The 115343-nt window shown below is 54.1% G+C and carries 114 protein-coding genes and 1 riboswitch (2 of these 115 cut by a window edge); of the genes, 55 read left to right on the top strand and 59 right to left on the bottom strand.

Going from position 1 to position 115343, the window contains the following annotated elements:
* Nucleotides 1-1662, top strand: the 3' portion of a protein-coding gene (gene malQ, locus FA92_RS20925) for a 4-alpha-glucanotransferase (RefSeq protein WP_033785020.1). It extends 405 nt beyond the left edge of the window; 1662 of the gene's 2067 nt are visible here — the last part of the coding sequence; the start codon falls outside the window, past its left edge; the stop codon is at nt 1660-1662.
* A 162-nt stretch (nt 1663-1824) separates the two neighbouring features.
* Here malQ and FA92_RS20920 read toward each other — a convergent pair whose 3' ends face one another.
* From FA92_RS20920 to malK, 5 genes are all read right to left on the bottom strand, one after another.
* The gene (locus FA92_RS20920; protein ID WP_033785019.1) at nt 1825-2208 is read right to left on the bottom strand and encodes a type II toxin-antitoxin system death-on-curing family toxin; all 384 of its coding nucleotides are present in this window, start codon (nt 2206-2208) and stop codon (nt 1825-1827) included.
* Nucleotides 2205-2426, bottom strand: a complete 222-nt coding sequence (locus FA92_RS20915) for a type II toxin-antitoxin system prevent-host-death family antitoxin (protein WP_013196184.1) — start codon at nt 2424-2426, stop codon at nt 2205-2207. Before FA92_RS20915 ends, FA92_RS20920 begins: the two co-directional genes overlap by 4 nt.
* A 194-nt stretch (nt 2427-2620) precedes the next feature.
* The gene (gene malM / locus FA92_RS20910; RefSeq protein WP_033785018.1) at nt 2621-3556 is read right to left on the bottom strand and encodes a maltose operon protein MalM; all 936 of its coding nucleotides are present in this window, start codon (nt 3554-3556) and stop codon (nt 2621-2623) included.
* A gap of 98 nt (nt 3557-3654) precedes the next feature.
* A complete protein-coding gene (locus FA92_RS20905; protein WP_013196182.1) occupies nt 3655-4956 on the bottom strand; it encodes a maltoporin in 1302 nt (433 codons plus the stop codon).
* Nucleotides 4957-4999: 43 nt separating this feature from the next.
* Entirely contained in the window at nt 5000-6109 is a 1110-nt protein-coding gene (gene malK, locus FA92_RS20900) for a maltose/maltodextrin ABC transporter ATP-binding protein MalK (protein WP_013196181.1), read from the bottom strand.
* Between the two features lie 362 nt (nt 6110-6471).
* Between malK and malE the strand changes: the two genes are divergently transcribed.
* From malE to malG, 3 genes are read left to right on the top strand one after another with little or no spacing between them, the layout of a single operon-like run.
* Nucleotides 6472-7662, top strand: a complete 1191-nt coding sequence (gene malE / locus FA92_RS20895; RefSeq protein WP_033785017.1) for a maltose/maltodextrin ABC transporter substrate-binding protein MalE — start codon at nt 6472-6474, stop codon at nt 7660-7662.
* A gap of 58 nt (nt 7663-7720) precedes the next feature.
* Nucleotides 7721-9247 carry a maltose ABC transporter permease MalF gene (malF, locus tag FA92_RS20890; RefSeq protein WP_033785016.1) on the top strand — a complete coding sequence of 509 codons (1527 nt, stop codon included), beginning with the start codon at nt 7721-7723 and terminating at the stop codon, nt 9245-9247.
* Between the two features lie 32 nt (nt 9248-9279).
* Nucleotides 9280-10170 carry a maltose ABC transporter permease MalG gene (gene malG / locus FA92_RS20885; protein WP_033785015.1) on the top strand — a complete coding sequence of 297 codons (891 nt, stop codon included), beginning with the start codon at nt 9280-9282 and terminating at the stop codon, nt 10168-10170.
* 82 nt (nt 10171-10252) lie between these two features.
* Here the strand turns inward: malG and FA92_RS20880 are convergent, their stop codons facing one another.
* The 11 genes from FA92_RS20880 to FA92_RS20830 form a co-directional block, all read right to left on the bottom strand.
* Nucleotides 10253-10861 (bottom strand): TetR/AcrR family transcriptional regulator, encoded by a 609-nt coding sequence (locus tag FA92_RS20880; protein ID WP_033785014.1) that lies wholly within the window; start codon nt 10859-10861, stop codon nt 10253-10255.
* On the bottom strand, nt 10836-11453 hold the full coding sequence (locus FA92_RS20875) for an NAD(P)H-dependent oxidoreductase (protein WP_033785013.1): 618 nt from the start codon (nt 11451-11453) through the stop codon (nt 10836-10838). Before FA92_RS20875 ends, FA92_RS20880 begins: the two co-directional genes overlap by 26 nt.
* Before the next feature lie 97 nt (nt 11454-11550).
* On the bottom strand, nt 11551-12621 hold the full coding sequence (locus tag FA92_RS20870; RefSeq protein ID WP_033785012.1) for an iron-containing alcohol dehydrogenase family protein: 1071 nt from the start codon (nt 12619-12621) through the stop codon (nt 11551-11553).
* Nucleotides 12622-12630: 9 nt separating this feature from the next.
* Complete coding sequence (locus FA92_RS20865; protein ID WP_033785011.1) at nt 12631-13299, bottom strand: methionine ABC transporter permease; 669 nt, start codon at nt 13297-13299, stop codon at nt 12631-12633.
* Complete coding sequence (locus tag FA92_RS20860) at nt 13287-14075, bottom strand: ATP-binding cassette domain-containing protein (protein WP_013196173.1); 789 nt, start codon at nt 14073-14075, stop codon at nt 13287-13289. The genes FA92_RS20865 and FA92_RS20860 overlap by 13 nt, the downstream gene beginning before the upstream one ends.
* Nucleotides 14068-14871, bottom strand: a complete 804-nt coding sequence (locus FA92_RS20855) for a MetQ/NlpA family ABC transporter substrate-binding protein (RefSeq protein WP_033785173.1) — start codon at nt 14869-14871, stop codon at nt 14068-14070. Before FA92_RS20855 ends, FA92_RS20860 begins: the two co-directional genes overlap by 8 nt.
* Before the next feature lie 35 nt (nt 14872-14906).
* Nucleotides 14907-15926, bottom strand: a complete 1020-nt coding sequence (locus FA92_RS20850; RefSeq protein WP_013196171.1) for an isopenicillin N synthase family oxygenase — start codon at nt 15924-15926, stop codon at nt 14907-14909.
* 130 nt (nt 15927-16056) lie between these two features.
* Nucleotides 16057-18372: a molybdopterin-dependent oxidoreductase gene (locus tag FA92_RS20845; protein ID WP_033785010.1), complete on the bottom strand. Its 2316-nt coding sequence runs from the start codon at nt 18370-18372 to the stop codon at nt 16057-16059.
* Nucleotides 18373-18375: 3 nt separating this feature from the next.
* Nucleotides 18376-19044: a methionine ABC transporter permease gene (locus tag FA92_RS20840; RefSeq protein WP_013196169.1), complete on the bottom strand. Its 669-nt coding sequence runs from the start codon at nt 19042-19044 to the stop codon at nt 18376-18378.
* Nucleotides 19037-20062 carry an ATP-binding cassette domain-containing protein gene (locus FA92_RS20835; protein ID WP_033785009.1) on the bottom strand — a complete coding sequence of 342 codons (1026 nt, stop codon included), beginning with the start codon at nt 20060-20062 and terminating at the stop codon, nt 19037-19039. The genes FA92_RS20840 and FA92_RS20835 overlap by 8 nt, the downstream gene beginning before the upstream one ends.
* Entirely contained in the window at nt 20059-20874 is an 816-nt protein-coding gene (locus FA92_RS20830; protein WP_033785008.1) for a MetQ/NlpA family ABC transporter substrate-binding protein, read from the bottom strand. The genes FA92_RS20835 and FA92_RS20830 overlap by 4 nt, the downstream gene beginning before the upstream one ends.
* A gap of 215 nt (nt 20875-21089) precedes the next feature.
* Here FA92_RS20830 and FA92_RS20825 point away from each other — a divergent pair, with 215 nt between their 5' ends.
* Both FA92_RS20825 and proP read left to right on the top strand, forming a co-directional pair.
* Complete coding sequence (locus FA92_RS20825; protein ID WP_033785007.1) at nt 21090-22283, top strand: aminotransferase class I/II-fold pyridoxal phosphate-dependent enzyme; 1194 nt, start codon at nt 21090-21092, stop codon at nt 22281-22283.
* A 295-nt stretch (nt 22284-22578) separates the two neighbouring features.
* Nucleotides 22579-24045 (top strand): glycine betaine/L-proline transporter ProP, encoded by a 1467-nt coding sequence (proP, locus tag FA92_RS20820; RefSeq protein ID WP_033785006.1) that lies wholly within the window; start codon nt 22579-22581, stop codon nt 24043-24045.
* 53 nt (nt 24046-24098) lie between these two features.
* Here the strand turns inward: proP and FA92_RS20815 are convergent, their stop codons facing one another.
* Complete coding sequence (locus tag FA92_RS20815) at nt 24099-24686, bottom strand: ABATE domain-containing protein (RefSeq protein WP_033785005.1); 588 nt, start codon at nt 24684-24686, stop codon at nt 24099-24101.
* Nucleotides 24687-24863: 177 nt separating this feature from the next.
* Between FA92_RS20815 and FA92_RS20810 the strand changes: the two genes are divergently transcribed.
* Entirely contained in the window at nt 24864-25730 is an 867-nt protein-coding gene (locus tag FA92_RS20810; RefSeq protein WP_033785004.1) for an alpha/beta hydrolase, read from the top strand.
* Between the two features lie 52 nt (nt 25731-25782).
* Here the strand turns inward: FA92_RS20810 and FA92_RS20805 are convergent, their stop codons facing one another.
* Nucleotides 25783-26331: a YbhB/YbcL family Raf kinase inhibitor-like protein gene (locus tag FA92_RS20805; protein WP_033785003.1), complete on the bottom strand. Its 549-nt coding sequence runs from the start codon at nt 26329-26331 to the stop codon at nt 25783-25785.
* Nucleotides 26332-26575: 244 nt separating this feature from the next.
* On the opposite strand from FA92_RS20805, the gene FA92_RS20800 reads away from it, so the two are divergent.
* Nucleotides 26576-27454 carry a LysR family transcriptional regulator gene (locus FA92_RS20800; protein WP_033785002.1) on the top strand — a complete coding sequence of 293 codons (879 nt, stop codon included), beginning with the start codon at nt 26576-26578 and terminating at the stop codon, nt 27452-27454.
* 5 nt (nt 27455-27459) lie between these two features.
* Here FA92_RS20800 and FA92_RS20795 read toward each other — a convergent pair whose 3' ends face one another.
* Complete coding sequence (locus tag FA92_RS20795) at nt 27460-29097, bottom strand: dihydroxyacetone kinase subunit DhaK (RefSeq protein ID WP_033785001.1); 1638 nt, start codon at nt 29095-29097, stop codon at nt 27460-27462.
* Nucleotides 29098-29349: 252 nt separating this feature from the next.
* Between FA92_RS20795 and fucO the strand changes: the two genes are divergently transcribed.
* The 5 genes from fucO to glsB all read left to right on the top strand — a co-directional run bounded on the left by fucO (nt 29350) and on the right by glsB (nt 33654).
* Nucleotides 29350-30498 carry a lactaldehyde reductase gene (gene fucO, locus FA92_RS20790; RefSeq protein WP_033785000.1) on the top strand — a complete coding sequence of 383 codons (1149 nt, stop codon included), beginning with the start codon at nt 29350-29352 and terminating at the stop codon, nt 30496-30498.
* A 321-nt stretch (nt 30499-30819) separates the two neighbouring features.
* The gene (locus FA92_RS20785; protein ID WP_008924737.1) at nt 30820-30993 is read left to right on the top strand and encodes a GhoT/OrtT family toxin; all 174 of its coding nucleotides are present in this window, start codon (nt 30820-30822) and stop codon (nt 30991-30993) included.
* A 104-nt stretch (nt 30994-31097) separates the two neighbouring features.
* Nucleotides 31098-31268 carry a hypothetical protein gene (locus tag FA92_RS23515; protein WP_013196156.1) on the top strand — a complete coding sequence of 57 codons (171 nt, stop codon included), beginning with the start codon at nt 31098-31100 and terminating at the stop codon, nt 31266-31268.
* 174 nt (nt 31269-31442) lie between these two features.
* The gene (locus tag FA92_RS20780) at nt 31443-32642 is read left to right on the top strand and encodes an MFS transporter (protein WP_033785172.1); all 1200 of its coding nucleotides are present in this window, start codon (nt 31443-31445) and stop codon (nt 32640-32642) included.
* A gap of 91 nt (nt 32643-32733) precedes the next feature.
* Nucleotides 32734-33654, top strand: a complete 921-nt coding sequence (gene glsB / locus FA92_RS20775) for a glutaminase B (protein WP_033784998.1) — start codon at nt 32734-32736, stop codon at nt 33652-33654.
* A 137-nt stretch (nt 33655-33791) separates the two neighbouring features.
* Here the strand turns inward: glsB and FA92_RS20770 are convergent, their stop codons facing one another.
* Both FA92_RS20770 and FA92_RS20765 read right to left on the bottom strand, forming a co-directional pair.
* Complete coding sequence (locus FA92_RS20770; RefSeq protein WP_033785171.1) at nt 33792-34745, bottom strand: Rpn family recombination-promoting nuclease/putative transposase; 954 nt, start codon at nt 34743-34745, stop codon at nt 33792-33794.
* Between the two features lie 215 nt (nt 34746-34960).
* Entirely contained in the window at nt 34961-35899 is a 939-nt protein-coding gene (locus FA92_RS20765) for a D-2-hydroxyacid dehydrogenase (RefSeq protein WP_033784997.1), read from the bottom strand.
* Nucleotides 35900-36117: 218 nt separating this feature from the next.
* Here FA92_RS20765 and FA92_RS20760 point away from each other — a divergent pair, with 218 nt between their 5' ends.
* The 3 genes from FA92_RS20760 (at nt 36118) to FA92_RS20750 (ending at nt 39120) form a co-directional block, all read left to right on the top strand.
* Nucleotides 36118-36540, top strand: a complete 423-nt coding sequence (locus tag FA92_RS20760) for a DUF2946 domain-containing protein (RefSeq protein ID WP_033784996.1) — start codon at nt 36118-36120, stop codon at nt 36538-36540.
* 45 nt (nt 36541-36585) lie between these two features.
* A complete protein-coding gene (locus FA92_RS20755; RefSeq protein ID WP_033784995.1) occupies nt 36586-38316 on the top strand; it encodes a DUF2534 family protein in 1731 nt (576 codons plus the stop codon).
* A gap of 126 nt (nt 38317-38442) precedes the next feature.
* Nucleotides 38443-39120 carry a pirin family protein gene (locus tag FA92_RS20750; RefSeq protein WP_033784994.1) on the top strand — a complete coding sequence of 226 codons (678 nt, stop codon included), beginning with the start codon at nt 38443-38445 and terminating at the stop codon, nt 39118-39120.
* A gap of 42 nt (nt 39121-39162) precedes the next feature.
* Here the strand turns inward: FA92_RS20750 and FA92_RS20745 are convergent, their stop codons facing one another.
* Nucleotides 39163-39390, bottom strand: a complete 228-nt coding sequence (locus tag FA92_RS20745) for a hypothetical protein (RefSeq protein WP_033735577.1) — start codon at nt 39388-39390, stop codon at nt 39163-39165.
* Nucleotides 39391-39561: 171 nt separating this feature from the next.
* On the opposite strand from FA92_RS20745, the gene FA92_RS20740 reads away from it, so the two are divergent.
* The 6 genes from FA92_RS20740 (at nt 39562) to crtB (ending at nt 46073) form a co-directional block, all read left to right on the top strand.
* A complete protein-coding gene (locus tag FA92_RS20740) occupies nt 39562-40092 on the top strand; it encodes a YtfJ family protein (RefSeq protein WP_033784993.1) in 531 nt (176 codons plus the stop codon).
* A gap of 219 nt (nt 40093-40311) precedes the next feature.
* Nucleotides 40312-41220 (top strand): polyprenyl synthetase family protein, encoded by a 909-nt coding sequence (locus FA92_RS20735; RefSeq protein ID WP_033784992.1) that lies wholly within the window; start codon nt 40312-40314, stop codon nt 41218-41220.
* Nucleotides 41221-41229: 9 nt separating this feature from the next.
* Nucleotides 41230-42525 (top strand): glycosyltransferase, encoded by a 1296-nt coding sequence (locus FA92_RS20730; protein WP_033784991.1) that lies wholly within the window; start codon nt 41230-41232, stop codon nt 42523-42525.
* Nucleotides 42512-43672 carry a lycopene beta-cyclase CrtY gene (crtY, locus tag FA92_RS20725; protein ID WP_033784990.1) on the top strand — a complete coding sequence of 387 codons (1161 nt, stop codon included), beginning with the start codon at nt 42512-42514 and terminating at the stop codon, nt 43670-43672. Before FA92_RS20730 ends, crtY begins: the two co-directional genes overlap by 14 nt.
* Nucleotides 43669-45147: a phytoene desaturase gene (locus tag FA92_RS20720; protein ID WP_033784989.1), complete on the top strand. Its 1479-nt coding sequence runs from the start codon at nt 43669-43671 to the stop codon at nt 45145-45147. The genes crtY and FA92_RS20720 overlap by 4 nt, the downstream gene beginning before the upstream one ends.
* The gene (crtB, locus tag FA92_RS20715) at nt 45144-46073 is read left to right on the top strand and encodes a 15-cis-phytoene synthase CrtB (protein ID WP_013196144.1); all 930 of its coding nucleotides are present in this window, start codon (nt 45144-45146) and stop codon (nt 46071-46073) included. Before FA92_RS20720 ends, crtB begins: the two co-directional genes overlap by 4 nt.
* Here the strand turns inward: crtB and FA92_RS20710 are convergent.
* Together FA92_RS20710 and FA92_RS20705 are read right to left on the bottom strand one after the other, a co-directional pair.
* Nucleotides 46012-46539 carry a sterol desaturase family protein gene (locus FA92_RS20710; protein ID WP_033784988.1) on the bottom strand — a complete coding sequence of 176 codons (528 nt, stop codon included), beginning with the start codon at nt 46537-46539 and terminating at the stop codon, nt 46012-46014. The two genes, crtB and FA92_RS20710, sit on opposite strands and share 62 nt — an antisense overlap.
* 139 nt (nt 46540-46678) lie before the next feature.
* On the bottom strand, nt 46679-46948 hold the full coding sequence (locus tag FA92_RS20705; RefSeq protein ID WP_013196137.1) for a hypothetical protein: 270 nt from the start codon (nt 46946-46948) through the stop codon (nt 46679-46681).
* Between the two features lie 317 nt (nt 46949-47265).
* On the opposite strand from FA92_RS20705, the gene FA92_RS20700 reads away from it, so the two are divergent.
* Together FA92_RS20700 and FA92_RS20695 are read left to right on the top strand one after the other, a co-directional pair.
* Complete coding sequence (locus tag FA92_RS20700) at nt 47266-47808, top strand: thioredoxin domain-containing protein (protein WP_013196136.1); 543 nt, start codon at nt 47266-47268, stop codon at nt 47806-47808.
* A 223-nt stretch (nt 47809-48031) separates the two neighbouring features.
* Complete coding sequence (locus FA92_RS20695; RefSeq protein WP_013196135.1) at nt 48032-48445, top strand: ASCH domain-containing protein; 414 nt, start codon at nt 48032-48034, stop codon at nt 48443-48445.
* A gap of 9 nt (nt 48446-48454) precedes the next feature.
* Here the strand turns inward: FA92_RS20695 and FA92_RS20690 are convergent, their stop codons facing one another.
* The 8 genes from FA92_RS20690 to FA92_RS23720 all read right to left on the bottom strand — a co-directional run bounded on the left by FA92_RS20690 (nt 48455) and on the right by FA92_RS23720 (nt 54395).
* A complete protein-coding gene (locus FA92_RS20690) occupies nt 48455-49423 on the bottom strand; it encodes a HesA/MoeB/ThiF family protein (protein WP_033784987.1) in 969 nt (322 codons plus the stop codon).
* Nucleotides 49424-49432: 9 nt separating this feature from the next.
* The gene (locus tag FA92_RS20685) at nt 49433-50188 is read right to left on the bottom strand and encodes a thiazole synthase (protein ID WP_033784986.1); all 756 of its coding nucleotides are present in this window, start codon (nt 50186-50188) and stop codon (nt 49433-49435) included.
* Between the two features lie 2 nt (nt 50189-50190).
* Nucleotides 50191-50388 carry a sulfur carrier protein ThiS gene (gene thiS, locus FA92_RS20680; protein ID WP_033784985.1) on the bottom strand — a complete coding sequence of 66 codons (198 nt, stop codon included), beginning with the start codon at nt 50386-50388 and terminating at the stop codon, nt 50191-50193.
* A complete protein-coding gene (locus FA92_RS20675) occupies nt 50372-51316 on the bottom strand; it encodes an FAD-dependent oxidoreductase (RefSeq protein ID WP_033784984.1) in 945 nt (314 codons plus the stop codon). The genes thiS and FA92_RS20675 overlap by 17 nt, the downstream gene beginning before the upstream one ends.
* A gap of 131 nt (nt 51317-51447) precedes the next feature.
* A riboswitch (TPP riboswitch) is annotated at nt 51448-51567 on the bottom strand.
* A gap of 146 nt (nt 51568-51713) precedes the next feature.
* Nucleotides 51714-52028, bottom strand: coding sequence for a helix-turn-helix transcriptional regulator (locus FA92_RS20670; RefSeq protein ID WP_013196130.1), 315 nt, complete (start codon nt 52026-52028; stop codon nt 51714-51716).
* A 16-nt stretch (nt 52029-52044) separates the two neighbouring features.
* Nucleotides 52045-53163, bottom strand: coding sequence for an alkene reductase (locus tag FA92_RS20665; protein ID WP_033784983.1), 1119 nt, complete (start codon nt 53161-53163; stop codon nt 52045-52047).
* Nucleotides 53164-53369: 206 nt separating this feature from the next.
* A complete protein-coding gene (locus tag FA92_RS23725) occupies nt 53370-53549 on the bottom strand; it encodes a hypothetical protein (RefSeq protein ID WP_239780560.1) in 180 nt (59 codons plus the stop codon).
* Between the two features lie 138 nt (nt 53550-53687).
* The gene (locus FA92_RS23720) at nt 53688-54395 is read right to left on the bottom strand and encodes a hypothetical protein (RefSeq protein ID WP_239780559.1); all 708 of its coding nucleotides are present in this window, start codon (nt 54393-54395) and stop codon (nt 53688-53690) included.
* A 140-nt stretch (nt 54396-54535) separates the two neighbouring features.
* On the opposite strand from FA92_RS23720, the gene FA92_RS23715 reads away from it, so the two are divergent.
* On the top strand, nt 54536-55084 hold the full coding sequence (locus FA92_RS23715; RefSeq protein WP_234366579.1) for an AAA family ATPase: 549 nt from the start codon (nt 54536-54538) through the stop codon (nt 55082-55084).
* A 259-nt stretch (nt 55085-55343) separates the two neighbouring features.
* On the opposite strand, the gene FA92_RS20650 is transcribed toward FA92_RS23715, so the two are convergent.
* Entirely contained in the window at nt 55344-55973 is a 630-nt protein-coding gene (locus FA92_RS20650) for a LysE family translocator (RefSeq protein WP_033784982.1), read from the bottom strand.
* Between the two features lie 558 nt (nt 55974-56531).
* Here FA92_RS20650 and FA92_RS20645 point away from each other — a divergent pair.
* Together FA92_RS20645 and FA92_RS20640 are read left to right on the top strand one after the other, a co-directional pair.
* Complete coding sequence (locus tag FA92_RS20645) at nt 56532-57641, top strand: efflux RND transporter periplasmic adaptor subunit (protein WP_033784981.1); 1110 nt, start codon at nt 56532-56534, stop codon at nt 57639-57641.
* Entirely contained in the window at nt 57638-60724 is a 3087-nt protein-coding gene (locus FA92_RS20640) for an efflux RND transporter permease subunit (RefSeq protein ID WP_033784980.1), read from the top strand. Before FA92_RS20645 ends, FA92_RS20640 begins: the two co-directional genes overlap by 4 nt.
* Before the next feature lie 223 nt (nt 60725-60947).
* On the opposite strand, the gene FA92_RS20635 is transcribed toward FA92_RS20640, so the two are convergent.
* The 3 genes from FA92_RS20635 to FA92_RS20625 all read right to left on the bottom strand — a co-directional run bounded on the left by FA92_RS20635 (nt 60948) and on the right by FA92_RS20625 (nt 64155).
* Nucleotides 60948-61979: a methionine synthase gene (locus FA92_RS20635; RefSeq protein WP_033735535.1), complete on the bottom strand. Its 1032-nt coding sequence runs from the start codon at nt 61977-61979 to the stop codon at nt 60948-60950.
* Between the two features lie 27 nt (nt 61980-62006).
* Complete coding sequence (locus FA92_RS20630) at nt 62007-62987, bottom strand: DUF1852 domain-containing protein (RefSeq protein ID WP_033784978.1); 981 nt, start codon at nt 62985-62987, stop codon at nt 62007-62009.
* 457 nt (nt 62988-63444) lie between these two features.
* Nucleotides 63445-64155, bottom strand: coding sequence for an IclR family transcriptional regulator (locus tag FA92_RS20625; RefSeq protein ID WP_033784977.1), 711 nt, complete (start codon nt 64153-64155; stop codon nt 63445-63447).
* A 173-nt stretch (nt 64156-64328) separates the two neighbouring features.
* On the opposite strand from FA92_RS20625, the gene FA92_RS20620 reads away from it, so the two are divergent.
* Both FA92_RS20620 and FA92_RS20615 read left to right on the top strand, forming a co-directional pair.
* Nucleotides 64329-65021: a diguanylate cyclase gene (locus tag FA92_RS20620; RefSeq protein WP_013196118.1), complete on the top strand. Its 693-nt coding sequence runs from the start codon at nt 64329-64331 to the stop codon at nt 65019-65021.
* A complete protein-coding gene (locus FA92_RS20615) occupies nt 65021-65968 on the top strand; it encodes a hydroxyacid dehydrogenase (RefSeq protein WP_033784976.1) in 948 nt (315 codons plus the stop codon). The genes FA92_RS20620 and FA92_RS20615 overlap by 1 nt, the downstream gene beginning before the upstream one ends.
* A 210-nt stretch (nt 65969-66178) precedes the next feature.
* On the opposite strand, the gene FA92_RS20610 is transcribed toward FA92_RS20615, so the two are convergent.
* Nucleotides 66179-66424: a hypothetical protein gene (locus tag FA92_RS20610; RefSeq protein WP_051926574.1), complete on the bottom strand. Its 246-nt coding sequence runs from the start codon at nt 66422-66424 to the stop codon at nt 66179-66181.
* Nucleotides 66425-67451: 1027 nt separating this feature from the next.
* On the opposite strand from FA92_RS20610, the gene FA92_RS20605 reads away from it, so the two are divergent.
* Nucleotides 67452-68090 carry an acyl-homoserine-lactone synthase gene (locus tag FA92_RS20605; RefSeq protein ID WP_033785168.1) on the top strand — a complete coding sequence of 213 codons (639 nt, stop codon included), beginning with the start codon at nt 67452-67454 and terminating at the stop codon, nt 68088-68090.
* Nucleotides 68091-68103: 13 nt separating this feature from the next.
* Here the strand turns inward: FA92_RS20605 and FA92_RS20600 are convergent, their stop codons facing one another.
* Both FA92_RS20600 and FA92_RS20595 read right to left on the bottom strand, forming a co-directional pair.
* Entirely contained in the window at nt 68104-68796 is a 693-nt protein-coding gene (locus tag FA92_RS20600) for a LuxR family transcriptional regulator (protein WP_013196114.1), read from the bottom strand.
* A gap of 1223 nt (nt 68797-70019) precedes the next feature.
* A complete protein-coding gene (locus tag FA92_RS20595; protein WP_033784975.1) occupies nt 70020-71360 on the bottom strand; it encodes an MFS transporter in 1341 nt (446 codons plus the stop codon).
* Nucleotides 71361-71831: 471 nt separating this feature from the next.
* On the opposite strand from FA92_RS20595, the gene FA92_RS20590 reads away from it, so the two are divergent.
* Entirely contained in the window at nt 71832-72302 is a 471-nt protein-coding gene (locus tag FA92_RS20590; protein WP_033784974.1) for a DUF1203 domain-containing protein, read from the top strand.
* An 80-nt stretch (nt 72303-72382) separates the two neighbouring features.
* Here FA92_RS20590 and FA92_RS20585 read toward each other — a convergent pair whose 3' ends face one another.
* Complete coding sequence (locus tag FA92_RS20585; protein WP_033784973.1) at nt 72383-73966, bottom strand: methyl-accepting chemotaxis protein; 1584 nt, start codon at nt 73964-73966, stop codon at nt 72383-72385.
* 197 nt (nt 73967-74163) lie between these two features.
* Nucleotides 74164-74637, bottom strand: coding sequence for an Lrp/AsnC family transcriptional regulator (locus tag FA92_RS20580; RefSeq protein ID WP_013196109.1), 474 nt, complete (start codon nt 74635-74637; stop codon nt 74164-74166).
* A gap of 269 nt (nt 74638-74906) precedes the next feature.
* Here FA92_RS20580 and FA92_RS20575 point away from each other — a divergent pair, with 269 nt between their 5' ends.
* Nucleotides 74907-75533, top strand: coding sequence for a LysE family translocator (locus tag FA92_RS20575; protein WP_013196108.1), 627 nt, complete (start codon nt 74907-74909; stop codon nt 75531-75533).
* Between the two features lie 155 nt (nt 75534-75688).
* Nucleotides 75689-76489 (top strand): SDR family oxidoreductase, encoded by an 801-nt coding sequence (locus FA92_RS20570; RefSeq protein ID WP_013196107.1) that lies wholly within the window; start codon nt 75689-75691, stop codon nt 76487-76489.
* 178 nt (nt 76490-76667) lie between these two features.
* On the opposite strand, the gene FA92_RS20565 is transcribed toward FA92_RS20570, so the two are convergent.
* Nucleotides 76668-77216, bottom strand: a complete 549-nt coding sequence (locus FA92_RS20565; RefSeq protein WP_033784972.1) for a TetR/AcrR family transcriptional regulator — start codon at nt 77214-77216, stop codon at nt 76668-76670.
* A gap of 134 nt (nt 77217-77350) precedes the next feature.
* Between FA92_RS20565 and FA92_RS20560 the strand changes: the two genes are divergently transcribed.
* From FA92_RS20560 to FA92_RS20540, 5 genes are all read left to right on the top strand, one after another.
* On the top strand, nt 77351-78169 hold the full coding sequence (locus tag FA92_RS20560) for an oxidoreductase (protein WP_033784971.1): 819 nt from the start codon (nt 77351-77353) through the stop codon (nt 78167-78169).
* Between the two features lie 55 nt (nt 78170-78224).
* Nucleotides 78225-79247: an NADP-dependent oxidoreductase gene (locus FA92_RS20555; RefSeq protein WP_033784970.1), complete on the top strand. Its 1023-nt coding sequence runs from the start codon at nt 78225-78227 to the stop codon at nt 79245-79247.
* Between the two features lie 168 nt (nt 79248-79415).
* A complete protein-coding gene (locus FA92_RS20550) occupies nt 79416-79892 on the top strand; it encodes a glutathione peroxidase (protein ID WP_033784969.1) in 477 nt (158 codons plus the stop codon).
* A 273-nt stretch (nt 79893-80165) separates the two neighbouring features.
* Complete coding sequence (locus FA92_RS23380) at nt 80166-80375, top strand: hypothetical protein (protein ID WP_156105733.1); 210 nt, start codon at nt 80166-80168, stop codon at nt 80373-80375.
* A 211-nt stretch (nt 80376-80586) separates the two neighbouring features.
* Nucleotides 80587-80973: a hypothetical protein gene (locus FA92_RS20540; RefSeq protein ID WP_033784967.1), complete on the top strand. Its 387-nt coding sequence runs from the start codon at nt 80587-80589 to the stop codon at nt 80971-80973.
* 620 nt (nt 80974-81593) lie between these two features.
* Here FA92_RS20540 and FA92_RS20530 read toward each other — a convergent pair.
* Nucleotides 81594-82322 (bottom strand): SDR family oxidoreductase, encoded by a 729-nt coding sequence (locus FA92_RS20530; protein ID WP_013196099.1) that lies wholly within the window; start codon nt 82320-82322, stop codon nt 81594-81596.
* A gap of 98 nt (nt 82323-82420) precedes the next feature.
* Between FA92_RS20530 and FA92_RS20525 the strand changes: the two genes are divergently transcribed.
* Nucleotides 82421-82804 carry a helix-turn-helix domain-containing protein gene (locus FA92_RS20525; protein WP_033784966.1) on the top strand — a complete coding sequence of 128 codons (384 nt, stop codon included), beginning with the start codon at nt 82421-82423 and terminating at the stop codon, nt 82802-82804.
* Nucleotides 82805-82911: 107 nt separating this feature from the next.
* On the opposite strand, the gene FA92_RS20520 is transcribed toward FA92_RS20525, so the two are convergent.
* The gene (locus FA92_RS20520; protein WP_013196097.1) at nt 82912-84159 is read right to left on the bottom strand and encodes a sensor domain-containing diguanylate cyclase; all 1248 of its coding nucleotides are present in this window, start codon (nt 84157-84159) and stop codon (nt 82912-82914) included.
* A gap of 759 nt (nt 84160-84918) precedes the next feature.
* On the opposite strand from FA92_RS20520, the gene FA92_RS20515 reads away from it, so the two are divergent.
* The gene (locus tag FA92_RS20515; protein ID WP_013196094.1) at nt 84919-85692 is read left to right on the top strand and encodes a membrane protein; all 774 of its coding nucleotides are present in this window, start codon (nt 84919-84921) and stop codon (nt 85690-85692) included.
* A 113-nt stretch (nt 85693-85805) separates the two neighbouring features.
* Here the strand turns inward: FA92_RS20515 and FA92_RS20510 are convergent, their stop codons facing one another.
* Together FA92_RS20510 and FA92_RS20505 are read right to left on the bottom strand one after the other, a co-directional pair.
* Nucleotides 85806-86132: a hypothetical protein gene (locus tag FA92_RS20510; protein WP_013196093.1), complete on the bottom strand. Its 327-nt coding sequence runs from the start codon at nt 86130-86132 to the stop codon at nt 85806-85808.
* A gap of 183 nt (nt 86133-86315) precedes the next feature.
* Nucleotides 86316-87386, bottom strand: a complete 1071-nt coding sequence (locus tag FA92_RS20505) for a LacI family DNA-binding transcriptional regulator (protein WP_033784965.1) — start codon at nt 87384-87386, stop codon at nt 86316-86318.
* Nucleotides 87387-87651: 265 nt separating this feature from the next.
* Between FA92_RS20505 and FA92_RS20500 the strand changes: the two genes are divergently transcribed.
* Nucleotides 87652-88914, top strand: a complete 1263-nt coding sequence (locus FA92_RS20500) for a maltoporin (RefSeq protein ID WP_033784964.1) — start codon at nt 87652-87654, stop codon at nt 88912-88914.
* 107 nt (nt 88915-89021) lie between these two features.
* Here the strand turns inward: FA92_RS20500 and FA92_RS20495 are convergent, their stop codons facing one another.
* The 6 genes from FA92_RS20495 to FA92_RS20470 all read right to left on the bottom strand — a co-directional run bounded on the left by FA92_RS20495 (nt 89022) and on the right by FA92_RS20470 (nt 96433).
* The gene (locus FA92_RS20495; RefSeq protein ID WP_033784962.1) at nt 89022-89336 is read right to left on the bottom strand and encodes a glucose PTS transporter subunit EIIB; all 315 of its coding nucleotides are present in this window, start codon (nt 89334-89336) and stop codon (nt 89022-89024) included.
* 363 nt (nt 89337-89699) lie between these two features.
* Nucleotides 89700-91763, bottom strand: coding sequence for a beta-galactosidase (locus FA92_RS20490; protein ID WP_033784961.1), 2064 nt, complete (start codon nt 91761-91763; stop codon nt 89700-89702).
* 41 nt (nt 91764-91804) lie between these two features.
* Nucleotides 91805-92998, bottom strand: coding sequence for a glycosyl hydrolase 53 family protein (locus tag FA92_RS20485; protein WP_033784960.1), 1194 nt, complete (start codon nt 92996-92998; stop codon nt 91805-91807).
* A gap of 3 nt (nt 92999-93001) precedes the next feature.
* Nucleotides 93002-93853, bottom strand: coding sequence for a sugar ABC transporter permease (locus FA92_RS20480; protein ID WP_033784959.1), 852 nt, complete (start codon nt 93851-93853; stop codon nt 93002-93004).
* Nucleotides 93854-93863: 10 nt separating this feature from the next.
* Nucleotides 93864-95171 carry a sugar ABC transporter permease gene (locus FA92_RS20475; protein WP_033785167.1) on the bottom strand — a complete coding sequence of 436 codons (1308 nt, stop codon included), beginning with the start codon at nt 95169-95171 and terminating at the stop codon, nt 93864-93866.
* A gap of 41 nt (nt 95172-95212) precedes the next feature.
* Nucleotides 95213-96433 carry an extracellular solute-binding protein gene (locus FA92_RS20470; RefSeq protein ID WP_033784958.1) on the bottom strand — a complete coding sequence of 407 codons (1221 nt, stop codon included), beginning with the start codon at nt 96431-96433 and terminating at the stop codon, nt 95213-95215.
* 323 nt (nt 96434-96756) lie between these two features.
* Between FA92_RS20470 and FA92_RS20465 the strand changes: the two genes are divergently transcribed.
* A complete protein-coding gene (locus FA92_RS20465) occupies nt 96757-97875 on the top strand; it encodes an ABC transporter ATP-binding protein (protein WP_033784957.1) in 1119 nt (372 codons plus the stop codon).
* 243 nt (nt 97876-98118) lie between these two features.
* Here the strand turns inward: FA92_RS20465 and FA92_RS20460 are convergent, their stop codons facing one another.
* Entirely contained in the window at nt 98119-98676 is a 558-nt protein-coding gene (locus FA92_RS20460) for a hypothetical protein (RefSeq protein ID WP_033784956.1), read from the bottom strand.
* Between the two features lie 71 nt (nt 98677-98747).
* Entirely contained in the window at nt 98748-99089 is a 342-nt protein-coding gene (locus tag FA92_RS20455) for a hypothetical protein (RefSeq protein ID WP_033784955.1), read from the bottom strand.
* Nucleotides 99090-99493: 404 nt separating this feature from the next.
* Here FA92_RS20455 and FA92_RS20450 point away from each other — a divergent pair, with 404 nt between their 5' ends.
* The 5 genes from FA92_RS20450 to FA92_RS20435 all read left to right on the top strand — a co-directional run bounded on the left by FA92_RS20450 (nt 99494) and on the right by FA92_RS20435 (nt 104694).
* Entirely contained in the window at nt 99494-99931 is a 438-nt protein-coding gene (locus FA92_RS20450; RefSeq protein ID WP_051926572.1) for a DUF2628 domain-containing protein, read from the top strand.
* 361 nt (nt 99932-100292) lie between these two features.
* Entirely contained in the window at nt 100293-102149 is a 1857-nt protein-coding gene (locus FA92_RS20445) for a M48 family metallopeptidase (protein ID WP_343251858.1), read from the top strand.
* 96 nt (nt 102150-102245) lie between these two features.
* Complete coding sequence (locus FA92_RS20440; RefSeq protein ID WP_033784953.1) at nt 102246-103214, top strand: YiiG family protein; 969 nt, start codon at nt 102246-102248, stop codon at nt 103212-103214.
* Between the two features lie 225 nt (nt 103215-103439).
* Complete coding sequence (locus tag FA92_RS23710; protein WP_239780558.1) at nt 103440-103676, top strand: hypothetical protein; 237 nt, start codon at nt 103440-103442, stop codon at nt 103674-103676.
* A 58-nt stretch (nt 103677-103734) separates the two neighbouring features.
* On the top strand, nt 103735-104694 hold the full coding sequence (locus tag FA92_RS20435; protein ID WP_239780557.1) for a hypothetical protein: 960 nt from the start codon (nt 103735-103737) through the stop codon (nt 104692-104694).
* A 23-nt stretch (nt 104695-104717) separates the two neighbouring features.
* On the opposite strand, the gene FA92_RS20430 is transcribed toward FA92_RS20435, so the two are convergent.
* On the bottom strand, nt 104718-105602 hold the full coding sequence (locus FA92_RS20430) for a LysR family transcriptional regulator (RefSeq protein ID WP_197061523.1): 885 nt from the start codon (nt 105600-105602) through the stop codon (nt 104718-104720).
* 110 nt (nt 105603-105712) lie between these two features.
* Here FA92_RS20430 and gstA point away from each other — a divergent pair, with 110 nt between their 5' ends.
* Nucleotides 105713-106318 carry a glutathione transferase GstA gene (gstA, locus tag FA92_RS20425; protein ID WP_033784951.1) on the top strand — a complete coding sequence of 202 codons (606 nt, stop codon included), beginning with the start codon at nt 105713-105715 and terminating at the stop codon, nt 106316-106318.
* A 137-nt stretch (nt 106319-106455) separates the two neighbouring features.
* Here gstA and FA92_RS20420 read toward each other — a convergent pair whose 3' ends face one another.
* Nucleotides 106456-106767 carry a cupin gene (locus tag FA92_RS20420; RefSeq protein WP_033784950.1) on the bottom strand — a complete coding sequence of 104 codons (312 nt, stop codon included), beginning with the start codon at nt 106765-106767 and terminating at the stop codon, nt 106456-106458.
* A 356-nt stretch (nt 106768-107123) separates the two neighbouring features.
* Nucleotides 107124-107753 carry a LysE family translocator gene (locus FA92_RS20415; protein WP_033784949.1) on the bottom strand — a complete coding sequence of 210 codons (630 nt, stop codon included), beginning with the start codon at nt 107751-107753 and terminating at the stop codon, nt 107124-107126.
* A gap of 80 nt (nt 107754-107833) precedes the next feature.
* Between FA92_RS20415 and FA92_RS20410 the strand changes: the two genes are divergently transcribed.
* Nucleotides 107834-108364 carry an Lrp/AsnC family transcriptional regulator gene (locus FA92_RS20410; RefSeq protein ID WP_239780556.1) on the top strand — a complete coding sequence of 177 codons (531 nt, stop codon included), beginning with the start codon at nt 107834-107836 and terminating at the stop codon, nt 108362-108364.
* 137 nt (nt 108365-108501) lie between these two features.
* Here FA92_RS20410 and FA92_RS20405 read toward each other — a convergent pair whose 3' ends face one another.
* Nucleotides 108502-109518, bottom strand: a complete 1017-nt coding sequence (locus FA92_RS20405) for a helix-turn-helix domain-containing protein (protein ID WP_013196068.1) — start codon at nt 109516-109518, stop codon at nt 108502-108504.
* 120 nt (nt 109519-109638) lie between these two features.
* Between FA92_RS20405 and FA92_RS20400 the strand changes: the two genes are divergently transcribed.
* From FA92_RS20400 to FA92_RS20385, 4 genes are all read left to right on the top strand, one after another.
* On the top strand, nt 109639-110418 hold the full coding sequence (locus FA92_RS20400; protein WP_033784948.1) for an alpha/beta hydrolase: 780 nt from the start codon (nt 109639-109641) through the stop codon (nt 110416-110418).
* A gap of 24 nt (nt 110419-110442) precedes the next feature.
* Nucleotides 110443-111078 (top strand): NAD(P)H-dependent oxidoreductase, encoded by a 636-nt coding sequence (locus FA92_RS20395; RefSeq protein ID WP_013196066.1) that lies wholly within the window; start codon nt 110443-110445, stop codon nt 111076-111078.
* A gap of 3 nt (nt 111079-111081) precedes the next feature.
* Entirely contained in the window at nt 111082-111390 is a 309-nt protein-coding gene (locus FA92_RS20390; RefSeq protein WP_013196065.1) for a hypothetical protein, read from the top strand.
* 250 nt (nt 111391-111640) lie between these two features.
* On the top strand, nt 111641-111976 hold the full coding sequence (locus tag FA92_RS20385) for a nuclear transport factor 2 family protein (RefSeq protein WP_033784947.1): 336 nt from the start codon (nt 111641-111643) through the stop codon (nt 111974-111976).
* 191 nt (nt 111977-112167) lie between these two features.
* On the opposite strand, the gene FA92_RS20380 is transcribed toward FA92_RS20385, so the two are convergent.
* Nucleotides 112168-112641 carry a hypothetical protein gene (locus FA92_RS20380; RefSeq protein ID WP_013196064.1) on the bottom strand — a complete coding sequence of 158 codons (474 nt, stop codon included), beginning with the start codon at nt 112639-112641 and terminating at the stop codon, nt 112168-112170.
* Between the two features lie 1296 nt (nt 112642-113937).
* Between FA92_RS20380 and FA92_RS23705 the strand changes: the two genes are divergently transcribed.
* Nucleotides 113938-114096, top strand: a complete 159-nt coding sequence (locus FA92_RS23705) for a YnfU family zinc-binding protein (protein ID WP_218832240.1) — start codon at nt 113938-113940, stop codon at nt 114094-114096.
* A gap of 156 nt (nt 114097-114252) precedes the next feature.
* Nucleotides 114253-115343: the beginning of a glucoamylase family protein gene (locus FA92_RS20375; RefSeq protein ID WP_033784946.1), read on the top strand. The gene runs 7495 nt beyond the window's last position; only the first 1091 of its 8586 coding nucleotides appear in the window; it begins with the start codon at nt 114253-114255; its stop codon lies off the right edge, out of view.

Here is a 115343-nt window from a genome sequence, read left to right as displayed (position 1 = left end):
TTGTGGGGTGCCTGCGTGCAGCTCTATACCCTGCGCTCGGCCGAAAACTGGGGCATTGGCGACTTTGGCGATCTGCGCCGCATGCTGCCGCAGGTGTCCGCACGCGGCGGCGCGTTTATCGGCCTTAATCCTGTTCATGCGCTGTTTCCCTCCAGCCCGGAGAGCGCCAGTCCTTACAGCCCGTCTTCCCGGCGCTGGCTCAATGTGCTTTACATCGATGTGAACGAGGTGACTGACTTCCGGCAGAGCGCCGCCGCGCAGGCCTGGTGGCAGTTGCCGCAGACGCAGCAGACGCTGGCGCAGGCTCGCGCAGCCGAATGGGTCGATTATGCGACGGTGACGCGGCTGAAAATTCAGGCGCTGAGCCTGGCGTGGCCGCAGTTTACCCAGCGTGACGCCATCGATCCTGAGGTGCAGGCGTTTAATGCTTTTGTCAGTGAAGGCGGCGAGAGCCTGCTGCATCAGGCGCTGTTTGATGCGCTGCATGCGGATCAGATGGCGCAGGACAGCGGACGCTGGGGCTGGCCGGTCTGGCCGGAGGCGTTACAGCATCCCGGCAGCCCGGCGGTGCAGACGTTTTTAAATCAGCATCAGGATCAGGTGCGTTTCTGGCTCTGGCTGCAGTGGCTGGCCGCACAGCAGTTTGAAAGCTGCTGGAACTGTTGCCAGCAGCAGCAGATGCCGATTGGACTGTATCGCGATCTGGCGGTAGGCGTCGCCCAGGGTGGCGCAGAGACGTGGAGCGAGCGCGATCTCTACTGCATGGAAGCCAGCATCGGTGCACCGCCGGACATTCTTGGCCCGCGCGGTCAGGACTGGGGATTGCCGCCCATGGATCCGCAGGTGATGCGTCAGCGCGCGTGGGAGCCGTGGATCAGCCTGCTGCGCGCCAGCATGCGTCACTGCGGCGCGCTGCGTATCGATCATGTGATGGCGCTGATGCGGCTGTGGTGGATCCCGGCGGGAGAAAGTGCCGACCATGGCGCTTATGTGCACTATCCCATCGACGATCTGCTGGCGATTCTGGCACTGGAAAGCCAGCGTCATCGCTGCATGGTGATTGGCGAAGATCTCGGCACCGTGCCGGAAGCGATTGTCGATAAGCTGCGGGATGGCGGCGTTTACTCCTATAAAGTGCTCTGGTTCGAACAGACCTCCGACGCCGGTTTTCGTCCGCCTACCAGCTGGCCACGTCAGGCGATGGCTGTCGCCACCACGCACGATCTCCCGACGCTGCGCGGCTGGTGGCAAAGTGACGATCTGACGACCGGCGCGCAACTCGGTCTTTATCCGGACAAAGTGGTGCTGGCCGGGCTGTATCAGGATCGACGCCGGGCGAAACAGGCGCTGCTGAGCAGTCTGCATCGGGTCGGTGCGCTGCCGAAACGTGCCGGACGCGATGCACGCCGCACCGGGATGAGTAAAGCACTGAACCGGGCGATGCAGTGCTATCTGGCGGACAGCCACAGCGCCCTGCTGGGTCTGCAACCGGAGGACTGGCTGGATATGGCCGCGCCGGTCAACATTCCCGGCACCAGCGACGAATACCCGAACTGGCGACGCAAGCTGAGCGTGACTGTTGAGGCACTGTTCAGCGATGCGGAAACTGATATGTTGTTAAGGGATTTGACGGCTCGCCGTAAGCGGCTGCTGCGGGGTTAAGGCTGGAGTTAAGATTAAAAGAGCAAACCCCGAAATTTTCGGGGTTTGTTCATTTGATAGCAAATCCTGTCGTCATCATTTACGGACGAAAACCTGCTCCCGGATTATTACGTTTAGGCGGAGAAAATTTCAAACATGCAGGGCTGACAACAAAAATGACTCTTACGGAGACAAAAACGATAATCGCCGCAATACAGCAGCAATGACCTCAGTCGTAGCATCACCAGTAGCGGCAGATACCGTTAATTCTTCGAGTTCATTATCTTCATCACGTATAGCTATGCCGTTACGATTCAAAAAAACCATCGTGACGAAAAATGCAGTTCGCTTATTACCATCATTAAAAATGTGTCCCCGGGATATAGCGATGAGGTAGATGGCGGCTAATACAAAGATATCTTCCACACCTTCATAATAGAGCTGGTTCTGTACCCTATAAATGATAGCTTCTGCTCTCTGGGGTTCTGGCATACCCTTGATACCTGGCAGAACAGCCAGCAGACGATCATGAAAAGCTATCACCTCCTGAGCACTAACCCATTTCATCGGTCAGCCAGTGCCTTCACCGTACGTGAATGTCGCCCCATAATGTCGGCAAATTCGGCATCCAGTTTTGCTTCCTGCCAGGCATTAAAATCGTCGCGACTGATAAGTACAGCAGAAGAACCATCGCGCCGGGTTATTTCTACAGGCTCACCGGCCGTAGCTGTGTCCATGACTTCAGCAATGTTTTGTCGGGCCTCAGTGGTGGTGTAACTACGCATATAGCCTCCTGAAATCAGATAATGAAATGTACATCAGTAACGTACAACTCGCAACTTCAGAGCATTATGTTTGCTCACCCGTTTTTATACAGATTGCTCAGCCAGACAACACCAGGGCAAGGGTGCGTGTCGCAACAAAAAAAGGTGCGCCAGAGCGCACCAGATGGGACAACATCAATAGCGTCGGGGCAGCATCACCCCTTGCCTTTAACACTACTGATAAAGGTTTGCCGTGCAGAGGTAGAACCCAGCCGCTCGGCTTCATCCAGCAGTTTCAGCGCCTTGTCGATGTTGCCGCTGTTCACTGCCTGCGTGATCTTCTGATTAAAGTAATGCTCGGTGTCGCTCATGATGGGTTCAGCACGGGCTTTTGGCCCGGGCGCGGCGGCCGAAGCAGCCGCTGCGCTGTAGGCCGTTGCCGCCGGTGCACTGTTACCTACTGTGACCGGGCCTGGCCCGGATGAGCCAAACAGTGGCCCGACCAGAATCGAGGAGCCGGAACTGGTCTGCATTTTCAGCTTAATGGTGCCTTCGCGGCTGTGGCTGGCAAAGGGATCGGGGATATCCGGTACGGCATGACCGGTGCCCTGGGCATAGGCTTTGGCCGGATCGAGCAGTGTGGTGGTCTGTGTCAGATCGCTGTCGGTGGTGAACACCAGCAGGTAAATCTTCTGCTGGCCCAGCGCCGGCGTGAGTTTCATCACGCCTTCCAGCCGATCCGCCGTCATCACACCCGGCTTTTGGTAGGTAAAGTAGCGGCTGGGAAACCAGGCCGCCGGACGCAGATTTTCATCCAGCACCAGCACGTTTGGTGCAAAAACCTGACCGTTCTCCACAAGGCTGCTCAGCGTCAGCGTCAGTTCGCCAATCGTGGCGGGCAGACTGTAAGCCGCGACCGGCCCGGCAATGTGTGGCGCGTTCAGCGGCTGGCCGCTATTAGCCAGTTTAGTGGTCTGGGTCTGAGAGGCCGCCAGAGGCTGCCAGCTCAGGCGTTGTAACGTTTCAGGAGCCACGACGGGTGCAGCGGAGAGATCCTGCGGCACCAGATTAACATCGGCCAGGGCAGACAGAGCGTGCCCTGTCAGCAGCGCCGCACTCAGGCAGAGTGCAGCCAGTTTTTTCATTTTCATTATGCGTACCTTATTGCAGGTCGCGGGGTGAACCAGGCAATGGCACACCACGACCAAAGAGATCCCTCAGGCGCGAGGGCGCGCCTGTCAGAAAAGGTTTACCACCAGATTTCCATCTGCGCGCCGAAGGTGACTTCGTCGTTGTTGCCACGGCTGTTAGTCAGGATGCCGTTGCCGGTGGAGTCAGCAGAGGCGAAGGTAGTGAGATCGCCGGCGTTGTCTTTGCTATAGCCCCACTTCTCATCCCATTTGGCGTAGGTTGCGAACAGACGCAGCGCCGGTCGGGACCAGATGCTGTCACCCGCCTGCCACTGCTGCGCCAGCGTCACTTTGTACTGTCCATTGCGCTCGCCAGCCTGCTGCGATTTCACGTTGTCGTAGCCCAGCTCCAGCAACGTACTCATGATCGGCGTCCATTTGTACATCGGGCGCACACCGACGGTGTACCACTCGGTGCCGCGGTTATTGTCCAGATCGATGTTCTGATACATGGCGACGTACATCAGGTCCCAGCGTTCCGCCAGCGAGATTGCGCCGTGATCGAGAATACGATACATGTCACCGTTGTTATTAAGGCTGGTGCCCTGCGGCACGCCTTTGCCCTGCGAGGTCAGCGCGTCGGTTGCGTATTGCAGCACAAACTTGTTGTAGCCTTTCAGCATGCTCTGGGTATGTTCAGCCGTGAACATCCAGCCATCTTTCGACGCACCATCTTCAAGACGGTAGTCATCACGGGCATTGGCACGGCCGTAATCGACACCCAGTTCCAGCACGCCATCCGTGTTAGTTTCCAGACCGGCCAGACGCACATCAAACACGTCGTTGGCGGTGCTGGTGGCGAAGTCACGGATACGATCGCTGGAGAAGGTGTAAGAGCCGCCGGCTTCAGACGAACGGGTTGCCGCGAAAGAGAGCTTACCAAAGCCGAGATCAACATCTTCCAGACCCGCGCCCGGACCGGAGATATCCCAGTAGTAGAAGTCGATCATATGAACGTCGTGACGCTGGTAGAAGCGCTTACCGGCCCAGATGGTGGAACCTGGCAGTGCGTCGATCAGGTTTTTACCTTTGACGTTGGCTTCGCGGAAGGCGGGTGAGGTCGCTTCCCAGTCATTCTGCTGTGCTACGGAGTAAGCCACGTTGGTGTCGAAATAGAAACTTTTGTCGCCCTCTTTCCACACTTCCTGGCCTAATTTCAGTTCGGCGTAGGTTTCACATTCGTTACCCAGACGGTACTTACTTTGAGCGCCGGTCGCCTGGAAACATTGCTGCTCGCCACCGCTGCCGGTCCAGCCAATGCCGGAACGGGCGTAACCGGTAAAATCAACCGCCATCGTCGGGGCGGAGAGGGTTCCCACCGCGACGGCAACGGCAATGGGAAGTTTGCGCAGAGTTAACATTTTCTATCTCCTGAGGTCATTGCTTTTATTGTTTTTGGCAGGGCTATACACCCGGCTCCTGATACAGCCTGCGGCACGCGCTCCCGTCCTCGCGGAACAGGTGACAACGCTCGGGCGGCAGGCCAATACCGAGGATGGCGCCCTCTTTTACCAGCACGACGTCCTCCTGGCGGTAAACCAGGTTCTGACGGATAGCGGGAATCTCGATGTGAATCTGTGTTTCATGCCCCAGCTGTTCCACTACCTGCACTTCCCCTTCCAGGGTAACGTCGGCGATATCGCTGGAGAGCAGATGTTCCGGGCGAATACCCAGTGACATATTGCTGCCAACCTGGACCCCGGCACTGTCCACCGGCAGCCAGACCAGCTGCTGATTCGGCAGCCGCACCTGCACCTGATCGATGGCGGTGGCGGTCACTTTGACCGGCAGGAAATTCATTTTGGGTGAGCCGATAAACCCGGCGACAAAGCGGTTGGCGGGATAGTGATACAACTCAAGCGGCCTGCCGATCTGCGCAATGCGCCCGGCATCCAGCACCACAATCTTGTCAGCCAGCGTCATCGCTTCGATCTGATCGTGGGTGACGTAAATCATGGTGCGCTTCAGGCGCTTATGCAGACGGGAGATCTCAATGCGCATCTGAACGCGCAGCGCGGCGTCGAGATTCGACAGCGGTTCATCGAGCAGAAAGACGCGCGGCTCCGCCACCAGCGTGCGACCAATCGCCACGCGCTGACGCTGGCCGCCAGAGAGGGCTTTGGGACGGCGATCGAGCAGGTGCGCCAGTTGCAGAATCTCAGCGACCTGATTGACGCGCTGATGGATCTCCGCTTTTTTCACCCCGGCCAGCTTCAGGCCGAAAGACATATTCTCCGCCACCGACAGATGGGGATAGAGCGCATAAGACTGAAACACCATGCCGATGCCACGTTCAGCAGGCGGCACCTCATTCATGCGCCGGTCGCCGATTAACAGTTCGCCGCTGGTGATGGTTTCCAGTCCGGCAATCATGCGCAGCAGCGTCGATTTGCCACAGCCCGACGGGCCAACGAAAACAACAAATTCCCCTTCACGAATAGTGAGATCGATATCTTTCGACACCACCGTATCGCCCCAGGCTTTTGTGACATTGCGTAGCACAACGCTCGCCATGATCCCTTCCCTCTTAGCTGCACATTCGTGTCTGCCGGGCGGCAGACGGGTTCCGGGGCTCACTATGCGAGAGGAAACAGGGAGTCACATCCTCCGCCGCCACGCAATCTGCTGGGGGAGGAGGCGGGAGGAGGAGAAACGCGGGCTGACGCGGCAGGCCGCGCGGTGCCGCGCTTTTTTGTGATCGCTGACGCAGACCTGCAGGATTTTTTACCGCTTCAGCTCGCGCTTAAGGCGCTTTTTGCCAGTGCGATCACAGCGATTACGCCAGGGGCGTAGAGCGCGGGAGGATGAGATGCCGGTGTGGATACGCACAATGATGCCGACAGAGCATTCACCACTTCCGCTAACAGGATGGATTTATGACGATGAAAACCGGAGCACGAATTCTGGCCCTTTCTGCCCTCTCTGCCGTGCTCTTTTCAGCAGGCGCGATGGCAAAAATCGAGGAAGGTAAACTGGTCATCTGGATCAACGGTGACAAGGGGTATAACGGCCTTGCCGAAGTGGGTAAGAAGTTTGAGCAGGAGACCGGTATCAAAGTCACGGTCGAACATCCTGACAAAATGGAAGAGAAGTATCCGCAGGTCGCAGCGACCGGCGATGGCCCGGACATTATCTTCTGGGCGCATGACCGTTTTGGCGGCTACGCGCAGTCGGGCCTGCTGGCAGAAGTGACGCCAGATGCCAGCTTCCGCGAGAAGATCTTCCCGTTTACCTGGGATGCGGTGCGCTTTGACGGCAAGCTGATCGGCTATCCGATTTCCGTTGAGTCGCTGTCACTCATCTACAACAAAAAGCTGCTGCCGACTCCGCCAAAAACCTGGGAAGAGATGGCCGCGCTCGACAAGCAACTGCGCGCCAAAGGCAAAAGCGCCATCATGTTTAACCTGCAGGAGCCCTACTTCACCTGGCCGCTGCTGGCTGCGGGCGGGGCTTATGCCTTTAAGCTGACCGACGGACACTATGACGTGAAGGATGTCGGCGTCGATAACGCCGGGGCGAAAGCGGGCATGCAATTCCTGGTCGATCAGGTTAAAGCCAAAACGCTAAATGCGGACACCGATTACTCCATTGCCGAAGCCGCCTTCAACAAGGGCGAGACCGCCATGACCATTAATGGTCCGTGGGCATGGGGCAATCTGGATAAGAGCGGCATCGACTATGGCGTTACAGAACTGCCGACGCTGAACGGGAAACCGTCTAAAGCCTTTGTCGGCGTACTGAGCGCCGGGATCAACGCCGCCAGTCCGAACAAAGAACTGGCGAAAGAGTTCCTGGAGAACTATTTGCTGACCGATTCCGGGCTGGAAACGGTTAACAAAGACAAGCCGCTGGGTGCCGTGGCGCTGAAATCTTACCAGCAGACGCTGGAGAAAGATCCGCGTATCGCCGCCACCATGAGCAACGCGAAACAGGGCGACATCATGCCAAACATCCCGCAGATGGCGGCCTTCTGGTACGCGATGCGCACCGCGACCCTGAACGCGCTGGGCGGACGTCAGAGCGTTGACGCCGCACTGAAAGATGCCCAGGCCCGTCTGAAGAAGTAATTCTCCCGTTTACAGCCGGGGCAACCCGGCTTGAGTGATCGTTAAGGAAAACCGCATCATGTCAGGAAAACCGAAAACGCGCAGTCTGCTGCTGAAAAGCGTTCTCATCGGGCTCTGCTGTCTGCTGGTCGGCTATCTGCTGGTGCTGATGTACGCGCAGGGCGAATATATGTTTGCGCTGCTGACGCTGATCCTCAGCGCGACCGGACTGTGGATTTTTGCCAACCGTCGCGCCTATGCGTGGCGCTATGTCTATCCTGGCGTCGCAGGCATGGCGCTGTTTGTGCTGTTCCCCCTCGCCTGCACTATCGCCATCGCCTTTACCAACTACAGCAGCAGTAACCAGCTTACCTTTGAGCGGGCGCAGCAGGTGCTGCTGGGCCGCACCTTCCAGTCGGGTGAGGCGGTGAATTTTTCACTCTTCCCGGCGGGCGATCGCTGGCAGCTGGTGCTGAACGATGGCAAAGACAATTTTGTCTCTCCGCCATTTGCATTTGGCGCAGATCAGACGCTGAAAATGACGCCTGCCACGCCACCTGCAGGCGAACGGGCGACGTTCCGAGCGATCACCACCCACCGTCAGGCGCTGAGCCAGCTCCGCGCCGAGCTGCCGGATGGCCGTCAGCTGCGGATGAGTTCGCTGCGCCAGTTCTCCGGCACCCAGCCGCTTTATCGGGCTGGCGCGCAGGACGAGCTAATTAACCAGCAGAGCGGCACGCATTACCGCGCCAATCCGCAGACCGGTTTTTATCAGGCCATCAACGCAGACAATAACTGGGACAACGAAACGCTGAGTCCCGGTTTTACCGTAAATACCGGCTGGAAAAACTTCGTGCGGGTCTTTACCGACGAAGGGATTCAGAAGCCGTTCCTGGCGATATTTGGCTGGACGCTGCTCTTCTCGCTGATCACAGTGGTGCTGACCGTGGCTGTGGGCATGGTGCTGGCCTGTCTGGTGCAGTGGGAAGCGCTGCGCGGCAAAGCGGTCTATCGGGTGATGCTGATTCTGCCCTATGCCGTGCCGGCCTTTATCTCGATCCTGATTTTCAAGGGGCTGTTTAACCAGAGCTTTGGTGAGATCAACGTGATGCTGAGCGCGCTGTTTGGCGTGAAGCCCGCCTGGTTCAGCGATCCGACGCTGGCGCGCACCATGCTGATTATCGTCAACACATGGCTCGGCTATCCCTACATGATGATCCTCTGCATGGGACTGCTGAAAGCCATTCCCGACGACCTTTATGAAGCCTCGGCGATGGACGGTGCCGGACCGCTACAGAACTTCTTCCTGATTACGCTGCCGCTGCTGCTGAAGCCGCTGATGCCGCTGATGATTGCCAGCTTTGCCTTTAACTTTAATAACTTTGTGCTGGTGCAACTGCTGACCAACGGCGGGCCGGATCGCCTGGGCACTACCACGCCAGCCGGTTATACCGACCTGCTGGTGAACTATACCTGGCGTATCGCCTTTGAAGGCGGTGGCGGGCAGGACTTTGGTCTGGCGGCCGCCATTGCCACGCTGATCTTCCTGCTGGTGGGTGCGCTGGCGGTGATTAACCTGAAAGCCTCGCGGATGAAATTCGATTAATAGCCTGATGGACCAGGCGCTAAGGAGTTGTTATGGCTATGGTACAACCCAAATCGCAACGGCTGCGTCTGCTGACCACGCATCTGCTGCTGCTGTTATTTATTGCCGCGATTCTGTTTCCGCTGCTGATGGTGATCGCGATTTCCCTGCGAGCCGGTAACTTTGCCACCGGCAGCCTGATCCCGGAGCAGATTTCCTGGGAGCACTGGCGGCTGGCGCTGGGCTTTAGCGTTGAACATGCCGACGGACGCGTGACGCCGCCGCCCTTCCCGGTGCTGCTGTGGTTATGGAACTCGATCAAGATTGCGGCAATCAGCGCGATGGGCATCGTGGCGCTCTCCACCACCTGCGCCTATGCGTTTGCCCGTATGCGATTTACCGGTCGCGCCAGCCTGCTGAAAGGAATGCTGATTTTCCAGATGTTCCCGGCGGTGCTGTCGCTGGTGGCGCTCTATGCGCTGTTTGATCGTCTCGGCCAGTATCTGCCCTTTATCGGGCTGAATACTCACGGAGGGGTAATCTTCGCCTATCTGGGCGGCATTGCGCTGCATGTCTGGACGATTAAGGGCTATTTCGAAACCATCGATGGGGCACTGGAAGAGGCCGCCGCGCTGGATGGCGCAACGCCGTGGCAGGCGTTCCGGCTGGTGCTACTGCCGCTGTCGGTGCCGATTCTGGCGGTGGTATTTATTCTGGCGTTTATCGCCGCGGTAACTGAAGTGCCGGTCGCCTCGCTGCTGCTGCGCGACGTCAACAGCTATACCCTGGCGGTGGGGATGCAGCAGTACCTCAATCCGCAGAACTACCTGTGGGGAGATTTTGCCGCGGCGGCGGTGCTCTCCGCGATTCCGATCACCCTGGTTTTCCTGCTGGCACAGCGCTGGCTGGTCAGCGGACTAACCGCGGGCGGGGTGAAAGGCTAAACGATCATCATTGTATGTTGCCACTGCTTACACAACGCCTGTTGTGGTTGAATGATTCGGCGGCCTGCGGGCCGCCTTTTTTCTAATCCACTTCTGACGCCAGACTGTCTGCCACCAGCGCCATCACCATAGCCGCTATCGCCTGCTGACCTTCCGGCTTGCTGATATCGCCGCGTGCCACTGCGCCTGCGATGGCATCCGCGCCCCCCAGCAGCCCCCACATGCCGGCTTCCGCAATACCGCTACTGCCAGCAAAAGGCGCAAGCCAGCACTGACAGCGGGCAATAAAGTCGAGCTGATAATGGCGTTTGAGGGCGGCCATTTCCGGTGAGGTACTGAGCGCGGAGAGCAGTTCGGGGATTTCGCGCCCCTCCGTCATCACACAATCGACATAACAGGCCGCGAGCACGTCCGCTTTTTGTTGCAGCCTGACTGGCGCGGCATCCATCGCCGCATCCATCCGCTCGCTCTGGCGGCGATCAAAATCGTCATACAACGCCGCCAGCAGCCCATGACGGGTAGTGAAATGGTCATACACCACCGGTTTACTGACACCCGCGGCGTCGCCGACCCGCGCCAGCGTCAGCGCCTCGCTGCCTTCCGTCTGCATTATCTGCCACGCGACGTCTGACAACTGCCTGCGTCGGGCCTCACGTGACAGACGCTTACGGGGTGTTTTTTCTACGGTCATGTTTTTCCTGATGGGCGAACAGACGCTGGCCCAGAGCCTGCGCCAGCTGATAGTGCGACTCAGGATAACCTTCATCGCCGATCAGTAACAGCTCACTGGTCACCACCGGCGCACCGCAATAGTCAAAGATGCCGTTTTCAATCTGATTACGCATGCTGGTGAAATAGCCGCGCCGCAGAAAGGTTCGGGTGTCCGCCGCGCCAATCGCCAGCAGATGCACAGGCAGATGGCCAAGGCGTTTAATTACCCGACCATCCTGTTCGCTGAAGGCCCAGTCCTGGATAAACACCCGGTCGATCCAGCCTTTTAGCTGTGCCGGGAATGACCACCAGTAAATCGGATAGACCAGTACCAGCGCATCGGCGCGGTCCAGTCGCTGCTGTTCCGCCAGCACTTCGGGCGATGCCATAGCCTGACCGTTGAAACGTCGATGATCATCGAGCGTGAAGCGCGGATCAAACCCTTCTGCCGCCAGATCGGCCTTTTCAACCGTATGGTGCCCTGTCGAGATTATGCCCTGCGCCAGCTGGTCCGCCACGTGGTGGGAATGCGCATCCTGGTCAGGATGAGAAGTCACTATGAGTGCATGCATCGTTGTCACCTTACCTGATTAGCCAATAAGCTACTAAGGGTAAGTTACTATTGGTAGGTTAGCAAACGGCAACGTCTGTTCTTCTGACTAACCGCATTTACGGTTTAAACGCAGCCGTCGCCAGCAGAGCCTGCTCCAGTTGATGAGGGTCGAACGTAAAGGGAAGATGTGCCAGGCTGGCGGCCGGAAAGTGGATTTGCTGCGCGATTTGCCGCACGGTGTCGGCGTCGATAGCCGCGGGCAGCGTCAGGGGCGAGTGGAAACGGCGCAGCAGCGACAGCAGTTCCGGCTCGACCTGTTTGCCCTGCTGTTCAATCCAGGACTGGATCAGCAGGCTGAAACCGACCTTTTCGCCGTGCAGCCAGTGATGCAGTTCCGGCTGGTGCGTCAGACGATCATGGATGACATGGGCAAAGCCGGGCGTCGCCATTGCGTCCTGAATACTGTTCGCCAGCCCTGCCAGCACAATATTGGCTTCAATCACCTTCTCCAGCGCTGGGGTCACCTGTTGCGCAAGGTTATCGGCCACCGCCGTTTCACCCCACTGTTTCAGCACAGTCACCGCCTGCCAGGCGGCGGCGACTTTAAGATCCAGCGCCATCCGGTGCCGCGTCTGTCGCTGATAAGGTTCAAACTCAAACCATTTTGCCAGCGCGTCAACAATACCGGATCGCAGGTAGCGGACGTCGCTATGGGCAATCACTTCACTGTCCACCAGAATCCATTCCGGCATGGCATTAAGTGGCTGACTGCGAAGATGCCCGCCCTGCTCGTTATAGATAATTGCCAGCGGAGACCAGGCCGCGCAGGTGGCAGCCAGCGTGGCGAAGTTGACCAGCCGCACATCCGGCAGGGCATCGTTGACCGCTTTGGCACAGTCCAGCACCCGGCCACCGCCCACTGCCAGTATCAGGGTGGCTCCGTGCGTCTGCACCCGCTGTTGCAGAGCAGCTATCGCCGCATCGGTGCATTCACCGGTCAGCATGTCGAGCTGCCAGCGAATACCTGCCTGTTCCAGGCTGATGGTCAGTGCCGGATTCACCGCCTGCCAGGCGTTCGGCGACGTGAGGATGTGAATATGCGAGGCCAGCGGCCGGATAATCTCACCCACTTCAGACCGGAGTCCGGGCCGTTGCAGGTAGCCTTTCGGCGACATTACACGAAACATCGATGCCCCTTAACGCCGATAAGCCAGCGAACGCATCAGGCGGTCACCGAGTTTCTGAATCAGCATCACCAGCGCCAGCAGCACCACAATGGTGGCCGCCATGATCTGGTTATCGAAGCGCTGATAGCCGTAGCGAATCGCCAGATCGCCCAGTCCGCCACCGCCGACCACACCCGCCATCGCCGAGAAGCCAATCAGCATCACAATAGTCAGGGTAATGCCCGCCACCAGCGCAGGGAGTGCTTCCGGCAGCAATACGCGGCTGACGATATGCCACAGCGTGCCGCCCATTGAGACTACCGCCTCAATGCGGCCGCGATCGACCTCATCCAGCGCGTTCTCCACGATGCGGGCAAAGAAGGGAAAGGCGCCCAGCGTAATCGGGACAATCGCGGCGGTACTGCCGAGCGTGGTGCCGACCAGCAGGCGGGTAAAAGGAATCAGTGCGATCAGCAGCACCACAAACGGCAGCGCGCGCCCGGTATTGACCAGCGCATTGAGCAGCAGTGAAATCGCGCGGTTAGGCAGAATGCCCTGGGGACGGGTCAGGAACAGCAGCACGCCCACCGGTAAACCTATCGCAACCGTAAAGAGTGCCGCCAGCAGCACCATATATAACGTTTCGCCTGTGGCGTTCAACAGCAGTTCCTGAAACCGATCGCTACTCATGCTACGCATCGGGTTAATGCCTCTCGCTGATATTTTTCAATAAACGCCCGGTCCGCTTCGCCATCCTTCAGCAGCATTTTGCGCAGGCGTCCCTCTTCACGTCCCATGATCTGGCTCAGCGTGCCGCTCTCGACCAGCTGGCCATTCTCCAGCAGCGCCGCACCGTCACAGATACGTTTTACTACCGCCATCTCATGGGTAATCAACACAACTGTGATATTGAGCTGCTGCTGAATATCGGCCAGCAGATCGAGAATCGAGGTGGTGGTTTCGGGGTCCAGCGCGCTGGTGGCCTCATCGCACAGCAGATAACGCGGTCGGGCGGCCAGCGCGCGGGCGATGCCGACGCGCTGTTTCTGTCCACCTGAGAGCTGCGACGGCCAGGCGGCCGCAAAGGACTCCAGCCCCACCAGTTTCAGTAGCGAGGCGACCCGCTGGCGGCGCTCCGCCCTGGGCACACCGGCAATCTCCAGCGCCAGATCGACATTGTCCTGCACGTTACGGGAATGCAGCAGATTGAAGTGCTGGAAGATCATCCCCATCTGCTGGCGCTGCTGACGCAGCTGCGCCAGGCTCAATGTGGCGAGATCCTGACCATCTATCTCAATCCGCCCGCTGGATGGACTCTCCAGCCGGTTCAGGCAGCGCAGCAGCGTACTTTTGCCCGCCCCGCTCCGGCCCAGGATACCAAAGATGGTGCCCTCTTCAATGGTCAGAGAGATATCGTCTAACGCTGGCGCAGGTGCGCCAGCGTAGTGTTTGCTGAGATGACTGAGCTTAATCATGCTGCTGGTCCGCGACCGGAATCACAGAGCCCTGATAGGTTTTACGGATGAACTCTGCCACCTGCGGCGAGCGCAGATCTTTCGCCAGCTGAATCACTCGCGGATCTTTCGCCAGTTCAGGCGTGGTCACCAGCAGGTTGGCGTAAGGGTTATGCGCCGCGGACTCCAGCCCCAGCGCATCTTTCGCCGGATTCAGACCCGCTTCCAGGGCATAGTTGCCGTTGATAATGGCGGCATCAACGTCATCCAGTGACCGTGGCAGCTGCGGTGATTCGATCTCAACAATTTTAATTTTCTTCGGGTTTTCACTGATATCTTTCGGCGTCACCAGCGTCGAACCCGCCTCGCCCTGCGCGTTAAGTTTAATCACCCCTTTATCCTGCAACAGCCAGAGTGCGCGGCTCAGGTTGGTGGTGTTGTTCGGCACGGCAATGCTTGCGCCCTCTGGCAATGCCGCCAGCGATTTCACCTTACGCGAGTAGATCCCCAGCGGCTCAATATGCACACTGGCGACCACGGCAAAGGTTTTTCCCAGCGCTTTCTCCTGATCTTTTAAATAAGGCAGATGCTGGAAGTAGTTGGCATCGACATCCCCGGATGCCAGCAGTTCATTGGCATTCACGCCCCCGCTCAGCTCAACAATTTTGATATCCAGTTTCGGATCCAGAGTTTTGACATACTCAAGGATTTCCGCATGCGGCAGCGGATCGGCCGCCACGCGCAGCGGTGCCGCCTGTAAACTTTGAGCAATCAGCAGTGAAAGACCAGCCAGAACCAGAAAGCGCTTTTTAATCATCATCATTTATCTCTTATCGTTATCAGTCGTAGTTTTTAGTGGGTGTTGTGTTCGGGATAGAAACGCTGGGCAACTTCCGGATGCGAACGCAGCCGGCCTTTAAGGTAATTCCAGCCCACTTCTCGCAGGAGCGGATTAAGCGGATCGCTGCTCGGTCCCTGCGCCAGCTCAGCCAACTGCGGGGGAAGCTGATAGATTGGCACGACGGCGTCGAGCTGTGCGCCAAGGAAGAAGGCGATGGATAACCGCTCATTGTTCTGCTGCGGAGACACCACGCGGTGTACCGTCGCGCGCAGATAGCCGTTGGTCGCCAGCTCCAGCAGTTCGCCAATGTTGACCACAAACGCGCCCGGCAAAGGTGAGGCATCGATCCAGTTGTCCGGCGTCACTTCAACCTGCAAACCCGGCTGGTCGTCCTGTAATAGCATGGTCAGGAAACCTGAATCCTTGTGTGCACCTACACCCTGGCGTGATTCACCCTCGGTGCGGCCCGGATAGCGGATCAGTTTGATATGTTCGTTGGGATAGTCGCCGTAAAGGTTATCGAAGGCGTTACGTGGCAGGTTCAGCGCTTCGGCAAAGGCGCGCAGCAGCTCCAGCGCCACGGCAGTCATCTGCTGCTGCCAGCGGGTCACCACCGTCTGCAATTCAGGCAAGGCTTCAGGCCACTGGTTCGGCCCCTGCATGCGTTGCCAGGTCGGGGAATCGGCGGTGACGGGCAGTGCTTCGCGCTCTGCGCCAATATCGAACTGCTCACGATAGTCGGGCTGGCTGCGGGTGATTTCCACGCCCGCCAGGTTGTAACCACGAAAATGCGGTGAGTTGGCCATGGCGACCGCCGTTTTGTCCGCCTGCGGCAGAGCAAAAAACGTCCGTGCGACCCGCTGAACCTCATCCAGTAATTCACGGTCGATACCGTGATTAATTAAGTAGAAGAAACCGACATCACGCGCGGCCTGGCTTAATTTTTCCAGAACCTGTCGCTGCTGCTGTTGATTACCTGACAATAATGCGAAATCAATGACCGGCAATTCTGATGGGGTTAACGCACTCATGATTAACACTCTGTTGGCATAGAATCGTTTTACCTTGCCATTTCAGTTATGCGTTAACTACCAACTAATCCTGCTATGGATATGCGGCGGATGGGAATATCCCACCGCCCCTTAAGTCCCCGCCCGCAGATTACTCTGTGGTCGGGATCACAAATTCCGGTGGCGACCACGCTGTGATTTCAGGCAGGGTCTCGTGGTAAAGCGCAATCTCTACAAAACAGGTCTGCGCGCTGCACCCCTGGCCCAGTCGTGAACTGCCGCGATCCTGGGTCAGCACATTAGGATTGCCATGTTTATCCAGCGGCTTGCCCTCCTGCTGTTCGAGTGGGTCATACCAGGCCCCGGTCGACATCTGCACCACCCCCGGCAGGATATCCTGTGTCAGATGCACGCCCGCCAGCAGCGCGCCGCGTTCGTTGAACACTTTCACGATGCTGTTCTCCTCAATGCCACGCGCAGCCGCATCCTCAGGGTGCATCCAGAGCGGCTCGCGCCCGGCAATTTTGGTGGCCCGGCTGACCCGGCCATGATCGTACTGGCTGTGTAGCCGGGTTCGCGGCTGGCTGGAGAGCAGATGCAACGGCCACTGCTGCTTCTCCTGCTGCTGAGCCTGATATTCCGGCGGATACCAGAAGGCAAAGCCGGGCGCTTCTTCATAGCCAAAGTCAGCCACCCGCTGCGAAAAGAGTTCGATTTTTCCCGATGGCGTGCTGAGCGGGTCCGACTCCGGATTATCGCGGAACGCTTTGAGGAGGATCTGCGGTGTGTCAGGCGCGGGATATTCCACCACGCCCTGTGACCAGAAGGCCTCAAAGGGCGGCAGTTCGATGCCCTGCGCCGCTGCGCGTGGCCGGGAGTCTGCGTAGATGGCTTCAAGCCACTGGCGCTCATCGCGCCCCTGAGTAAAAACATCAGCAAAACCGAGCCGCTGCGCCAGCTCAGCAAAGATGGCGTAATCCGATTTTGCCGCCCCAAACGGCGGCAGATGCTGCGGCATGGCGATAATAAAGCCGTCGTTGCTGGCGCTGCCAATATCCTCACGCTCAAGCGAGGTGGTGGCGGGCAGCACGATATCGGCAAATCTGGCCTGCGCCGTCCAGAACTGCTCATGCACAATCACGGTATCTGGCTGTTGCCAGGCGCGTATCAGCTTGTTGATATCCTGATGATGATGGAAGACGTTGCCGCCCGCCCAGTAGACCAGTCGGATGTCGGGATAGGTCAGCTGCTGCCCGTCAAACGCATAGAGACCGCCGGGATTAAGCAGCATGTCAGCGATACGCGCCACCGGTATAGTCTGCTGTACGGCATTATGGCCGGCAGGCAGCCGGGGCCCGGAGAACTGTCGCCGGGCGGCACCCGCCAGATTGGTTGAGGCGTAACCAAACCCCAGCCCGCCGCCGGGCGTGCCAATCTGCCCCAGTAGCGCAGTGGTGGCGACGGTGGCCCAGAACGCCTGCTCGCCCTGCCGCGCACGCTGCACTGACCAGGCAATATTGACCATCGTTTTGTGAGCCGCCATCTGCCGTGCTAATCCGCGAATCTGATCGGCTGCCAGCCCGGTTAGTGACGCGGCCCATTCGGGCGTTTTGACGAGACCATCATGCTCACCCTGCAGATAGGCCGCGTAGATTTCAAAACCCACGGTATAGCGCGACACAAAGGCCGCGTCATACAGGGACTCCGCAATCAATACCTGCCCGATGGCCAGCAACAAAGCCGTATCAGAGCCGGGCTTTATCGCCAGCCACTCCGCATCGGCCACCCCGGCGAGATCGTTTCTGACCGGACTGATGTTGATAAAGCGGGTGCCATTCTGCCGCAGTGTGGTCAGCCAGTGAGCCATCGCATGATCGTTAGCCCCACCGCCATTGACCTGCGCATTGCGCAGCGGCAATCCGCCAATCGCCACGAACAGTTCACAATGCTCCGCCAGTACCGGCCAGTGAGTATGGTGACGTTGTAACTCATCCAGATTACCGATGATGTGCGGCAGCGTGCGTTCACCGGCCGCAATGCTGTAGGTATTGGTGCTGGCGGTGTAGCCGCCGTAATGGTTAAAGAAGCGGTGCAGCTGGCTCTGGGCATGATGAAATCGTCCGGCGCTGGACCAGCCATATGAACCGGCATAGATCGCTTCATTACCGTGCCCGGTTTTCACCCGCGCCAGCTCGTCCGCCACCAGCTGCAGCGCCACTTCCCAGCTGACCTCGACAAACGGCTCTTTGCCGCGCCTGCTGCGTGAAGCGCTTCTGTTCTGCAGATAGCCGAGCCTGACAGCCGGATTTCTGACCCGGGTTTCACTCTGCACCGCGCCCGGCAGCGACTGACCGATAGCGGACGGATTACGGTCCCACGCCACCGGCCTGACCGACGTCAGCGTATCGCCGTCGGTGGTGACGTGATAGGTGCCCCAGTGCATTACCGCTAAATCATTCTTCTTCATGGTTTACTCGCGTCGGATACGGCGTGAAATACGCGTCCCCAGGGTTTGCAGAAGCTGGACAATAATAATGAGAACCAGCGCAGTCGAAATCGTGGCAAAGGCGTCAAAGCGCTGATAACCGTAGGTAATGGCGAGGTCACCGATGCCGCCGCCACCCACCGTGCCCGCCATCGCCGTGGCACCCAGCAGTCCAATGGTGGCGGTGGTCAGCGCCAGCACCAGTGAAGAAGCGGCCTCCGGTAACATGAAATACCAGATAGTCTGCAGCGTGGTAGCCCCCATCGCGTTGGCTGACTCCAGAATGCCTTCGTCGACTTCCAGCAGCGCGCTTTCCACCAGCCGCGAGATATAAGGCGCAATAAAGATCACCAGCGGCACAATGGCACCCGCCGTGCCAATCGTCGTGTTCACCAGCAGGCGCGTCAGCGGCAGGATAGTGATCAGCAGGATAATGAACGGCAGCGAACGGATGATATTCACAACGGGGTTCAGCAGCTGATGCACCAGACGCTGCGGCTGTATTCCGCCCGGACGGCAGACCACCAGAATAATGCCCAGCGGCAGCCCCAGCAGCGAACCAAAGCCCAGCGACAGTCCCACCATAATCAGCGTGTCCTGCATCGCCGTCAGGAACTGATCGCCGGTTACAGCCGTTTCAAAGAGTTCAGACATCACTGATTTTTACTCCGGTCGCGGTGAGAAACTGAATCGCCGCCTCGCGCTGCGCGCGTTCGCCTTTGATCTGCACAATCATGAAACCCAGAATGGTGCGCTGCACCTCCGTCATGCTGGCGAACAGAATATTCACCTCCACCTCATAGTTGCGGATCAGCTGATTGATCACCGGCTGCTGTGCCGTGCTGCCGACAAACTCCAGCCGTAACGCGTCGGCTGCCGGATGCTCGCTGAGCAATTCAAGCGTCTGCTGTGGCAGGCGATCGTGAATGACCGACTGCACAAAGCTGGCGCTCACCGCCTGCTGCGGTTCGGCGAACAGCGTCAGGACATCGCCCTGTTCAACAATGCGCCCGTGCGCCATCACCGCCATCCGGTTGCAGATCTTCTGCACTACCGACATCTCGTGGGTGATCAGCACAATGGTGATGCCGTAACGCTGATTGATTTCCTGTAACAGCAGCAGAATCTGCACCGTGGTCTGGGGATCCAGCGCCGACGTCGCCTCATCGCACAGCAGAATGGCAGGGTTGGTCGCCAGCGCACGGGCAATCCCGACGCGCTGTTTCTGACCGCCGGAGAGTTCGTCCGGGTAGCTGTTGGCTTTGTCGCTGAGGTTCACAAACGCCAGCAGTTCCGCCACGCGGCTGGCGATAAAATCTTTACTTCTCCCCTGCAATATCAGCGGGATGGCCACGTTGTGAAATACGGTACGGGCATTGAGCAGATTAAAGTGCTGAAAGATCATCCCAATCTGCTTTTTGACGTCAATTAACCGCTTTTTGCTGATCCCCTGTAACGCTTCACCCTGCACCTCTACCGTGCCGGTCGTCGGCGTTTCCAGATGATTAATCAGGCGCAGCAGCGTGCTTTTCCCGGCACCGCTGGTGCCGATAACGCCAAAGATATCGCCCTGGTTGATGCGCAGATTAATATCCTGCAGCGCCTGCACTTCTGTCCCGTTACGTGCAAAGGTTTTACTGACCTGGTGAAACGCGATAGCCGCCTGACTCATTTGAAATAGTCTGGCAACAGATAGCCCGCATATTGCGCATTACTGGTGATATACGCTTTGAATTCCGGCGAGTGATAGCCGGCAATAATGTCACGGGCAAACTGAGCCTGCTTATTTTTACCCGCTACCGTTACTACGTTAATAAACTGGCTGGTTGGTGCCTCCAGTTTCAGCGCGGATTTGAGTTTCAGCCCACTGGAGACCGCGAAGTTACCCTGAATGACACCAAAATCCACATCAGGCAGTGCGCGCACCTGCTGGGCATTATCCATCTCTTTCAGCACGATTTTGTAGGGGTTCTCCGTAATGTTTTTCTGCGAGAAGGTTGCGGCATCACTCTCCGGGCTGATTTTAAGCCAGCCTATGCTCTGAAGTAACAGCGCAGCCCGATACTCATTTGAGGGTTGATTCGGCACAGAGACCGTGCTGCCTGGCGCAGGCTGCGTCAGCGTTTTTGCGCGTTCAGAATAGAGCCCCATTGGCGGGGTCGGCACCTGCACAATACCGACATTATCGATGCCAAGCCGATCGTTAACCGACTTCAGATAGACCGGATGCTGCATGATATTGGCGTCAATCGTGCCGCGATGAACAGCATCATTAACCTGAATGCCATCGCTGAAATCTTTATATTCCAGCGTATAACCCTGCTTAATTAACAGAGGCGCCACGCCTTTTTCAAACTGCTCTTTATACGGACCCGGATTAAAACCGATGTGTATTTTTTTGTGGTCTGCGGCTTGCGCAGCAGAGATAAAAATTGAAACAGCCGTCAGTGAAAAAATAATTCCCCGTGAAGTAATGCGCATAATGCTTCCTGATTCATTATTGTGAGAGCAATCGATTTAATCACAGCCCTTACAATCAGGAACAGGCAAAACCGGCCCCGACTTTGGCTTATTTATGCTAACGATAGTCACAGGCTGAATATCCAGATGGCGGCAATCTTCAGCGTTATTTCTGCTAACGAAATGAAACGCGGCTGTGTCATTCTTTTCCGCTTCACACTCTTTATTGCGGGACGGTTATGGCGGAGTTTGCAGCTTCAGATTTAGTCGCAGGGCTGGAAGAGAATCTTTTCAGTTTACTTGAGAAGCAGGCAGCAGAACTGGATGCATCGCAGTTACCGCTTATCGATCTCTCATCGGGCAGCCCACGTCAGCCTACGCCGCCTGCAGTCATCGCCTCCTTACAGGCTGCAGCAGCGCGGCCGGAAAATCATGAATATCTCTCCTTCTGGGGAAAGCCCGCCCTGCGTCAGGCTATCGCAGACTTTTACCAGCGTCACTATGGGGTCATGCTCAATCCCGATACCGAAGTCGCGCTGTTTCAGGGCGCGCACATTGGCGTCAACGGCTTTCCCCGCGCCCTGCTCAACCCGGGCCAGGTGTTAATCTCCACCGATCCCTGCTATCCAATCTATCGCTCAGCAGCACGCCAGGCCGGTGCCGATTTTTATGGCATTCCGCTGGAGGCGCGTAACGCTTTCCTGCCCGATTTTACTCAGGTGCCGGATGAGATTGCCGAGCGTGCCGGTCTGGTTATGCTCAACTATCCCCATAATCCCACCGGCGCACTGGCGACACCCGTGCTTTTCGCCGACGCGCTGGCTTTCGCCCGCCAGCACCATATTCCGCTGATCCATGACTTCGCCTACGCTACGCTGGGCAGTGAGCCGGACGAGCAGCCGCTGAGTCTGCTGGCCCAGCCCGATGCTAAAGATTGGGGCGTGGAAATTTACACCCTGTCGAAAAGCGCGTTGATGGCAGGCTGGCGTGTGGGCTTTGCGGTGGGAAATGCCTCGATGATTGCGGCTTTTAAAAAACTGCATACTCACAGCTACAGCACGGTGTCTGGCGCGGTGCAGGATGCCGCTATCACCGCCTTGTCGCTTTCTGCTGAGCAACTTAACCGCCTGGCTGATCCTTATCACCAGCGGCGTCGCGTGGTACTCGCCAGGCTGGCAGCGATGCACTGGCCGGTGCGCGCTCGTCAGGGCACCTTTTTCCTCTGGCTGCCTGCGCCACCCGGTTTTACCGGCGAGGAGTTCGCCAGCCTGTTACTGCGAGAGTGTCATCTGCTGGTGGCACCGGGTCACGGATTCGGCCCCGCCGGACGGGAATATATTCGCATCAGCCTGACCGCCAGCACGGAACAGCTGCTGCAGGCGCTGGACCGCATTGACGGCCTGACGCTGTTTAATGAGCGCAGGCGTGGCTGATGAAATCAGAGCCAGACAGCATCTGAGCCATAAAAGCGGAATATGACCAAATGTTTATGAGCGTAAGCAGGCATGAGTAAGTGCAGTGTGCTGGTTTTGTCAGCAAAGCCAGTTATTTCGGCTGAAAACTTGCAAAACCTTACATTCGTAGTCTAAGGTTTACCGGCTGCGGTTTCTGCCGCTTCACTTAAAAATTATTCGGCTTCTTATAGCTTTCATTTCCACGGTTTCTTCTGAACATTATTTGCGGCTGCGAAAGCTATAAGACTCCTTCATTGAAGCACCTGAGGAGAATATGGACACCAGAAACACATCGCCTGAACACCCTAAGAAACATTTCTGGAACAGGAAGCCCAAAGAGCTGACTGTTGACGACATTACCGTCATCGATAACGACATGCTGAAGCGCGCAGTTGGCGCAGCGGCGCTCGGTAACGCGATGGAATGGTTCGACTTTGGCGTATACAGCTATCTTGCCGTCATCATCGGCAAAGTCTTTTTCCCGGATGCCAACAACGCGGTGCAGCTGATTGCTACCTTTGGTACGTTTGCGGCGGCCTTCCTTGTGCGTCCAATTGGCGGCCTGGTGTTTGGCCCGCTGGGTGACCGCATCGGCCGCCAGAAAGTGCTGGCGATGACGATGATCATGATGTCGATCGGGACATTCTGCATCGGGCTGATCCCGGCCTATTCGTCGATAGGGATTATGGCCCCGATTCTGCTGCTGGTCGCGCGCCTGATTCAGGGCTTCTCGACCGGCGGTGAATATGGTGGTGCAGCGACCTTTATCGCGGAGTACTCCACCGACAAACGCCGTGGCTTTATGGGCAGCTTCCTGGAGTTCGGTACCATTGGCGGTTACCTGCTCGGGGCCAGCCTGGTCACGGTGATGACCACCGTGATGTCGAACGAGGCGATGATGTCCTGGGGCTGGCGCGTGCCGTTCTTTATTGCCGCGCCGCTGGGTCTGTTCGGCCTCTATGTCCGTCTGAAGCTCGAAGAAACCCCGGCATTCCAGCAGCACATGGAAAAGCAGGAAGCGCTGGAGCAGAGCAAACCGCGCCTGACGCTGATGCAGATGCTGAGCAAGTATCGTGCGCCTATGCTGAAATGTATCGGTCTGGTGCTGCTGTTCAACGTCTCCAACTACATGCTGACCTCGTATATGCCGAGTTACCTCACCGGCGTACTGGGACTGCCAGAGCTGAGTGGTCTGCTGCTGGTGATGGTGGCGATGTTCGTGATGATGCCGCTGACGCTGCTGTGGGGGCGCTGGACCGATCGCATTGGTCGTCGTCCGGTGATTGGCTTTGGTGCAGTAGGCCTGATCCTGCTCGCCATTCCCAGCTTTATGCTGATTGGTTCCGGCAACATGTGGGCGGTATTTGGCGGCCTGCTGATTCTGGGCGTGCTGCACACCTGCTTCAGCGGCACCATGCCTTCGACGCTGCCAGCCCTGTTTACGACGGATGTTCGTTACAGCGCACTGGCTATCGGCTTTAACCTGTCGGTGTCGCTGTTCGGCGGTACCACACCGCTGATTACCGCGTGGCTGGTGGATACCACCAAAAACAACATGATGCCCGCTTATTACATGATGGGCGCAGGCGTGATTGGCCTGCTGACCATTCTGACGGTACGTGAAACGGCGCGTCAGCCGCTGACCGGCTCCTCACCTGCGGTAGCAACCAAAGCGGAAGCCCATCGACTAATCGATAAGCTGCGTAAACGGCAAAAGCCCGCCACGACCGCGGCTAAATAACGTTTCTGACACCCTGCCCTGCAGGGTGTTTTTTTATCTGGCAGACGCACGCTCTACCCACCTGATTTTACTGCCCTGAAACGCGCAACTTTCGCCCGATTGCCACACAGTGCCATGCTGCACCAGCGGCGGCGATGCGCTTTGGTGCGATCGTAAAACCACAGGGTGCAGTCGGGATGTTCACAGGCACGGACTCTGCTGAAATCTTCCTGCGTGAGCAGCATTGCAGCCTGTTCTGCAACCTGTCCCAGCCGCTGCCTTACGTTCTGGCTGGCGTAAACGCGCCGGATAGTCAGCGAACCCGACTCCCCGCTCAGTTGCAGGTGACTCGTTGCCTGGCCCAGCCAGACATTCAGCGCCTCAGTACTCACATTCTCACCTGCTTTATGCTGCTGCACAGCGTCACGAACAATCTGACGTAACTGACGTGCGGCCTGCACCAGCGCGCCCGGCTCATACTGCGGCGCAGATCCGTCGGTTAGCAGTCCGGCCTGTTGCAGCCAGGCTTCAACATCCTGATCGCTTTGCAAGAAATCGTGTGGCCGCCCCTCTGCGACAGCCTCGGTGTTGATAAAATCCAGCGCCGGATGATCGGCCAGAAACCACGGCCCCTGGCCGGAGTGTGATTGCGTTTCCGCCATGATGTCGCCCTCATTATTGAAATCTTCTGACGCTACTGTAACCGATAAAAAAGCAGATGAGTAGTTACAGACGGCCTGATGTAACCACTAGATATCAATTTGACAGGTTACATAATCGCTGCATAATAAGTCCTTGTAACCCTATAAATGCTATTTAACCAGTTACAGGAAAATATCATGAATACACACTCTGTTTCTTATCGTTATCAGCAGGCCGACGGCGTTAATGTTTTCTATCGAGAAGCGGGCGATCCATCACTGCCGGTGTTGCTACTGCTGCACGGTTTTCCCACCTCTTCTCATCAGTTTCGCAATCTCATCCCGCTTCTGTCCGATAAATTCCATATCATCGCGCCCGATCTGCCTGGCTTTGGTTTTACTGACGTCCCCGCCGAACGTAACTATTCATGGACTTTTGACGCACTCGGCCAGACGCTGACCGTGTTTGTCGATGCACTCGGGTTGAAACGCTACGCAATGTATGTTTTCGACTATGGCGCTCCCGCAGGTCTGCGGCTGGCGCTGGCCTACCCGGATCGCGTCAGCGGACTGATATCGCAAAACGGTAATGCCTATCTGGAGGGACTGGGAGACGCCTGGGCACCGGTTCGTGCATACTGGGCGGAACCCAGCGAGGAAAACGGTGAGGTGATCCGCGACGCCATCCTGACAGCCGAAGGGGTTAAGTGGCAGTATCTGCATGGGGTCAGCGATCCGCAGCAGATCGCCCCGGAAAGTTATACTCTGGACACGCTGCTGATGGAGCGTCCCGGAAACAAAGATATTCAGCAGACACTGTTCCTTGATTACGCCAGCAATCTCAAACGCTACCCGGAATTTCAGGCATTCTTTCGCCAGCAGCAGCTCCCGACGCTGGTGATCTGGGGCAAACACGATCCTTTCTTTATTCCACCCGGCGCCTTGGCCTGGCAGCGCGATAATCCGCAGGCGGTGGTCGAGCTGCTGGATAGCGGTCACTTCGCGCTGGAGACCCATACCGATCACATCGCGATGCGCATCCGTGAGATGTTCAGCGGCGACTGACCTGCTGCGCGCAGAGGCAGGCTACAGGTCGCTGCCTCTGAAAACTCAATGCTTATTCATTGCTGAAGCGGCCGACCGTGCTGGCCGCGCCCAGGGCATGACCTTTCAGCTGTGCCACCAGCTCTGCCTGAGTTAACCCCGCCTTCAGCTGGCCCATCGGCAAATCGGTGGCGATCAGCACAAAGTTATAGTGATGCAGGCCGCTGCCTTTCGGTGGACAAGGTCCGTAATAGTGCTGTGTCCCGGGGGTATTTTTTCCGCCGGTATAGTCCTTGCCCTCTGTCAGCGCGCCCTGCGCAAACGACGAACGGCTGGCCGGAATGTTATAGGCCACCATATGTGTCACGCCCAGCCCTTTGGCCCCGACCGGATCGGTCATCAGCAGAGCCAGACTACGGGTGCCCGCCGGAATCGCAGACCAGTTAAGCTCGGGAGAGATATTCTCACCGGTGCAGGAAGGATTACTTTTATTGGCACCGGCAAACTTTTTGTCCAGTAGCGCATTATCGCTGAAGTCCTGTGATTGCAGCGTAAACACCGACGCTGCCAGCGTAGTTATTGGCAAAACGGCAAGCACCGTTGCGCAGAGTAATTTTTTCACCAGCCACTCCTTATCAGGTTAATTCCGGATGGATTGCATCACTGCCTGCTTACTATAACGGCTTTAACTCATTTAGCCCGGATGACCGCCCGTTTAAATATTGCGAAACGGCAAATCTATGATCGCTGTCGCGCTGGCTGAGGGTGCTGACGCGTTGCCCTGAGACGCATTACCCGATATAAGTTAACGCCTGCCGCTGAGTTTTCGCCTGAAACCCCGTCACTGTCACCGATAAGTGGACACTATGCAGATTGAAGATCTCCGGATTTACATCGCCGTGATACATGCTGGTAACTTCACTGCAGCCGCTGAGCAGCTGATGTTATCGAAACAGTATATCAGCCGCCGCATGGCCGCGCTGGAAGCGTCATTAGGCGTACGTCTGCTGATACGTAACACCCGCAAGCTGTCAGTGACGGATGCGGGTCTGCTGTTTGCGCAACATGCTCAGCGCATTCTGGATGAGATTCAGGAAGCCGAACTGGCAGTGTCGGAGCAGCAGCATACGCTGCGCGGCACTTTCCGCATCAATCTGCCGATGTCGTTTGGCATGAGCCACCTGTCACCGCTGATCACGGAATTTCTGAGTCATCATCCGGCACTGCAGTTTCAGATTGAGCTGGCGGATCGCTATGTTGATGTAATTGGCGAAGGCGTCGATATGGCAATCCGTATTGGCACCCTGGCCGATTCCACGCTGATTGCCCGCCCGCTGGGCGAACTGAAGCGGGTGATCTGCTGCAGTCCTGACTACCTGAAACGGGCTGGCACGCCTCAACATCCGGATGAGTTATTGCAACACGCCTGTCTGCGCTATGGACGGGAAGGACAGAATGGCTGGGAACTGCAGGTTAATGGCAAAGCGAAGTGGCTGGCGGTTCAGGGCCCTATGGTAAGTAACAATGGCGAAGTGCTGCGTGATGCCGCCCTGGCGGGACTCGGACTGGTCTTGCTACCCGCTTTTATCGTTGAGTCAGCCCTGCAAAGGGGTGAACTGGTGACGGTGCTGGACGGCTGCCAGCCGCCACCGCTCTCCCTGAATGCGGTTTATCCGCAGCACCGTCAGCGCAGCGAAGTAAACCGCCAGTTACTGGCCTTTTTACAGACGCGTTTAGCGCCGTAACTGATCTAAAGCGTTTTTAATGCCGCAAAAACGCGGGCGACTGCAACCGCACCGGGATCGGGCACGCCATTCAGGTTCGCGCTGTTGAGATAAGATGATCGGCCCGCCTTTGCTTTTCCCATGCTGGCGGTTGCATCACTGCCGTGCTGCGCCGCATCTGCTGCGGCTGCCAGCGATTTGCCCGCCACCAGCGCCTCAATCGCGGGCTGGAGCGCATCAATCAGTGTACGATCGCCCGGTTTAGCCCCGCCATACTGCTTCATTTTTTCCAGACCCTGTTGTAAAGCGATCGGTAAGTCGTCTCCTTCCGACAGGTGCTGTGCGGCGGCGGTGAAGAAGATAGCCATCAACACGCCGCTGGAACCACCCATAACCGTGGCCAGTCGCTCACCCGTTACCGCGAGCAGGTCAGGCAGAACATTCAGCGGCAGCTGATTATCGGCGCATTCACGCTGGATCTGACGCGCACCAGCAGCAAAGGTCGACCCGGTATCCCCGTCACCCACCTGCGCATCGAGTTTATTCAGCTCGCTTTCACTGGCGATCAGCGTTTCACAGATGCGGTTCACAAAGGCAGCGACCGCCGGGTTTTCGGAGGGTTGCACCGGATGCGCTGTCGCCTCCCGGGCTGCGTTAACCGGCTCCAGTGATGTGATCTCAACCGCCGGAACCCAGCCGGTTACTTCGACCGGGGCGCAGATAGCCGCTTCGAACAGCGGCGTCAGCGTCATGCGGGTGACGGAAAAGCCTTTCATGTCCAGCGCGGTCATCAGCGGTGCCGGACCTATCAGATAACGGCTTCCCCGGCTGAGCGGCGACTCAATCAGATCGCGTGTAACCAGACTCATCTCCAGCGCCGACATTCCGCCAAGATTATTCACCAGCAGCGCGCAGGACTGATCCTTACCAGACATCACCTTCTCCAGCAGATGCTGCACAATCTGCTGGCTGTTCTGAGTCGGCATGACGTCAACGCCCGGCTCGCCGTGAATCCCCAGCCCCATTTCCACGCTGCCGTCGGGCACCCGCTGACCGGTCTGTTCATCCGGCAGATGACAGCTGGAAAGCGCGACCCCCATGGTGGCGATAGCTCGACTGGCGGCCTCTGCGGCCTCGGTTACCGCCGCCAGATCATCACCCCGCTCGGCGACAAAGCCTGCCACTTTATGCACCAGCAACGTGCCTGCCACGCCGCGTGGCTGAGGATTATCCGGTAAAGCCACATCATCACCGACAATCACCATATTGACGCTGAACCCTGCATTGCGGGCCTTTTCAGCCGCCAGCCCAAAGTTGAGTCGGTCGCCGGTGTAGTTTTTCACAATCAGCAGACATCCCGCGTCCCCGGTAAGGTTGATGATGGCGTTATAAACCGCATCAACGCTGGGTGAGGCAAACACATCGCCACAGACGGCCGCCGTCAGCATCCCTTTGCCGATGAAGCCGACATGGGCAGGCTCATGGCCGGAACCGCCACCAGAGATCAGTGCGACCTGCTGTTTTTTCCAGTCTCTGCGCATCACGATGCGAATGTGGGGATCGACCTGCAGCCGCACCAGATTGCGCCACGGACTGGCGTAAATCATGCCATCTAACGCGCTGTCGACGAGATCATCCTTCTTATTCATTACGAATCGGGTCATGTCTTCATTCCTCATGGGCGGACGGGTTTGTGATAAAGAAGTGTTGCACACAACGGACGATGGGCATAATTCCCCGCCCCTCATCGCAACCCCATCAGACGAAAGTCGTGTCTGAATGAAATGCGCGCATCACTTTTTACTAATTCATTGATTTTTATCAAATGTCCTTACCTGAAACTGAGAGGTTATGCGCAGAACCTGCACAGCGGATCACGGATCGTAGAAAACCATTTGTTAACAGAGGATGTTTTGATGACCCAACGTATGATTCTGAATGAAACCGCCTGGTTTGGTGCTGGCGCATTACGTCATTTGCCTGAAGAGGTACAGCGTCGCGGGATGCGTAAAGCGCTTATTGTCACTGACAAAGCGCTGGTTGCGGCAGGTGCGCTGAAGCGGGTCACTGACCTGCTGGAACAACATCAGCTTGCCTGGGCGGTTTACGATGAGGTCGTGCCGAATCCGACTATCCGGGTGGTGCAGCAGGGCGTTGCCGTGTTCAGGGAATCAGGTGCTGACTACCTCATCGCCATCGGCGGTGGCTCACCGCAGGACACCAGCAAAGCGATCGGCATTATTATCAACAACCCTGAATTCGAAGATGTCCGCAGCCTGGAAGGCGTCAGCCCAACCCGTCATCCGTGCGTGTCCATCATCGCCATTCCAACCACGGCAGGCACCGCGGCAGAAGTCACCATTAACTATGTCATTACCGACGAAGAGAATCGTCGCAAGTTTGTCTGTATCGATCCGCATGACATTCCAAAAGTGGCGATTATTGATGCGGAGATGATGGCGAGCATGCCCGCCTCGCTGAAAGCTGCCACCGGTATTGATGCATTAACTCACGCGATTGAAGGGTACATTACGCGCGGTGCCTGGCCCCTGACTGACATGCTGCACCTCAAAGCCATTGAAATTATCAGCCAGTCACTGCGCGAATCGGTGGCGGGTAATATTGATGCTGTTGAACAGATGGCGCTGGGGCAGTATGTGGCCGGGATGGGCTTCTCCAATGTCGGACTTGGTCTGGTGCATGGTATGGCGCATCCGCTGGGTGCCTTTTATAACGTGCCGCACGGCGTGGCGAACGCTATCCTGCTGCCACAGGTGATGGCGTGGAATGCCCCGTCAACAGGCGAAAAATATCGCGATATCGCTCGCGTCATGGGTGTGAAACAGGTCGACACGCTGACGCTGGATCAGGCGCGGGAAGCGGCTGTCGCTGCGGTTCGTCAGCTCTGCCGCGATGTGGGCATTCCCCGTTCGTTGCGTGAGGTCGGCTTGCAAGAGGCAGATATTCCTGCACTGGCGCAGGCGGCACTGGATGACGTCTGCACCGGCGGCAACCCACGCACGCCGGATCTGGAAGCGGTGATGGCGCTCTATCGTCAGAGTTAAAACGCGCACGCTGTGTCGTTATGTACTTCAATATCAGGCCCGCCCACCATCGCGGGCTTTTTTACGTCATGGCCACGGTCTGTCAGCAATCATTCGCCAGGAGTTATTCAGACAGGATCGCGGCATCCGCAAAGGTCCGACCCGCATTTTCCGGCACGGTTTTCAGCCTGAAATCGCCCGTTATCTTCATGGAAGTCAGAGAGCAAATCAGCCGCATTGACCGATAATTTCTTTAGATGCTAAACCCTGATTCACTTGATCTGGATCACAAAACTCCGCATCATGCGCAGCGAAAACCATAATGACGCTGCGGAGATATCAATGACACTGTACCAGGGTATGCTAATTTTCTATGCCGTTGTTGCACTGGTCGCGACGCTGATCACCTTCTTTATCGCCAAAGATAAGCTGAGCATCAAACTGCTGAGCGCCTTTCTGGTGGGTGCCACCTGGCCGATGAGTTTTCCTGTGGCGCTAATGTTTGCGCTGTTTTAATTGACAATATCCCCTTAGCGACCACACTCAGGTAAGACGTCCCTGACCTGCCAACCGCCGATCACCGACGTGACCTTACTCATGAAGGTTAATAAGGAGCGGATATGCGCGTAGTCAGTGTGATGATTCTGGTTTCTCTTCTCAGTGCCTGTAGCGCCCCGTGGCACGCTGAAAAACCGGTTCCCGCGGCCGAAACCCGGCAGCAGACCTGCCAGCCCGGCTCTAATCCCAGCCAGAACGACTGCGGTCACTTCCCCGAGCCTGAGTTCCACTAATCAGCTATACAGCAATCGCTGTGGCGAGATCGCATTTACGCTATTTCATCACATAACAAGGCTTTACAGGCCGCTGACCGGTCAGTAAAGTAGCGCCCAGACATCAATTCTGATGCGTAAGCGTTAACGTCAACCAACGCCCCCGCAGCACTGCTGCATGTGATGATCCCTGCCATGATGCCTGTACAACAGCAAGCTAAACCCCTCGCTGCGTTTTCCAGCGCCAGCTTTTTTTTGTTCGTCCTGCTGCTCACCGCAGCGAATCTTCGGGCACCGATTACCGCCGTCGGCCCGGTGCTGCAGGATATTCGCCAGACTTTTGGCCTCAGCGCCAGCGAAGCAGGCCTGTTTAACTTTATTCCACTAATGCTGTTTGCCCTGCTCGCCCCCCCTGCCGCCTGGCTGGGAAATCGGGTCGGGCTGGAACGCAGTTTGTGGGGCGCACTGTGCCTGATTACTGCCGGTTCACTGTTGCGTTGGCTGCCCGCTGAAGCGGCGTTATGGAGCGGAACGCTGCTGCTGAGCGCAGGCATTGCCGCTGCCAACGTACTGCTGCCGCCGCTGATTAAGCGCGATTTCACCGCCCATACCGCCAGATACATTGGCCTGTACGCCGCCACCATGTCGATTACCGCCAGCCTGGCGTCCGGCATTGCGGTACCGCTGAGCCAGTACTCAACGGCGGGCTGGCGACTCTCACTGGTTGTCTGGGCGCTGCCGGGACTGGTTGCGCTGCTCGCCTGGCTGCCGCTTTTATGTCAGCGGCAGTCCACTTTAGCGCCAGCTGACGAATCGGGTGCACATCGTCATGTGTGGCGCTCAGCTGGTGGCTGGCAAATCGCCCTGTTCATGGCACTCCAATCGCTGGCGTTTTATACCCTGATCGACTGGTTTGCCGTATTTGCTCAGGATAATGGCTTCACTCAGGCGCAGGCTGGCTGGCTGCTGTTCTGGTATCAGGCAGTTGCAATCGTTGCTAACCTGGGCTGCATGGTTGCGCTGAAGCGGGTAAAAGATGCCCGGCTCACCGCATTCATTGCTTCCTCGGGTATTTTCCTTGGTATGTCAGGACTTCTGCTTAATCCGCAATGGGCGGTGATCTGGCTGACACTGGCCGGACTGGGCGCCGGGGCTTCGCTGGTGCTCTGCCTCTCGCTGTTTAATCTGCGCGCCACACATCACCGTCAGGCCTCACAACTTTCAGGCATGGCGCAATGTGTAGGTTATGCGCTGGCAGCCCTGGGCCCGCTGTTTTTTGGCGTGCTCCATGAACAGAGCGGTAACTGGACGCTGCCCTTCAGCGTGCTGGCACTGCTGAGCCTGTTACAGATGGTATTGGCTCCGCTGGCAGCACAGTCAAAACCCATCAGCTGAAAATGCGGCTCAGCGACTCATAACAGATGACTGGCCGGGCGCAAATGCATAGCGCATTGCCGGTCAGCGAAAACCGACGGGAGAAAAGTGCGTGTCTGAACTGAATAATGCTCTGCTGCAGGAGGTCCTGGATCAGGTGCGTCCGCTGGTCCATCGGGGAAAAGTCGCTGACTATATCCCCGCGCTGGCTGATGTCGCGGCCGACAATCTCGCCATAGCCGTTTGCCTGCGTGACGGCACCCTCTTTCAGGCGGGCGATGCGGAGACGCGCTTTTCGATTCAGTCCATATCCAAAGCGCTATCGCTGACCGTGGCGCTGACCCGCTATGACGACAGTGAAATCTGGCAGCGGGTGGGCAAAGAGCCATCAGGCCAGCCATTTAATTCCCTGGTGCAGCTGGAGCTGGAACAGGGCAAGCCGCGTAATCCGTTTATTAATGCCGGGGCGCTGGTAATTTGTGATCTTCTGGAAACCCGCCTGACCGCGCCGCGCCAGCGAATGCTGGAAATTGTGCGCCAGCTGAGCCAGCAGCCCGATATCAATTATGATCGCCACGTTGCCCGCTCTGAATTTGAACATTCTGCCCGCAATGCCGCGATCGCCTGGCTGATGAAGTCATTTGGTAATTTCGATAATGATGTCACCAGCGTCATGCAGACCTATTTCCACTATTGCTCGCTGTCGATGAACTGCGTTGAACTGGCGCGCACCTTCGTCTATCTGGCTAATCAGGGTAAAACACTGGATGGCAGCCAGATGATTACACCGCGTCAGGCACGGCAGATTAACGCACTGATGATCACCAGCGGGATGTATGACGGCGCAGGTGAGTTTGCGTGGCGGGTCGGGATGCCTGCGAAGTCAGGCGTGGGAGGCGGAATTATTGCCGTCATCCCTGGCGAGATGAGCATTGCCGTCTGGTCACCCGGGCTGGACAGTGCAGGTAATTCGCTGGCGGGCACCGCTGTGCTGGAATTGCTGACGGAAAAGCTGGGGCGCTCGATATTTTGATTATGAGCGCGTAAATAACAGGCTCAGCGTGATGAAAATCAATGGTGTTCCCATGATTCCGGCAAGCTGATTTTATATCTTCAGTGCAGTACGCTGGCGATTTGAGTCGTCAGCGTTAATCAGCGCTCAAAAAATTCTTAGTGCGAAAGCTGTGCCAGCTCTTCTTCTGTAAGACCGGTCATCTGCATGACGGTATTGCGATCCATACCGCTCGTCAGCATAGTGCGGGCAATTCTGAGTTGCATGCTTTGCCTTCCTTGCTGAAGCCCGATCTCTTTGCCTTCGATGCGGCCTTGTGCAATGCCCAGCTCAATGCCTTTCTCAAGCCCTATCTGCTCAAGCTGTTGTGCGATAGTCATAAGTACGTTCTCGTGTTGGGGCACACGCTGTGCCAGCTCCTGTACAAAGGTTTTGGCGTCTGATACTTCGCCCGCCTGCACAATGTAGTTTATCAGTGATATCACCTGCGATGAAGAGTGATCGCCTGCCATCAAAATGGATACCAACCTGTCCATCAGTTCTGCCAGATCCCGCTGCCGGATATGTTTCTGCAACAGGGTCAGTGCCGCCATGCTGCGGTGTTGCATGATCTCATCGTCAGGAATCGTCGTGACATCGACCAGCGAAAAACTGTGGCTGTAAAGCCTGTCCGCCAGCAACGGGTCGTCGAACTCATCCAGCCACCGGGTCGAATAAGGATAGGGAGTGCGTCTGCCCGCGTAAAACAGTATGGGTATCACCAGCGGCAGTCTCTTATGCCCAGCTTCAAGATGGCGCTGCATGGCAGCCACTGCATAGCGCATCAGCCGAAATGCCATATGTTTGTCAGGTGATGACTGATGCTCAATGAGTACATGGATATATCCATTGCCAGCGGTAGTTTTAAGACTGTAAAGCACGTCGCTGAAGTACTGCCGAAGGTCATCCTCGACAAACGACCCCGACTCCAGCTTCAATGTGCTGAGATCGCAGCATTCGCGCAGTTCTGGCGGCAGGTGCAGCGCCATAAAATCCCGGGCAATACCCGGCTGAGTCAGAAATTGCCGGAATGTTGCATCATGAGGCGTGGGCATGCTGTTGTTCTTTTTCACTGACCAGAATCCTTTCTGTTCCTGAAGCGCTGACAACGGCTGATAAAGCCAGTAAAAGGCGCTAAATCCCGTAGCGCACGAACGTTTAAAGTACGGATGGAAATAAAGAAATGAATACTCTGATGATTGAACCCCGTAAAACGCTTTTCCTGAATTCTACGAGGTTGCTCTGGATATCAACGGATAGCGGGCCTTAAAAAGCCATTCCACCCCGCTCAGCTCACCACATTAACCGGCTCGCCCTGAATAAAGGCCGCGATATTGGCCATCACGCCAGTTACCAGATTTTCTACGCCGCTGCGGCTCGCCCAGGCAATGTGCGGCGTCAGCAGCAGATTGGGCAAATCTGCCAGTAGCGGGTTATCGGCAGAAGGTGGTTCGCTGCTCAGGACATCCAGCGCTGCGCCGCCAATCAGCCCCTGCTTTAATGCCTCCGTAAGATCGGGCTCGTTAATCAGCCCACCGCGCGCAGTGTTAATCAGCAGCGCATGCTTTTTCATTTTCGCCAGCGCCTTACGGTCAATCAACTGACGAGTACTGTCACTTAACGGGCAGTGCAGCGAAATAATATCGCTGGTGGCAAGCATCTGCTCAAAGCTGACATAGCCCTCACGCACGCTGTCGCTGCCTTTACGCTCCGCGTACTGCACCTGCATTCCCAGCGCCTGGGCCAATCTGCCAACCGTCTGACCGATATCACCTTTACCCGCGATACCCAGCGTGGTGCCACCAATATCCCCTATCGGCTGACGATGCAGACAGAAGTGCTGTGCCTGCGGCCAGTCGATGCGGGTATTAACGGCATAAGCCATTATCTGACGACGCAGGGCGAAAATGGCGGCGATCACCGCCTCCGACACGCTCTGGGTGGAGTAACCAGGAACATTACTGACCACGATGCCGCGGTCACGGCACGCGTTGAGGTCAATACAGTCATAACCCGTCGCCGCAACACAGATAAAGCGCAGTTCGGGAAGCTGCGCCAGGGTATCGGCACGCAATTGCACCTTATTGGTAATCGCAACCGTCGCGCCCGAAAGCGCAGAGACAATGTCACTGACCGGTGTCTGTGCGCGAATCTCCCAGTCAGCCTGTTGTTGCCCGGTCGGCAGAGAGACAGGCAGCGTGTCACCATCCAGCATTACAATTTTCATCTTCAGTCCTTTATGGGTTTGGTTTAATGCAACCGACCCATCAATGTTATTTGTATGTATTTAACGGGTAACATCTAAGTTAAATGATGCTGGAATTAAAGTGAATATGTTCAAAGAGTGCGAAATTTTTCGGAACAGAAACCACTTTATTTAACTCTTTTATCCCCTTCGCGTTACACTGCCGCCCGTAATTTTCACCCCTTGCGTCCGTTAAAATCATGCAGAAATCTTCACTCAGACATCGACTCACTGCCGGTATTGCGATACTGGCTGTGCTGCTGTTGTTTGTTGCCCCGATGATTTCAAAGAATCTGGCTGAGCATCACGCCACGATGCAACGTGCATCTGCCATGAGCGCAGAGATGCCGATGATGCATCATCACAGCGAGATGATGTCGATGGCGGACCATGGGATGATGATGGTTCCTGGTTTTGCCTGTGGCTACTGCGATTTACTGGTGCATGTACCGCTGATGCTCTGGGTGTTTATCCCGTTCATCTGGTGGATGAGCCTGATCACCCGCGCCCCGCCGCCCTCTACGATTAATCCGCCTCCCTGGCGATGGATGTTGCGTCTCCACCGACCACGAGCGCCACCTGCTTTCGCGTCACACTCACTGCTTTCTGATTCGATTGTGTGACAACGTCACCCAGTCGCCTTTGTCTTTTGAAAAGTGTGGAATGCTATGTCCTCTTCTCAGGAAATTATCCCTGCACCGCGCGGCACGCTGTTTAATCTTTTTCGCCGCCTGCATTTTTACATCGGCCTGTTTATCGCGCCGTTTATTTTTGTCGCCGCGCTCACCGGCACACTCTATGTTCTGACGCCGCAGCTGGAACAGGCGATCTACCACGATGCCCTGACTACCGATGCACAGGGCCACGCGCAGCCGTTGTCAGCCCAGATTGCTGCCGCACGTGCGCGAGCGGGTGAATCAGCACGTATCTATGCCGTGCGTCCCGCGCCGGGTCCGCAGGATACAACCCGCGTGCAGTTTGCTGAGCCTCAGCTTGGCCCATCGGAATCGCGATCGCTGTTTATCGATCCTTACACGCTGCAGGTGAAAGGCGATATGACGGTGTATGGCACCAGCGGTGTGCTGCCGCTGCGCATGTGGCTGGATCAGCTACATCGCGGCCTGCTGCTGGGCGATTTTGGCCGTAACTACAGCGAACTGGCAGCCTCCTGGCTGTGGGTCGCCGCGCTGGGCGGGATCGTTTTATGGTCCGGCACCCGGCCACCGCGCACCCGCAGAAAAGTGCGCAGCGGTTTTGCGGCAACGCGTCACTGGCACGTTACGCTGGGCCTGCTGCTGGCTATCGGGCTGGTCTTCTTTTCGGTAACCGGACTGACCTGGTCACAGTGGGCAGGCAACAATATCGAAAAGATGCGCAGCGACTTTGGCTGGAAAACGCCGCAGGTTAACAACGCACTGAACGGTGACGCGCCCGCCGAAGCCGCCGATCCGCATGCTGACCATCGCAGTACGATGATCGGCATGACGATGTCCGGCATGACCATGCCAGCCAGAACCGCCGCGCCAGTGGTCCTGAATCAACCGAATGGCAGCTGGGATCAGGCGCTGGCAGCAGCACGCCAGGCCGGACTGCACGCCGCGAAACTGGAGTTACGTCAGCCTAAGAACGCAGAACAGGCCTGGACCGTATCGGAGATTGATCGCAGCTGGCCAAGCCAGGTTGATGCGGTTTCCATCAATCCGGCTGATTTTAGCGTGGTCGACCGCGTTGAGTTCGCCAGCTTCCCGCTGGTGGCGAAACTGACCCGCTGGGGCGTGGATGCGCATATGGGTGTACTGTTTGGTCTGCCTAACCAGCTGATTCTGGCCCTGTTCGGCTTTGGACTCTGTGCGATGATTGTGCTGGGCTACCGCATGTGGTGGATTCGCCGCCCGGCGGTTCCCCAACTCAGCCCCTCGCAGACGCTGTTGTCCGCCTGGCTTGCACTGCCGCGCTATGCACAGGGCACCAGCCTGATAGTGACGCTGGCGCTGGGTTATGCGCTGCCTGTTATGGGCATCAGCCTGGTGGTGCTGATCCTGCTGGATATTCAGCGCTGGCGCAGCGCGCAGCGTGCGTCGGTCATCCGGGAAGAAATTGCGCCAGATAAGCAGTCGCCGCTGGCTATCGTCCAGTCACGCTTCGCCGGAAAGCGCAAAGAGATGCGCTATTTTCTCCGCAGCGTCACGGTGCTGGCGCTGATTGTGATTTCAGTGATGGCGAATGCGATGATTGGCGGCGTGATTGACCAGTATCAGATCCCCTTTAGCCACTGGTCACTGACCATGTATATCACACAGGCGATGATGATCCTGCTCTACTCCACGGTCTTTACCGGGCTGTTGTCGATCCCACTCTGGTATTTCTTCCTGGGTGAGAGCGACGAACAGGGCAAATAAGCCGATGGCGCCCCGCGTGATTTTTTATTCAAAATAACTGACGAAGCCGGGCAAATCATCCGGCTTCTCATTCTGCGCCTGAGGTCTATGATCGTTGTTATGCCTTCCTTTATCTGAGAATAAATCATGAACATTGTGCGAGCTAATCCTGAACAACTGTTTGAGTACGGTCCTTTTACCGTTCGTCGTCAGCGACCTGGCGAGGCGCTTAGCCCGTTGCTCACGGTTGACCTGATGTCGCTGAAACTGGATGCCCGGCTCCCGATGCAGCAGCATCAGGATGAAGAAGTGTTCACCTACCTGTGGCGCGGTTCAATGCAGCATCAGGACAGCAACGGCGAGCGTACCCAGCTCTCTGCGAAAAAGGTGATGGTGGTGAATGCCGGTGAGGGTGTTCAGTACGAAGAGTCAGTACCGCTCTATGAAGCGGAGTTGTTGCAGGTCGTTATCCGGCCTTCGCAGCCGGGCGGTGAAGCGATGACTCAGGTGCTGGAGCGCGATCAGGGCATCATGACTAACGGCTGGACCGAACTGGCCGGGCCGGAAGAGTCTGACGCCCCGCTGGAACTGCGCCAGGAAGTCTATATCTACGATACGCTGCTGGAGCGTAACCAGACGGTGGACGTGCCCTCAATGCCGGGCTTTGTGGCTTACCTGACCGTGCTGGAAGGGATTATTCGCATTGGCGATCAGCGACTCAGTCGTGGCGATGCGGTGAGCGGACTGGATAGCAGCATGGAGATCACGGGCGACAGGGATGCCAATCTGGTTTGCTTCCTGGTCAGGCCAGACAACATTGCATAACATAGCGCGGGACGTTTCCCGCGCTTTTTTGTTCCACACAGATTAAAGCGTATGGCGTTGCTGCATCGCCTGCACCCGCTTATAGGCATGATCAAACTGACGTACATCGTCGCGCAGCCAGTGGCGCTGTGTCAGCGGTGCATCATCCAGCGCCTGCGGCAGCGGCACACCCGCCAGCGATCCACGGCAGCAAAAGGCACGCGCCAGCGTCGGTGTAGCGATGCCAATGTAGCGGGCAAACTCTGGCAAGGTCATCAGTGCTGTACTCATTTTCCACCTCCTGTTAACAAAATATTCCCTGCATTTTCAGCCCAAATCTTTAATGCTTTTATTGATCTGAAACATAGATGTGGTACTAATCTTCTGCCTGCTGATGAGATAGCTCGCCTCGCCTGCCGTAAAACGAAAAGAAGTGAGGAACCCGTGCGCCATTATGGATTGATGATTGCTCTGCTGTTTTCCGGTTTTGCCACGGCTCACACGCTGACCACAGGCCAGCCAGTCCCGCCCGTCTATGTTGCCGATAAAGGGGAAATGCTCCTCAATGAGGGCGATATAAATTATCAGCGCTGGAACAGTCAGACACTGACCGGAAAAGTGCGTCTGGTGATTCATGTAGCGGGCCGGCTTTCTGCAAAAGACCAGAGCGCACCCTTAATCAAGGCCATTCAGCAGGCAAGTCTGCCGCGTGACCGCTTCCAGACTACCACCATCGTAAATACCGACGCTGCCCTGCCCGGCAGTGCCATTTTTGTGGTGCGCAGCATCGCCTCCAGCAAAAAAGCGGCACCCTGGCAGCAATTTATTATCGACAGCAGTGGCGTCACTGCCCATAGCTGGCATCTTCAGCCGGAAAGCGCGTCCGTCGTAGTGATTGATCCGGAAGGGATTGTGCGCTTCGCTAAAGATGGCGCATTATCAGATGAGGATGTCGCCAGCGTGATGAAACAGCTGCGCGCATTGCTGGGCTGATTCAGGCAATATAGTGGTCAGGATGGCGCGTCAAAACGCGGAATGCTGCTGAATTCGCCGACATTTTTATCGCTGTAAGCTACGCTTAGTTGTAATGGATTTACCCGCCGTTCTTTGAAAACCTGCCAACTATGCTGTGGCAGTCGGGGACGATTATTGAAGATGGCATCGAATCATTTCGACCTGCTGTGACTTCCTCTGTAGATAAGGACAGCCATGATGACGGTCTGTGCAGAACAATACGTCAATTTCAGCCACAGTGATGCAGCCAGCCTGTTGAACGACATTGAGCAACGGCTTGATCAGCTTTTACCAGTTGAGAGTGAACGTGATTTAGTCGGCGCGGCAATGCGCGAGGGTGCGCTGGCACCGGGAAAGCGTATTCGCCCGCTGCTGCTGCTGCTGGCCGCGCGCGATCTCGGCTGTAGCGCCACCCCTGCCGGGCTGCTGGATCTCGCCTGCGCGGTTGAGATGGTGCACGCCGCCTCCCTGATTCTGGATGACATGCCCTGCATGGATGATGCGCAGCTGCGTCGCGGACGACCAACCATTCACTGCCAGTATGGTGAACATGTCGCGATTCTGGCCGCAGTGGCGCTGCTGAGTAAGGCGTTTGGCGTGGTGGCAATGGCTGAAGGCTTAACGGCGGCCGCCAGAGCCGATGCGGTCGCGGAGCTATCCCACGCGGTCGGCATGCAGGGTCTGGTTCAGGGTCAGTTCAAGGATCTTTCAGAAGGCGACAAGCCACGCAGTGCCGACGCGATTCTGATGACCAATCATTACAAAACCAGCACTCTGTTCTGCGCCTCTATGCAGATGGCCTCTATTGTGGCGGAAACGCCAAAAGAGGCACGCGAACAGCTGCACCGCTTCTCGCTGAATCTCGGTCAGGCCTTTCAGCTGCTGGACGATCTCACCGACGGCATGGCGGATACCGGCAAAGATGCCCATCAGGATGACGGGAAATCGACGCTGGTCAATCTGCTGGGGCCTCAGGCGGTAGAAACGCGACTGCGCGATCACCTGCGCTGTGCCAGCGAGCATCTGCTTTCGGCCTGCCAGGACGGTTATGCCACTCATCATTTTGTTCAGGCCTGGTTTGAGAAAAAACTCGCTGCCGTCAGTTAAGGATGCTGCATGAGCCACTTTGCGGTCATTGCACCGCCCTTCTATAGCCATGTGCAGGCGCTCACGCATCTGAGCCAGGCCTTAATCGCACGCGGACACCAGATTACCTTTCTCCAGCAGACGGATGTCAGCGCACTACTGACTGACAGCAGGATCGGCTTTTTCCCGCTGGGTCTCGCCTCGCATCCGGCAGGCAGTCTGGCGCATACCCTGCAGCTGGCGGCGCATCCTCTTGGCCCGTCGATGCTTAAGTTAATCAATGAGATGGCCCGCAGCACAGAGATGCTCTGCCGTGAACTGCCGGTGGCGATGAAGACGTTGGCGATTGATGGCGTGATCGTCGATCAGATGGAGCCAGCCGGTGCATTGGCAGCAGAGTCTCTGAACCTGCCCTACGTCTCTGTGGCCTGTGCGCTGCCACTTAACCGTGAACCCGATTTTCCGCTGGCCGTGATGCCGTTTGACTATGCAAACACCGATCAGGCACGCGAACGCTATCGCGCCAGTAAAAAGATCTATGACTGGCTGATGCGCCGTCACGATCGCGTTATCGCCCGCAATGCCCATGCGATGGGATTAACACCACGGGAAAAGCTGCATCACTGCTTTTCACCCCTGGCGCAAATCAGCCAGCTGATGCCGGAACTCGATTTCCCCCGCCAGGCGTTGCCCGACCATTTTCATTCGGTCGGTCCGCTGCGTGCAGCGGTAACAGCGCCTGCCGCGTCGCAGCCACGCTACTTCCCGCACGGCGACAGACCGCGCATTTTCGCATCACTCGGTACGCTGCAGGGACATCGCTACGGCCTGTTTAAAACCATCGTTCGCGCCTGCCAGGAGATCGACGCGCAGTTGCTGCTGGCGCACTGCGGTCGCCTGTCACCGTTTCAGGCGGAAAAACTGGCGCAGTCCAGCCATGTACAGGTGGTAGATTTTGCCGATCAGGCTGCCGCACTGGCGCAGGCCGATCTGGCGATTACCCACGGCGGCATGAATACCGTGCTGGATGCCGTTAACCATCTGACGCCACTGCTGGCGATTCCGCTGGCCTTTGATCAGCCAGGCGTCGCGGCCAGAGTGGTCTGGCACGGTATCGGACGTCGCGCTTCACGCTTCACCACCAGCCACGCGATGGCCCGTCAGCTTCAGACCCTGCTGGCTGATGAAAGCTTCGGCCAGCAGATGAAAACGCTGCGCACTGCGCTCTGTCAGGCGGGCGGTACTACCCTCGCAGCGGATATCGTCGAGCAGGCGATGCAGACCCGCAAACCGGTCATCACCAGGAGAGATTATGCCGCGGTATGATCTGATTCTGGTGGGCGCAGGGCTGGCTAATGGCTTAATCGCCCTGCGTTTACGCCAGCAGCGCCCTTCACTGCGCATTCTGCTGATTGATGCAGAAAGTGAGCCTGGCGCGCATCATACCTGGTCGTTTCATGCGGACGATCTCACTGACACGCAGCTTCACTGGATTGCTCCGCTGGTGGTTCACCACTGGCCCGGTTATGAGGTGCGCTTTCCGCAACGAAACCGTTCCCTTAACAGCGGCTATTTTTGTGTCACCGCAGAGCGCTTCGCGCAGGTCATCCGCGACCGGTTTGCACCGGATCTACTGCTGAACACCCGCGTGGCGAGCATTGCTTCACGCTCGGTCACGCTGGCGGATGACCGGGTGCTGGAAACTGACGCAGTGATCGATGGACGCGGCTATCAGCCCGATGGTGCGCTGCGCATGGGCTTCCAGGCGTTTGTGGGTCAGGAGTGGCAGCTCAGTTCACCTCATGGCCTGACCGCACCGATCATCATGGACGCGACCGTGGATCAGCAGTCAGGCTATCGCTTTGTCTACAGCCTGCCCTTTTCGGCGGATACGCTGCTGATTGAAGATACCCACTATATTGATAACGCCACGCTGGAAGGCGATCGTGCCCGTCAGAATATCCGTGACTATGCCGCTCAGCAGGGCTGGCAGTTAAAACAGCTATTGCGTGAAGAACAGGGTGCGTTGCCGATTACGCTGACCGGCGACGTGGACGCTTTCTGGCAGACACGCGATCAGCCCTGCAGCGGTCTGCGTGCCGGGTTATTCCATCCCACCACCGGCTACTCGCTGCCGCTGGCGGTCACTCTGGCTGACCGGCTTGCGCAGATGCAGTCGTTCACCTCAGAGACCCTGCACGCCACCATTGCGCAATTTGCCGGTCACACCTGGCAGCAGCAGCGCTTCTTCCGGATGCTGAACCGGATGCTGTTTCTGGCGGGTCCGGCTGACCAGCGCTGGCAGGTTATGCAACGTTTTTACGGCCTTCCCGAAGGTCTGATTGCCCGTTTTTATGCGGGAAAACTCACTGTGTCTGATCGGCTGCGCATCTTAAGCGGCAAGCCGCCGGTTCCCGTACTGGCTGCGCTACAGGCTATTATGACTCCTCACCGTCAACAGGCGATGCAATGAACAGAACGACAGTAATTGGTGCAGGCTTTGGTGGTCTGGCGCTGGCCATTCGCCTTCAGGCGTCAGGGATCCCTACGCGACTGCTGGAGCAGCGTGACAAGCCTGGCGGCCGCGCTTATGTCTACGAGGATCAGGGCTTTACCTTTGATGCTGGCCCCACGGTGATTACCGATCCCAGCGCTATTGAAGAGCTGTTCACCCTCGCAGGTAAGAAGCTTTCTGACTATGTCGAACTCCTGCCGGTGAAGCCGTTTTATCGCCTCTGCTGGGAGTCCGGCAAGGTATTCAGTTATGACAACGATCAGCCCGCGCTGGAGGCGCAGATCAGTGCATTTAATTCGCGCGACGTTGAAGGCTATCGTCGCTTTCTGGCTTATTCCCGAGCGGTGTTTGCGGAAGGTTATCTGAAGCTTGGGACCGTGCCGTTTCTGTCGTTCCGCGACATGCTACGTGCCGCGCCTCAGCTGGCTAAACTGCAGGCGTGGCGCAGCGTCTACAGCAAAGTGGCGAGCTATATTGAAGATGAGCATCTGCGTCAGGCATTCTCTTTCCATTCGCTGCTGGTAGGCGGAAACCCGTTTGCCACCTCGTCAATCTATACCCTGATTCATGCGCTGGAACGTGAATGGGGCGTCTGGTTCCCGCGTGGCGGCACGGGTGCCCTGGTGCAGGGCATGGTGAAGCTGTTTGAAGATCTGGGCGGCGAAGTGGAGCTGAATGCCAGCGTAGCCCGGCTGGAGACGCAGGAAAATAAAATTACCGCTGTGCACCTGAAAGATGGCCGCGTATTCCCGACCCGCGCGGTGGCCTCTAATGCGGACGTGGTTCATACCTACCGTGAACTGCTGAGTCAGCATCCCGCCGCGGTGGCCAGGGGAAAATCCCTGCAGAACAAGCGCATGAGCAACTCACTGTTTGTGCTCTACTTTGGCCTGAATCATCATCACGATCAGCTCGCGCATCACACGGTCTGCTTTGGCCCGCGCTACCGTGAATTGATTGATGAGATTTTTAACAAAGATGCCCTGGCAGAGGACTTCTCGCTTTACCTTCACGCGCCCTGTGTGACCGATCCGTCACTGGCACCCGAAGGCTGCGGCAGTTATTACGTGCTGGCACCGGTGCCGCACCTCGGCACCGCCGATATCGACTGGGCCGTGGAAGGACCGCGCCTGCGCGATCGCATCTTCGACTATCTGGAACAGCACTACATGCCGGGCCTGCGCAGTCAGCTGGTGACGCACCGCATGTTCACGCCGTTTGATTTCCGCGATGAACTGAATGCGTATCAGGGCTCGGCGTTTTCGGTCGAGCCGATTCTGACGCAAAGCGCCTGGTTCCGGCCCCACAACCGCGATAAAAATATTAATAATCTCTATCTGGTCGGCGCGGGCACCCATCCTGGCGCGGGCATTCCAGGGGTGATTGGTTCGGCCAAGGCCACCGCAGGATTGATGCTGGAGGATCTGGCTTGAATAGTCCGTCACTGCTCGATCATGCCGTAGAAACCATGGAAGTGGGCTCGAAAAGCTTTGCCACGGCATCAAAACTGTTTGATGCCAAAACCCGACGCAGTGTGCTGATGCTCTACTCTTGGTGTCGTCACTGTGATGATGTGATTGACGATCAGGTGCTGGGATTCAGCAACGATACGCCGTCACTGCAATCCGCCGAACAGCGCCTGGCGCAGTTGGAGATGAAAACCCGCCAGGCCTACGCCGGATCGCAGATGCATGAGCCTGCCTTTGCCGCCTTTCAGGAGGTCGCGATGGCGCACGATATTCTGCCGGCTTACGCTTTTGATCATCTGGCAGGCTTTGCGATGGATGTCCATGAGACCCGCTATCAGACGCTGGATGATACGCTGCGCTACTGCTATCACGTGGCGGGCGTGGTGGGCCTGATGATGGCGCAGATTATGGGCGTGCGCGACAACGCGACGCTGGATCGCGCCTGCGATCTCGGTCTGGCGTTTCAGCTGACCAATATTGCCCGCGATATCGTTGAAGATGCCGAAACGGGACGCTGCTATCTGCCCGCAGAGTGGCTGGCTGAAGAAGGGCTGACACGGGAGACGCTGGCGGACCCGCGCAATCGCAAGGCACTCAGCCGCGTTGCCCGCCGGCTGGTGGAGACGGCAGAGCCCTATTATCGATCGGCATCGGCTGGGTTACCCGGTTTACCGCTGCGTTCAGCGTGGGCCATTGCGACAGCAAAACAGGTCTATCGTAAGATTGGGATGAAAGTGGTTGAGGCGGGTGCACAGGCGTGGGATCAACGTCAGTCCACCAGCACGCCAGAGAAACTGGTCATGCTGGTGGCGGCATCCGGTCAGGCGGTTACTTCCCGGATGGCGCATCCTGCTCCGCGCCCGGCTTATCTCTGGCAGCGCCCCGTTTAACGCCGTGACGTTCCCTGAGCGTCGCCTGCAGTTTTGACAGCGGCGGCGCGTAGAGAAAACCAAACGAAACACAGTCCTCTTTGCCACGTACGGCATGATGCAGGCGGTGTGCCATATAAAGCCGGCGCAGATAGCCCCGGCGTGGCACATAGCGGAAAGGCCAGCGCTGATGGACCAGACCGTCATGGACGATAAAATAGAGCAGGCCATAGAGCGTCATCCCTGCGCCAATCCACTGCAACGGCCAGATACCCGTGCTGCCCAGATAAATAAGTACAATCGACAGGCCCGCGAACACCACCGCATAGAGGTCGTTGACCTCGAACCAGCCCTTGTGTGGTTCATGATGTGACAGATGCCAGCCCCATCCCCAGCCATGCATAATATATTTGTGCGCCAGCGCCGCCGTTATCTCCATGCCGATAACGGTGACCAGAACAATCAGGGCATTCCAAATCCACAACATAGCTTCTCCCGAACATGCATCCTGCAAAGTGGCGCAGAGGAATAATCTTAACAGAGATTAGGGAAAACCGCGTTCAGGAGAAGAATAAGGTGAAAAGCTGCCAGGAACTGAGTCAGAATCATTGTAGAGGAGGAACTTTTCAGAGCCGATCATGATCCATCGGCGTGCGAAAAGCGTGACGTGCGGCAACCATCAACTGACTGGCTGTCACGGTGGTGGGGAGTCGAAGCAGAATTTTACTCGCCTGCCAGTAACAGAGCACCATGACCTCATCCTCCTCTTTTTCAGCCAGCTCATGCAGCCGTGCGCGCAGTGATAACACGTCAATACTCTGCTGCTCATCCAGCATGTCAGAGATCGTCTTGTTGATGACGCGATGGAGAATTTTCCAGGTAAGATCGGTATACAAAATCAACCTCTTCTAACGCTTATCGGTCCCAGGCAGACGATCAGCAGGCAAAAAGCAGAAATGACTTCATCATTCGGACGAGCAAATTCTGCAGATAACTATAGCTGCTCGCAAGTGACGATGCAGGGCCAGCTGTTGAGAATGCCAAAGCCGATAATTCTAACGATTAATGGCCCTGGCTGTCGCCTGTTACGCGCAGGTCAGCCGCTGATTGCTGTTTTTTGTAACAATTGCGGCTGATTCTTAACTGGCTGATGTGATGCGAATTTGCCAGGGTAAGGACACTTCCCGTTCCGTTTATCTTTAAGGAGTTTACGATGAGTCAGCATGCTGATGTCCTGGTCTGGGGCCACGGTCCCGCAATCTTTGAAGTCTTTCTGGAACCCACCTGCCCTTTTTCGGTACGCGCGTTCAATAAATTTGACGCGTTACTGGCGCACGTGGGTGAAGAGAAGATGACCCTGAAGATTCGCCTGCAATCACAGCCGTGGCACCTCTATTCCGGCGTGATTGTGCGTTATATCCTTGCCGCCGCCAGCGACAGTAAAGAGGCGGCGAAGACGGTGATGCAGGCCGTCGCCGATCATCGCGAAGAGTTTGAGTTTACCGATCACTGTACCGGCCCGAATCGGGATGCAACGCCGAACCAGATTCTGGCGCGCCTGAAAGAGTACAGCGGCGTGGATGCCAGCGCCGCATTTGATCAGCCCGATCTGCAGAATGCAATTAAATGGCACTGCAAATATGCCCGTCAGAATGGTATTCACGTTTCACCCACCTTTATGGTGAACGGTCTGGTGCAACCCGACATCAGCAGCGGTGACGACATTGAACACTGGGCGAGCTTCCTGATGCGTTAGTTATTGTGCGCGGCTGTAGCTGGCCGCGTCAGACTGTATCTCTCCTCTGCAATCCCGCACGCACGCAAACCCAATCTCCTGAAAATTAAGCCTGTTTTCCCATGAGCAGGCCGGGTAAGCTGTAGCGCTATCAGCAGCATCTACACTGCTGCACCATCATCTTAACAGCGACGCTGACCTGTATTTATGCCGGTCAGGCGCTTATTTTATTGAGGATTTTCGGATGTCGATGACGCTGGAACAACTGCAGGACAAATATCCGGGTGCCTTCACAGATGCATTCGGTGATTCCCCGGAATTAGCCAGCGCGCTGGCAACGCTGATTATTGCCGGAAAGAAGGTAGCAAGCTGCGGTTCGTTGCAGAGCTGGCAGGAGCAGGAAGCACTGCCGCAGCCAGGTGGTTACAGCATTGTGCTGAACGGCGAAAAGCAGCCCGTCTGCGTGATCCGTACCACCGGACTGTTCCTGACGCGTTTTGACCGCGTCACGCCAGAGATGGCGATGCTGGAAGGTGAAGGCGATCTCAGCCTCGACCACTGGCGCCAGGAGCATCAGCGTTACTTTGAGCGTGAAGGCTATTTCCATAAGGAAATGGAGCTGATTTTCGAGACGTTCCAGTTGGTCGAGGTTGTGTAGACCGGCAGGCTACAGCGTGTTTGCCGCCATCAGCGCCAGCCGCGTGATCCCCCGTGCGGCAAGGTTCTCTGCTGCCTGAGCTGCACGCATGCCACTGGCACACACCAGCACCACGCGCCGATCGGACGGCGGCTGCCAGGCCGCTATCTGCTGCGGCAGAATGCGTAGCACCCGTTCGGCCACACTGACCGGCGCTTCTTCGGGACTGCGCAGTTCCACAATGCAATCGTCCTCACTGAGCATCGGCTTATCGATAAACGGGATATCCGGCGCGTCGGATTCAGGCGCGTCATCAAAGCGGAATTGCCTGACGTGCCAGTCCACAAAGTCGCAGTGGATCATGCAGCCGAGCGGCGATGGCGTCAGTTTCAGCAATACGCTCAGCACCATCTGCGCCTGCATCGCGCCCAGCGTTGCTACCGCAGGCCCCATTACGCCAGCCGTGTTGCAGTTACCCGAAGCCATCGGCAACTGAGGAAACAACGCACGATAACCGGGCGCACCGCCGCAGAATCCACCGACGTAACCTTTACGACCCAGTACCGAGGCGCAGATCAGCGGCAGACCACGCGGAGAGCAGGCGTCAGAGAGTTGATAGGTAATGGCGAAGTTATCCGCCGCATCCACCACCAGAACGATCCCCTCCAGCGCCTGCGGCAGTTGGCTGGCGCTCAACATCTGGGGATGCGCCTCAACGTGGCAGTCAGGATTTCGCTGCGCCAGCGCGCGCTGCGCGCAGATTGCTTTGGGCTGGCCCACATCCCCAATGCCAAACAATGTCTGCCGGTGAAGGTTGTGCAGCTCAACCCGATCGCCATCGTAAAGCCGAATAAACCCCACGCCCGCGCCGGCCAGCAATGGCAGCAGTGTGGCGCTGAGTCCGCCCGCGCCCACCACCAGCACGCTTGCCCCGCTCAGGCGCTGTTGCCCCGCTTCACCAATCTCCGGCAATATGGTCTGTCGCTGATACCGATCCATTGCTGCTCCTCAGAACTGTGCCAGACCAAAAATGGGTGTTGAAGCTGACGCCATGTCGCGCTGCTCCATCAATCCCGCCTGAAACGCCTCATACCCGCCGTGGATCGCGGCGGCAAAGGCACCCGCCATCCGCACCGGATCGCGCGCTTTTGCCACCGCCGTGTTAAGCAGCACGCCATCAAAACCCATCTCCATCGCCTGCGCCGCCTGGCCTGGCGCACCGATGCCCGCATCAATAATTAGCGGCACATCTTTAAACCACGCACGCATGGCGCGGAGTCCCTCGATGTTGCGCAGCCCCTGGCCGGAACCAATTGGCGCGCCCCACGGCATCAGCACTTCACAACCCGCTTCCAGCAGCTTCTCACCGACAATCAGATCTTCGGTGGTGTAGGGAAAGACCTGGAAGCCATCAGCGCAGAGGATCCGGGCCGCTTCAACCAGCGCAAAGGGATCGGGCTGCAGCGTGTCGGCATGACCAATCACTTCCAGCTTGATCCACGGCGTGTCGAACAGTTCACGCGCCATCTGTGCCGTCGTCACCGCCTCTTTTACCGTATGGCAGCCCGCGGTATTCGGCAGAATCCGTTTGTTGAGCTGCTGCAACAGCGTGCGAAAGGCACCGCCTTCGCTGCCTTCACGACGCAGACTGACGGTAATGATCTCCGCACCTGATGCATCGATAGCCTGATGCAGAATGTCGGCTGACGGATATCCGGCGGTGCCAAGCAGAAAACGGGATTGCGGAGTGAATTGATAGAACATGGTTAACCTCCCTGCATCGGTGACAGGATTTCCAGCTGGCTGCCCGCTTCAAGCTGCTGGCTGACATAACGGCTGCGCGGCACAAACTCACCGTTCAGTGCGGTGGCGACGGTGCGCGGGTCGATCTGCTGCTCCGCCATAAGTTCCGCCAGCGTTATTGCGCTGGTTTCAATCGTGCGTCCATTAAGTTGAACTCGCATGAGTCATCTCCTGAGTGAGTTGCAGCATGAGTTTTTCAGCCATAATCGGGGCCAGTAAAAAGCCGTGGCGGTACAGCCCGTTTAACGAGAAGCGCCCATTTTCATAGCGGACTTCCGGCAGGTTCTGGCGGTAGGCGGGACGCAGACCGGTGCCGCTCTCTACGATCCGTGCTTCAGCCAGCGCCGGATGCAGACTGTAAGCCGCGCTCAGCAGCTCCATCATCGCCCTGGCGCTGATCGGGCTGCTGTCGTGACTTTCGACCATGGTGGCTCCAAGCATGAAGTGGCCTCCGGCACGCGGCACCAGATAGCAGGGAAAGCGCGGATGCAGCAAACGGACCGGACGGGAGAGCTGAACGTCATGCGTATGCAGGATCAACATTTCGCCCCGCACGGCGCGCAGAGCGGGCTGCTGATCAAGAGCGTGGATGCCGCGGCAGTCGATGATTTTGCCGCCGGGTTTGCCGCTGTGAAAGGGTATGCCCGCCTCGTGCAGTGTGACGCGCAGTTGCTGCAGTGCGCAGCGCGGATCAAGATGCGCCTCTGCGGCAAAGAACAGGCCACGGGCAAAGCGATTTTCCAGCGCCGGTTCGATGTCACCAGGCGCGACCCACTGATGCTGCTGCGTCATGCTGGCGAAGCGCGTCAGTTCGCGGCTGTCTCGCGGCGGCGCAACCACCAGCGTGCCCTGCTGCTCCACGCCGTCGACGCGTTTCGCCCACCATCCGGCAGCGTGCTGGCCCCATTCGATGACCTGGTGTGGCGCGCTTTCTGCTTCGCACCAGGGCGCAAGCATGCCCCCCGCCCAGTGCGAGGCGGCACGACAGTCAGGCTGCGTAATGACTTCAACGGCTTCTCCCCGTTCCAGCAGTAGCGTGGCGACACACAGCCCGGCAACGCCGCTGCCGAGCACCGACCAGCGGCTCATGGTGTCCACCGGAGAGGAAGAGAATGACTAAGAATGAGATGTTTCACTTTGGCCTCGTTATCGGTTAACGAAGACCCGTGATACAGAGGGAATAGGCAATGGCGTCGCGAACGCGCGCCTGCGGCAAGTATCGGATGCGATACCCGTCTTCCTACGCCAGTATCAACTGGGTCAGGTTCTAAGGGTCGCTAAGCCGCGCACTGCGCTATTAGCCTCTCAGTCTCTCTGGCGAGACTCCCCTGACGGCTTTAGTTGTAAGTTAAGCGGGCAGCTTCGTCAAGCCGCGTGCGTGAAGACGAGTCAGAAATCCGGGGGATAGGTGCAGGCGTTTACTGTAAGTGCAAAGACTCAGCATTCGCAGATAAGATAACAGAGAAGTGCTGAAACGGCAGGCGCCCTAAAGCGCCTGCAGCGATTGTGTCACCACGTCGGTTATTTCACGAATACGTGGTTCAGCGCGGCGATAATAGGTCCACTTCCCGACTTTGCTGGCTTCGACCAGTCCCGCATTGTGCAGGGCTTTCAGGCATAACGAAGTAGCGGGCTGTGATAAGCCCGCCTTGTCCTGGATGAGGGTGGCACAGACGCCATACTGAGCGAAGGGATAGAGCTGAGAATAGCCCGCAAACGCTTCGTCAGGATTTTTAAGCCACTTTAGTACTGCCACCCGGGTCGGGTTGGACAGTAACTTCAGGGCATTTTCGGGGGACATGCCGCCTCACATAAGATCAGGATTGAAAAACAGGATAGTCAGTATAACCTTTCTCAGTGCCGCCATACAGGGAAGCGTGATCGACGGGATTCAGCGGATAACCTGCTTTAATGCGTGCCGGCAAATCGGGATTCGCAATAAACGAGCGGCCAAAACCCGCCAGATCGCCCCAGCCTTTATCAAGCATATGCTGTGCTTTTTCCGCCGTGTAGCGACCAGAATAGATGATCGGAGAACAGAATGTTTCCCGCAGCGCAACCCGGAAACTCTCTGGCATATCCGGGCTATTATCCCAGTCCGCTTCGGCAATAGAGAGATAGCCAACTTCCAGCTCATTCAGCAACTCCGCGGCGCGGATATAGGTCGCATGGGGATCGCTTTCAACCAGGCCAAGATAGACGCGCTCTTCGTCAGTACTCGAAAACAATGGCGCAAACCGCACGCCAACACGGTGGCTGCCAAATACCGCGCTGACCGCCTCAACAACTTCACGCAGGAAACGCAGACGATTCTCTGCTGAGCCGCCATATTCATCCGTGCGGAAGTTAGTGTGCTCCGAAATAAACTGGTTAATCAGATAACCGTTGGCAGAATGCAGTTCCACACCGTCAAAACCGGCCTCTTTGGCATTTTCCGCCGCGCGTCGGTAAAGCGCCACGATCTCTTTGACTTCCGCGTTGGTCAGTGCCCGTGGTTCGCTGGGTGCGGTCAGTATCCCCGCGCCTGGTCCGGTTTCAATGAATACCCGAACGTTATCGGCGGCGATGGCTGAAGGCGCAACGGGAGCCTGCTTGCCTGGCTGAAGTTCATTGTGAGAGACGCGACCAACGTGCCAGAGCTGGCAGAAAATCGTGGCGCCTTCCTGATGTACCGCCTCTGTGACCTTTTTCCAGCCCGCGATCTGGGCGTCGCTGTGGATCCCCGGTGTCCATGCGTAACCCTGCCCGCGAGGTTCAATCTGGGTGCCTTCGGTAATCATCAATCCCGCGCTGGCACGCTGACGGTAATACTCCACCATCAACTCGCCTGGAATATTACCCGGCTGCTCACTGCGGCAACGCGTCAGTGGCGGCAATACAATGCGGTTACGAAGCGTGAGATCGCCCAGGTTCAGGGGGGTAAACAGTGACGGCATGACAAAAATTCCTCTGATGTGTAAGAGGCGCCATTATATTTACACATTTAAATTTGTAAATGTGTAATCAGTGCTTTTTGTTTTAAGCCGGGTTTATCAGAGTATTTCATCTGACTAAACAGCCTCATCGTAGCCATCCTGCAGACGCGGCTCTCAGGATGGCTTTATTGCCACGAAAGAGCCCCCAGCCCCAGGATCATCACTGTTTAAGCGATGTATTTATCAGCGAACGCCTGCCATTGCTGGCGATAAACCTCCAGCTGTTTAAGTGCGTCATCGATTGAGGGTTGCGCTTTGTTGTCTGGATTCGGCGTGGAACGAATCACATCGGCAAACACGCTGAAAATGGCGTTCATGTCACTGCCCGATTTTGTCGCTTCAAACATTCTGGCCAGTTCATTCTGTGGCCGCGCGGAGCCGCTCTTTATCTGGGTGAGATAATCACGCGCATCCGCCACGATTTCACGGGTGCCATATTGATGCGCGATATCCAGCCTTTGCTGTGCCCCCAGCAGCGTGCGCTCTTAGCGGAATGCCACTTTACTGTCGATCATTTCATCAACAATGCCCGTCGCCTGCTTCCGCTTGTCATCCGGAACATATTTCTCAATAAGTTTGTGCAGTTTCACCTGCGTCAACGTTATTGCCATCGCTTCAGAGGTATCACTGTTATCGTACTGATTTTGTTCCACCTGACCTTCAGCGAGCACCTGATGAAGCGCACCCGCAAATTCATCCATACTGGCCTGGGTGTTATCTGTCGTCATATCCAGTAGCGGTCGGAATGTCCTTGCATCGCAGTTTGTATAGGGATCGTTGAAAAGCGCATAACCGAGATTAAACGTGGGTCCCTGATGAGCTGATCGGCTTGCCAGCAGATCGTTCAGGGTTTTATCCTGCTGTTCAGCGGAGACAGGTTCAGCAACGACCTGCATCAGGCGGTCTCTTGCCTCCTGAGAGATGATAACTACAGTGTCGGGAAGCCTTTTTCCGGTAATAGACTCGGTATTGTCGCCTGAAGATGATTTGATTGCGCCGGAAGCGACATAGCTATTTGCCACGCCGTCTGTAAGTCCATTGATTAGTACCATAATGCCCTCTACGGTTTGATTGATTGAGTAATTAATCGGCAGGATGTAACAAATATTTACCGTAAAAAATACAATCTGTGAGGAGGGTGGATTATTTGAAAACCAGATCATCAGATACGCTTTGACATGATTTTGATTCATAATGCCTTCAGCAGCCTTTATTTACGCCTCTCGCAGGTCAACACATTCCAGTTGAGATTTAAACCTTGCAAGTTGCATAGAAAAGCATCATGTCAGCAGGCCGTTATTCATTTAAGAAGGGAAAATTCAAAGGAGATATAGTGAATAGTGCACTCACTTTAGAGGCGCTGGGACCACGCATTTGTATTATGGGTCCTTCAAACAGTGGTAAATCTACCTTAGCTGAGGCTATTTCCCGCAAAACGAATTTACCTGTTGTTCATCTTGATCAACTTTACCATCTTCCGAATAGTCAATGGATTCCCAGAGCACCGGAAGCATTTCGCCATTTGCATGCAGATGCAGTGAGTCAAAAAAATTGGGTGATGGAGGGGAATTATACAAAATGCATTGAGGAACGCTTTGCTCATGCCACGGGATTGATTCTTCTGGATGTAAAAGTGACCGTAGCACTGCTGCGTTATATTCGCAGGTGTTATTCATCGACACCGCGAATAGGGGGGCTCGGGATGAGCAGAGAGTCCGTAACCCTGGAGATGCTGAAATATATTATCCGTACTGCCCCGCAGAATCGTAAGTATCATCAGACGCTTTACGACCAGGTCAGATTGCCAAAAGTTCTGCTTCATTCTCCACACGAGATTAAAGCCTGTTCAGAATACTGGGGCTTAAAGTTAAAAAATAAGTAACCCACACCGCTGTGATTAATCAACAATCTTTAAGCTCGTCAGCAGTGCATTCAGCGACGTTACTGGCCCCGCATGATTAGTCTCTGAGCGGGTATGGTCCCACGGCATGGCGTCATCGGTACAATAATCCCCTATGCAGTGCATCGCGACTGGAGTATTCAGTAAGCCGATCGGAAGCCAGATGTAAGACCGGTCGCGCAATCGGTTTGGAACGGCAGAACCACAGCTGACGCAAAAGTCAGTGCGATAACCTGTTGGATTAGTTGCGGCTGAAGACCAGTTTCAATCCTGCAAGCGCAAAGCAACAGGCTAACAGTGCATCCAGCCCGCGACGAATGCGGCGGTAAAAAGCGCTCATTACAGCCGTCGAGAACAGCAAAGCATAGCCACCGAACACAACCATACAGATCGCCGCACAGCCGCAGATGATCATCGGTAACGTCGAGGCGACCGCATCCGGTTTAAGGGCAAATGACATAATCGCCACCCAGGTCAGAATCGCTTTGGGGTTGCCGATATGCATCAGGATACCCTGACGGAACAGGCTGCCATAAGCGACCCGGGTATCGCTGGTTTTAAATTCACCGGCTTCCGTGCGGCGTAATGCAGATTTACCGGCTTTAAACGCCAGCCAGAGCAGATATATTCCGCCGCCAATTTTTAACGCAATCAGCAGTTGAGCAAAGGTTGTCAGCACGGTCAGCACACCGCAGGCTGCGAGCAGCGCCCAGATCATCGAACCACTCACGACACCCGCAGCCAGCGCCAGCGCGGCACCTCTGCCCTTTTTCATCGCTGTCCCCATTATCGCCATATTGCTCGGTCCAGGGCTGGCCGTCGCGACAAAATAGGTCGTAAAAATCAGAATTAACTCGTGTGAAAGCGCCATATTTTTCTCTGCGATGCGGGGTTATCAATATGTTATATCCGCTGGCAAAGAAATTTACTATTCATTCACATATTGCAGGTTTTACGGATAAGGCTTAATTAGTACCGGCAGGCAGCCGATATGGCGGCGATGGGCTGTCCTTACAGAGTGGCAGGTGTGCGTTAATGGCTATTCAGACGTCGCTTTCCGCTAATGCTGGAGCAACATCGATCAGCCTGACATTATCCACAATAAGTGACCCAGTCACATAATGGTCACCTCCTGTCAATCAGGGTCACTGACGTTAAGGGAGCAAACTATGCCGATGCCGATCTCCTGAGCATTCACAAATGCACTGTGCCTGCCGTCCAAAAAATGCAAGACGTCCAGGAACCGCTCTCTTTGCCCTCATCCCCTGATATCACCCCTCTTCAGCTGCCATGACCCTTTTAACAACCCCTTCACGGTGACATATCTTGATCTGTTCATGACGAAAATTCAGCTATTTGTGACCATTGACTTATTTGGTCACAGGAATGAGAATGCGCAAACTATCCTGTTACCGCTTTAAGGGAACTTATGCTCAGGCTTAAATCCGCCACCCTTGCTGTTTACGTGTTGCCGCTGGCCCTGGTGGCCTGCGGTGAACCCTCCACCCGCGACGATCCCCGAACGCAGGCTCCACTGGTGCGGACTGCAACCGTGGTAAGCGCGATAGATCGAACCCACGCCTTTACCGGCGTTGTGGTCGCCCGGATTCAAAGCGATCTCAGTTTCAGAGTACAAGGCAAAATCCTTGAACGTCTGGTGGATACCGGTCAGGCGGTCAAACGCGGTCAGTCGCTGATGCGTCTGGATCCGATTGACCTGACACTGCAGTCTCAGGCTCAGCAACAGGTTGTGGAGGCAGCACGGGCACGGGCTAAGCAAGCCACGCAGGATGAAGCGCGCTATCGCGGCCTTGTCGCGACGGGTGCCGTGTCGGCATCAGCCTACGACCAGATAAAGGCCGCCGCCGATACGGCAAGAGCCGATCTCAGAGCCGCACAGGCCCAGGCCAGCGTCGCGCAGAATGCAACCGGTTATGCGGTGCTGCTGGCCGACGCCGATGGCGTTGTCGTGGATACGCTGGCAGAACCGGGTCAGGTGGTCAGTGCCGGACAGGCCGTTATCCGCCTCGCCAGAGCCGGTCAGCGCGAGGCCATTGTGCAATTACCGGAGACGCTCAGGCCTGCGCCGGACAGCGATGCTCAGGCCACGCTTTATGGCTCTGGCGATAAACAGGTGCCCGCCAGGTTACGCCTGCTATCCGATGCCGCTGATCCGGTGACGCGAACCTTTGAAGCGAGATATGTCCTGGAAGGTTCACTGGCTAATGCACCGCTCGGCTCGACCGTCACGCTTAACATCGCGGAAAACGCCAGCAAAGCTTCGGTCATGAACGTGCCCTTAGCCGCGCTCTACGATCCGGGGAAAGGGCCGGGCGTCTGGGGCATTTCAGGTCAGCCCACAACCGTCTCATGGCGACCGGTGCATGTGATCAACCTTGGGGATGACAATGCCGGCGTTGTCGGAAACCTCAAGCCGGGTGAGCAGGTCGTTGCGCTTGGCGCGCACCTGCTTCATGAGGGTGAAAAAGTGCGCACGGCACCGCAAGGCAACGAGCGCAGCGCGGGGAGTCATCCATGAGCAAGGAACGTTTCAATCTCTCGGCGCTGGCTGTGCGCGAGCGCTCGATTACCCTCTTCCTGATCATTCTGATTACTGTCGCCGGTATCCTGTCGTTCTTCGAACTGGGGCGAGCGGAAGACCCGCCTTTTACCGTCAAGCAGATGACCCTTATCACGGCCTGGCCGGGTGCTACAGCGCAGGAGATGCAGGATCAGGTTGCTGAGCCGCTGGAGAAGCGTCTGCAGGAGCTTAAGTGGTACGACCGCAGTGAGACCTATACCCGTCCGGGTCTGGCGTTTACCCTGCTGTCACTGCAGGACAGCACGCCGCCTTCACAGGTACAGGAAGAGTTCTATCAGGCGCGCAAGAAAGTCGGTGATGAAGCCAGCAGCCTGCCCGCGGGCGTTATCGGACCGATGGTTAATGACGAGTTCTCTGATGTGACTTTTGCCTTATTTGCGCTTAAGGCCAGGGGGGAGCCGCAGCGTCTGCTGGCAAGGGATGCTGAATCGCTGCGCCAGCAGCTTCTGCATGTACCCGGCGTAAAAAAGATCAACATTATTGGTGAACAGAGTGAGCGAATCTTTATCTCGTTCTCTCATGACAGGCTGGCCACGCTCGGCATTTCTCCCCAGGATATCTTTTCTGCCCTGAACAGTCAGAACGTGCTGACCCCGGCCGGTTCAATAGATGCCAGCGGTCCCCAGATTTTTATCCGTCTTGATGGCGCCTTCGACACCCTGGAGAAGATTCGCCAGACGCCTGTCGTTGCCGGGGGCCGAACACTGCGCCTTTCAGATGTCGCGACTGTGGAGCGAGGCTATGAAGATCCGGCGACCTTTATCGTGCGTAATCAGGGCGAACAGGCGCTGTTGTTAGGCGTCGTTATGCGCGACGGCTGGAATGGCCTTGATCTCGGTAAGGCACTGGATGAGGAAACGGCCAGAATTAATGACGGCATGCCGCTGGGTATGACGCTGACGAAGGTCACCGATCAGGCCGTCAACATCAGTTCAGCCGTAGACGAATTCATGATCAAGTTTTTTGTCGCCCTGCTGGTGGTCATGGTGGTCTGCTTTGTCAGTATGGGCTGGCGGGTTGGTGTAGTGGTCGCCGCAGCCGTGCCACTGACGCTGGCTATCGTGTTTGTTGTGATGGAGGCTTCCGGCAAAAATTTCGATCGCATCACGCTGGGTTCGCTGATCCTTGCCCTGGGTTTGCTGGTCGATGACGCCATCATCGCGATTGAAATGATGGTGGTCAAAATGGAAGAAGGTCATGACCGCATCAAAGCCTCTGCTTATGCCTGGAGTCATACGGCGGCACCGATGCTGGCGGGTACGCTGGTTACCGCTGTGGGATTTATGCCCAACGGTTTTGCACAGTCTACTGCCGGTGAGTACACCAGCAATATGTTCTGGATTGTCGGTATCGCCCTGATCGCCTCGTGGATCGTCGCGGTGGTGTTTACGCCTTATCTTGGCGTGAAAATGCTGCCGGAGATCAAAACGGTGGCGGGAGGACATACCGCGATTTATAACACCCGCCATTACAACCGCTTCCGTTATATTCTGGGCCGCGTCATCGCAGGTAAATGGCTGGTAGCCGGTTCGGTGGTGGCTCTGTTTACGCTTGCCGTGCTCGGCATGGGGATGGTTAACGCACAATTTTTTCCCACCTCTGACCGCCCGGAAGTGCTGGTGGAAGTCCAGATGCCTTATGGCACCGCTATTGAGGAGACCAGCAACGCGGCGGCAAAAATCGAAGCCTGGCTGCAGAAGCAGCCGGAGGCAAAAATCGTCACATCGTATATCGGACAAGGATCACCGCGTTTTTATCTGGCCATGGCTCCCGAGTTGCCTGACCCCTCATTTGCAAAAATAGTTGTGCTGACGGACAGCCAGGAAGCGCGCGAAGCACTTAAGCACCGGTTACGCGAAGCGGCGGCTGATGGACTTGCAGCAGAGGCGCGCATCCGCGTGACACAGCTGGTGTTTGGTCCCTACTCGCCCTATCCGGTGGCATATCGCATCATGGGGCCGGATGCCGACACGTTGCGCACCATCGCAGCCGACGTAGAGGCAGTGCTACAGGCCAGTCCGCTGATGAGAACAGTTAATACGGATTGGGGTCCAAAGGTGCCGGTGCTGCATTTCACGCTTAATCAGGATCGCCTGCAGGCCGTGGGGCTGACATCTAATGCGGTGGCAGAGCAGCTTCAGTTCCTGCTCTCTGGCGTTCCGATTACCTCAGTGCGTGAAGATATCCGCTCCGTGCAGGTTATGGGACGCGCAGCGGGTAACATCCGCCTCGATCCAGCCAGAATAGCGGGCTTTACCTTAGTCGGTTCCTCAGGTCAGCGTATTCCGCTCTCTCAGATTGGCGACGTTGACGTACGCATGGAAGATCCGATTCTGCGTCGCCGCGATCGCACTCCGACGCTGACGGTGCGCGGTGATATTGCTGAGCATCTGCAGCCGCCGGATGTCTCAAAGCAGATGCTCAACGCGTTGCAGCCCATCATCAATTCACTGCCAGCGGGCTACCGCATTGAACAGGCGGGCTCGATTGAAGAATCTGGTAAAGCGACCAAAGCAATGGCACCGCTGTTCCCGATTATGATCGCCATGACGCTGCTGATTATCATTCTGCAGGTGCGTTCGATGTCGGCGATGGTGATGGTCTTTCTAACGTCGCCTCTGGGACTGATTGGTGTGGTGCCGACGCTACTTCTCTTTAACCAGCCGTTTGGCATCAATGCACTGGTTGGACTGATAGCGCTATCGGGCATCCTGATGCGTAACACGCTCATCCTGATAGGCCAGATTCACCATAATGAACATGAAGGACTCTCGCCTTTTGATGCGGTGGTGGAAGCAACGGTACAACGTGCGCGTCCGGTGCTGCTGACGGCAATGGCTGCCATTCTGGCCTTCATTCCGCTGACGCACTCCGTATTCTGGGGAACGCTGGCCTATACCCTGATTGGCGGTACGTTAGGCGGTACCCTGATTACGCTGGTATTCCTGCCAGCGATGTACGCGATCTGGTTCAGAATCCGCCCGGATCACCCCCGCTCCGCTGACGAAACGCTGAGCTGAACGTAATCTGAAACGGGCGCGATCGCTGACCAGGTGATTCACGCCCGACAGCATAGCGAATTACGCTACTGAGGTTTCAGAACAGGGAATCTGAAAGTGATTTAAGAGGAGTGGAATGAAGAGCCTACAGAGATGGATAGTGGGACAGACAAAGTTAAAGTAAGGGCAGCCTCAGTCCGGCTTTCAGGCATCTGAAGCCGGACTGAGGCTACTCAGGAAAAGATTATTTTCCCAGAATTTCTCTGCGGACAATCTCTGCACCCGCACTCAACGCATGCAGTTTGCCATTGGCAACCTGACGCGGCAGAGGAATCATGCCACAGTTAGTTGAAGGATAGAGATTTTCAGCATCCACGAACTGCAGTGCTTTGCGCAGCGTGTTAGCCACTGCTTCCGGCGTCTCAATCTCATGAGTAGCCACGTCGATAGCACCGACCATGACTTTTTTACCGCGAATCAGCTCGATCAGATCCATCGGCACGCGCGAGTTCTGGCACTCCAGTGAAACGATGTCGATAGCTGAACGCTGCAGTTTCGGGAAGACCTCTTCGTACTGACGCCACTCTGTGCCCAGCGTTTTCTTCCAGTCGGTATTCGCTTTAATGCCGTAGCCGTAGCAGATGTGAACGGCGGTTTCACACTTCAGCCCTTCGATAGCTCGCTCTAACGCGGCGATACCCCAGTCATTCACTTCATCAAAGAAGACGTTAAAGGCTGGTTCGTCGAACTGAATAATATCAACGCCCGCGGCTTCTAACTCTTTCGCTTCCTGGTTGAGGATTTTTGCAAATTCCCAGGCCAGCTTTTCACGACTTTTATAATGATTGTCATAGAGGGTGTCGATCATCGTCATCGGACCCGGCAACGCCCATTTAATAGGACGATCGGTCAGCTTGCGCAGGATTTTTGCATCTTCAACAAATACCGGCTTCTGACGTGAGACTTCACCCACCACGGTCGGCACGCTGGCGTCATAACGATTACGGATGCGGACCACTTCACGCTTCTCAAAATCCACGCCGCTGAGGTGTTCAATAAACGTCGTCACAAAGTGCTGACGGGTCTGCTCACCATCACTGACGATATCAATGCCGGCGCGAACCTGGTCGTCCAGACAGAGACGCAGTGCATCTCTTTTACCGTCTACTAACTCTTCATCCTGCAGTTTCCAGGGTGACCAGAGCACCTCTGGCTGCGCGATCCAGGACGGTTTAGGCAGGCTGCCCGCAGTGGATGTCGGTAATAAAGTTTTCATAGCAGGTGACCTTTTGTTTTTAATTAATCAAAGAACGGATTCAGCAGACCATTGTGCGAGAAGTGTCTGATTCGGCTTGATGAAATGCGCCTCAGTAAACTTACCCTGCTCAACGGCCAGACGGCTGCGCTCTTCGCGATCGTAAACGATGCGGGTTAATGAATAATCCTGATGCTGCAGCGTTGGCTGATAGCACTGTCCGGCTGCAGAATTCGCGTTGTAAATTTCCGGGCGATAGATTTTCTGGAACGTTTCCATGGTGCTGATGGTGCTGATCAGCTCAAGATTGGTGTAATCGCTGAGCAGGTCACCGTGAAAGTAGAAGGCCAGCGGCGCAACACTGCCCTGCGGCATAAAGAAACGCACTTTCAGGCCCATTTTTCCAAAATAAAAATCCGTCAGCGAAGGCGCATCCTGCTGGTATTCGATGCCCAGCACCGGATGCACATTACCGGTACGCACATAGGTATTTTTGCTCGACACACTCAGGCAGATGACCGGCGACTTATTGAAGTTTTCTTTATAGGCCGCTGAGTTGACGAAGCTTTTGAAAATGTTGCCATGCAGCTGGCCAAAATCATCCGGCAGACTGAATTCAGTCTGGCCTTTATTGTGCTCTGTCAGCACTACGCTGAAATCATAATCACGCACGTAGGAGGAGAAGTTATTGCCGACAATCCCGTCGAAACGTTCACCGGTTTTGTGATCGACGATATGGGTCTTCAGAATCTCAATCGCCGGGAACGATTCGTCGTTGCTGCCTGGCTGAAGATTCAGCTCAGCAGAAATAATCTCAAGTTCGACAGCGTAACGGTCGCTTTTTGGGTTATCCCAGTGCGCCAGCGCGTTGAACCGGTTGTCGATCATCGCCAGGGCGTTATGCAGGTTTTCCTGGCGTTTTTCGCCACGCGCCAGATTCGCGAAGTTAGTCGTCGCCCGCGTATTTTTCGAAGGGTTATAGTTTTCGTCGAAACGAATGCGCTTGAGGGTAAAGGCTAAGTTGTTCATCGCTATCGGGTATCCTGGTCGCTGATATGATTTGTTGCTTCAGGGTTATGCAGCTTTGCTATCCCTTAACACCCAGTCATATGACTCAAAGTTATTAACAATTCTTACTTTATGCCTCAACATCCGGTTGAAAAAAAGTGATTAAATTTCAACGAACATGAAGGAAATTCATGTTGAGGCGGGAAAGTGGGGGATTTTTCATGCGGCCAGTGTGCCATTAAACATCTGACGTTAAATCAGAATGTTTAAAGGCGCACCGGAAGTAAATTATTTTAACAAATATCAATGACTTAATATCACTCCATCACAGCGGCGGGTCTTTTGAGAGTTAAGTACTCAGGCAAGCCAGACATCCCTTAATTCACCCTGGCTTAAATCGACCAACTCCAGCCAGAAAATCTTGCCGCTCTGGAAGAGCACAGCGCTGACATGGAATCACCTGTGCCCTTCACGTCAGCTAAATCTTGTAAAAATTATCGCATGTCACTTTATGCGCGCCTGATTTAACCGAAAGTCGGCTGGCCGCTTCTTTCATCAGTTTCCCCAGTCCGCTTTCACACTTCGCCTGCGTCAGACGTGACGATGGCCCGGTCAGTGCCAGCGCAGCGAGCAGCCTGTCGCCTTCTCCAAACACCGGTACGGAAAATGCCGCAATGTGCGGATCGCGCATCCCGGAGGTAAACAGCGGTAGTTCAGGTACAGCCTTAAACAGGGGTTCGTTCTTTCCCCAGTAGCGAAGCACCTGTCCGATGGCAGAGTTATCCAGCGGAAGAAAGGTGCCGGGCAGGCGCGTTTCACGCAGTCCTTCAGAAGGCTCAGCTCTGAACAGACAGAGTCGCTGATCGTTTTCTATCACATACCATGAGGCGCTTTCGCCCGTCGCGGTCGCCAGAGCGTGAAGCTCAGGCTGAACAATGCTGGCCAGATGAAAGGATTGTTCATAGAGCTTGCCCAGATAGAGCAGCCTCGGCCCCAGGGTATAGACGCCATTGTCGCGGCGAATCACATAATTCATGCGCTCAAGTGAGTTCATCAGGCGATAGACCGTCGTTTTGTGATAACCCGATAGCTGCGCCAGCGCGGTAAGCGTCAGCGACTCCTCGCCAGGTTTGAAACAATCCAGCAGCGCCAGCGCTTTTTCTACGGCAATTACGCCTTCATTCCCCATTGGTACGTCCTCCTGTATGCGACGGCAGGCAGTTTACCGCGCAATTTGTGATTCACATCGTATTTACATCACAAATGAGTGCTTAACACTGGTGCGATGCGAATTAACATCGATATAGTAGTTTTATATTGTACAACTAAGTTGTACCTGGTAAAACGAAAGAGGAATAATCTATGCCACATGCAGAGAATACCTTCATCAATCGCGACATTATCCGTGTCGCGCCAGAACTTGTTAAACAGGCGGCTCAGTTCCAGGCCGCGATACTGGCGGATGTCGCCGGTCGACGCGGAACGCTGCATGGTCGCGTCAAACCGGTAGCCTCCACGATGAAAGTCGCTGGTCCCGCTATCACCGTCGAGGTCCGGCCTGGCGATAATCTGGCGATCCATGCCGCACTGGCAATCGCCCAGCCAGGCGACGTGATTGTGGTTGATGGCAAAGGCGACATCAGCTGTGCCTTAATCGGAGAGATTATGTCGACCCAGGCTGAAGCCTCCGGCATCGCGGGGATCATCATTGATGGCGCGGTTCGTGACGCCGATGCACTGAGCGCGAACGGCTTCCCGGTGTTTGCCGCGGGCCTGAATCCCTGTGGCCCGACCAAATCTGTTGCGGGACGGGTAAACTACCCGGTTTCTGTCGCGGGCGCAGCCATTCAGCCGGGCGATCTGGTCATCGGTGATATTGATGGCGTGGTGATTCTGCCGCGTGAAGAGATCCCTGCCCTGCTCGAACTGGCGCAGAAAAAACTGGATTTCGAGACCGGGCGTATTGCGGCCATTCGTGATGGCGACCTTCGCGCGCCGTGGCTGGAGAAAGCCCTGCAAACCGCTGGCATGCTTACGGATGGGGAGACGCTCTGATGACAACTCAGCTTCCCGTCATTCTGGTCACGGCCAGCGATCTGGCTCCGCAGGCGGTCAGCCTGCTGAACGCGTTTAGCCTGGTTTATGCAGGTAAACAGCCCGACGAAGATACCCTGTTCAGACTCTGCCAGCAGCATAATCCGGTGGCGATAATTGTCCGTTACGGAAAAATTAATGCCCGCATCATGGATGCTGCGCCTGCCCTGCGCGTGATTTCCAAACACGGCAGCGGCATTGACGTTATCGATCAACAGGCAGCCGCGGCACGCGATATCCGCGTTCAGTCTGCGCCGGGTGCCAACGCAGCCGCTGTAGCCGAGCATACCTGGGCGATGATTTTGGCCTGCGCCAAATCTGTGATAACGCTGGATCAGCGCATGCGTCAGGGGCACTGGGACAAATCCACCCATAAATCTGTGGAGCTGGAAGGCAGAACGCTGGGTCTGGTGGGGCTTGGTGCAATTGGCGGTCGCGTTGCCCGTATTGGGCGGGCGTTTGGCATGAAGGTAATTGCCTATGATCCTTTTGCAAAAACCTTTCCTGATGAGTGTGAGTCCGCTTCACTTGACGACCTGCTGCAACAGGCAGACATCATTTCTCTGCACTGTCCGCTGACCGAACAGACCCGCCAGATGATCAATGCAGAGAAACTGGCGTTGTTTAAAAAAGGCGCCATTCTGGTAAACACGGCACGCGGCGGTCTTATTGATGATGATGCGCTTTTAGCGGCGCTGAATGATGGCACCGTCGCCTGGGCCGCACTGGACAGTTTCCCCACTGAACCTCTGACGGCGCCGCATATCTGGCAGCATGTTGAAAATGTGATTCTGTCGCCGCACATTGGCGGCGTCAGTGATAACTCTTACGTGAAGATGGGTACGGTGGCGGCCAGTAATATTCTGAACGTTCTGGAGTCCCTGAAAAACGAAAGCGCGGTATCCTGAGCCATCTCTGTAGCCGACTAAACAGGCTGTAACGGTATTTAGTCGGCATTTTTACAGGTTTGAGTCTCTGCAATCACTAAAGGCGCTGAAGAGGCTATCATCGAGGCACGTGGGTTATGAATAATGCGTGTCTGCTTTTAGTAAGCAGCTGAAGTCAGACTGATGAGAAAGGCTTTCTCATTGTCTAAATCATCACATCCGTTCTGAGCCTCATATTCCTGAAGGCAGGCGTGCGAAATGCTTTTTCATGCTGTCGGTCAGCTCAAAAATGCAATCGAGATGCCTGCACTTTTTCACGACCTGACTGCTTAAATGTGAATTGCCGCAGCTGCTGAAAAACTCAGTCATTCGTTTCACATCAAACAGCTCATCCTGTTCAGCAAGCAGAATTGTGACCGGAAAAGAGAGCTTTTTTAGTTGCCCTGAAGGATTTTTTTGTGTCAGAGCATTTGCCATGTTTACGCTGTACACCCCAACAAAATCAGGTCTTAAGCGAATAACCTCACTGGGGAAATTAAGCCTCACACCAGCGCGATGCCCTGATTTTATGGCACGTGACAGTTTTAACGAAAATGCCTGTTGAAACTGAGACTTAGCTATTAGATACGATCCTGCCGCGAGCTATTCGCTCAGGGCAGGCTAACCTCAGTACGAGTCACTGCCGGCAATAACGATAAGAGAATGCCACATCCAGATGAAAAACAATAAATCGCCTCATGACGGATAACGATCAGAGCCTGAATTATTTTCCACGTTAACGAGCCATGGCCTTTAAGCATGATATTAAGTTACGCTTAATTTAGCTGGTGAGCCAACGCAGTATAGATTTGATGGGAACGTCGATGGCGGTATCGAGGATTAATACCCGGAAAAAATAGGTTCAGAGATATTTTTCATGCGCGAAAAATAATGAATAACTGTCAGCAGGCTGATAATTTTTGCAGAGCCGGGTGATCTCAGAATCTCCGGAAGCGTTCTTAAAATCTGGCAAATTAGGTAAATTGAAAATCAGAAGTTAAACAATTCGATATTACCAACTGATCATTCCTTATGATACCGCTGGCAGGCTAACCGCTGAAGTGCAGTCAGGCAGACTGACTGCATTGGCTATCAAATGAACAGCAATGTCGCTCGCTCAATGCGTAATTTTACATTCATTATTTGACTGGATTAACTGAACAGGAAATTTTGCCCCTTAAAACAATAAGGGGCAATAAATTAATGATGGTTATTTGACTTTTTTCGTATTCTGGTATTTTTATTATTTGAATGCTTTTTGCACTCTGTACGCGAGACTTTGAATATTACATAATCTCGTCTGGTTTTCCCTGGTGTTGCATTGGTCTTTGATAACCTGACCGCCGGGCAATGAAAGTGCTTAGTGGTCAGGCACATTTTTATTATAAGACCTGTACGATATAATAAAAGCTGTCCTAAAGGGCAGGGGCAATAGTTTCATCATGTGATTATTGAGGGCGAGTTAATGAGTTCTGCTATTGATTTTTTTTTGCGTGATTATGATCAACTATCGGTTGAAGAAGCGAATGAGTTATACCGGCTCAGAAGAAAAACATTTCGGGATCGACTCGACTGGGAAGTCGAATGCATTGACGGCATGGAAAAGGACTTTTTTGACAATAAAAACACCACTTACTTACTGGGTGTGCACGACGGACAGTTGCTATGCGGTGCACGATTCATAGACTCGACCCAGCCGACGATGATGAGCGAAATTTTCCATAAGTACTTTTCAGCAGTGTGTCGTCTCCCTACCGATATGCCCTGCTGTGAAATTACTCGCCTGTTTTTAGACAAGGAACGACGTGACGCTGCAAAACTGGATGGTTTACCCGCCAGTAAAGCATTATTTCTTGCAATGATTATTTTTTGCATGAAGAAGAAATATACAGGGATGTACGCAGTGGTCAGTCGCGGCATGTATGCCATATTCCGTCACGCCAACTGGAAAACAGAGGTAATTCAAAAAGGGTTCTCCGAAAAGGGAGAAGATATCTACTACATTTTTATGCCTGCTAACAGTAACGTCATTGAGGATATCATCATCAAGGACAAACACTCTGACTGGCTTCGTGAAAAGCTACAGCACTTACGCCATCTTTGAATGAGTATCTGGCTCAGTTTTCCAGTAAGCGGAGTTCTGCGCCAAGTTTTATCGCGTGTCTTGCGTTATTAACACCGAGTTTTTTCATTACATTACCCATATGGAATTTTACCGTACGCTCCGCAATAGATAAAATAATAGCAATCTCAGCATATGTTTTGCCGTCGCTGACCCACTTAAGAATCTGTCGCTCACGCGGTGATAAAAAGGCATTCTTTTTCTGCTGATGTTGACTATACAGATTGAGCGTCTTCTGATGCAGATGAATAAGGAAACTCATGAATTTTGCACGATGTTTATCAATATCAAAATCAAATTCCTTTTTCCCAATAACAGATAACACAACCAGATTATTCAGGTAGTCATGCAGAGGAAATGTCTGTCCCCGATAAATGTTATATTGAAAACTTTCGTTGAAAATCCTGGTGAGGTTGTAACCTTCTGACAAAATAACTTCATTCTCCCAAAAGTAGTCTTCAACGCAGCGCAAACCACGGATAATGACGGGATCGATAAACTGATATTTCCTTTCAAGGTAAACATCAAACCACGCCGGGTTGTTGTTAATAATTTGCATCTGCGAAGGGTCTTTTTTATTCATAATAGCGTATGCATAGATAACACCCTGGTAATCCTCAAAGAACGCATCCAGTTCATCCTTGATTAACGAATTTATCTTTTGGTCGTTGTAGTAGGTATCCTTCACGTCAGTTGCTACCTTCAGGTTTAGTGGCTTACAAGTATAATCGGGTTCATAAACGACATTGAATCGTATGTTTACCCAACTCACTTATCGAAGTGACGACATCATACAGCAATATTCCACTCATTTCTGCCTTAAGACAGTGAGGACAGGATGGGTTCATGGGATTGCTGACGGTTATCGAGACGTTGACAGAACACCCTGATCGATGGGAATAGCCGAATAAGTGTTGAGAGTTCGGGATAATGCAGGCCTGTCTGAAGCGACAACAGCAACTTTCCTGACAAATCCCTGGTAAGGAAATGTCACAAGATAGTGCACAGGCAATAGATTATAAGAACCGTAACCGCTTGATAATCAGCACTTGTTTTGCGCATATACATCATTGCTTTATGCATTATCATTCAATCCCTGGTTTCAGGCATTCCCTGTAGTGAGGAAACGCCTGTTAATGTCAGTTGAAGACAGCAGACGCTGTGTTGATCTGTTTCATAGCTTGTATACATGTTTTTGGACGTTAATACCTATAGCCCGCATATTAACCAGCGCCCGGCTGGTCTGGATGAACAGAGCCATTAAAATTGTGGTTTTGTTATGCCAGATTGTGGCGAACATGACTAAGCAGGCGTGTTATTCTGCCAGACTGATAAAATGAGTTTTTTCAGTGCGTTGTATCAGACCGGTTCTCTTATGTTCGGATATGGCTCTGTCTTCAACAGGCGGGGATTAGGATCATGGATTTTCCAGCAGGTATTGACGCCTGACACACGCCTTTTAAACGAAGTGCTTCCTGGATTGCATCCTGTTTTTCTGATCCTGAGCAACTGCTGAACTTTCTTATTAACCCTCACCAACTTTGTAAAACAAGAATTATATAAATCGCTCCATCAGATATATCTACTTTCTGAGGGCAATAATATTAACGCTTCAGCCCACAGGGAATTGTTTCTTCGCTCCAGCCTGATGCAGGCTTTGAGCAATCACTTTAATGTGCGAGGATTTAAATTCACTTGTAGGGTCAAATCACTATTTAAAGTTAGAACCTGAAACACAAAACCTAATCTGGTATCTGCTGAATGAGTCTATCGACGACTTAATATCTTTGGAAGAACGTTCACAGGATGTGCCTTGAGTTTTCTGGCAGTTAAAACAGTGTTCTTGTGGCAGTAAAAGCTGAAAGGACTCACCTGCAGACGCAATGCTCAGCATCTGCAGGTGATGCTACGTTATTTACTGACTGGCGAAGCGTGAGTGTCAACTTCGATGTTTAACTCTTTTTTGCGCCCCATAACCAGCACCGCAATACCGCCGATGCCGCAGAGAATAGCCAGTGGCATCATTGCCAGCGTATGGCTGCCGGTCGCCTGATTAATGATGCCGTAAACGTTGACCATTAACCCTCCGCCAATCAGGTTCGCCATCGCACCGATAGCAGCCAGACCCGCAGCAGCGGTAGTGGAAGACATCCATCCCGACGCCAGCGCCCAGAAAGGTCCTTTCATTGAGTAGGCACCCATTAATACCAGTGACAGGATGACAACACTGCCGGTCAGGCTGTTGGTGATAAAGGCGGAGAGCAGACCACCTGCAATCAGGAACAGCGTTAACGCGGTATGCCAGCGACGCTCGCCGCTCCGGTCAGAACTTCTGCCCCATACAATCATCAGAATGGATGCCAGACCGTAAGGAATCGCATTGACTAAACCGGTTGTGAAGTTATCCAGCCCGAACGATTTCAGCAGTTGCGGAGACCAGACGCTCAGAGTTGATCCCGCCGCAGAAGCCCCCGCATAAATCAGTGCCATCACCCAGATATGCTTATGACGCAGTAACTGCCATAGCGAGATATGACCAATCGCTTTTTTCTTCTCGTTTTCTGCCTGAATAGTCGTGCTCAGCCACGCTTTTTGTTCCTGATTTAGCCAGCTGGCATCGGTCGGACGATTACTGAGTAAGAAGAAAGCGGCAATCCCCAGAATCACCGCCGGAATACCTTCCAGGATGAATAACCAGTGCCAGCCGCGCATGCCTAACCAGCCGTCGAGCGACAAAATCAGACCGGAGATAGGCGATCCTATAAAGTTTGCCGCCGGGATTGCCACCATGAATGTTGCAATCACACGCGCACGGTACTTGCCCGGGATCCAGTACGTCAGATAAAGAATTACGCCAGGGAAAAATCCTGCTTCAGCTGCACCCAGTAAAAAGCGCAATACGTAGAGCGTATTGGCACTTTCAACAAAAGCAGTGCAGACCGAAATAATGCCCCACGACACCATGATGCGAGAGATCCAGATCTTTGCCCCAATTTTCTGCATGGCGAGGTTACTGGGAACTTCAAACAGGAAGTAACCCACGAAAAACAGGCTGCTTGCAAAACCAAATACGGCTTTCGACAACCCTAAATCTTCGTTCATCTGTAACGAAGCCATTCCGATGTTGCCGCGATCGATGATGGCAATCAGATAACAGACAATCAGAAAGGGCAAAATGCGCCAGACCACCTTCTTAACGGTCTGCTGCTCAATATCAGCAGAGAATGTCGTGATGTGCTGTTTTTCAGACATGATGATCCTCACAATTTTGTCATCGGCTTAAGGGCAGTGGAGAAAGCGGCTTGTTGTACTCTGTAAAACAGTAATGTACTGAGTAAAACCATTATCATGATAAAATCTTGCCCCTGCCTGAGGATGTAATGAGGTTGTGTTATTTGTCACAAAAAAGTACATGGCAGTTTTGTTTTATGTGACGGATATGTCGTTAGCGGGGTAGCGTTCAGGGAATTTTTTACAAGTTACCAGAGATGCGCGATGGGCAGAAAGGTGAAGGCAATTTGACGGCTTATCGCGGATGGAAAGGTATTAACATCCGTAAAAGTTTGTCATGAGTGAGGCTGTCAAAGCTGGCTGAAGGGGGAACACATCCAGTGCAACGCCATAACAGTCTCGTTCCCAAAAATCCCTGACCGAAAATGGCGAGTCTCACCAAACGATATCCGATAACGTCATTCTTCACTGCTGAAAACGACAGGCGATATCATGAATTTTAAAATCTCAGGTCTGGATGCCGGGCCATTTACTCATCTTTTTGGACAGAGCGATAGCTATCTGAAAGAACACAACGCAATACGTCAAAAGGTGGAGTGCTATCCTGGTTATCCCGACAGAATCTCATTGTGTGATATTCCTGCAGGTGAAACCGCCCTTCTGATCAATCATATTTATCAGGCTGCAGACACACCCTATTTTGGCACGCATGCGATTTATGTCTGGGAGGGATGCACCCAACAAGGCATTTACCACAATGAATTACCTGAAGTCCTGCACAGCAGAGTGCTGTCATTACGTGCTTATGATGAAAAACACTTTTTAATAGAGGCAGATATAGCTGAGGGGGAATTTGCTGGAGATCTACTGAGTCGATTATTTGCCGATCCGCAGGTGAGTTATGTTCAGATACATAATGCGAAACGGGGATGCTATTCCTGTTGCGCTGAGCGTTGTGAATGAATGTTCAGAACCGGGCTTCAATCTACGCTGAAAAATGTCAGGGCAAGATATCGTGAAGTACCCTGCCCTGACATCAAAGATTAAGCACGTGCAGGATTAATTTTAAACACGCTTACGCTGGCAAGCAGCATTTCAGCCTGCGCTTGTAAAGCCTGCGCCGCAGCAGTGGACTGCTGAGAAAGCGCGGCGTTTTGCTGCGTGGCTGCGTCCATATGGGTGACCGCCAGATTAACCTGATCGATACCGACACTTTGCTCGTTACTGGCCGACGAAACGTTTTCAATCAGCTCACTGACCTGATGAATGCGTAAAATAATCTCTTCCATTGTCGTACCGGCATGTTGAACCAGTTCGTTGCCCTGCCCGATTGAATTCACAGAACGTTCGATCAGAATACGCACATCTTTCGCCGCTTTTGCTGAGCGCTGTGCCAGAGCACGGACTTCCGCCGCGACTACTGCAAAACCACGACCTTCGGCACCCGCACGCGCCGCTTCGACCGCAGCATTCAGGGCCAGAATATTGGTCTGGAAAGCGATACCATCAATGACTGTAATGATCTGGTTAATTTCGTTTGAGAACTGCTGGATTTCGCTCATGGTGTGGACGACTTTTTCCACCACGTTGCCGCCCTGACCCGCAATGGAGCGGGCATCATGTGCAATGCTGCTGGCATGAGAGGCGTTCTGCGCGTTATTTTTCACCACCGAAGTCAGTTCCTCCATGGAGGCTGCAGTTTCTTCAAGCGCGCCTGCCTGCGCTTCATTACGCGAGGAGAGTTCCTGGCTGCCCTGGGCAATCTGAACAGAGGCTGAGGCGATGTTCTCCGTGCCGGTGCGAACGCCAGAGACGATGGAAGTCAGGCTGATATTCATTTCTCGCAACGCCGTCATCAGCTCTGCGGTTTCGTCGCGTCCGCTGGGGCGAATCACGGTCTGCAGATCGCCTGAAGCCACTGTGCGCGCAATGTTGACAGCTTCGCGCAATGGATGGGTAATGCTGCGGATTAACCAGGCAGTGATTAATACGCCGGAAAGCAAAATACCCGCCATCGCGATCCATAAGGTCATGCGGGTTTCCTGATACTGGGCGAGATTTTGCGCCGTCATCTGTTCATTGAGCTTCTGAGCATGTGCCAGCGTACGATGAACCACGTCATCAATCATTTTGGTCGGCTCACGATCGATGCCATTGACCTGACCATCAACCAGCTGGGCGCTGGCGAGGTTTTGGATGTCGTAGTTTTGCAACGCAACCAGGTATTTTTGTCTGAGCTGAGCGTGTAGCTCGATCGTCTGTTTCACCTGGGTCGTATCCATCCCCAGTTCGGGTTGCAGTATCAGCAATTGATGGAGTAGCGCCTGAGTTTTATCACTCTGCGCCAGGAAGGCCGCTTTGTATTTTTCGAAAACACGCATGCCTTGTGTGCCGCGTAACAGGGTGTTTTTCCACTCCTGTACCTGAATTTTAAACTGAACCTGTGCATTACGTGCAGTATCAATGCTCTCCGCGACACGCGTTTCGCTTGCCATGATGTCGGTATTTTTCTGCAAAGCCTGAGTATTCAGGGTAATGCCTCGCAAACCGACAAGCAGGGTCGCCAGTAGCAGGATGGCGGCCATCACACTGAGTCTTTGCCCTATCGTAAAATGATTAAGTTTCATATTTTTTCCGTGGTGAAAACAATCAATGCCCCGGCAGATCCCGGTACAACAATTATCGACGCGGTAAAGCATGGACTTTATGGCTGAGCAAGTCCTGAGGGCTTTTTTTATGCAGTAAAATTCTTCTAATGCTGATGTAACTGACATCTGGACTATTAACTAAAAATTCTGTCGCGGGCTGTCCCGGCGGCGTTAGTCTACTCAGCGATTTTCTTAATAGGATAAGAAACGAGGGGTTTGATCTCTTTAAGCACAAACATGCTCTGCATTTCTTTAATGCCTGGCAATCTGCGTACCACTGACATTGCGAAATCAGCATAGGAGTCCAGATCCGATGCTACAACCTGTAGCAGAAAGTCGGCATCTCCACCGATGCTATAGCAGGCCACCACGTCCTCCAGCGCAGTCACTTCTTCTTCGAACTTTCTGGCCTCGGCCTCACTATGACTGTCAATGACGACCCGAATGAAAACCATCACGCCCAGACCGATTTTCTTGCGGTCAAGAACAGCACGATAGCCCTGAATCACTTCTTCTTCCTCAAGCCTGCGCACTTTGCGCCAGCAGGGAGAAGCTGAGAGGTTTATCTTTTCTGCCAGAACCTGGTTAGTGACGCGAGCATCGTCCTGTAAAATCTCGAGGATTTTCATATCTGTCGGACTTAGGGTCATAGTCGGAAATTCCTTTCGTTATAGCACTGATAAAGGGTAATTATTACCTCAAAATCAGTATTGAGTAAATGATATAGGTAACAATTTTCCCGCTTATTGCGACATAATATATTTACTTTTTCAACGTGTTATTACGAATAGCAAAAGTGGAAAACTTAATTCAGATTGAGTGTATGTCGTGATCTTATTTTAAATAAATCACGGACAGACCATTTTTTTAAATTATTAAACCTCCTCTCTCTTCAAATAATATTATGAAAGGAAGAATTATGTCAGATATTGCTCTGATAATATCTTATATGACTGCACTCGGTTTAGCCGCCGCAATTCCGGGGCCGGGAATGACCGCATTAGTCGCTCGCAGCGTGAGTGGTGGTGCGGTAGCTGGCTTTACCATGCTGGCTGGCCTTATTCTCGGGGATTTAATTTATTTATCTGTTGCGGTGTTTGGCCTGGCAGTGATGTCTCATAGCTATACCGCCGTCTTCACGATGATTAACTGGGCTGCCTCACTCTATTTATTTATGCTTGCATGGCAATTCTGGTGCCATCAGCCTCGGGCAATAAATATTGACCAGAAAGCGACAAAACGAGAACTGGCGTCAGCCTGGTTTTCAGGGCTGACCATCACGCTTGGCAACCCTAAAACCATCGCTTTCTATCTGGCGATACTGCCTCTGGTTATCTCTCTGGATAATGTCTCGCTACAGATTTGGGGAGGAATTCTGGTTCCACTTACCGTGTTCGTGCTGTTAAGTGTTGGTGCGGTTTTTATTCTGGCCGCGCTCAGAATTCGTCATCTTCTGACCAGTGCAAAAGCGCAGAGACTCGTTTTCCGGTCAGCCGGAGCCATTATGATGCTGGCTGCGGCTGGGATGGTGGTAAAGACGCTTTAAGTTCATTACCGGCTGTTATGGATCAACTCCTTCCGACCCTGCATGTCAGGCGAAACCACAGGCAACCCTGCACTTCGCATCTATAATTCAGTGACTCAGGCCTATGCACTCGTCCATGTTAAGACGCTCATCATTAACAGAATTAAGGAAGCCTCATGATCTTATCACTCGAAAATCAGGTTGCGCTGGTTACCGGCGCCAGCTCAGGTCTCGGCTATGCCTGTGCAGAAGCACTCGCCAAAGCTGGTGCCGGTGTGGTGGTTAACTACCACAGCCAGGCGGAACCTGCCGAAGAACTGGTTGACAAAATCCGTGCAGACGGTGGACGCGCCATTGCGGTAAAGGGTGATGTCTCAAAGGAAGCTGACGTAGAAAATCTCTTTGCTCAGACGATTGCTGAATTTGGCAGGCTGGATATTCTGGTGGCGAACTCAGGGCTGCAGAAAGATGCGCCTTCCATTGAGATGTCGCTTGCAGACTGGAATACCGTCCTGGATGTGAATCTCACCGGACAGTTCCTTTGCGCTCGGGCTGCGCTGCGTCAGTTTCGTGACCAGGCGCACCGCCCGGAGATCAGCCGGGCTGTAGGTAAGATCATTCACATGAGCTCGGTGCATCAGCTCATTCCCTGGGCCGGACATGTTAACTACGCTGCCTCAAAAGGCGGGGTTGATTTACTGATGAAAAGCCTGGCACAGGAAGTGGGTGAAGACCGTATACGCGTAAACTCAGTCGCACCTGGCGCTATCGCAACCGCTATTAACGAAGAAACCACTCAGGGCGAAGCGGGCAAAGCGCTGTTAAAACTCATCCCTTACGGACGTATCGGTGCGGCGGAAGATGTGGCGAATGCGGTGGTCTGGCTGGCCAGTGACCTTTCCGACTATGTTCACGGCACCACACTGTTTATTGATGGCGGAATGAGTCTTTATCCCGGATTCCGCGATAATGGCTGAGTCATAAGTCACTGTACCAGGTGGGTGATCGACTGATTGGAAACCTGTTGGTGGAACCTCTATCCGGAACGGGAAGTCCGGATTACGCGCTCCCGCTGCCGCAAATGAGACGCCAGCAGGCTGGGCAGTCTAGCCTGTGTCACATTGGCTTCGTTCCAGTTAAACGGAAAAGCACCGCTCAAATCCCACTGGCATCAGGACGGAGCAAACGCGCCCGGCAGACCTCCAGAATCTCATCAGCGAGTCCGGAACCATCCGGACAGGCTCGCGAAAGCATCAATGCACCAACAAGCTGCGCAATGGTATTTATCAGCTCTGCCCGCGTGACATTTTGGGATTTCAGGATGGCAATCTGTCGTTCAATCCCGGCCGCAAATGTCTCGCGGATTGATTCAGACTGCCGGGCTGCATCGGTGCCCAGAGCCGACATCACGCACCCCTTTCCCATGTCATCGCGATGCTGACGGGAAAGGTAGTACTCAATAAACGCTTCCCGACTTACCCCTTCGGTTTTTTCTGCCGACTGCGTGAAACCACAACTCATCGCTTCAGCTAACAAATCCGCTTTCGACCCAAAATGCTTGTAAAAACCGCCATGTGTTAACCCGGCGGCTGACATCAGTTCAGCGACGCCTACCCCATCGTAACCACGCTCACGAAAAAGCTCTGACGCCGTTTCAACGATCCGCAACCGGTTTTCGCGAACCTGCTCTTTAGACACTTTCATGTTTTTTTCCTCCTGAAACAGAACCCAAGCATACATTGATGATGATCATAATCAAACAAGTTGACTTTAATGATTATGATCATCATCATTAAATCAGTTATTCCTCCAAACCCTATTACAAGAGCATACTCAGAATGAGCCAAAAACGTGTAGCACTGGTGACCGGCGCCTCTTCTGGCATTGGTGAAGCCTCTGCGAACAAACTTTTAGCAGCGGGTTATAAAGTGTATGGCACCAGCCGTCGTGGCGAACAGGCGAGTAAACAGCCCTTTCCATTACTCACTCTTGATGTGACTGACGACGTTTCGGTAGAGGGTGCTATTTACGAATTGATGCAGCTTGAGGGTCGAATAGACCTGCTGGTGAACAACGCAGGCTTTGGCGTCGCTCCGGCAGCGGCGGAAGAGAGTTCTGTCGAACAGGCGCAGCATATCTTCGACACAAACTTCATGGGTATCGTCAGGCTGACACGCGCCGTACTGCCTTACATGCGTCGCCAGGGCAGCGGGCGCATCATCAATATCGGTTCCATTCTGGGGATCGTGCCACTGCCCTATGTCGCACTCTATGCGGCCAGTAAACATGCGGTCGAGGGGTATACAGGCGCACTTGATCATGAACTACGCACCCAGGGCATCAGGGTTTCTGTCATTGAGCCGGCATACATAAAAACGCAGTTTGAAGTCCACAATATCGAACCGGATGCGAAGCTTGAAGAGTATGAACTCATCCGGGCTAAGTTGAAGAAAGTGGTCGGTAAGGCAATGGCTGAAGCGGAAAGTCCGGAGGTCGTGGCTGCGGTGGTGCTTAAAGCGGCCCAGTCCTCACGGCCAAAAATACGCTACACGGCGGGAACGCTCGCAGCAAAACTGAATTTCGTCCTCCGCTTTGCGCCTGCAACCCTGCTGGATAAGGTCGTGCGGAACAGCCTTCAGCTCGATACGAGAATCTGAAAATGAAATTTTCGGAACGGGCTACGGTCTGGGTGTTATTGGAGAGGATGAATAAATGAAAACCAGCATGATGAAAGCCTTTACGTTTAAACGCTACGGAAAATCACCTGAGCTGGGATTTGATAATGTGGATTACCCTAGCCCCGGTCCCAATGAAATCCTGGTGAAAGTTTATGCTGTGGGTCTGAATCCCATAGACAACATGATCCCTACGGGAATATTCAAACCGGTTTTACATTTTAAACTTCCAGCGACTCTGGGCAGTGATCTGGCGGGTGTGGTTATTGCAACAGGAAGTCAGGTAACGCGTTTTAGTCCGGGTGATGAAGTGTTCGCCAGCATTTTCGACAGGGGCAACGGCTCACTGGCCGAGTTTGCCCTGGTCCCTGAAAGTCTCGCGGCCATCAAACCTGAAAATCTGGATTTCGTTCAGGCTGCTTCGCTCCCGATGGTCAGCCTCACCGCCTGTCAGGCTTTCACAGAGAGAGCCCGTCTGCGGCCAGGGCAGAAGGTGTTCATTCCGGCAGGTTCGGGAGGAATTGGCAGCTTTGCGATTCAGCTGGCGAAATATCTTGGCGCAAAGGTCGCGACGACGACCAGTTCAGCTAATGTGGAGTGGGTCAGTCAGCTGGGCGCAGATCAAGTCGTTGACTATAAAAAGCAGGAATTCGAAAACGTGCTGAGTGGCTTTGATCTTGTCCTCGGCACGCTTCGGGGTGATTCGATTGAGAAATCTATGAACATCCTCAAGCCAGGCGGAAAAATAGTCTCTCTGATAGGGCCTTTAGACGTTAATTTTGCGCGTACCAGACAACTCAATATCGTTCTGCGGATGATATTTGGCCTGATGAGCCGCAGGATTTTGCGACTGTCAAAAAAGCGCGGTCTGGATTATTCCTTTCTTTTTGTTCGTCCTGATGGCAACCAGCTGGGGCAGATGAGCAATTTAATTGAAGCTGGAAAAATCAGGCCAGTGATCGACCGTGTGTTCCCTTTTGCAGAAACTCAGGATGCTCTTAACTGGCTTCAACAGGGACATGCAAAGGGTAAGGTCGTGGTTAAAATTCATCATGAATAACAACCAGGATTTACATCAGAAATGGAAATAATCATCAGCGCCTGGCGATAACGTCTGAAATCCGGATGCCGGGCCTTCTCACTCAGTACCTGCTCTCCATGTTCCACTTTCCTCATGTGCTCTGTGCTAATGTTGGCGTAAACCAGTTTCCGCACTGAGGATTACAACATGTCTGCCTTTTATAAACTCACAGCCACCAGCCTGAACGGCCAGCCTGTACCGATGTCCGACTTCGCTGGCAAGATCGTGCTGGTCGTTAACACCGCCAGTCACTGTGGATTCACGCCACAATACGCCGGCCTTGAAACCCTCTACAAAAAATATGCCGATCAGGGGCTGGTGGTACTGGGTTTTCCCTGCAATCAGTTTGGGAATCAGGAACCTGGCGGAGCCGACGAAATTGCGCAGACATGCCACATTAACTACGGGGTAAGTTTTCCGATGTTTGGCAAAGTGAATGTCAATGGCACCTCAACGCACCCGATTTTTCATTACCTGAAAGATGAATTACCCGGCGTTTTGGGTGGTCGTATTAAGTGGAATTTCACTAAGTTTCTGATCGGGCGCGACGGTAAACCGATTAAACGATTTGCCCCAACCACCACGCCGGAGAAAATGGAAGCCGCCATTCTTGCTGCCCTTTGAGGGCATGGCTGTGGCGGGTGACCATCAACCAGGAGGATGAATTAACAATGTTCAGGCTCCGACATTTATTATCCCTCGTCTCCTTCTCGCTCGGGATATTTTGCCTGCCGGTATCAGCGAATACTCAGATCCTACTCACTCCGCAACTCACTGCCTGCGAAAGCCAGAATGGTCTGGATGGTCAAAGCGGTTCCCCTGATGGTCAGAATGGCAGGAATGGCGTTTCTGGCACCGATTGTCTGAATGGCGGCAACGGCGGCAATGGAGCTTCAAATGGAGGCCGTGGCGGGAATGGTGGCGACGGTGCTGGTGCAGAACCCGGCACTCAACACCATCACCATAAGCACTATAAAAATACGAACAGGGATGCTAACGGAGGAAATGGTGGTAACGGCGGATCGTCCGACAACTCACCAGGTGGGAAAGGCGGAAACGGCGGAAACGCGGGCCCTGGCGGGTCTGGTGGTCTGGGTGGTCGCGTAGGCCAGTACGGAAGTCCGGGGATAAGCAGCGCTTAGTCGTCAAAGTCAGTCATGCTGTTATGGGGAACGGGTTCGCTAACTGTCAGGGAAGGCTGAGATATTCATGCAGTCATCAGGGATTAATAACCCTCTTCAATCTGTCTGATTAGTGATTTCAATTTATTGAAATCGTTTTAGCAATAACCAGCGCCAGTAAAATAAAGGAGATAAATATGCAGTCAGTACACCTCATGGGTGAGGCATATGAGCCTCATGTGACACGGGAGGATGGGAAGCTGACCTACTTACTGCCTGTCGATTCTGGTTTTATAAGCTATAACTTTGACTTTGAGATCAGCCGGGACGATCTTGATATTCTGCTTTCCGATGATTACAGACGCGCGGTTCTCGAAATTACTGCGCATACCTTGCTTCAGCGCTCGACGCTAAAAGGTTATGACCGATTTACCCAGAAAGACTTCGATAAACTGATTGTAAATACACTTCACTCAGCATCAGATTTCCTTCAGACATTTATTTCTGCAATAAACCGTGAACATCACATTGGTATTGAGCATTACGTGAAAGAGATTATGGACCGACGTTCTGCTTCACAATGAATACACATCATTGCATAGAACACATTTATAGTTTTCCGAAGAGATAGCGACTGCCTCTTCAGAAGAGATAGTCAGCGCCCGGCGATAGCGCTTCACCTGAACATTCAGGTAAAAAGGAGGTTTCACAGAATGAGTTGTAAGTACTGTCAGGATCTCTGTGTTAAATACATTATTCGAGAACCTCGCCAGTTGAGCCGGGCTATACGTATTGCACATAACGCGCTTAAAGAGGAGATAATTTCCGAAGTTACAACCACCATTAACTGGAATCAGTTTACCTTTACAGAATGTGCTGAACAGATGATTTGGGGGGATATCGTTGATTACCATTTCGCCTGTAATCATTGCGGAACCACGTTCGTGCTGGGAGCTGAAACCTATCATGGCAGTGGGGGTTACTGGTCTCCCGAAAGTGAAAAACCTGCAGAAATAATAAACTGACGCAATATGATTTTACGCTGCGGACTGACTTTTGACTCTGAACAGTAAAGATGGGCCAGAACAAATCTAAGGGTATAAATATCAGTCTTAGACACATTCTTATCGGGGGAGCGTCTTAATGAGTCCAAACCCTCCCTGCCATGCCATTAAGCCATCCCCCATCACTCGACGAAAATCTCCTAAGCAATCATCCCGCCATCAATGACCAGCTCGGTGCCACTGATATAGCTGCTTTCATCTGAAGCCAGAAACAGTGCCGCAGCCGCTACTTCCTCAGGGTGTCCCAGCCGCTTTGCCGGGATCCGGGCGGTCAGCGTCTGCCTGACTTCATCGCTGGCCCGGTCAAACATCGGCGTGTTGGTAGGACCAGGACTCAGCGTATTAACCCTGATGCCGCGCGGTGCCAGCTCGCTATTCCAGGTGCGTGCATAAGACCGTACCGCAGCCTTGCTGGCGGAATAGCTGCCATAACCGGGATTCGCTATCGCGCCTGCAACGGAACCCACCAGCACGATACTGCCGCCCTCACCCATCAATCGCACCGCATGCTGCACCGTCAGCACCATGGCTCGCACATTCAGATTAAAAGCGCGATCGATGTGTTCTTCCGTGGTTTCCTCCAGGCTGGCCGGTTCAGACACACCTGAAGAGTTAACGAGGATATCGAGGCGACCCGCTTGGGTGCCAAGGGTTTCGAACAGACGCGCAAGGTCGTCTGTGCGGGTGATATCGCCCTGAATGGCCTCGACCTGACCGCCGATCAGTGCGACTGCCTCAGCCAGCTGTGCTTCCCGCCGGCCGGTGATAAACACGCGTGCACCTTCCTCTGCAAAACGACGAGCGACAGCAAGGCCGATACCGCTATTACCCCCGGTGACAAGGGCGACTTTTCCACTCAGTTTCATCATTGCGACTCCGGATAGAGGTTAGACACCTGATGGTATATTTATTATATTTAGTGTCAATTACGCACCTGATGTACACCAGATATCCTCAAGGAAACCTCATGGCTACTGACATCACTCAGCTACTGGCCGAGATCAACAGCACCCGCCCTGTCCTGGAACAGGTAGCGAATAAGTGGTCGGTTTTAATCCTCACCGTATTGTGCTCTCAGCCTTCGCGTTTTAATGCCATCAAGCGCAGGCTAGACCCCATCACCCATAAATCTCTGACAGAGGCATTACGCCGGCTGGAACGCAACGGACTGGTGAGCCGCCGCGTGATTGCTTCATCGCCAGTGGCGGTCGAATATGCGATTACGCCGCTGGGCCGGACATTGCAGGAGCCTTTTGTCGCGCTGGTGAACTGGGCAAAGCAACATGGAGGCGCCATGGAACAGGCACAGGCGGGTTATGATGAAGGGCGGGATGACGAAGAATCTGCATGAACTTAGCCTGAGCACCGTTCCTGTATGATAGCGCAGGGTGATGAGCAGATAAGTTCAGGATAAGCCTGACAGGAGTGAAAGCGGAGACCCGCCATCATATACAACGGCTACTCCGCTGCTGGCTCAAAAAACTGATAAGAACCATCACGTCGTGCTTTAGCCTGGTACATCGCCTTATCTGCGTTTTCGAATAACATTTTGGCCGTTGCTGTCCCGAAGCGGGCAAGGCTGATACCAATCGCCGCGCCAATACGAACATCCATATTATCGATGGCGAAAGGTGCCTGCAGACTGTCAATAATCCGCAGGGCAATCGCGGATGCGGCTTCGTGATTGCTGCATTTAGCAGCCACGACAAACTCATCGCCACCCAGACGCGCCACTGAATCGCCCGGACGCATACAGTGTCGCAGCCGTTCACTGACCTGTTGCAGCAGGGCATCGCCAGTCGCGTGACCCATCAGGTCGTTCACCGCCTTGAACCCATTCAAATCGATAAACATCACCGTGGTATACGCCTGATCGTCTGCCTGCGCCAGCATGAATCCCACCTTCTCGTTAATCCAGGCACGATTGTGCAGCCCGGTCAGCGTGTCCAGGGTTGCCAGCTTCTCAAGATTACGCATCCGTTCTTTGTCCCGCGTGATATCGCGCGATACCAGCACGGCACCAATATTTTTTCCTGAATTAGGATTGATGACGCCACAGGCTTTGGTACCCAGTGAGATGTAATGGCCGTCGCGATGCAGTTTGCGCACCTCAACAACATCCGGCAGTACCCCGCCGCTGAAGATACATCCCAGCGCTTCGGTGGCTAATTCGCGGTCATCCGGGTGCAGGAAATCCACCACCAGTTGCCCCACAACCTCTTCGGTGGTCCAGCCTATGATTTCGCTGTAAGAGGGAGAAATTGATACGTATCTGCCTTCCGCGTCACAATGGGCAATCAGATCGGTACTGTTTTCAATCAGAAGGCGATATTCCGCCGCCGTGCGCAGCGCATCTTCCAGGGCTTTACGCTGCCCGGTCACATCCAGAATAAAGCCGTTGTACTGCAGATGGGAGGTGCCAGGCTGGCAATCCGGCAGGCCGGAAACAAGGACCCGACGCGTCTTGCCATCCAGACAATGGATCGGCACTTCAATATGGAAAGGCGTCAGCAATTCCAGGGCTGCAGTCAGCTGCAGCGCGATCTTTGCATCGTCGTCAGCCTGCGCCAGACTTAGCCATGAACTCAGCGTCACGCCCTTAAGTTCAGGCATCAGACCCGCAGGAGTTTCCTGACTGGCGATGCAGATCCCCTGGGCATCCGTAGACCAAACAGCGGTAAAAGAAGGTTTGATCATTGGGTTCATGGCGGCCGGCTCCGACGTTGCTGACGATTTTAAATAAGTTCAATACACGTCGCTACAGACCTGATTATAACCGTTAATGCCTGCCTGTAGCTGAGGGAGGCTATGCATAAAGGTTCAGTATTGCGGGCCGTGATAAATGCTGGCGGAAACTGAGGCCTTTCCGGCAGCGGTTTCTGAGGTGCCCTCTCCTGTGGCATTACGCAAAGCTGTCAGGCTGCAGTATCAGAAGTATTAGCCTGTTTATATCGGCTCATCGGGGCATAATCTTTAATCACAGCATATTGTCTGAGGGCTGTGAACCATGAAACCGGCTGAACATCGCTGCTTCAGTAAAGCCCTGCGGGTTTTGGGGGGCGCTCAGTGATAACATTCCCGCTGGCTGAATGACGGGGAAAAAATAGCCGGGCCGAAAAAGGCTATGATGCTGTCAATTAATTGCGCCTCACAATTTGTTAATTTTTTTACTCATAGATGATGTGCTGACAGAGAGAGCCATCTGAGCCATTCTGAAAATTCCTTCAGGGCTGTGACGATTTAATAGCAGGAAAGATGTATAAAAACGCCTTTAAAACAGAATAATAATGGCGCTTAGCCTGTAAAAAAACTGCACATCGTGGCGCATTTCTATTCTCAGAGCAGCAGTAAAAAGCCCATCAAAAATTTCTCTCGACTCGCCTCCAGCTTAATCTTTCCTTAAGAATAATCCTATAACATCCCCGCTGTATTAGCCCATGTTGGGCTTTTCCGGAGTATCACCCTATGCAAAATAACAACACAGCTTCTCACGCTCTGAGTAAAGTGCCGGCCGTTACCGCGGCGTTCTGGTTGACCAAAATCGCTGCGACTACCCTGGGTGAAACCGGCGGCGATGCGGTGACGATGTCGATGAATCTCGGTTACCTGACCGGAACACTGATTTTCGCCATTATCTTTCTGGTCGCTGTCGTGGTGCAGATCAATCGCAACAGCTTCAATAAATGGATCTACTGGTTCACCGTCGTGGCAACGACCACCGTCGGTACAACGATGGCAGACTTTGCCGATCGCTCACTGAACATTGGTTATCTGGGCGGTACGCTGCTGCTGAGCACTCTGCTGATCCTCTCTCTTTTCCTCTGGAAAATGACCTGTGGAACGGTTGCAGTGAGTTCGGTAAGCAACGGTGTTACTGAGAGTTTTTACTGGGTCACCATTATGTTTTCTCAGACACTGGGCACCGCATTGGGTGACTGGACGGCAGACAGCGAAGGCCTGGGTTACGATGGCGGGATCCTGCTGTTTGTCGGCGCGTTGGCGATCATCTGGGCGGCAAGTCGCTTTACCTCCCTGTCACGCACCGCGCTGTTCTGGGCAGCCTTTATCCTGACCCGGCCACTGGGTGCCGTTGTCGGTGACTTCCTGGATAAACCCCTTGCTTCGGGCGGACTCGCACTGAGCCGCTATGGCGCCTCGCTGACGCTGGCACTGATCATCATCGCTTTTCTGGTGGTCCTGCCACAGCGCCCGGCAATGAAGACCGCCACCGCGAATTAAAAAGCGCTATAGGAAGAATTACAGGTCACACTTATTCTTAAACGTAGTCAGGGCCGCCAGTGATGGCGGCTTTTTTATTATCTGATCTGTGATCGTCCGCGCAGGCTGTTAAATCAGGCTGGCCGCTCGATGGAAACGATACGCCCTTCATGTGCAGCAGAGAGGACGGGCAGACTTTCTGCTGGCTCCTGCATTTTCACCCGAAATGCCGTGTTGCTGGCATCAAGAAAAACGGTTCTAAGATGCCGGTTGCAGATAAACCAGATTTCGTCGCGGTCATTTGAAAGAATGTAATAAGCATCCGAGGTTTCAGAGGGGTTAAAGCAGCCCAGCGCGCGATAAGCGGTCTGCGGGGTAAAGCCACTGGAAAGCGGCAGCGGCCGGGGGCCATGCGCTAATTCTTCGATCCTGAGGTAAAGTCCCTGTTCAAGCCACAGCATAGTGTCACATCCTGGATGGAGAGGAATCGGGCTGAGCATGCCGGCTGGCTTACAGGTAATAAAAATGCCCGTTTACCGACCAGCTCAGGCAATGGGTAATTTTTCTGACATTCAGAAGCGTTATCCTGATCTGAGCATAGCAGCGGTGTGTTGTTATGCTTTTTTATCTTTGTCTGGCCCCTGCTACTCAAGCCGGCTGGCAATCAGCCGTAGTTGTTCTGCAATCTGCTTTAAATCTCGCTGCTGTTGTCCGGCGATACCGGTCGAGCTGCGCACCACCAGCTTTGCCGGCAGAATTGAGGAGGAACGCTGCTCATCCTGCTCACTGGCCAGTAACAGACGCGCAACCGCCTCTTTGCCCTGCAAATCGAGATCCAGCGACACCGTGGTCAGCGCCGGATGGAAAAAGGCACTTTCATAGGTGTCATCATAGCCAATCACCGAAATCTGCCCAGGCACCGCCACACCGCGCTGATGCAGCGCACTCAGCACACCCAGCGCCATCTGATCGTTGCCCACCAGCAGTGCACTGAACTCCGGTGCTTCACGCAGCAGTTGCAGCACGCCATTATAACCACTCTGCGCATCCCAGTTACCGTGGCTGATGCTGACCGGCTTCAGACGGTAGCTTTCCAGCGTGTCGAGCCAGCTCTTTAAGCGCAGCCTGGCGGAGACCGACTGCTCAGGACCCGCCAGTAGTGCAAACTCGCGATGCCCCTGCTCATAGAGATATTTAACGCTGGCACGTGTGCCATCAGCCGGGTTAAACGAAACGTTAAACACTGCGCTGTAGGGATCAACATCAAGGAACAGACAGAGAATATCGTCGTTCTCCTGCACAACCTGCTCAGCAGCGCTGCTCTCCAGCGGGACATTGATGATCACTTTATCTACCCGCTGAGACTTCAGCTCATTGATGCAATCCTGCAAACTTTGATTGACGTTCTCATTAATCATCGCGATCAGCACCTGGTAGTCCGCAGCATTCGCATAACGTTTAACCGCAGCGGCCACCTGGGAGGGCGCATGCAATGCCAGCGACGTCGTTACCAGACCCAGTGTTGTGCTCTGCTTGCCCACCAGCTGCTGCGCCAGCCGGTTAGGCACGTAGCGCAGCGTCTCAATTGCGTGTTCCACCTTGCGACGCGTTGATTCCGAGACGTTTGCTGACTTATTCAGAACCCTTGATACCGTCTGATACGACACGCCAGCATGACGGGCGACATCCTCTAAGGTGGCATTTTTTGATTTCATAATTCGCATCCCTGATTACCGATGGCGGAATGTTATCACAGCCCTGATGTCAGCCAGACTACTGCAGTCACATTGCGCGAATAAAAAGCAAAAGTAATACCTTCACATTGTGAAATTTGGTGATCTGATTCACTAATCGTTACAGATTGCGTCACTTTATTTGCAGTGCATCACACATTATCGCGATTTTATTTGTCACTCATCCGACAAAAGGCGTTTACTGCCGCTGTCATGTGAACGTATTACAAATAAAATTGAGGATAACATGGAAACAAGGTTACGTACTGCTGCTGTGGCGCTTGCTGCGGCCCTGACCTCCCCGACGCTCTATGCCGCCATCGACAACATCGATTTCCATGGCTATCTACGTGGTGGCGTGGGCGTCTCACAGGATGGCGGTATTGAGGAGTATCAAAAGAACAAGGTTGGACGTCTCGGCAATGAAGCCGACACTTATGGCGAGGTTGAGCTGGGCAGCGAAGTCTACAAAAAGGATGATGTCAGTTTTTACGTCGACACCATGGTCAGTATGTTCTCCGACGGCTCAAACGATAACGAAACCACCTTCGGCGATGATGCGCAGTTTGGCCTGCGTCAGCTCAACCTGCAGATCAAAGGACTGGTACCGGGTGATAAAGATGCGGTGATCTGGGGCGGTAAACGCTACTATCAGCGTCACGATCTGCACATCATTGATACCAAGTACTGGAACATCTCGGGATCAGGTGCCGGTATCGAAAACTACACGCTCGGTCCGGGCGCTATCTCCTTTGCCTGGATTCGTGGCGATGCGAATGACGTGGATTACCGTGTCGATGGCGACAACGACGTCAACATTAACTACCTCGATCTTCGCTATGCCGGCTGGAAACCCTGGAACGGTGCCTGGACCGAATTTGGTATCGATTACGCCATGCCAAACACCACCAACAAACAGAAAGAATATGGTGGCCTGTATGACGCAGATAACGGCGTCATGCTCACCAGTGAAATCAGTCAGGACATGTGGGGCGGCTACCAGAAGCTGGTGTTCCAGTACGCCAACAAAGGTCTGGCGCAGAACATGATTTCGCAGGGCGGCGGCTGGTATGACATGTGGAATGATACTCAAAACGCCACTGGCTACCGCGTGATTAACACCGGTCTGCTCCCAATCACCGATAAGTTCTCCCTGAATCAGGTCTTTACCTGGGGATCGGCGGACGATATCACCGCGCAGACCAGCAAAAGCACCCTGCTGTCGCTGGTGGGTCGTGGTCAGTATCAGTTTACGCAGTATGTTCGCGGCATCGGCGAAGTCGGCAGCTTCTGGCAAAAAGATGAGAATAAGGTGGGCAGCTACTACAAACAGGCGGGTCAGAAATATACGCTGGCCCTGGGCCTGGCAGCCGGTCCTGAATTTATGTCACGTCCGGAACTGCGTCTGTTTGCCTCTTACCTGAATGACTCAGAAGATGGACACAGCTTCAAAGACAACACCAGTAATAACACCTGGAACTTCGGCGTACAGGTCGAAGCCTGGTGGTAATCGAGCAGTCTCCTCATTGTGATCGTTGCTAAGCTCTTATGCAGGGGCTTATTTGGATAACCGGCGATGGTTATCCATTTTTTTTATTCGTATTTCACTGGCGGCTGTTACTCCGGTTTAAAGAAACGTTCTTCCAGCAGCTGACGCAGCTGGTCAGACTGCTTACCAAAGATCGCATGCACCTCATGCCCCAGGATCACCACGCCAATCGCGCCTGCCTTCTGTAATCCCGCCGTATCTACCGCCTTCAGCGACGTCACCTTTACCCGCAGCCGCGTTAAACAGGCATCCACCTGCTGAATATTGTCACGCCCGCCAAAACAGTTCACCAGACGCTCCAGTAGCGCGCTGTCTACCTCAAGCTCTTCCACCGTCAGCTGCTGCCGACTGAAATATTGCTTAAATGATTTCAGACTCACCATGTTGTTCTCCTTCAGATAATAAAAAGGCGGGCTGCTGCCCGCCACTCACCACTGATAAACGAAAACGCGGGATACATGCCCGGGACTGCTCACTGAATATACACGCTTCCTGCACCCATCCTGCAATCAGGCTCAAAAAAAACCTGCCCTACATCAACAGTAAAACCCAGCTATTCCTACAGACAATGCCCGGTCTCAAAAGCGATGGGGGCATATGCCTGTAGCAAAGCATCACGGGCCAGAGACGGCCCGTACTGAGCGGGCAGGGATGCCATCTTTTGCGCCTTTGCGGAAGGCATATGCCCCCTGAGCATGTGCTCAGACTGCCAGAAAGCGCCAACATCCCCCCTGAGCCAGCGCTCATCATTGCTCCAGAAGCACACTCAAAACCCGACATCCCCACGGCCCCAGCATCAGCGTTCCCCCTACACCCGAGCCATCGATTAAATCCCTTAACCCGGCAGGCAACGACACCTGCTGCGCCTGCCCCGTAAAGTTCTGCACAAACAGAAAAGCCTGCTCACCATCAGTACGGCGTTGTACCACCACGCCTGGCGGCAGCTCAGTCGCCAGCGCACGCGGCAATCCCAGCTGCTTAATCAGCGCACCATAAAAATCCCGATGGAACGGCAGATCATTACGCGACGCGATATACCAGGCTTTACCCTCACCGACCCGATTCACCGTCACCGCAGAGGTTCCGGCATAAAAATCACTCTCGTAGCTGGCCAGCGCCGTGGCCCCTTCCAGATGAATATGCTCGCAAAGCTCCCGCGCCTGATATGGCCCACTCAGACCCAGCTCATTGCCGCGCACCCCGCGCACGCCGTTACACTCCCCATCGGTCAGACTGTCAATCTCTTCTGACCAGATGCCGAGCAGCGGCCGCAGCGGACCCGGGAATCCTCCCAGATAACAGAGATCGCTCTCATTCACGATGCCGCTCCAGTAGCTGGCCACGAAATGCCCGCCCCGCTCAACATGCGCTCCTGCTCGCGCGGCAAAACCGCCGCGCACCATATAGAGCATCGGCGCTATCACCAGATCGTAACCGCTGAGATCGCTATCGCCGTTAATCACATCTACCGCAACGCCCTGTTCCCAGAAAGCACGGTAGTGCTCGTTTACCGTACGCTCATAATGCAGACCAAGATTGCGTGGACCCTGCGCATTATCCATCGCCCAGCGACTCTCCCAGTCGAAAATAATCGCAACGCGCGCCTCAACCCGACTGCCCATCACCGGCGTCATCGCTGCCAGCATCCGGCCCAGCTCACTCACTTCACGCCCGGTTCGCGTATCAATATGACCGACATGATCGACCACCGCACCGTGAAACTTCTCGACCGACCCCCGACTCTTGCGCCACTGGAAATACTGCACCGCGTCCGCACCATGCGCCACTGCCTGCAGTGAAGAGAGAATATGCATCCCCGGCTTCTTCAGCTTACTGGTTGGCTGCCAGTTCGTTGAGCCCGGCGTCGATTCCATCAATACAAACGGTTTACCCTGCTTCAGGGTGCGCATCAAATCGTGGTACATCGCGGTGTAACAGGCGAGCGTGGTCTCATCCTTCTCGTTGTGCCACATCGGGTAGCTGTCCCAGGAGATAAAATCGAGCGCCGGTGCCAGCTTCCAGTAATCGTAGTCGTAGAAATACTCCATGAAATTGGTGGTCGCGGGCAGATCGGGATTCGCCTGTTTCAGCGGCTTAATCTCCTCCCGACAGAAGTCAGTGACCTGATCGGTCATAAACCGCCGCCAGTCCAGATTCAGACCATGAATCGACATTTCGCCCTGCGGAGCAGGCGACGCAATCTGTAACCACTCTGTGTAGGTATGACTCCAGAAATCACTCCACCAGGCGAGATTCAGCTTCTCCAGCGTCTCATAGCGACGCTGCAGCCAGCCGCGAAAGGCCTGCTGACAGCGATCGCAATGACACTCACCACCATACTCATTTGAGATATGCCAGCCGACCACCGCCGGATGATGCGCGTAACGCGCGGCCAGGCGGCTATTCATCGCCTGCACTTTCTGGCGATAAACCGGCGAGGTCATACAGTGGTTATGACGGCCACCGTGCAGTGCATGAACGCGATCGCGCCCCACGCGCAACACCTCCGGATACGCCTGCGACATCCAGGCAGGCCTGGCCCCGCTCGGTGTGGCGAGAAACACGGAAATCCCCTGCAGCCACAACGTATCGATCACCTCATCCAGCCAGCCAAACTCATAGCGCCCCTCTTCCGGCTCCAGCTTCGCCCAGCTGAAAATACCCACTGACATCACGTTACAGTTCGCCTGCTTCATCATCGCGACGTCGTCATCAATAATGCCCGGCTGGTGCGCCCACTGTTCCGGATTGTAGTCAGCACCATGCAGCAGCCGGTTAACCCGGGCGCTCAGCGGGGGAAATTTATTCATACCTGTTCCTCAGAGGAAGAGATCAGCGTTAATGCTGATAGTTAATGAAAAACCTGTAGCGAGGGCAGCGCCTTGCCGTGACAGTCAAACAGCGCCTGGTTCTCGCGGGCGTTACCCTGTTTCCATTCGTCGTGGATATATTTCATGCCGGCGGGCGTAGCCCAGGTATTACCGGGCGCGGGGATCCACGCCGGTTCCCAGTAGACCACGCCCTTGCCGCGATGGTCCGGCACCGCCAGCACCGCTTTAATGAGGTCATGCAGATAGGCCGCCTGCCCCGCGACCGTGCCGGGATAGCCGCCTGCCTGCTGCTCTTTTGCCTGGAAACTGTTCTCGGCGTTGTCACAGTTTTCCAGCGTGTAACCATAGGCCGCTTCCACCACCATCACGTCTTTGTCATAGCGCCGGGAGATATCATCCATGTTGGCTTTCAGGGCGCTGATGGGGCCGTTCCAGTAGGTGTACATCGACAGGCCAATCACATCGAACGGCACATCACGCTTAACGATTTCATCGAACCACCAGCGGAAGGTATCGTTTTTAGTACCCTCAGCCAGATGCAGCATGATCTTCACCTGATGCGGATCGCTGAGGTTTTCGCGCAACCCGCTGATGCCCGCCTTGAGCAGGCCCGCCAGCCGATCAAATTCGCCGCCGTTCTGGCCCCAGCTCTTGCCTTCCGGCCAGAGCATGCCGCCATTAAGCTCGTTGCCAATCTGCACGATATCCGGCAGCACCCCTTCCGCTTTAAAACGGGCGATAGTGTCGCGGGTATAGTCATGCACCCGCGTTTCCAGCTGCGGAAAAGTCAGCGACTGCCAGGCTTTGGGCTTGAACTGCTTGCCGGGATCGGTCCAGAAATCGCTGTAATGGATATCCAGCAGCAGCTTCAGTCCCGCCGCTTTAACCCGCTTCGCCAGCGCCAGCGTAGTCGCCAGATCGTTGCCGCCACCGCCGTAGGTGTGACCGCTGCCGTCTGTGGGATCGACCCATAACCGCAGCCGGATAGTGTTGATGCCGCTGGCTTTCAGAATGGCGATAGCATCCTGCTGCTGATTATCCGCGTTGTAGAATTTCGCGCCCTGCTTCTCGAGCTCTGCCAGTGAGGAGATGTCCGCACCTTTGATAAAATCGGCGGGCCACGGCCCGGCAGAGGCGATGACAGGCTGATCGGCGGCGAGCAGCGGCGTCGCCCAGGCCAGCGCCAGGGCGAGAATCAATGTTTTGGGCGTCATGATTTATCCTTTAGTACTGCCTGAAGCCAGGCCGGAGACGAAGTATTTCTGCAGAGCCAGATAGAACACGGCTACCGGCACAGCGATCAGCACGGCTCCGGCCGCATAGGTGGTGTAACTGGCTCCCATTTTTTGCGACACCAGGTTGTAGAGGCCAATCGGCAGCGTGAACTGTTCCGGCGTGCGCAGAATGGTGCTGGAGAGAATGAAATCGCCCAGCGGCCCCGTGAATGAGAACAGCGCAACGACCGCCAGAATCGGCTTCGACAGCGGCATGATGATCTCAACAAAGATGCGGAAGTTGCCCGCGCCATCCATGCGCGCTGACTCATCCAGATCTTTGGGAATCGAATCGAGATAGCCCTTCATCAGATAGGTGTTCATCGGGATCATCCCGCCAACATAGATCAGCACCAGCGCCAGGTGGCTGTTGATTAATCCCAGCAGCTGCGACAGGACGAAGATCGCGATCAGCGCCGAAAACTGCGGGATCATCTGCAGCAGCAGAAACAGCATCAGTCCGTTCTGCCGTCCCCTAAACCGAAAGCGGGAAAAGGCATAGGCGGTACAGCTGACGCTGATGAGCGTCAGCACCATGGTCAGGAAACTGATTTTCATCGAATTCCAGTACCAGGTCAGGTAAGGCACCGTGCCGTTGAACAGGTCGCGATAATGCTGAAGCGACGCATTCTCGGGAATGATCGAACTGCTGAGCAGACTGTTGCCCGCATTCAGTGATGCCCCCACCGTCCAGACCAGCGGATAAATGATGATGGTCGAGACGGCCAGCACCACCAGCCAGGTCAGCGACAGGCGTATCCACCTTTCGCGTTTAATACTGCCGGACTTCGCCATAACTGCTCCCTTACGCCATCTCATCTTGTTTAAACGACCGGGTCGCGCGGAACTGCCACAGCGCCAGACCTACCACGAAAATCGACAGCAGAATGGTGATCGTGGCGGCGATAGCATATTGCGACGACGACATGGTGAGCTTGTAGATCCATGACACCAGGATATCGGTGCCTCCGGCATTCGATCCCGCCACCGCCGGACCGCCGTTGTTAAACAGATAAATGATATTGAAATTGTTAAAGTTGAAGGTGTATTGCGTGATAATGATCGGCGCAATGGCGTAGAGCACCAGCGGCAGCGTGATGGTTTTCAGCCGCGTCCAGGCGCTGGCGCCATCCATGATTGCCGCCTCATAGAGATCGTCCGGGATCGCCTGCAGCACCCCGGTCGTCATCGCAAAGACAAACGGGAAGCCGAGCCAGGTCTGCATCATAATCAGCGCAGTTTTGGTCCAGAACGGATCGGTCATCCAGGCTTTCGGTGCGATGCCAAAGAAGTCGAGAATAGCGTTGTTGATCACTCCAAAGCTGTCGTTGAACATCCCGGCAAACACCAGAATGGTGACAAAACCCGGCACCGCCCACGGCAGGATAAAGATGGTGCGGATCAGCGGTTTAAAGCGCAGGTCTTTCTGATTGACCAGAATCGCCAGCATCACGCCGACGGTGCACTGCAGCGTGGTCGCCAGCAGCGTCCAGACCACCGTCCATTGCAGCACATCGAAGAAGGTGGAGCGCCAGATCGACAGCGTGAAAATGTTGATAAAGTTTTTGAATCCTACCCAGTCCACCAGTTTCGCCGGCGGCGTGTGATAGAGGTTGTAGTTGGTGAAGGCGATGGCAAAACCAAACAGAATCGGAAACACCACCACGAAAACCAGCAGAATAAAGCCTGGCGAAATCATCAGGTAGGGGAAGCCGTCGCGCAGCAGCAGCTGATACTGCTGGCGCACGCTGTTAAGCGGTTGCCCCCTGTCGCGCTTAACGCCATTGACCCAGGCATCGCGCACCGACAATCCCCAGACCGCCACGCCGAAGGCGGCGATCAGCACGCTGATAATTCCCTCCGCCAGCAGGAAAATGGAATTATCGCGCGGCATCGATTCACCCAGCGTGTAGAGCCCCCAGAATCCTACACGCAGAAAATCGTGGAAGATGCCGGTAAAACTGCTGAGCAGAATCAGAAAGCACAGGCCTTTCGCCCACTGGCGGTGATAAAACTGGCCGAAGCCAGGCAGCAGTGCCAGCAACGCACCGGTCATCGCATGACGACGCGGACGCTTAGCGGTCACCAGATGTTCATCGGAAGATATAGCCACACTCTGATCCTTATCCTGTACGGTTATCCCGTGAACCGGCATTACTGGTTGCTGGCCTGCATCGCTTCAATCTGCATGGTGATCTGTTTCACCGCGTTATCCAGCGCCGCTTTTGGCTCCTGCTTGCCGGAAACGCTCAGCTCCAGCGCCGCATTGGCCGGGCCCCACACTTCCTGCATCTCTGGCACACCCGGCATGGCCGAGGCTCGCGCCGCCTGTACTGCCACTGCGTTGGCTTTCTCATCATCTTTGATAATCGGATCGTTCATCAGCGCAATAACCGGTGGGATCTCCTGGTTTTTCTGATAACGCGCTTTCACGTACTGCGGCTGGTTGATAAAGGTAAGGAACTTCTGTGCCAGCACCTGATTTTTGCTCCAGGTCGATACCACATAGCCTTTAACGCCCAGGAAGGAGCTCATCGGCTTGCCATTTGGCAGCAGCGGCAGGGGTGCCACGCCATAGTTGATCCCGGCCGCCTGATAAGGCTGGAACGCCCACGGCCCGTTGATCACCGCCGCCGCTTTCTTCTCGGTAAACAGCGAGTCGATAGCGTTAAGGCCGTTGTCGCCCATGATGCCGCCAGGCAGCAATCCTTCGCTGAAGAAGCGCTTAAGGTACGTCACCGCCTCCACGCTGCCTGGGGTGTTCAGCCCGATATCCTGAGTGTTAATCCCGCCTTTTGCGTCTTTACCAAAAATGTAAGATCCCATTGGTGCCATCACGCCCCAGCTGTAGTAAATCTGGTCGAACTTCGCCAGCAGGCCATACTGTTTTGCCTCGCGCTGCTTTTGCGAGAACGCGCGATACTCATCCAGGGTTTTCAGCGGCGCGGGCAGCAGATCTTTGTTGTAGATCAGCACCAGGGTTTCAACTGCCTTAGGCACCCCGTAGACCACGTTATTCTGTGTGAACGCGGCCATCGCCGAAGGCGTATAAGCGCTCTGCTCTGACGCATCGATTTTCAGCGGAGCCAGCAAGCCCTGCACCACCGCACTGCCGAGCTGGTCGTTGGGGATCACCAGCACATCCGGGCCGATACCTGCCGGACCATCCAGACGCAGCTTCTCAATCTGCTGCGCAAAGGGCATCTCCTGCACTTTCACTTCAACGCCGTACTGTTTCTGAAAATCGGCGATCGCCGTTTTGATGCCGTCCGATTTTTTAATGTCTTCCCAGACGGTGAGTTGCTGAGCGGCCCAGACGGATTGATTAAGCATCATGGCTGACAGAAGTAGCGTAACGCTGATTTTGATTTTCATTACCGGCCTCGTGTGAAGGTATGACATTTTAACTGTCATTTGCTGTTGTTCTTTTTTCAGACACATGCTGAACAGGGTTCATCAGTCATATAAAACGTGAATAACGTATCGCATTTTCGCCATACGCTACGCGGAATGCGTAACGTGCTCCAGCCCGTTCGCACCAATGTGTGATCGGTATTACAGAAATCAAAAACAGCGATAGGGTGTGCCCTGACGGAACGTTATAGTCAACGCAGGCACCATAAGGGCTGACGTGGAAACCGCCCCACTGTTATACGTCTTACATTTCAGCCATCAAATTCCTTGCCATGAGGTTCAGCATGTCCAGCATCAGATTGAGAAATGTCACCAAACGCTTTGGTAAAACAGAAACGCTGAAAAATATCGCACTTGATATTGAAGCTGGTGAGTTTGCAGTATTCGTCGGTCCATCAGGCTGCGGAAAATCCACGCTATTGCGGCTGATTGCCGGGCTGGAAGAGATCAGTGACGGTGAGATTCTGATTGCCGATGAGGTGATGAATGATGTGGCACCTTCGCACCGGGGCGTGGCGATGGTGTTCCAGAGTTATGCACTCTATCCCCATATGACGGTGGCGGAGAATATCGGCTACGGCCTGAAAGTGAATGGGCTGCCCAAGGCGCAGATTCAGCATCAGGTGGAGATGGTGGCGAAGACGCTGCAGCTGGCGCACCTGCTGGATCGCAAACCTAAACAGCTTTCCGGCGGACAGCGTCAGCGTGTCGCCATTGGTCGCGCCATCGTGCGTAATCCCCGGGTATTTATGTTTGATGAGCCATTGTCGAACCTGGATGCAGAGTTGCGCGTCGATATGCGTCTGCACATCGCTAAGCTTCATCAGGAGCTGAAAACCACCATGGTTTATGTGACGCACGATCAGACGGAAGCGATGACGCTGGCCGATAAGATTGTGGTGATGAACTACGGCAAGGTAGAGCAGGTCGGTTCGCCGATGGAACTCTATTACAATCCAATCAACCGATTTGTCGCGGGCTTTATCGGCTCCCCGAAGATGAACTTCCTGCCCGCGCGCGTGGAGCAGTGTGGCCCTGGCGGGCTGGTCGCCCTGATCAACGACGGCGAACACCGGCTGCAACTCCCCTCGCCCATCCGCCAGCTGCAGCCAGGAGATGAGATCACCCTGGGTATCCGGCCGGAACAGTTGCAGATCAACGGCGATGCGCCTCTGAATATCGACTTCCACTGCGAGGTCGTGGAACGGCTCGGCAACAATACTTATCTGTTTGGACAGAGCCACGGTCACGATGGCTTTAAGATGCTGCTGCCGGGCGATGTGCATTTCCGCCCTTATCAGACGCTGCGGCCCAGCTTCCATCCGCACAACTGCATGGTGTTTGATGCCGACGGCAAACGTATCAGCGCAGATATTGCGATGCCACAAGTGCGCGCGGCCTGAAGTGAGTGTCTGGAGGAATGTAACAAGAGGCCGGAAACGGCCTCACACTGCTGACAAACTTTAATAAGGCTGAATCTGACAGCAACGAATAACTTATTTGCGCAGGGTACACGGGCAGAATAGGAAAGCGTCCCGCGCCATGGACGGCGCGGGCCGAGCGGCCAGGGATTGGCTCAAGCGACTTTCCGATCTGACCGTGTTCCCTTCGCAGGCTCCGTCTTACCGCTAACCAAGCTTATCGGCTTATTTGCCCAGAATATTGTTAACCGCTTTCAGGTGGCCAGCCTTGTCTTTGTGATTTGAAACCACCTGAATAACGGTGAATTTCTTGTTGGCGACCGCCAGCAGAGTAGCCTGCTGCACATCGTTGCCACCCATCTTGTCAGTAGCTTCGATATGATAGACCGGCAGACCATTGGCATTTTCGGTTTTCTCACTAATCACTTTGTAAGAAGGTGAGGCCTGCTTCTGCTTATCTTTGATCGACTTCATGCCGTTAAGAAAATCAGCATCACTGGCGCCACGGGCAATCACCGGGATCTCTTCTTCGCCAATGATCAACACGCGTTTTTCCTGCTTGTTGACATACATAGTACCTGGTCCGCCGCCCGGAACAGGCTGCTTTTCATAGCCCTGCAGAGTGAAAGTCTGTTTGCCATCCAGCAGAGAGAGCGTCTGAGTCTGCGGATTTGCGGCTTGTGCTGTTTTCGCTTCGGCTGCCGATGCAATCATCGGAGCGCTGCCAAGAGCAGCAGTCAGGCAGAGGGTACCCATAATGTTTAATGATTGACGTAATTTCACCGTGAACTCCTTCGTGTAGTGAATATTTCCATTTCACCGACACCACATCGGGTGTCGGCGAGGCAGAGGCGTTATCGGCTCAGGTCGTAAATAGAGATCCCTGAGCCGAGCAGTAACAGAATAATCGGCCAGTAGAGAACGGGGATAAAAAAGAAGTTGTGGGTTTTTTCGGGGGCCATCATCGGCTCGCTCTTCGTCGCTGCAGCGATTGAGTCCAGCCATTTTTCCTGCCGCAGCGCCCAGACGAAGACCGCACAAAAAAGAGCGGCAACGATGAGCGCCGCCCCTGTCGCCCATAAATGGGCAACAAAAAAACCGTCGTAGTAATAAAAATCGAGCAGCCATTTACACAGCAGATAGGCGGCACAAATTAATAATGCGACAAAAAATCCGACTCCGCTCCATGCGATCATCTTTATATCCTTTAAATGGGTGAGGAACGAGGAATGATTTTCTGAAAATTAACATATTTTTATCATTGTGGCGATATTTTCTTTGGTGTTAATATTGGCTTTGTTCCAATCGGGCTGCCATGCCAGCTTCATAATAAAACACCTGAAGCTGCCAGGGTTATTTCCCAATGATTTGCTTATCCTGAATTACGTACTTAGCACGCTAATATTGCCCCCAGGGTGCGGCAGGGCTATTTGTTTCGTAACGATATTATATCGGCGCGAATGAATTGCGACGCTAGCATGACTGTTTTTAAAATTCGTCTCTGCGGCTCCGGCGGGCATTGAGCAGTAATTTAATTGCTGTCATCCGCCTGTAATAGGCTCGGGGTCGCCAGATTTTTGCACAGGGTAGTGAGGAAAACATGAAACAACCGATTGAAAATATTGAAAACATCAATACTGCTAAAGCGTACAGTGCGAAGTGGCAGGCCCGCTTTGATTTTTTTGACCGTTATGGTGCTCCCAGTACACCCGCTTTCAGACAGGCATTAAAACAACTTCCTTTCAGGCAAAAATTGAGAGTGAACATGAATTTAATTGCCTTCCTGTTCGGCCCGATTTATCTGTTTGTACTCGGCCTGTGGAAGAAAAACATCTCGCTGATTTTAATTATGGTGGCTGTTTATACTGTATTAATCATCGGCTTAGCGATTGCGGGCATAGAATTCCCACGGTATCTCCAGGTCGGTCTGGGTTATGGATTTAATGCCCTGTACGGCATGAGCACGAATTACAGTTACTACCTGAAAGAGAGAAAAGACGATAACGGCTGGAATCCCTTTAAAGGGATGCGCTGGTAATTTTTTCAGCGCAACTGGCAAAATAGTAAATCTGGTGTAGCGTCAGCAGACAGGCAGCTTTTTTAACTTCATGGTGGAGGCTGACCGAAATAAATAATGAATATTAACTCAAATTATTACTGTCGCGGCAGAACAACAGGGTGCCGTCAGGAGAATAATCTGCTGGCAACCTGACAAGCCCATGAAATATTTTTCTGCGCTTTTATGAACAGGTGCTGACTGGCTTAGAGCACTTTGCATTAATTATCATATCGCTGAAGCTCGCAAACATGTCCTGCAAAGTGTAGCCGGGTCAAGGGCATTCTTTTCAGAATTTCCTTAAAAAGCAGCTTCCCCTTTCACTGACATATAGGATGTTGTTATTTTGAAATCATTAACGGAATTGAAAAAGGGTTATCTCAAGGTATTTCTCTGGCTGCTGTTCACACTGTTTCTGGTCCCCGTGATCACCCTGGTTTTTGCTGAATATGGCAACTCGCAACTTGACCAGCAGTACACCCAGTTATTCATGAACGATGCGCAGGAGCAACAGCAGAATACCGGCAAACTGCAGGCATTTTTGCAGCAGAATCCACCGTCCAGCGTCTGTGGTCCGGTCGATGAAAATCTGCAGGATTACAAAAACGCCGTCTGCGCACCGCAATCTGAGCTGTGGCAGTTTTATATGATGGATAAAGTGGCCATCTGGACCTTGATCAGCAGCGGGGTCGTCCTGCTGATGGTATTGCTGTTCAGCGCGCTGGCCTTTAAAAGCCGCCGGGGACAGGTCATCAGTCTGGCGCTGGCCCGTAAATTCCTGATGCTGGCCTGTTCTCTGGAAGTCATAGTTCAGGGCGCCATGCTGGTCTGGCTGTCGTTCTGGGGTACTGCTTTCTTCACGCAAACCTACTATCCAAAGCTGGTGATGGCGGTCGGCCTGCTGGTGCTGGCCGGCATGTATTACATGATCAAAGGCATCTTCAAAAAACTTCCGCCGGAAGAGAGTATTGAAGGCGAAGTCGTGACCCGCGAAGCCGCTCCGGCACTCTGGTCACAGATTGATATGCTGGCCGCCAGAGTCGGCACCACACCACCCGATCATATCGTTGCGGGCATCGACACCAACTTCTACGTGACGGAAGCCCCACTGAGTGTAAACGGACACCCGCTCAGCGGTAGAAAGCTCTATGTCAGTATTCCACTGCTGCGTCAGCTCACCGTGGCGCAGGCGGATGGTGTGATGGTTCATGAGCTGACACACCTTCACGAAGGCGACACCGCCTCTGGCGCACTGCTGGGACCGAAGCTACATCGCTTTGACCTCTATATGCAGCTGATGGGTCAGAACCTGGCTACGCTGATAGTCTACTACCCGCTCTATCTCTATCGCATGCTGTTTGAGCTGGCGTGGCAGCGCAACAGCCGTGAACGTGAGTTTGTGGCGGACCGTAATGCCTCAACCCTGGTCTCCCCGGCCGCGATTATCGAATCGCTGATCAAAGTGTCGGCCTATGCAAGCTACCGCAGCGAAGTTGAACGTAACTTCTTTAATGACCGGACGCTGCACGAAAACGAACTGGGCATCAGCAAAGCTATCGCTGCCGGTCTGCCAGCGCATGTCGCCACTCCAGACTTTATCAGCATTGTCCGCGAACAGAATGTGCCTCATCCGTTTGATTCCCACCCTCCGCTGGCAGAAAGGATGCGCAACGTCGGCTACAACATCGACGAAGCCGACTATGCCATGGTCGCCGCCGATTTCCCGGACGAGAGCTGGGTCGATCTGATGCCGGTTGCCAATGAGATCGAACAGCAGCTGTGGCAGAAATATGAACACGACTTCTCCTCGGTGCATGAGGAGAGCCTGGCCTGGCGCTATCAGCCTGAAGGAGAGATGGAAACCGCGCTGGTACTGAAGCATTTCCCCAATGTGCCTTACACGCTGAAAGATGGCTCGCAGATTGTCATCACCTGGCAGGGCATCGTGTCGCCGAAAACCGGCGAACTGCTGGATTGGGATAACGTTAAAAACATCAACGTCATTCGTAATTTCGGCCGGGATAAGCTCTACGTGCAGCATGAGCAGCCGAACACTAAGGGCAAAAAGCGCAGTGAGATTCCCTTGCCGGGCCTGAAGAAGGAGATTGAAGCCTTCAAGAATATCCTCGGCCTGTACTGGCATCGTCATCAGACGGTCCGGGCATTACTGAAAGAAGAAGCAGAGGCGCAAAGCGCCTGACGCACAGCGCATCATCTATTCAGAATTTGTATTTCTGACTCAATAAATAAAGGAGCTATTGTGTTTAAAAGAGCAAGCAGGGCCCTATTACCCGGGATGCTGGTAACCGCCCTCGTACTGCCACTGGCCGCATGCGACAACAGTGATAAAGCGGATGCAAAACCGGCTCCGCAGAGCCAGCCGCAGGTCGTTGCAGAGGATACAACTGCGCAACTCACCACTAAACTGAACGCCTATGTGGGATGTTTTAACACCACCGATGGATCGGTCCGTGACAGTGCTCTGCGCTATGTAAGCTGGATTGCGAATGTTGAAAAGGGCCCCACCGGCAAGGAGCGCAGTGTCAACCTGCTGGGGGATGTCACGCCTTACGAACTGGATAAATGTACTGAAGCTATCAATGAGGCATCAAAAGCCAGCCCAAAAATGCCGGCGCTGGATGAGGCAGCCACACAGTATCTGGCGGATTTAACGGCACTTCAGCCGCTGGTTTCAGAGGCACACCTCTACTACAGTCAGGATGATTACAAGGATGATGGCTTCGCGAAAGGCAAGCAGATGCATCAGCCGCTCATGCAGGCCTTTGACCGCTTTATGAAATCCAGCGACCAGTTCGGTGCCGAAGTTGAGAAAGAGAACAATGTCCTCACCGCTGCGCAGCTCGTTGAAATTGAAAAGTCTGAGGGCCGCCATAGTCGCTACTATCGCCTGGCATTAGTCACTCAGGCTAAACAGCTGGCGACCGTGCTTACCGCGTCCGCGCCCGATGTGGCGGAGATGACAAAATCGATTGATGCTTACAGTGCGCTGCTGGCTGAGGCAGGAAAGGCAACGGCCAGCGAAGCGGGCAAGCCATTAACCTGGTCCATCTTCCAGGAGAATGCAGGAACCTTCCTGAAAGACTGCAAAGATCGCATGCGTCGGGTCCGCGATAAAACGCCTTACAGCACAGGTGAGCAGAGTCTGCTGAAAGGAAGCGGTAATACGGGCTGGATGGTATCGGGTTCACCGATGCGCGTTTTAAAGTCCTATAACGAACTGGTCGAGGCCAGTAACCGCCTGTAAGCTGGCTGCCCGCCCCCATGAGATTCCGGGGCGGGCTGGCACAGTCTGTTAGCCTGCTAATCCCAGTGGCAAAGCCCTTGCAGCCATTCTGCAACTCGACTGGGCGGGCGAACATCTGCCCGACAAAACCGAAGCCAGCCGTCTGCAGCCTTTGCGCAGCAGCTACTATTTCTCAAAGAGAGCCTGGATCAGGGTTACGTTCCCGCCAGTGTGCCACCGGGGCACGTGCTGATTGCTAACCTGCCGCCACTGGCAGACAACGACGTCAGCACCTATAAATTCGGCTGGGACGTGGGAGACAGTCTGGCGCGTCAGCGCAGCTGGGAGAAAATCGACCCGGTCCGGCGTGCGCATTTTCAGCCCGTCTCTGGCACACGCAACGTCATCGTCGGTGGTCAGAGACTTCGTGAGAATACCACTCGCGTCAATGACAGCATCCTGCAAACCCTGACTGATCTCTGAACTGGATCGACTGCCCTGTCTGATGCCCCTTGAGAACGCACATGGCACGCCCGGGCTGATGGCATACATCCGGCAGCATCCCTTTATCAACGAACGACACTGGCAGTCCGCCGTGGTCAGCGCGATCGATGTCGCGGCAACCCGCCCGTCGCGCCTGATTCTGAACCCGAAAGGCGTGAGCCATGTGCGGCTGAATCCTGATCTCGCCCTGCTGTCACTCACCACAACACCCTCGTCAGATTTACAGGTAGAGACGCATCAGGAAGGTCGTAACCTCTGTCTGCAATGTTCACTGGGTTTGCCGTTACTGCAGGGCCTGGATCGGCTCGGGGCGTTGTCACTGACGGGCGTAAGAGCGATCGATCTGGCACCTGTAGTGGAGCGTTTTCCCTGTCTGACTGAGTTGCGTCTCTGGGGGAACCCCGGCGTGGTCAGCCAAATGCAGAGTATTGCTGCACTGCCACTGTTGCAGATGCTGACCCTCTCCAACATTTTTGGCTTTAGCGCGGCCGACTTTCCCCGTCCCGGACAGTTGCCGAATCTCTCCAGCCTGTGGATGACCAGCGTCCCGTCTGATTTGGTGAGTTATGTCAGAATCGCTTATAAGCAGGCGACAACGCTGGGGCTGGACCTCTCGTTGAGTAAGGCCCGCAAGCCGGAGTGGCTGACTGAAAACCTGCATAATCCGTTCCGCGACTGGGATGGTCGCGAACATATTTCGGCCACGCATGCCCGAAAAGCGGCGCTGGCTTACAAAAACCTGCGGACTGCGACACAGAATATTACCAGCAACATGGATGTGGCAGCCCTGTTGACGGCCGCCGTAACAGCCTACACCGAAGCCTTTAATCTCATCGACCGGCGTTCGAAGGCGATCGAGACCGTGGAACGTGAAGAGATTTACAGTGTGTTGTTCAATGTCCTGAATCCGCTGGAACAGAAGCTGGGCGAACAAGGCGCTTCACTTGAGGATCAGTCGCGTCTTTACCAGCTGTTCGACCAGATACGCGAATTCTGAGGTATAGGTCTTCTACCGCCGGGTCACGAAGCCGCTTCCTTACCCGGCTCTTTGCGCATACCTTTAAGCAGTGCCTGCGTCACCTCAGAAGCCTTTCCTGAGGGCGAACAGACCAGCCCGAACTCACGGTGTATCGCAGGGGTTATCGGCACGACAGACAGGCCGCGCCGCTCTGCCGGCAGGGCTGATTCGGGTACCAGCGCAATACCCATGTTCTCACGTACCAGCATGCAGGCGCTGATCCAGTCGCGAACTTTTATGCGCACGTCAGAGAGCTGGAGCCCCGCCTGTTCGATCAGGCTTTTGCCATTCACCACGCACCCGCCTGTTGCCAGCACAAAGGGCTGATCTGCCAGTGCCTGCAATGTTATCCCGTTTGCGCCAGACTGCGGGTAGCTGACGGGCATCACCGCGACCCATGCGTCCCGGCCTAATATCACATCTGCACGTCCGGGCGCGGGATTCATCACCACCCCCAGTTCAACGGTGTCTGCTGCCAGCCATTCCTCAACTTCTTCATCTGTTCCTTCAAGCACCACAACCTCGATGCCCGGATAGAGACGCCTGACGTTCCGCAACAGGCCAGGCAGAAGTATGGAGGTCACAGAGGGAAAGCTGGCAAGCCGGATATGACCGCCCTGTAACCCCCGACTATCATCAGCAAGCTCACGGATCGCATTGAGCTGCTCCAGCATTGTTCGCGCATGTTCAATCACCTGTTCACCCAGCGCGGTGACACCAATGTGCCGACGCTCACGCGCAAACACCGGGAACCCGAGTGACGACTCCAGCTGGGCAATCGCCTGGCTGGCAGCAGACTGGGTCATACCTGTCGCTTCGGCGGCACGTGAGATGTTTCGGACGTCGGCCACGGCCACCATCAGGCGCCAGTGCACAAGATTCATCATCTTTATCAGTAGCTCAGCTAATAGTTTATTTATGAATCATTAATTTTACAGCAGCATTCAGGTTAAACATAGTATGTTCAGGAACAGCACTCACTCTTAACGGAGAACCGATGAAACTTTACTACGCCCCGGATACCTGCTCGCTTTCACCTCACATCGTCCTGCGCGAGCTGGCACTGGAGTTTGAACTGCTCAGAGTCAATAACAGGAGCAAACTCACCGCTGACGGTCGCGATTTTCGCCTCATTAATCCTAAAGGCTATGTCGCTGCGCTGGAGCTGGATGATGGTCAGATACTGACTGAAGGGCCGGCGATTGTGCAGTATCTTGCTGATCTGATGCCACATAGCGGGCTGGCACCACCAGCAGGAAGCTGGGAGCGGGTTCGGCTGCAGGAGTGGCTTAATTTCATCAGCAGCGAAATCCACGCCGGGTCCGCGATCTTGTTCAATACGATACTTCCGGACGCTGTTCTGGCAATTTTTCGTGAGAAGCTCTTTAAACGATTCGACTATCTGCAGGAGGTGCTGACGGATAAAACGTATCTGATGGGGGCGTCATTCAGCGTTGCTGATGCGTACCTTTTTACCGTACTCGGCTGGTGTAAGTACTTCAATATTGAACTGGATCGCTGGTCTGCGCTGGTGGCTTACAGGGCAGCGATTAATACGCGCCCTGCTGTTCAGGCGGCATTACTGGCGGAGACGTTACAGTAAATCCGGCATCGTTTTCGCCATAACGGGATACATAGCAGGTCTGATCTGCTCAGATGCTTACATCTTGCCTGCAGGGCGCCTGATGGACAAAGCGGACACTGACATCCGGCTTTACCGGTTAACGGTGCAGACCTTAATCAAACGGAACCCTCTTTTTCAATGACCAGCACGCGGGAGACACCTTGCGGACGCGCAATATGTTCTGTCCCTTCGCTGGCATAGAAAATATCACCTGGTTTGAGTTCCCTGCTTTTGATTTGACCGTTTTCTTTGTATTGCATCTCAACACACCCATCCATGACAGCAAAAACCTCCTGTCCGTCATTGATGTGCCATTTATAGGGCTGATCGGTCCAGTGAAGTTTCACGCTGATATTGTCGAAGCGGGCAATGTGTTGAGCATCCCAGGCTTTTGCGCCGGTAAATGCTTTACTGCGATAAAAGTTCATCTTTTCTCTCTCACAAACGTGATTTAACGTCATGAATAGCAGAGAGCGTTGATGGGTTCTACACGCTTGCCGTATTTTGTCCTGATTTGTCCCTGGGTTGTCCGTTTGATGGCAAAGCTGGGAGGTGGGATCAGAGAACGAGGGGCCGGAAAATGGGATGCTCTTAGAATCAGGGCGTTTCGAAGTCCGAATCCTGTTTTTTATCAGATGACTGCCTGATGATCTCTGTGTATGGCTAACGCTCTCTTACGGAAGATCCCAGACCTGGGACGGAGCCGACGTCCGCTTCGTGCCAGAAGCGAACGTTCAGGTTTGTTTCTCTGAAGAACTGCAGCCATGGCTTTTAGCAAACTATGTCATACATGGCTCATCATCAGAAGGCGTACACCAAAGCCGATCAACAGCAGGCTGAATGCAAACTGCTGTGTCCGCTGGAAACGACGGTTTTTTTCTAAAAAGCGCCCATATAAAACGCCTCCCAGGGCATAAGCAGTATCAAATACAAATCCGATGATAAGCAGAGCTGCTCCAAGTAAAAAAAACTGAAAAGGGACATTCCCTTTATCGGGAAAAATGAACTGCGGCAACAAAATAGAAGTAAAAAGCAGTGCCTTAGGATTAAGCAGATTAGTCAGCAGTCCCTTAACAAAATAGTGGATTCCCCTGTGGATACGGATTGACTTATGCGCATCAGGAGTATGAAAAAAGCCTGCCGGACGCAGCATTTTCACACCCAGCCAGAACAGATAAGCCGCACCGGCATATTTTACGATTTCAAAAGAGACGGGAACAACCCTGAACAAAGTTCCCAGGCCCAGCGCCGTCAAAATAACGTGGCAGAGCTTGGCCGTGCCCAGTCCGAGTACCGTCAAAAAGCCCGCCCTTTTCCCTGCCGTTGAGCTGGTCTGCAGAAGCAGGATCATATCGGGTCCTGGTAAAGAAAAGATAAGCACCAGCGACAGTGCGAATAAATAATAATCAGACATAGAAAACCTGTAATGGGTTGAAGTTGGGAAAATTCTATCGTTAAAACCCAGGGCACGTCCTTGCCATAATGAACAGATAAATGTTACATATTGGCATTATATTGCGGGAAAAAATAATAAGTGATTTGAATATGCCAAATTTCAAACTCGATTCATTTGACAGAAAAATACTCTCTGCGCTGCAAACTGAAGGCAGGCTTTCTAATATTGAACTTGCAGAAAAGATTGGTCTGTCTGCATCGCCCTGCCTGCGCAGAGTAAGGAATCTTGAAAAACAGGGCATCATCAGGGGTTATACCGCTAATGTTGACAGAGAGCAGGTAGGGCTGGGGGTGACAGTTATGGTTGGGCTTAAAGTCGAAAAGCACGATCATGAACAGGCAATCCAGCTCAGGCAGGCGCTTGCACGACTGCCAGAAGTGATCTCAGCTTATCTGGTTTCCGGAGAGTCAGACTTTCTGTTACACGTGGTGGTGCCTGATTTAAAAGCGTATGAAGTTTTTCATACAACGGTGTTGCTGCAGCTTCCCGGCGTACGCGATATCAGAAGTACTTTTGCTATACAGGTGGTAAAAGAACCTGCTCCACTGCCGCTTGACCATATCGCCTGAGATGTCAGGTCAGACAGCCATTATTCCGGTTAGCATTTTTTTCAGGCTCCTGATACCGGCCAGAAGTTACATCAGACCGGAACAGCAGCTGAGCAGCGCACCAGCAAGAACATCAGGACGGTGAAAGCGCAGCGCGGTCATTCGTTGCCTGAGTTTGAAGGGATCCTGGTTGAAAGTCGCTTTCTGAAACTCCCGGGTGACATCCCCATTATGGTGCTGAAGGCGCGCCTGAAAGCCGTTTCATCGCCGTACCCGCATGCACTGGCGATCTGGGAAAGGGTTTTCCCGGGGCTTTCCATAAGTACGGATGCCGTTTCGATGCGAACCCGCGTAATGAAGTCTTTCGGGCTTTCCTGGACGAGCGTTTTCATTTTGCGGTTAAGCGTCCGGGTCGTCATATTCAGGGCTGCAGCAAGCTGCTCTACAGTCATTGCAGGGTTCTGATAACGAAGCAAATTCTCTGCTTTAGTCAGCAAAGGATGCCTTGAGTTGAGAAATCCGGCGGGCGCATAAATTTGCTGTGACAGAGGCTGGCTGTCAGCAACGGCCATGTCAGCGGTCAGCTTTGCCAGTTCACTACCTGCGTGACTGCGAACCACGTGTATAGCCAGATCAACCCATGAAAGTGGTCCGCCTGCGGTGATCACATTGTCCTGTTCGGCCAGAGCTTTTCCCCATACAGGTTTTGCCATTGGATAGCGTTCTGCAAAAGTTGGATATAACCACCACGTTGTGGTGCATACCCGCCCGTTGAGTAAGCCTGCCTCACCCAGCACAAAGCCCCCTGCACAGGCTGCGGCAACACAGCTTCCCTCTGAATACTTTCGCCTTATCCAGCCGGCCGCACTCGCTACGGCAGCTCTGTCAGACGGGAACCTTTGCTCATCCAGCTGCATACCGCTGGCAATGATCAGCCCGAAGCTGTCCGGTTCATTAAACGAGCCATCACTTTCGATAATTCGTCCCTGAACATCCCTGACCGGCTTCCCGTCAGCGGTAATCGTCCTGACGTCAAAAAAAGGTGTATTCCTGGATAGCTCTGGGTTGACCGAAGGGTTTTGCACGATCACCTGATTCGCCAGCCAGAACATATCAGCCAGCCCCGCAAGCGCCGAACGCATGCTGCCCGGAAGTGCAAGTAACGCAACACGCATATTTACCTCCAGTAATGGAAAATGTCCGATTTTGCATCTTACCTGTCATTTATGACACTACATACCCTCTTTTAGAGTGATTACACTGGCTGAAATTAAAACCCCGGGGAAAACACAGTTATGTGGATGAAAAATGTGATGTCCGGCGCGCTGCGAAAAGGCGCTTTTATTTTGTGTCTGTTGTTAACGCACAACCCGATGCTTATGGCACAGGATGGAGGTGTAAAGAATATCGTGCTGGTTCACGGTGCCTTTACTGATGGCTCTTGCTGGTCTGACGTCATCTCCCTGTTGCAGGACCGCGGCTACCACGTAACGGCTGTTCAGAATCCCCTGACTTCATTGCGGGATGATGTGGCTGCAACTGAGCGCGTACTGGAGCGCCAGAATGGTGACGTTCTGCTCGTTGGTCATTCATGGGCAGGTGCCGTGATAACGCAGGCCGGCAATGCCAGCAACGTCAAGGGACTGGTCTATTTATCCGCCCTTGTTCCTGACAGCAATCAATCCGTATCTGATGCACTGGCGCAATTTCATGCCCCCATGAAAGGTATGGAAGCCGATAAAAACGGCCTTATCTGGCTTGATGAGCCCGGGCTGTTTCATCAGGTAATGGCTAATGAGATAAGCATCAAAAAGAGCCAGCTGCTCGCTGCTGTGCAGCAGCCTGTCGCCGCTGCCGCCTTTCAGGAAAAAGTGAAGGAAGCCGCCTGGCGAAAGAAACCCTCCTGGTATCTACTCACAGAAAATGACAACGCGCTGAATCCGTCAGTACAGGCCGGTTTTGCTCATGAGGCCGGCGCTAGCATCTCGCGGATTCGCTCAGATCATCTGTCCATGATTTCTCATCCCGAAGACGTGACCGCACTGATTATAAAGGCGGCGCAGAGTATTCACTGACCCCTCATCCCAGGAAAATATGCAATGAAAATTCTCCATCTTGATTCCAGTATCAACAATGAATTTTCTGTAACCCGACAGCTGACGGCCGAAATAGTGAAACAGCTGATGGCTGCCGGTCAGGAGCATCAGCTCACTTACCGGGATCTTGTAAAAGACGAAATCAGTCATCTTACCAGTGAGATTGCTGCAGGATTCAGGCCTGTTGCCGGTCTGCCGGTAGCTGGAGCCCGGCTTGAATCTGAACGAAAGTTATCAGACTCTCTGGTCTCGGAGTTCCTTGAAAGCGAGGTGATAGTTATTGGCGCGCCAATGTACAACTTTTCTGTTTCCAGCCAGCTGAAGGCCTGGATGGACCGGATTGCCCAGCCAGGCAAAACCTTCAGCTATACCCCAACGGGACCTGTCGGTCTGGCTGGCGGAAAAAAAGTCATCATTGCCTCTGCCCGGGGTGGTTTTTACACCGGTACGTCACTGGAAGAAATGGACTTCCAGGAAAAATTCCTGTGTAAGTTTCTGGGCTTTCTGGGCATCTCGTGCGTTGAATTTGTTCGTGCTGAAGGTACATCTAAAGGCGATGAAGTAAAGCTCATAGAAATTTCCCGTTCGTTGTCCCTGATACCCCAGGCCATTAATGCTGTTTCTGCCGTTAAGGAATAAATCATGCTGCACGCCGTAACGCTTACGTACCTGACACAACCCGATGCGATTTCTGCTGAACTTGACGCACATAAGCAATGGCTGGTCAGGGGATTTAATGAAGGGAAAATCCTTTTTGCCGGCCCGTTCAGCAATGGTGCTGGCGGCTATATACTTTTTCAGGGGGATAACGTCAGAGATATTCATAACTTTCTACAGGAAGATCCCTTTATCATGCATAGCATTGCAGATGCAAAAGTAATGAGCATTGAGCCGGCGTTATGCGCCCATGGGTTCCCTGAGAAATGGGCGGAGAAAGCCCGTTTTATCTGATCCTGGCTAACAGTAAAGTGTCCTGAAACCTGTGAAATAAGTCTGTCCCAGGTATCATCAGGGCGCTTTTACATTAAATTGCTATGTCTGCTTTTCGCTCATAGCAGACACCGACCTGCTGTCAGTCCGCTTTGTGTCAGAAAAGGACTGCATCAAAATTTGACTCAGTTTATTTTTGAACTTGTTATTACGCACCCCATGTGATTTTATATGCAATCAAAATGAATAAAAAATCACATGGGGTGCTTTTATGTCTACCGATTCACCCGTTAAAGCTCAGTTTGAAGCCTATAATGCACACAATATTGAAGCATTCATGTCTTGCTTTTCAGAGGATTTCAAAGGCTACCGGATGCCAGGTGAGCGTCCTTCAACAGTTGGTAAAGAATCATTACGTGAGTTTTACATAAATAATCGCTTTAACAATCCGTTACTTAGAGCAGAACTTATTTCCAGAATCGTAATGGGTAATAAAGTTTTCGATCACGAATTAATATATGGTTTATCTGAACAGCCTCTGGAGAGCGTTGCTGTTTTTGAAATCAAAAATGACCTCATTTCTACAGCATGGTTCTATTTCCCCTGATTGTGCGTTTAATCGCTGGTTGACAGCTAACGTATCCCAGTTTTCACATTGAGTGAGAAACGCTGTCAAAGATCCGCGGTTTGCTCAGAGCGAACATTGGGCTGAGTGAGTGACAGTCAGTTTATACCAGAAGACGTTACTTACCCCTTCATGATGGCTAGCCGGGATCATCATTTGAATAAAGAGTACGTTCAAACACGTTTTGGGCGTGTGGCAAAGAAGACCACCGCGGCGCCGATAGCGACGATGAGCGTATCTTCAATGAGTCCGCTTCTGGTCTGACTCATTTCACCCATAGCCTTTTTGCGTGCCGCAAGCGTGGCATAGGCAAGTGGCACAGCGGTAGAAATAGCGATCGCTGCCCCGGTTTTTTCTTCTCCAACGGGTGCCAGCGCGGCGCCTGCAATCCCTGCACTGGCCACGCGTGCTGACAAGCCCAAAAACACAGTGCGGTCTGGCGCGGACTTCATCTTGTCACCAAAAAGTTCACCTGCACCCATCACTAACGCACCATATTTGAACAGGGGACGATCCAGCAGCAGAAGCCTGCCTGATGTGTCGCGTCCGGCAATGCGTGCTGCAGCGAGAGCCGCCATTGGTGTCATAGAACGGCAACTGGCGACAAGGCCAATTAAGGCTGAATAAACAAATTCCGTTATTTTCATCGGGCGTCTTCCGGATAAAAGAATTTCTACAGCCGCACCGCGTCTGACTCATTCTGAAAAATGAAAATGCTGACGACGGCGCGGCATCCTGAGCAAATGACCGCTGTAATAGTCAGTATAGATGAACCGCTTGAGACAGCAGAAATGGTGGAAACAGAAAGCGTAAGGATGAGGACCGCACTGAATTGCCATCACAAATCTTAGCGATGAACATCCTGGTGTATGGCCGTCGAGACAAGCGGCTACGTGCTTACACCATTAACTGGCATTATTTTGTGCCAGGCAGAAGTGATGCCCAATGTCCGCTCTTCGCTCTTAGCGGACGTCAACAAGGCTATATCCGCTCAGTACCCGAAGCGGATGTTCCTCATATTAATGTGTACCAACCGGTGAATCTATCCGGCAGAAATGTTTATTAAAGCTATAATCGTTTACTGTTAGTACAAAAAATAACCAGTAGTGGTAGAATAAGTCTCATTCATTTTTAAGGCTAAACCTGATGTCCTTCTTCAATCGAATTATGGACCAAATTGTCGAAATAACTTCTGCATCTATCTGTCCGATATGTGAAAAAGAGTCACAACAGTCGATAAAAAAAATAGGTAAAAAACGAAATTTGCTCTGCCCACACTGCAAGTCGATATTTGTAAAGCCTGACTGATTAGATTCATAACAGGCATACAAAATTAAGTGAATAGCTGACACTCACGAACTCTGTAAATAAGCAGCCTGGCGCTTGTTGCGGCTACAGGGTCAGAAAGTTGGGTCAGAAGCCCCTTCAGAGAGAACCTGATTTCTTTTAAGGCTGGCGACTGGAGCGCCAACCCGGAGGCGATTGTGACGTTTTCACTGCATGTCAGGCATCAGCATCTGATTATCCACACCACATTTTAAAAAAAACGTTATTATTTTTTATTTCGTCTGACCTGTTACGCCGCTTAATTTTAAAACTGATCGCTTTAACTCTCGCCAGTGAACGGAATAAATTCATCATGCTAAAGCATCTCGTTTGATCCTCTTCGTGCAGGGATGCTGATGTTTACTATGCAAATATTCTTTATGCTGCCATATTTATCATAGTTAATGATGATTTTCATCCATGCGCTAATTTGCCAGTGTATATCCGACTTGCGCGAGCCTGACACTCGTTGGTATTAGTTGCAGGTTTATGCCAACGGAAAGATCGAGGGTTCTCTATCAGGTGCGGTCAGGCCAGTCATAATAAAACAAAACAAATCGACTAAAATTCAACCATTGATGGTAGTATGAGGCTCATTCCTTGAAAGGTTAATCACCATGTCTCTCCTCCGTTACGCAAGGAAGCTCATGAGTGGTACGTCCAGCGTTGTCTGTCCTGCATGTAGTTTACGTTCAGAACAGCCAGCCTCTAAAGTGCGCCTGAAACAGGCGATGATTTGTCCCGGGTGCAAAGCCCTGTTTGTCTCACCACACTAGCGCCCGACCGGGTGACTAACGATCTTCGATATCCTGTAGTGAATACCTGGACCAGCAGTTGATAAATCCCTGATGCCTTAAGCACATCCTGAGAGAACGTTTCTGAACTGATTTTTCAACTGCTCCTGCGCGTTAACGTCGCACTAGAGCAACACTATGAAAATAAATCCCATGGTATGGTTTCGCTCCTCCCCTCTCCTGGCAAAAGCACCCGAATGTGCTGTGATTTCGTCCAGTGACATGATGGCTGAAAACAGTCCGCATCCAGATTTGTTCTCAACCCCTCAGCTTGAGCGCTATGGCCAGAAACTGGCGCATAACCACAAATTGTCCCCGGACAAATTGCCGTATTATCTGCTCAAACGTCTGGGTGAAAACGAAGCCGTCATTACTCAAAACTGTTACATCCTTAACGAGGGAAAAAAGTCGGGGATAATGCCTGCCGGGGAGTGGTTGCTGGACAACTATTACCTGATTGAGGAGCAAATTCGTAACGTCCGTCAGCATTTGCCGCCCAGCTTTGGTAAGGGTCTTCCCTCACTCACCTCGCCACAACTTTGTCCGCGTATCTATGATATTGCTACGGAGGCCATTGTGCATGGTGACGGACGTTGGGATATCGCCAGCCTGACCAGCTACCTTAACGCCTATCAGCAGGTGACGCCGTTGACGTTAGGCGAAGTCTGGGCTTTACCCGGTATGCTTCGCCTTGCACTTATTGAAAACCTCCGCCGGGTGAGTATCGAAGTTGTTCAGGCTCAGCAGGAACGCAGTCTTGCTGATATGTGGATTACACGCATGACCGAATGTGCGGAAAAAGCGCCAGCCGACTTAATCATGGTTATTGCAGACATGGCGCGTGCACGCCCACCATTAAGCAGCGCCTTTGTCGCTGAAATGGTTCGTCGGTTGCACGGACATGGCATTGCGCTGGCGCTACCTCTTAGCTGGGTTGAACAGCGGCTTGCCGAACAAAATCTTACTACCCAGGCGCTAATACATCGCTTTAACCAGCAGCTTGCGGCCAGCCAACTCTCTGTCAGCAACAGTATTGCCGGTTTACGCTTGATCAATGAAACCAACTGGGCCGATTTCGCCGAGAACATGAGTATCGTGGAGCAGACATTACGTCGTGATCCTGCAGGGATTTACCCCCGCATGCATTTTGATACCCGCGATCATTATCGCCATGTGATTGAGATTCTGGCCCGGGGGAGCCAACTCGGCGAGCCGGAAGTGGCAAACCG

This window comes from Pantoea sp. 9140 (assembly GCF_000745295.1).
Classification (GTDB): Bacteria; Pseudomonadota; Gammaproteobacteria; order Enterobacterales; family Enterobacteriaceae; genus Pantoea; species Pantoea vagans.
The sequence above is the reverse complement of the archived record's forward strand: the minus strand, read 5'-3'. Positions and strand labels throughout refer to the sequence as shown.

Coding starts and splice junctions, on each gene's coding strand:
- FA92_RS20590 (WP_033784974.1), top strand. CDS start 71,832: ATGAATTTTAAAATCTCAGGTCTGGATGCCGGGCCATTTACTCATCTT.
- FA92_RS20800 (WP_033785002.1), top strand. CDS start 26,576: ATGCAGATTGAAGATCTCCGGATTTACATCGCCGTGATACATGCTGGT.
- FA92_RS20750 (WP_033784994.1), top strand. CDS start 38,443: ATGAACATTGTGCGAGCTAATCCTGAACAACTGTTTGAGTACGGTCCT.
- FA92_RS20480 (WP_033784959.1), bottom strand. CDS start 93,853: ATGGCGAAGTCCGGCAGTATTAAACGCGAAAGGTGGATACGCCTGTCG.
- FA92_RS20495 (WP_033784962.1), bottom strand. CDS start 89,336: ATGGTGAGTCTGAAATCATTTAAGCAATATTTCAGTCGGCAGCAGCTG.
- FA92_RS20765 (WP_033784997.1), bottom strand. CDS start 35,899: ATGAAAATTGTAATGCTGGATGGTGACACGCTGCCTGTCTCTCTGCCG.
- FA92_RS20575 (WP_013196108.1), top strand. CDS start 74,907: ATGTCAGATATTGCTCTGATAATATCTTATATGACTGCACTCGGTTTA.
- malK (WP_013196181.1), bottom strand. CDS start 6,109: ATGGCGAGCGTTGTGCTACGCAATGTCACAAAAGCCTGGGGCGATACG.
- FA92_RS20740 (WP_033784993.1), top strand. CDS start 39,562: ATGATTGCTCTGCTGTTTTCCGGTTTTGCCACGGCTCACACGCTGACC.
- FA92_RS20505 (WP_033784965.1), bottom strand. CDS start 87,386: ATGAAATCAAAAAATGCCACCTTAGAGGATGTCGCCCGTCATGCTGGC.
- FA92_RS20510 (WP_013196093.1), bottom strand. CDS start 86,132: ATGCTGTGGCTTGAACAGGGACTTTACCTCAGGATCGAAGAATTAGCG.
- proP (WP_033785006.1), top strand. CDS start 22,579: ATGGACACCAGAAACACATCGCCTGAACACCCTAAGAAACATTTCTGG.
- FA92_RS20710 (WP_033784988.1), bottom strand. CDS start 46,539: ATGTTGTGGATTTGGAATGCCCTGATTGTTCTGGTCACCGTTATCGGC.
- FA92_RS20390 (WP_013196065.1), top strand. CDS start 111,082: ATGCTGCACGCCGTAACGCTTACGTACCTGACACAACCCGATGCGATT.
- FA92_RS23515 (WP_013196156.1), top strand. CDS start 31,098: ATGCGCGTAGTCAGTGTGATGATTCTGGTTTCTCTTCTCAGTGCCTGT.
- FA92_RS20760 (WP_033784996.1), top strand. CDS start 36,118: ATGCAGAAATCTTCACTCAGACATCGACTCACTGCCGGTATTGCGATA.
- FA92_RS20700 (WP_013196136.1), top strand. CDS start 47,266: ATGAGTCAGCATGCTGATGTCCTGGTCTGGGGCCACGGTCCCGCAATC.
- FA92_RS20470 (WP_033784958.1), bottom strand. CDS start 96,433: ATGAAAATCAAAATCAGCGTTACGCTACTTCTGTCAGCCATGATGCTT.
- FA92_RS23725 (WP_239780560.1), bottom strand. CDS start 53,549: ATGTTTGAAGCGACAAAATCGGGCAGTGACATGAACGCCATTTTCAGC.
- FA92_RS20845 (WP_033785010.1), bottom strand. CDS start 18,372: ATGAAGAAGAATGATTTAGCGGTAATGCACTGGGGCACCTATCACGTC.
- FA92_RS20920 (WP_033785019.1), bottom strand. CDS start 2,208: ATGAAATGGGTTAGTGCTCAGGAGGTGATAGCTTTTCATGATCGTCTG.
- FA92_RS20835 (WP_033785009.1), bottom strand. CDS start 20,062: ATGAGTCAGGCGGCTATCGCGTTTCACCAGGTCAGTAAAACCTTTGCA.
- FA92_RS20485 (WP_033784960.1), bottom strand. CDS start 92,998: ATGACGCCCAAAACATTGATTCTCGCCCTGGCGCTGGCCTGGGCGACG.
- thiS (WP_033784985.1), bottom strand. CDS start 50,388: ATGCGAGTTCAACTTAATGGACGCACGATTGAAACCAGCGCAATAACG.
- FA92_RS20530 (WP_013196099.1), bottom strand. CDS start 82,322: ATGATGAAACTGAGTGGAAAAGTCGCCCTTGTCACCGGGGGTAATAGC.
- FA92_RS20630 (WP_033784978.1), bottom strand. CDS start 62,987: ATGAACAACTTAGCCTTTACCCTCAAGCGCATTCGTTTCGACGAAAAC.
- FA92_RS20400 (WP_033784948.1), top strand. CDS start 109,639: ATGTGGATGAAAAATGTGATGTCCGGCGCGCTGCGAAAAGGCGCTTTT.
- FA92_RS20755 (WP_033784995.1), top strand. CDS start 36,586: ATGTCCTCTTCTCAGGAAATTATCCCTGCACCGCGCGGCACGCTGTTT.
- FA92_RS20565 (WP_033784972.1), bottom strand. CDS start 77,216: ATGAAAGTGTCTAAAGAGCAGGTTCGCGAAAACCGGTTGCGGATCGTT.
- FA92_RS20620 (WP_013196118.1), top strand. CDS start 64,329: ATGCCACATGCAGAGAATACCTTCATCAATCGCGACATTATCCGTGTC.
- FA92_RS20795 (WP_033785001.1), bottom strand. CDS start 29,097: ATGACCCGATTCGTAATGAATAAGAAGGATGATCTCGTCGACAGCGCG.
- FA92_RS20745 (WP_033735577.1), bottom strand. CDS start 39,390: ATGAGTACAGCACTGATGACCTTGCCAGAGTTTGCCCGCTACATTGGC.
- FA92_RS23380 (WP_156105733.1), top strand. CDS start 80,166: ATGGAGGCCGTGGCGGGAATGGTGGCGACGGTGCTGGTGCAGAACCCG.
- FA92_RS20670 (WP_013196130.1), bottom strand. CDS start 52,028: ATGTCCCCCGAAAATGCCCTGAAGTTACTGTCCAACCCGACCCGGGTG.
- FA92_RS20525 (WP_033784966.1), top strand. CDS start 82,421: ATGGCTACTGACATCACTCAGCTACTGGCCGAGATCAACAGCACCCGC.
- FA92_RS20570 (WP_013196107.1), top strand. CDS start 75,689: ATGATCTTATCACTCGAAAATCAGGTTGCGCTGGTTACCGGCGCCAGC.
- crtY (WP_033784990.1), top strand. CDS start 42,512: ATGCCGCGGTATGATCTGATTCTGGTGGGCGCAGGGCTGGCTAATGGC.
- FA92_RS20720 (WP_033784989.1), top strand. CDS start 43,669: ATGAACAGAACGACAGTAATTGGTGCAGGCTTTGGTGGTCTGGCGCTG.
- FA92_RS20905 (WP_013196182.1), bottom strand. CDS start 4,956: ATGTTAACTCTGCGCAAACTTCCCATTGCCGTTGCCGTCGCGGTGGGA.
- FA92_RS20650 (WP_033784982.1), bottom strand. CDS start 55,973: ATGGCGCTTTCACACGAGTTAATTCTGATTTTTACGACCTATTTTGTC.
- FA92_RS20870 (WP_033785012.1), bottom strand. CDS start 12,621: ATGTTTCGTGTAATGTCGCCGAAAGGCTACCTGCAACGGCCCGGACTC.
- FA92_RS20435 (WP_239780557.1), top strand. CDS start 103,735: ATGGCATACATCCGGCAGCATCCCTTTATCAACGAACGACACTGGCAG.
- FA92_RS20645 (WP_033784981.1), top strand. CDS start 56,532: ATGCTCAGGCTTAAATCCGCCACCCTTGCTGTTTACGTGTTGCCGCTG.
- FA92_RS20615 (WP_033784976.1), top strand. CDS start 65,021: ATGACAACTCAGCTTCCCGTCATTCTGGTCACGGCCAGCGATCTGGCT.
- FA92_RS20690 (WP_033784987.1), bottom strand. CDS start 49,423: ATGGATCGGTATCAGCGACAGACCATATTGCCGGAGATTGGTGAAGCG.
- FA92_RS20635 (WP_033735535.1), bottom strand. CDS start 61,979: ATGAAAACTTTATTACCGACATCCACTGCGGGCAGCCTGCCTAAACCG.
- FA92_RS20785 (WP_008924737.1), top strand. CDS start 30,820: ATGACACTGTACCAGGGTATGCTAATTTTCTATGCCGTTGTTGCACTG.
- FA92_RS20515 (WP_013196094.1), top strand. CDS start 84,919: ATGCAAAATAACAACACAGCTTCTCACGCTCTGAGTAAAGTGCCGGCC.
- FA92_RS20555 (WP_033784970.1), top strand. CDS start 78,225: ATGAAAACCAGCATGATGAAAGCCTTTACGTTTAAACGCTACGGAAAA.
- FA92_RS20450 (WP_051926572.1), top strand. CDS start 99,494: ATGAAACAACCGATTGAAAATATTGAAAACATCAATACTGCTAAAGCG.
- FA92_RS20440 (WP_033784953.1), top strand. CDS start 102,246: ATGCTGGTAACCGCCCTCGTACTGCCACTGGCCGCATGCGACAACAGT.
- FA92_RS20550 (WP_033784969.1), top strand. CDS start 79,416: ATGTCTGCCTTTTATAAACTCACAGCCACCAGCCTGAACGGCCAGCCT.
- FA92_RS20520 (WP_013196097.1), bottom strand. CDS start 84,159: ATGAACCCAATGATCAAACCTTCTTTTACCGCTGTTTGGTCTACGGAT.
- FA92_RS20455 (WP_033784955.1), bottom strand. CDS start 99,089: ATGATCGCATGGAGCGGAGTCGGATTTTTTGTCGCATTATTAATTTGT.
- FA92_RS20560 (WP_033784971.1), top strand. CDS start 77,351: ATGAGCCAAAAACGTGTAGCACTGGTGACCGGCGCCTCTTCTGGCATT.
- malE (WP_033785017.1), top strand. CDS start 6,472: ATGACGATGAAAACCGGAGCACGAATTCTGGCCCTTTCTGCCCTCTCT.
- gstA (WP_033784951.1), top strand. CDS start 105,713: ATGAAACTTTACTACGCCCCGGATACCTGCTCGCTTTCACCTCACATC.
- FA92_RS20915 (WP_013196184.1), bottom strand. CDS start 2,426: ATGCGTAGTTACACCACCACTGAGGCCCGACAAAACATTGCTGAAGTC.
- malM (WP_033785018.1), bottom strand. CDS start 3,556: ATGAAAATGAAAAAACTGGCTGCACTCTGCCTGAGTGCGGCGCTGCTG.
- FA92_RS20825 (WP_033785007.1), top strand. CDS start 21,090: ATGGCGGAGTTTGCAGCTTCAGATTTAGTCGCAGGGCTGGAAGAGAAT.
- FA92_RS20640 (WP_033784980.1), top strand. CDS start 57,638: ATGAGCAAGGAACGTTTCAATCTCTCGGCGCTGGCTGTGCGCGAGCGC.
- FA92_RS20595 (WP_033784975.1), bottom strand. CDS start 71,360: ATGTCTGAAAAACAGCACATCACGACATTCTCTGCTGATATTGAGCAG.
- FA92_RS20840 (WP_013196169.1), bottom strand. CDS start 19,044: ATGTCTGAACTCTTTGAAACGGCTGTAACCGGCGATCAGTTCCTGACG.
- FA92_RS20865 (WP_033785011.1), bottom strand. CDS start 13,299: ATGCGTAGCATGAGTAGCGATCGGTTTCAGGAACTGCTGTTGAACGCC.
- fucO (WP_033785000.1), top strand. CDS start 29,350: ATGACCCAACGTATGATTCTGAATGAAACCGCCTGGTTTGGTGCTGGC.
- FA92_RS20855 (WP_033785173.1), bottom strand. CDS start 14,871: ATGATTAAAAAGCGCTTTCTGGTTCTGGCTGGTCTTTCACTGCTGATT.
- FA92_RS20735 (WP_033784992.1), top strand. CDS start 40,312: ATGACGGTCTGTGCAGAACAATACGTCAATTTCAGCCACAGTGATGCA.
- FA92_RS20850 (WP_013196171.1), bottom strand. CDS start 15,926: ATGAGTGCGTTAACCCCATCAGAATTGCCGGTCATTGATTTCGCATTA.
- FA92_RS20540 (WP_033784967.1), top strand. CDS start 80,587: ATGCAGTCAGTACACCTCATGGGTGAGGCATATGAGCCTCATGTGACA.
- FA92_RS20875 (WP_033785013.1), bottom strand. CDS start 11,453: ATGCATGCACTCATAGTGACTTCTCATCCTGACCAGGATGCGCATTCC.
- FA92_RS20815 (WP_033785005.1), bottom strand. CDS start 24,686: ATGGCGGAAACGCAATCACACTCCGGCCAGGGGCCGTGGTTTCTGGCC.
- FA92_RS20430 (WP_197061523.1), bottom strand. CDS start 105,602: ATGATGAATCTTGTGCACTGGCGCCTGATGGTGGCCGTGGCCGACGTC.
- FA92_RS20860 (WP_013196173.1), bottom strand. CDS start 14,075: ATGATTAAGCTCAGTCATCTCAGCAAACACTACGCTGGCGCACCTGCG.
- FA92_RS20420 (WP_033784950.1), bottom strand. CDS start 106,767: ATGAACTTTTATCGCAGTAAAGCATTTACCGGCGCAAAAGCCTGGGAT.
- FA92_RS20675 (WP_033784984.1), bottom strand. CDS start 51,316: ATGAGCCGCTGGTCGGTGCTCGGCAGCGGCGTTGCCGGGCTGTGTGTC.
- FA92_RS20500 (WP_033784964.1), top strand. CDS start 87,652: ATGGAAACAAGGTTACGTACTGCTGCTGTGGCGCTTGCTGCGGCCCTG.
- FA92_RS20685 (WP_033784986.1), bottom strand. CDS start 50,188: ATGTTCTATCAATTCACTCCGCAATCCCGTTTTCTGCTTGGCACCGCC.
- FA92_RS20605 (WP_033785168.1), top strand. CDS start 67,452: ATGAGTTCTGCTATTGATTTTTTTTTGCGTGATTATGATCAACTATCG.
- FA92_RS20585 (WP_033784973.1), bottom strand. CDS start 73,966: ATGAAACTTAATCATTTTACGATAGGGCAAAGACTCAGTGTGATGGCC.
- FA92_RS23720 (WP_239780559.1), bottom strand. CDS start 54,395: ATGAATCAAAATCATGTCAAAGCGTATCTGATGATCTGGTTTTCAAAT.
- FA92_RS20465 (WP_033784957.1), top strand. CDS start 96,757: ATGTCCAGCATCAGATTGAGAAATGTCACCAAACGCTTTGGTAAAACA.
- FA92_RS20490 (WP_033784961.1), bottom strand. CDS start 91,763: ATGAATAAATTTCCCCCGCTGAGCGCCCGGGTTAACCGGCTGCTGCAT.
- FA92_RS20415 (WP_033784949.1), bottom strand. CDS start 107,753: ATGTCTGATTATTATTTATTCGCACTGTCGCTGGTGCTTATCTTTTCT.
- FA92_RS20780 (WP_033785172.1), top strand. CDS start 31,443: ATGATGCCTGTACAACAGCAAGCTAAACCCCTCGCTGCGTTTTCCAGC.
- malF (WP_033785016.1), top strand. CDS start 7,721: ATGTCAGGAAAACCGAAAACGCGCAGTCTGCTGCTGAAAAGCGTTCTC.
- FA92_RS20625 (WP_033784977.1), bottom strand. CDS start 64,155: ATGGGGAATGAAGGCGTAATTGCCGTAGAAAAAGCGCTGGCGCTGCTG.
- FA92_RS20610 (WP_051926574.1), bottom strand. CDS start 66,424: ATGGCAAATGCTCTGACACAAAAAAATCCTTCAGGGCAACTAAAAAAG.
- FA92_RS23705 (WP_218832240.1), top strand. CDS start 113,938: ATGTCTCTCCTCCGTTACGCAAGGAAGCTCATGAGTGGTACGTCCAGC.
- FA92_RS20405 (WP_013196068.1), bottom strand. CDS start 109,518: ATGCGTGTTGCGTTACTTGCACTTCCGGGCAGCATGCGTTCGGCGCTT.
- FA92_RS20665 (WP_033784983.1), bottom strand. CDS start 53,163: ATGCCGTCACTGTTTACCCCCCTGAACCTGGGCGATCTCACGCTTCGT.
- FA92_RS20410 (WP_239780556.1), top strand. CDS start 107,834: ATGTTACATATTGGCATTATATTGCGGGAAAAAATAATAAGTGATTTG.
- FA92_RS20730 (WP_033784991.1), top strand. CDS start 41,230: ATGAGCCACTTTGCGGTCATTGCACCGCCCTTCTATAGCCATGTGCAG.
- malG (WP_033785015.1), top strand. CDS start 9,280: ATGGCTATGGTACAACCCAAATCGCAACGGCTGCGTCTGCTGACCACG.
- FA92_RS20580 (WP_013196109.1), bottom strand. CDS start 74,637: ATGACCCTAAGTCCGACAGATATGAAAATCCTCGAGATTTTACAGGAC.
- FA92_RS20810 (WP_033785004.1), top strand. CDS start 24,864: ATGAATACACACTCTGTTTCTTATCGTTATCAGCAGGCCGACGGCGTT.
- FA92_RS20395 (WP_013196066.1), top strand. CDS start 110,443: ATGAAAATTCTCCATCTTGATTCCAGTATCAACAATGAATTTTCTGTA.
- FA92_RS20695 (WP_013196135.1), top strand. CDS start 48,032: ATGTCGATGACGCTGGAACAACTGCAGGACAAATATCCGGGTGCCTTC.
- FA92_RS20380 (WP_013196064.1), bottom strand. CDS start 112,641: ATGAAAATAACGGAATTTGTTTATTCAGCCTTAATTGGCCTTGTCGCC.
- FA92_RS20880 (WP_033785014.1), bottom strand. CDS start 10,861: ATGACCGTAGAAAAAACACCCCGTAAGCGTCTGTCACGTGAGGCCCGA.
- FA92_RS20385 (WP_033784947.1), top strand. CDS start 111,641: ATGTCTACCGATTCACCCGTTAAAGCTCAGTTTGAAGCCTATAATGCA.